104 protein-coding genes, 2 pseudogenes and 1 riboswitch (1 of these 107 running past the window's edge) are annotated in these 112058 nt (G+C 70.5%); of the genes and pseudogenes, 47 read left to right on the top strand and 59 right to left on the bottom strand.

From position 1 onward, the window contains the following. A protein-coding gene (locus ACIOHP_RS44205; RefSeq protein ID WP_361558028.1) for an ABC transporter substrate-binding protein crosses the window boundary here: on the top strand, positions 1-106 show its 3' end. It extends 872 nt beyond the left edge of the window; the window shows 106 of its 978 coding nt (coding positions 873-978); its start codon lies off the left edge, out of view; the stop codon is at positions 104-106. Here the strand turns inward: ACIOHP_RS44205 and ACIOHP_RS44200 are convergent. Then, positions 101-328, bottom strand: a complete 228-nt coding sequence (locus tag ACIOHP_RS44200) for a twin-arginine translocase TatA/TatE family subunit (protein WP_361558031.1) — start codon at positions 326-328, stop codon at positions 101-103. The two genes, ACIOHP_RS44205 and ACIOHP_RS44200, sit on opposite strands and share 6 nt — an antisense overlap. Before the next feature lie 148 nt (positions 329-476). On the opposite strand from ACIOHP_RS44200, the gene ACIOHP_RS44195 reads away from it, so the two are divergent. Then, positions 477-893, top strand: coding sequence for a BlaI/MecI/CopY family transcriptional regulator (locus ACIOHP_RS44195; protein ID WP_361489645.1), 417 nt, complete (start codon positions 477-479; stop codon positions 891-893). Positions 894-899: 6 nt separating this feature from the next. Then, a complete protein-coding gene (locus tag ACIOHP_RS44190; protein ID WP_401896582.1) occupies positions 900-1832 on the top strand; it encodes a M56 family metallopeptidase in 933 nt (310 codons plus the stop codon). Between the two features lie 27 nt (positions 1833-1859). Here ACIOHP_RS44190 and ACIOHP_RS44185 read toward each other — a convergent pair whose 3' ends face one another. Then, positions 1860-2315 carry a tellurite resistance TerB family protein gene (locus ACIOHP_RS44185; protein WP_401896580.1) on the bottom strand — a complete coding sequence of 152 codons (456 nt, stop codon included), beginning with the start codon at positions 2313-2315 and terminating at the stop codon, positions 1860-1862. 267 nt (positions 2316-2582) lie between these two features. Here ACIOHP_RS44185 and ACIOHP_RS44180 point away from each other — a divergent pair, with 267 nt between their 5' ends. Continuing rightward, entirely contained in the window at positions 2583-3911 is a 1329-nt protein-coding gene (locus ACIOHP_RS44180) for a hemolysin family protein (protein ID WP_401896578.1), read from the top strand. Continuing rightward, positions 3908-4921 (top strand): hemolysin family protein, encoded by a 1014-nt coding sequence (locus tag ACIOHP_RS44175; protein WP_361558045.1) that lies wholly within the window; start codon positions 3908-3910, stop codon positions 4919-4921. Before ACIOHP_RS44180 ends, ACIOHP_RS44175 begins: the two co-directional genes overlap by 4 nt. Before the next feature lie 14 nt (positions 4922-4935). On the opposite strand, the gene ACIOHP_RS44170 is transcribed toward ACIOHP_RS44175, so the two are convergent. The 4 genes from ACIOHP_RS44170 to ACIOHP_RS44155 form a co-directional block, all read right to left on the bottom strand. Continuing rightward, positions 4936-6261 carry a lipase family protein gene (locus tag ACIOHP_RS44170; protein WP_401896576.1) on the bottom strand — a complete coding sequence of 442 codons (1326 nt, stop codon included), beginning with the start codon at positions 6259-6261 and terminating at the stop codon, positions 4936-4938. 241 nt (positions 6262-6502) lie between these two features. After that, a complete protein-coding gene (locus ACIOHP_RS44165; protein ID WP_401896573.1) occupies positions 6503-7039 on the bottom strand; it encodes an AAA family ATPase in 537 nt (178 codons plus the stop codon). A gap of 141 nt (positions 7040-7180) precedes the next feature. After that, on the bottom strand, positions 7181-8056 hold the full coding sequence (locus ACIOHP_RS44160; protein WP_401896570.1) for a fructosamine kinase family protein: 876 nt from the start codon (positions 8054-8056) through the stop codon (positions 7181-7183). Positions 8057-8254: 198 nt separating this feature from the next. Next, complete coding sequence (locus tag ACIOHP_RS44155) at positions 8255-8713, bottom strand: GNAT family N-acetyltransferase (RefSeq protein ID WP_401896626.1); 459 nt, start codon at positions 8711-8713, stop codon at positions 8255-8257. Between the two features lie 91 nt (positions 8714-8804). Here ACIOHP_RS44155 and ACIOHP_RS44150 point away from each other — a divergent pair, with 91 nt between their 5' ends. Continuing rightward, positions 8805-9377, top strand: coding sequence for a GNAT family N-acetyltransferase (locus tag ACIOHP_RS44150; protein WP_361558057.1), 573 nt, complete (start codon positions 8805-8807; stop codon positions 9375-9377). Between the two features lie 126 nt (positions 9378-9503). Then, positions 9504-10454, top strand: coding sequence for an expansin EXLX1 family cellulose-binding protein (locus tag ACIOHP_RS44145; RefSeq protein WP_401896567.1), 951 nt, complete (start codon positions 9504-9506; stop codon positions 10452-10454). 16 nt (positions 10455-10470) lie between these two features. On the opposite strand, the gene ACIOHP_RS44140 is transcribed toward ACIOHP_RS44145, so the two are convergent. Further along, entirely contained in the window at positions 10471-11118 is a 648-nt protein-coding gene (locus ACIOHP_RS44140) for a TetR/AcrR family transcriptional regulator (RefSeq protein ID WP_401896565.1), read from the bottom strand. A 92-nt stretch (positions 11119-11210) separates the two neighbouring features. On the opposite strand from ACIOHP_RS44140, the gene ACIOHP_RS44135 reads away from it, so the two are divergent. The 3 genes from ACIOHP_RS44135 to ACIOHP_RS44125 all read left to right on the top strand — a co-directional run bounded on the left by ACIOHP_RS44135 (position 11211) and on the right by ACIOHP_RS44125 (position 14224). Then, entirely contained in the window at positions 11211-12272 is a 1062-nt protein-coding gene (locus ACIOHP_RS44135) for an oxygenase MpaB family protein (protein ID WP_401896563.1), read from the top strand. Positions 12273-12628: 356 nt separating this feature from the next. Continuing rightward, positions 12629-13864 (top strand): cation:proton antiporter, encoded by a 1236-nt coding sequence (locus tag ACIOHP_RS44130; RefSeq protein ID WP_361558069.1) that lies wholly within the window; start codon positions 12629-12631, stop codon positions 13862-13864. A gap of 105 nt (positions 13865-13969) precedes the next feature. After that, a complete protein-coding gene (locus ACIOHP_RS44125) occupies positions 13970-14224 on the top strand; it encodes a DUF3040 domain-containing protein (RefSeq protein ID WP_361558072.1) in 255 nt (84 codons plus the stop codon). Between the two features lie 7 nt (positions 14225-14231). Here the strand turns inward: ACIOHP_RS44125 and ACIOHP_RS44120 are convergent. Then, positions 14232-14513: pseudogene (locus ACIOHP_RS44120) on the bottom strand (VOC family protein); the annotation flags it as partial. 156 nt (positions 14514-14669) lie between these two features. Between ACIOHP_RS44120 and ACIOHP_RS44115 the strand changes: the two are divergent. Beyond that, positions 14670-15554, top strand: a complete 885-nt coding sequence (locus tag ACIOHP_RS44115) for a PfkB family carbohydrate kinase (protein ID WP_401896559.1) — start codon at positions 14670-14672, stop codon at positions 15552-15554. A 184-nt stretch (positions 15555-15738) separates the two neighbouring features. Then, on the top strand, positions 15739-16902 hold the full coding sequence (locus ACIOHP_RS44110) for an MFS transporter (protein ID WP_401896556.1): 1164 nt from the start codon (positions 15739-15741) through the stop codon (positions 16900-16902). A gap of 16 nt (positions 16903-16918) precedes the next feature. Here ACIOHP_RS44110 and ACIOHP_RS44105 read toward each other — a convergent pair whose 3' ends face one another. From ACIOHP_RS44105 to ACIOHP_RS44090, 4 genes are all read right to left on the bottom strand, one after another. After that, complete coding sequence (locus tag ACIOHP_RS44105) at positions 16919-17371, bottom strand: hypothetical protein (protein WP_401896555.1); 453 nt, start codon at positions 17369-17371, stop codon at positions 16919-16921. Between the two features lie 159 nt (positions 17372-17530). After that, positions 17531-18535 (bottom strand): sugar ABC transporter substrate-binding protein, encoded by a 1005-nt coding sequence (locus ACIOHP_RS44100; RefSeq protein WP_401896552.1) that lies wholly within the window; start codon positions 18533-18535, stop codon positions 17531-17533. 357 nt (positions 18536-18892) lie between these two features. Continuing rightward, a complete protein-coding gene (locus ACIOHP_RS44095; protein WP_401896549.1) occupies positions 18893-19441 on the bottom strand; it encodes a DUF1062 domain-containing protein in 549 nt (182 codons plus the stop codon). 214 nt (positions 19442-19655) lie between these two features. Then, positions 19656-20903, bottom strand: coding sequence for a MalY/PatB family protein (locus tag ACIOHP_RS44090; protein ID WP_401896547.1), 1248 nt, complete (start codon positions 20901-20903; stop codon positions 19656-19658). A gap of 93 nt (positions 20904-20996) precedes the next feature. Here ACIOHP_RS44090 and ACIOHP_RS44085 point away from each other — a divergent pair, with 93 nt between their 5' ends. Next, a complete protein-coding gene (locus ACIOHP_RS44085) occupies positions 20997-22055 on the top strand; it encodes a P1 family peptidase (protein WP_401896624.1) in 1059 nt (352 codons plus the stop codon). Positions 22056-22074: 19 nt separating this feature from the next. On the opposite strand, the gene ACIOHP_RS44080 is transcribed toward ACIOHP_RS44085, so the two are convergent. Beyond that, the gene (locus ACIOHP_RS44080) at positions 22075-22653 is read right to left on the bottom strand and encodes a hypothetical protein (protein WP_401896545.1); all 579 of its coding nucleotides are present in this window, start codon (positions 22651-22653) and stop codon (positions 22075-22077) included. 239 nt (positions 22654-22892) lie between these two features. Between ACIOHP_RS44080 and ACIOHP_RS44075 the strand changes: the two genes are divergently transcribed. Further along, on the top strand, positions 22893-23429 hold the full coding sequence (locus ACIOHP_RS44075) for a hypothetical protein (protein ID WP_361489703.1): 537 nt from the start codon (positions 22893-22895) through the stop codon (positions 23427-23429). A 27-nt stretch (positions 23430-23456) separates the two neighbouring features. Here ACIOHP_RS44075 and ACIOHP_RS44070 read toward each other — a convergent pair whose 3' ends face one another. Beyond that, positions 23457-23852 carry a GNAT family N-acetyltransferase gene (locus tag ACIOHP_RS44070; protein WP_401896543.1) on the bottom strand — a complete coding sequence of 132 codons (396 nt, stop codon included), beginning with the start codon at positions 23850-23852 and terminating at the stop codon, positions 23457-23459. Positions 23853-24161: 309 nt separating this feature from the next. Between ACIOHP_RS44070 and ACIOHP_RS44065 the strand changes: the two genes are divergently transcribed. From ACIOHP_RS44065 to gap, 3 genes are all read left to right on the top strand, one after another. Next, the gene (locus tag ACIOHP_RS44065) at positions 24162-25415 is read left to right on the top strand and encodes a sulfite oxidase (RefSeq protein ID WP_401896541.1); all 1254 of its coding nucleotides are present in this window, start codon (positions 24162-24164) and stop codon (positions 25413-25415) included. 104 nt (positions 25416-25519) lie between these two features. Further along, positions 25520-26476: a GlxA family transcriptional regulator gene (locus ACIOHP_RS44060; RefSeq protein ID WP_401896539.1), complete on the top strand. Its 957-nt coding sequence runs from the start codon at positions 25520-25522 to the stop codon at positions 26474-26476. A 106-nt stretch (positions 26477-26582) separates the two neighbouring features. Then, complete coding sequence (gene gap / locus ACIOHP_RS44055) at positions 26583-27581, top strand: type I glyceraldehyde-3-phosphate dehydrogenase (protein WP_307035013.1); 999 nt, start codon at positions 26583-26585, stop codon at positions 27579-27581. Positions 27582-27682: 101 nt separating this feature from the next. Here gap and ACIOHP_RS44050 read toward each other — a convergent pair whose 3' ends face one another. After that, positions 27683-28372 carry a hypothetical protein gene (locus ACIOHP_RS44050; protein WP_401896536.1) on the bottom strand — a complete coding sequence of 230 codons (690 nt, stop codon included), beginning with the start codon at positions 28370-28372 and terminating at the stop codon, positions 27683-27685. Between the two features lie 389 nt (positions 28373-28761). Between ACIOHP_RS44050 and ACIOHP_RS44045 the strand changes: the two genes are divergently transcribed. After that, the gene (locus ACIOHP_RS44045; RefSeq protein WP_361558109.1) at positions 28762-29967 is read left to right on the top strand and encodes an MFS transporter; all 1206 of its coding nucleotides are present in this window, start codon (positions 28762-28764) and stop codon (positions 29965-29967) included. Positions 29968-29981: 14 nt separating this feature from the next. On the opposite strand, the gene ACIOHP_RS44040 is transcribed toward ACIOHP_RS44045, so the two are convergent. The 8 genes from ACIOHP_RS44040 to ACIOHP_RS44005 all read right to left on the bottom strand — a co-directional run bounded on the left by ACIOHP_RS44040 (position 29982) and on the right by ACIOHP_RS44005 (position 38526). Continuing rightward, positions 29982-30449 carry a hypothetical protein gene (locus ACIOHP_RS44040; protein ID WP_401896533.1) on the bottom strand — a complete coding sequence of 156 codons (468 nt, stop codon included), beginning with the start codon at positions 30447-30449 and terminating at the stop codon, positions 29982-29984. A 310-nt stretch (positions 30450-30759) separates the two neighbouring features. Next, positions 30760-32436, bottom strand: coding sequence for a dipeptide ABC transporter ATP-binding protein (locus ACIOHP_RS44035; RefSeq protein WP_401896530.1), 1677 nt, complete (start codon positions 32434-32436; stop codon positions 30760-30762). Continuing rightward, positions 32433-33356, bottom strand: a complete 924-nt coding sequence (locus ACIOHP_RS44030) for an ABC transporter permease (protein ID WP_401896527.1) — start codon at positions 33354-33356, stop codon at positions 32433-32435. The genes ACIOHP_RS44035 and ACIOHP_RS44030 overlap by 4 nt, the downstream gene beginning before the upstream one ends. Further along, the gene (locus ACIOHP_RS44025; RefSeq protein WP_401896525.1) at positions 33353-34312 is read right to left on the bottom strand and encodes an ABC transporter permease; all 960 of its coding nucleotides are present in this window, start codon (positions 34310-34312) and stop codon (positions 33353-33355) included. Before ACIOHP_RS44025 ends, ACIOHP_RS44030 begins: the two co-directional genes overlap by 4 nt. A 3-nt stretch (positions 34313-34315) precedes the next feature. Then, positions 34316-35935, bottom strand: a complete 1620-nt coding sequence (locus ACIOHP_RS44020) for an ABC transporter substrate-binding protein (RefSeq protein ID WP_401896522.1) — start codon at positions 35933-35935, stop codon at positions 34316-34318. Positions 35936-36296: 361 nt separating this feature from the next. Continuing rightward, positions 36297-36410: riboswitch (SAM riboswitch) on the bottom strand. Positions 36411-36507: 97 nt separating this feature from the next. Further along, positions 36508-37221, bottom strand: a complete 714-nt coding sequence (locus tag ACIOHP_RS44015) for a hypothetical protein (protein ID WP_401896520.1) — start codon at positions 37219-37221, stop codon at positions 36508-36510. Between the two features lie 48 nt (positions 37222-37269). Beyond that, positions 37270-37626 carry a hypothetical protein gene (locus ACIOHP_RS44010; RefSeq protein WP_361558130.1) on the bottom strand — a complete coding sequence of 119 codons (357 nt, stop codon included), beginning with the start codon at positions 37624-37626 and terminating at the stop codon, positions 37270-37272. 57 nt (positions 37627-37683) lie between these two features. Next, complete coding sequence (locus ACIOHP_RS44005) at positions 37684-38526, bottom strand: helix-turn-helix domain-containing protein (protein WP_401896517.1); 843 nt, start codon at positions 38524-38526, stop codon at positions 37684-37686. Positions 38527-38638: 112 nt separating this feature from the next. On the opposite strand from ACIOHP_RS44005, the gene ACIOHP_RS44000 reads away from it, so the two are divergent. The 3 genes from ACIOHP_RS44000 (at position 38639) to ACIOHP_RS43990 (ending at position 40401) form a co-directional block, all read left to right on the top strand. Then, positions 38639-39235: an NADPH-dependent FMN reductase gene (locus ACIOHP_RS44000; protein WP_401896514.1), complete on the top strand. Its 597-nt coding sequence runs from the start codon at positions 38639-38641 to the stop codon at positions 39233-39235. Between the two features lie 56 nt (positions 39236-39291). After that, the gene (locus ACIOHP_RS43995) at positions 39292-39726 is read left to right on the top strand and encodes a VOC family protein (protein ID WP_401896512.1); all 435 of its coding nucleotides are present in this window, start codon (positions 39292-39294) and stop codon (positions 39724-39726) included. A 153-nt stretch (positions 39727-39879) separates the two neighbouring features. Further along, a complete protein-coding gene (locus ACIOHP_RS43990; protein ID WP_401896511.1) occupies positions 39880-40401 on the top strand; it encodes a bifunctional DNA primase/polymerase in 522 nt (173 codons plus the stop codon). A gap of 61 nt (positions 40402-40462) precedes the next feature. On the opposite strand, the gene ACIOHP_RS43985 is transcribed toward ACIOHP_RS43990, so the two are convergent. From ACIOHP_RS43985 to ACIOHP_RS43940, 10 genes are all read right to left on the bottom strand, one after another. Continuing rightward, positions 40463-40759 carry a hypothetical protein gene (locus ACIOHP_RS43985; RefSeq protein WP_401896509.1) on the bottom strand — a complete coding sequence of 99 codons (297 nt, stop codon included), beginning with the start codon at positions 40757-40759 and terminating at the stop codon, positions 40463-40465. 207 nt (positions 40760-40966) lie between these two features. After that, positions 40967-41785 carry an enoyl-CoA hydratase/isomerase family protein gene (locus ACIOHP_RS43980; protein WP_401896508.1) on the bottom strand — a complete coding sequence of 273 codons (819 nt, stop codon included), beginning with the start codon at positions 41783-41785 and terminating at the stop codon, positions 40967-40969. Continuing rightward, positions 41782-43029, bottom strand: coding sequence for a cytochrome P450 (locus ACIOHP_RS43975; RefSeq protein ID WP_361558146.1), 1248 nt, complete (start codon positions 43027-43029; stop codon positions 41782-41784). Before ACIOHP_RS43975 ends, ACIOHP_RS43980 begins: the two co-directional genes overlap by 4 nt. Before the next feature lie 89 nt (positions 43030-43118). Next, positions 43119-44495, bottom strand: a complete 1377-nt coding sequence (locus tag ACIOHP_RS43970; RefSeq protein ID WP_361558149.1) for a cytochrome P450 — start codon at positions 44493-44495, stop codon at positions 43119-43121. Between the two features lie 9 nt (positions 44496-44504). Beyond that, complete coding sequence (locus ACIOHP_RS43965; protein ID WP_171145029.1) at positions 44505-45065, bottom strand: ATP/GTP-binding protein; 561 nt, start codon at positions 45063-45065, stop codon at positions 44505-44507. Positions 45066-45070: 5 nt separating this feature from the next. Further along, positions 45071-45457 carry a DUF742 domain-containing protein gene (locus tag ACIOHP_RS43960; protein ID WP_327714982.1) on the bottom strand — a complete coding sequence of 129 codons (387 nt, stop codon included), beginning with the start codon at positions 45455-45457 and terminating at the stop codon, positions 45071-45073. Continuing rightward, positions 45450-46277: a roadblock/LC7 domain-containing protein gene (locus tag ACIOHP_RS43955; protein WP_401896621.1), complete on the bottom strand. Its 828-nt coding sequence runs from the start codon at positions 46275-46277 to the stop codon at positions 45450-45452. The genes ACIOHP_RS43960 and ACIOHP_RS43955 overlap by 8 nt, the downstream gene beginning before the upstream one ends. Positions 46278-46297: 20 nt before the next feature. Then, positions 46298-47401 carry an ATP-binding protein gene (locus tag ACIOHP_RS43950; RefSeq protein ID WP_361558153.1) on the bottom strand — a complete coding sequence of 368 codons (1104 nt, stop codon included), beginning with the start codon at positions 47399-47401 and terminating at the stop codon, positions 46298-46300. 379 nt (positions 47402-47780) lie between these two features. Beyond that, positions 47781-48365 carry a dihydrofolate reductase family protein gene (locus tag ACIOHP_RS43945; RefSeq protein ID WP_401896502.1) on the bottom strand — a complete coding sequence of 195 codons (585 nt, stop codon included), beginning with the start codon at positions 48363-48365 and terminating at the stop codon, positions 47781-47783. A 124-nt stretch (positions 48366-48489) separates the two neighbouring features. Continuing rightward, a complete protein-coding gene (locus ACIOHP_RS43940; RefSeq protein ID WP_401896500.1) occupies positions 48490-50190 on the bottom strand; it encodes an ABC-F family ATP-binding cassette domain-containing protein in 1701 nt (566 codons plus the stop codon). Positions 50191-50631: 441 nt separating this feature from the next. Between ACIOHP_RS43940 and ACIOHP_RS43935 the strand changes: the two genes are divergently transcribed. Beyond that, positions 50632-50835 (top strand): cold-shock protein, encoded by a 204-nt coding sequence (locus tag ACIOHP_RS43935; RefSeq protein WP_037751662.1) that lies wholly within the window; start codon positions 50632-50634, stop codon positions 50833-50835. Positions 50836-50926: 91 nt separating this feature from the next. Here ACIOHP_RS43935 and ACIOHP_RS43930 read toward each other — a convergent pair whose 3' ends face one another. Beyond that, positions 50927-51844 carry an NADP-dependent oxidoreductase gene (locus ACIOHP_RS43930; RefSeq protein ID WP_401896499.1) on the bottom strand — a complete coding sequence of 306 codons (918 nt, stop codon included), beginning with the start codon at positions 51842-51844 and terminating at the stop codon, positions 50927-50929. A gap of 156 nt (positions 51845-52000) precedes the next feature. After that, the gene (locus tag ACIOHP_RS43925; protein ID WP_401896497.1) at positions 52001-53101 is read right to left on the bottom strand and encodes an LUD domain-containing protein; all 1101 of its coding nucleotides are present in this window, start codon (positions 53099-53101) and stop codon (positions 52001-52003) included. 149 nt (positions 53102-53250) lie between these two features. On the opposite strand from ACIOHP_RS43925, the gene sigJ reads away from it, so the two are divergent. The 3 genes from sigJ (at position 53251) to ACIOHP_RS43910 (ending at position 56255) form a co-directional block, all read left to right on the top strand. Then, on the top strand, positions 53251-54189 hold the full coding sequence (gene sigJ / locus ACIOHP_RS43920) for an RNA polymerase sigma factor SigJ (protein ID WP_401896495.1): 939 nt from the start codon (positions 53251-53253) through the stop codon (positions 54187-54189). 84 nt (positions 54190-54273) lie between these two features. Further along, on the top strand, positions 54274-54768 hold the full coding sequence (locus tag ACIOHP_RS43915; RefSeq protein WP_361555876.1) for a hypothetical protein: 495 nt from the start codon (positions 54274-54276) through the stop codon (positions 54766-54768). Further along, the gene (locus ACIOHP_RS43910; protein WP_401896618.1) at positions 54765-56255 is read left to right on the top strand and encodes an FG-GAP and VCBS repeat-containing protein; all 1491 of its coding nucleotides are present in this window, start codon (positions 54765-54767) and stop codon (positions 56253-56255) included. The genes ACIOHP_RS43915 and ACIOHP_RS43910 overlap by 4 nt, the downstream gene beginning before the upstream one ends. A 115-nt stretch (positions 56256-56370) precedes the next feature. Here the strand turns inward: ACIOHP_RS43910 and ACIOHP_RS43905 are convergent, their stop codons facing one another. The 3 genes from ACIOHP_RS43905 to ACIOHP_RS43895 are packed head-to-tail and all read right to left on the bottom strand — an operon-like array spanning position 56371 to position 58818. Next, positions 56371-57144, bottom strand: coding sequence for a class I SAM-dependent methyltransferase (locus ACIOHP_RS43905; RefSeq protein WP_401896493.1), 774 nt, complete (start codon positions 57142-57144; stop codon positions 56371-56373). A gap of 10 nt (positions 57145-57154) precedes the next feature. Next, positions 57155-57967, bottom strand: coding sequence for an LLM class flavin-dependent oxidoreductase (locus tag ACIOHP_RS43900; RefSeq protein ID WP_401896491.1), 813 nt, complete (start codon positions 57965-57967; stop codon positions 57155-57157). Then, positions 57964-58818 carry an alpha/beta fold hydrolase gene (locus tag ACIOHP_RS43895; protein ID WP_401896488.1) on the bottom strand — a complete coding sequence of 285 codons (855 nt, stop codon included), beginning with the start codon at positions 58816-58818 and terminating at the stop codon, positions 57964-57966. The genes ACIOHP_RS43900 and ACIOHP_RS43895 overlap by 4 nt, the downstream gene beginning before the upstream one ends. A 95-nt stretch (positions 58819-58913) precedes the next feature. Here ACIOHP_RS43895 and ACIOHP_RS43890 point away from each other — a divergent pair, with 95 nt between their 5' ends. Further along, positions 58914-59819: a LysR family transcriptional regulator gene (locus ACIOHP_RS43890; RefSeq protein WP_401896486.1), complete on the top strand. Its 906-nt coding sequence runs from the start codon at positions 58914-58916 to the stop codon at positions 59817-59819. Between the two features lie 24 nt (positions 59820-59843). On the opposite strand, the gene ACIOHP_RS43885 is transcribed toward ACIOHP_RS43890, so the two are convergent. The 3 genes from ACIOHP_RS43885 to ACIOHP_RS43875 form a co-directional block, all read right to left on the bottom strand. After that, positions 59844-60554 carry a hypothetical protein gene (locus ACIOHP_RS43885; RefSeq protein WP_401896485.1) on the bottom strand — a complete coding sequence of 237 codons (711 nt, stop codon included), beginning with the start codon at positions 60552-60554 and terminating at the stop codon, positions 59844-59846. A gap of 64 nt (positions 60555-60618) precedes the next feature. Then, on the bottom strand, positions 60619-61119 hold the full coding sequence (locus ACIOHP_RS43880) for a GNAT family N-acetyltransferase (protein WP_401896484.1): 501 nt from the start codon (positions 61117-61119) through the stop codon (positions 60619-60621). Between the two features lie 31 nt (positions 61120-61150). Further along, a complete protein-coding gene (locus ACIOHP_RS43875; protein ID WP_401896482.1) occupies positions 61151-61291 on the bottom strand; it encodes a hypothetical protein in 141 nt (46 codons plus the stop codon). Between the two features lie 24 nt (positions 61292-61315). On the opposite strand from ACIOHP_RS43875, the gene ACIOHP_RS43870 reads away from it, so the two are divergent. Next, positions 61316-61969, top strand: a complete 654-nt coding sequence (locus ACIOHP_RS43870) for a TOPRIM nucleotidyl transferase/hydrolase domain-containing protein (protein ID WP_401896481.1) — start codon at positions 61316-61318, stop codon at positions 61967-61969. 37 nt (positions 61970-62006) lie between these two features. Here ACIOHP_RS43870 and ACIOHP_RS43865 read toward each other — a convergent pair whose 3' ends face one another. Next, positions 62007-62366, bottom strand: a complete 360-nt coding sequence (locus ACIOHP_RS43865; RefSeq protein WP_401896480.1) for an excisionase — start codon at positions 62364-62366, stop codon at positions 62007-62009. Between the two features lie 68 nt (positions 62367-62434). Between ACIOHP_RS43865 and ACIOHP_RS43860 the strand changes: the two genes are divergently transcribed. Both ACIOHP_RS43860 and ACIOHP_RS43855 read left to right on the top strand, forming a co-directional pair. After that, entirely contained in the window at positions 62435-63409 is a 975-nt protein-coding gene (locus tag ACIOHP_RS43860; protein ID WP_401896479.1) for a Clp protease N-terminal domain-containing protein, read from the top strand. Positions 63410-63543: 134 nt separating this feature from the next. After that, positions 63544-65322, top strand: a complete 1779-nt coding sequence (locus ACIOHP_RS43855) for a hypothetical protein (RefSeq protein ID WP_401896476.1) — start codon at positions 63544-63546, stop codon at positions 65320-65322. A 79-nt stretch (positions 65323-65401) separates the two neighbouring features. Here ACIOHP_RS43855 and ACIOHP_RS43850 read toward each other — a convergent pair whose 3' ends face one another. Then, complete coding sequence (locus tag ACIOHP_RS43850; RefSeq protein WP_401896474.1) at positions 65402-66043, bottom strand: cutinase family protein; 642 nt, start codon at positions 66041-66043, stop codon at positions 65402-65404. A gap of 250 nt (positions 66044-66293) precedes the next feature. Between ACIOHP_RS43850 and ACIOHP_RS43845 the strand changes: the two genes are divergently transcribed. Further along, positions 66294-66857: a dihydrofolate reductase family protein gene (locus ACIOHP_RS43845; protein ID WP_361555914.1), complete on the top strand. Its 564-nt coding sequence runs from the start codon at positions 66294-66296 to the stop codon at positions 66855-66857. Between the two features lie 35 nt (positions 66858-66892). Here ACIOHP_RS43845 and ACIOHP_RS43840 read toward each other — a convergent pair whose 3' ends face one another. From ACIOHP_RS43840 to ACIOHP_RS43805, 8 genes are all read right to left on the bottom strand, one after another. Then, the gene (locus ACIOHP_RS43840; RefSeq protein WP_401896471.1) at positions 66893-68119 is read right to left on the bottom strand and encodes a PucR family transcriptional regulator; all 1227 of its coding nucleotides are present in this window, start codon (positions 68117-68119) and stop codon (positions 66893-66895) included. 122 nt (positions 68120-68241) lie between these two features. Continuing rightward, positions 68242-69234, bottom strand: coding sequence for an alpha/beta hydrolase (locus tag ACIOHP_RS43835; RefSeq protein ID WP_401896469.1), 993 nt, complete (start codon positions 69232-69234; stop codon positions 68242-68244). Between the two features lie 22 nt (positions 69235-69256). After that, complete coding sequence (locus tag ACIOHP_RS43830; protein WP_401896466.1) at positions 69257-73447, bottom strand: beta-ketoacyl synthase N-terminal-like domain-containing protein; 4191 nt, start codon at positions 73445-73447, stop codon at positions 69257-69259. Further along, on the bottom strand, positions 73444-75192 hold the full coding sequence (locus ACIOHP_RS43825) for a fatty acyl-AMP ligase (RefSeq protein ID WP_401896464.1): 1749 nt from the start codon (positions 75190-75192) through the stop codon (positions 73444-73446). Before ACIOHP_RS43825 ends, ACIOHP_RS43830 begins: the two co-directional genes overlap by 4 nt. 38 nt (positions 75193-75230) lie before the next feature. Further along, positions 75231-76841, bottom strand: a complete 1611-nt coding sequence (locus ACIOHP_RS43820) for an acyl-CoA carboxylase subunit beta (RefSeq protein WP_401896463.1) — start codon at positions 76839-76841, stop codon at positions 75231-75233. Positions 76842-77041: 200 nt separating this feature from the next. Beyond that, positions 77042-78031, bottom strand: a complete 990-nt coding sequence (locus ACIOHP_RS43815; protein ID WP_401896460.1) for a tetratricopeptide repeat protein — start codon at positions 78029-78031, stop codon at positions 77042-77044. Positions 78032-78118: 87 nt separating this feature from the next. Then, on the bottom strand, positions 78119-80158 hold the full coding sequence (locus ACIOHP_RS43810; RefSeq protein WP_401896458.1) for a non-reducing end alpha-L-arabinofuranosidase family hydrolase: 2040 nt from the start codon (positions 80156-80158) through the stop codon (positions 78119-78121). Positions 80159-80212: 54 nt separating this feature from the next. Further along, positions 80213-81820: a glycoside hydrolase 43 family protein gene (locus ACIOHP_RS43805; protein ID WP_401896457.1), complete on the bottom strand. Its 1608-nt coding sequence runs from the start codon at positions 81818-81820 to the stop codon at positions 80213-80215. Positions 81821-82244: 424 nt separating this feature from the next. On the opposite strand from ACIOHP_RS43805, the gene ACIOHP_RS43800 reads away from it, so the two are divergent. Next, complete coding sequence (locus ACIOHP_RS43800) at positions 82245-83891, top strand: glycoside hydrolase family 27 protein (RefSeq protein ID WP_401896454.1); 1647 nt, start codon at positions 82245-82247, stop codon at positions 83889-83891. Between the two features lie 76 nt (positions 83892-83967). After that, positions 83968-85209: a cellulose binding domain-containing protein gene (locus ACIOHP_RS43795; RefSeq protein ID WP_401896452.1), complete on the top strand. Its 1242-nt coding sequence runs from the start codon at positions 83968-83970 to the stop codon at positions 85207-85209. A gap of 135 nt (positions 85210-85344) precedes the next feature. On the opposite strand, the pseudogene ACIOHP_RS43790 reads toward ACIOHP_RS43795, so the two are convergent. Then, positions 85345-85797, bottom strand: a pseudogene (locus tag ACIOHP_RS43790) (TetR/AcrR family transcriptional regulator); the annotation flags it as partial. Between the two features lie 129 nt (positions 85798-85926). Between ACIOHP_RS43790 and ACIOHP_RS43785 the strand changes: the two are divergent. From ACIOHP_RS43785 to ACIOHP_RS43775, 3 genes are read left to right on the top strand one after another with little or no spacing between them, the layout of a single operon-like run. Continuing rightward, complete coding sequence (locus tag ACIOHP_RS43785) at positions 85927-87273, top strand: flavin-containing monooxygenase (protein ID WP_401896450.1); 1347 nt, start codon at positions 85927-85929, stop codon at positions 87271-87273. Then, positions 87270-88148, top strand: coding sequence for an SDR family NAD(P)-dependent oxidoreductase (locus ACIOHP_RS43780; protein WP_401896448.1), 879 nt, complete (start codon positions 87270-87272; stop codon positions 88146-88148). The genes ACIOHP_RS43785 and ACIOHP_RS43780 overlap by 4 nt, the downstream gene beginning before the upstream one ends. Continuing rightward, positions 88145-89557: an aldehyde dehydrogenase family protein gene (locus tag ACIOHP_RS43775; RefSeq protein WP_401896446.1), complete on the top strand. Its 1413-nt coding sequence runs from the start codon at positions 88145-88147 to the stop codon at positions 89555-89557. The genes ACIOHP_RS43780 and ACIOHP_RS43775 overlap by 4 nt, the downstream gene beginning before the upstream one ends. A gap of 8 nt (positions 89558-89565) precedes the next feature. Here ACIOHP_RS43775 and ACIOHP_RS43770 read toward each other — a convergent pair whose 3' ends face one another. Continuing rightward, positions 89566-90639: an AraC family transcriptional regulator gene (locus ACIOHP_RS43770; protein WP_401896443.1), complete on the bottom strand. Its 1074-nt coding sequence runs from the start codon at positions 90637-90639 to the stop codon at positions 89566-89568. Positions 90640-90855: 216 nt separating this feature from the next. On the opposite strand from ACIOHP_RS43770, the gene ACIOHP_RS43765 reads away from it, so the two are divergent. The 3 genes from ACIOHP_RS43765 to ACIOHP_RS43755 all read left to right on the top strand — a co-directional run bounded on the left by ACIOHP_RS43765 (position 90856) and on the right by ACIOHP_RS43755 (position 95153). Then, positions 90856-92067 (top strand): MFS transporter, encoded by a 1212-nt coding sequence (locus tag ACIOHP_RS43765; RefSeq protein ID WP_401896441.1) that lies wholly within the window; start codon positions 90856-90858, stop codon positions 92065-92067. Between the two features lie 246 nt (positions 92068-92313). Then, positions 92314-94362: an alpha-L-fucosidase gene (locus ACIOHP_RS43760; RefSeq protein WP_401896439.1), complete on the top strand. Its 2049-nt coding sequence runs from the start codon at positions 92314-92316 to the stop codon at positions 94360-94362. A gap of 539 nt (positions 94363-94901) precedes the next feature. After that, positions 94902-95153: a hypothetical protein gene (locus ACIOHP_RS43755; RefSeq protein WP_401896631.1), complete on the top strand. Its 252-nt coding sequence runs from the start codon at positions 94902-94904 to the stop codon at positions 95151-95153. Between the two features lie 114 nt (positions 95154-95267). On the opposite strand, the gene ACIOHP_RS43750 is transcribed toward ACIOHP_RS43755, so the two are convergent. From ACIOHP_RS43750 to ACIOHP_RS43735, 4 genes are all read right to left on the bottom strand, one after another. Then, positions 95268-95969 carry a FadR/GntR family transcriptional regulator gene (locus tag ACIOHP_RS43750; RefSeq protein ID WP_401896437.1) on the bottom strand — a complete coding sequence of 234 codons (702 nt, stop codon included), beginning with the start codon at positions 95967-95969 and terminating at the stop codon, positions 95268-95270. 90 nt (positions 95970-96059) lie between these two features. Then, positions 96060-97103, bottom strand: a complete 1044-nt coding sequence (locus ACIOHP_RS43745; protein WP_401896436.1) for an ABC transporter permease — start codon at positions 97101-97103, stop codon at positions 96060-96062. A gap of 2 nt (positions 97104-97105) precedes the next feature. Next, complete coding sequence (locus tag ACIOHP_RS43740; RefSeq protein WP_401896433.1) at positions 97106-98710, bottom strand: sugar ABC transporter ATP-binding protein; 1605 nt, start codon at positions 98708-98710, stop codon at positions 97106-97108. Positions 98711-98838: 128 nt separating this feature from the next. Continuing rightward, positions 98839-99888, bottom strand: coding sequence for a sugar ABC transporter substrate-binding protein (locus ACIOHP_RS43735; protein WP_401896431.1), 1050 nt, complete (start codon positions 99886-99888; stop codon positions 98839-98841). Positions 99889-100741: 853 nt separating this feature from the next. Here ACIOHP_RS43735 and ACIOHP_RS43730 point away from each other — a divergent pair. The 9 genes from ACIOHP_RS43730 (at position 100742) to ACIOHP_RS43690 (ending at position 109144) form a co-directional block, all read left to right on the top strand. After that, positions 100742-101593: a fumarylacetoacetate hydrolase family protein gene (locus ACIOHP_RS43730; RefSeq protein WP_401896430.1), complete on the top strand. Its 852-nt coding sequence runs from the start codon at positions 100742-100744 to the stop codon at positions 101591-101593. Between the two features lie 14 nt (positions 101594-101607). Beyond that, positions 101608-102945: an L-fuconate dehydratase gene (locus tag ACIOHP_RS43725; RefSeq protein ID WP_401896428.1), complete on the top strand. Its 1338-nt coding sequence runs from the start codon at positions 101608-101610 to the stop codon at positions 102943-102945. Further along, entirely contained in the window at positions 102942-103715 is a 774-nt protein-coding gene (locus tag ACIOHP_RS43720; RefSeq protein WP_401896427.1) for an SDR family NAD(P)-dependent oxidoreductase, read from the top strand. Before ACIOHP_RS43725 ends, ACIOHP_RS43720 begins: the two co-directional genes overlap by 4 nt. Further along, on the top strand, positions 103712-104740 hold the full coding sequence (locus tag ACIOHP_RS43715) for an aldo/keto reductase (protein WP_401896424.1): 1029 nt from the start codon (positions 103712-103714) through the stop codon (positions 104738-104740). Before ACIOHP_RS43720 ends, ACIOHP_RS43715 begins: the two co-directional genes overlap by 4 nt. Continuing rightward, a complete protein-coding gene (locus tag ACIOHP_RS43710) occupies positions 104737-105048 on the top strand; it encodes an L-rhamnose mutarotase (RefSeq protein ID WP_401896422.1) in 312 nt (103 codons plus the stop codon). Before ACIOHP_RS43715 ends, ACIOHP_RS43710 begins: the two co-directional genes overlap by 4 nt. A gap of 168 nt (positions 105049-105216) precedes the next feature. Further along, entirely contained in the window at positions 105217-105957 is a 741-nt protein-coding gene (locus ACIOHP_RS43705) for a (Fe-S)-binding protein (RefSeq protein WP_361489875.1), read from the top strand. Beyond that, positions 105954-107450: a LutB/LldF family L-lactate oxidation iron-sulfur protein gene (locus ACIOHP_RS43700; protein WP_361489878.1), complete on the top strand. Its 1497-nt coding sequence runs from the start codon at positions 105954-105956 to the stop codon at positions 107448-107450. Before ACIOHP_RS43705 ends, ACIOHP_RS43700 begins: the two co-directional genes overlap by 4 nt. Further along, positions 107447-108085 carry a lactate utilization protein C gene (locus ACIOHP_RS43695; protein ID WP_401896419.1) on the top strand — a complete coding sequence of 213 codons (639 nt, stop codon included), beginning with the start codon at positions 107447-107449 and terminating at the stop codon, positions 108083-108085. Before ACIOHP_RS43700 ends, ACIOHP_RS43695 begins: the two co-directional genes overlap by 4 nt. A gap of 96 nt (positions 108086-108181) precedes the next feature. Then, complete coding sequence (locus tag ACIOHP_RS43690; RefSeq protein WP_401896417.1) at positions 108182-109144, top strand: expansin EXLX1 family cellulose-binding protein; 963 nt, start codon at positions 108182-108184, stop codon at positions 109142-109144. A 275-nt stretch (positions 109145-109419) separates the two neighbouring features. On the opposite strand, the gene ACIOHP_RS43685 is transcribed toward ACIOHP_RS43690, so the two are convergent. Together ACIOHP_RS43685 and ACIOHP_RS43680 are read right to left on the bottom strand one after the other, a co-directional pair. Next, positions 109420-110553 carry a cellulose binding domain-containing protein gene (locus tag ACIOHP_RS43685; RefSeq protein ID WP_401896415.1) on the bottom strand — a complete coding sequence of 378 codons (1134 nt, stop codon included), beginning with the start codon at positions 110551-110553 and terminating at the stop codon, positions 109420-109422. A 224-nt stretch (positions 110554-110777) separates the two neighbouring features. Further along, the gene (locus tag ACIOHP_RS43680) at positions 110778-111800 is read right to left on the bottom strand and encodes a LacI family DNA-binding transcriptional regulator (protein WP_401896413.1); all 1023 of its coding nucleotides are present in this window, start codon (positions 111798-111800) and stop codon (positions 110778-110780) included. Between the last annotated feature and the right edge of the window lie 258 nt (positions 111801-112058).

The following is a 112058-nucleotide window of genomic DNA, read 5'->3' as shown; positions in this document are numbered from 1 at the left end:
GCCGGCCGACGTCGACATGGCCTCCCTGGAGAAACTGGCCGCACTCAGCGAGAAGGACGGCCTGTTCGGCGACAAGAAGCCGGACCTGAACACCCTGTTCTCATGACCGGGCCGTGCCGTCGTCCTGAGGACGAGGCGTGACGATCTCGCCCTGAATCACCTCGGGGTTCGTTCGCTCCTCGGCCGATCCGTCGTCCACGGCATCTTTCTCGGCCTTGAGAATGCGCGCCGACTTGCCCGCCGAGCGGGTCAGTTCGGGGAGCTTCTTCGCCGCCAGGACGGCGATGACGACGATGAGGAGGATGGCGAGCTCGCTCAGTCCGAACATGGGGATCCCTCCGGATCAGATGGGGACGCCGAAGTCGGAGGCGATCTCGGCCAGGCGGGCAGCGTACCCCTGCCCGACCGCGCGGAGCTGCCGGTGTCCTTACCATGGACCGCCTGTGACGTGCGTGGCAGCGGAAGGGAGACAGGACGTGACGGATCACCGAAGGCCCCGGCGACGGGGGCAGGGCGAGCTGGAGGCGCAGGTTCTGTCGGCCCTGCGCGAGGCCGACGGTCCGGCGACGGCGGGCTGGGTGCAGGAGAGGCTCGGCGCGGGCCTCGCCTATACGACGGTGATCACGATCCTGACCCGGCTGCTGGCCAAGGCCGCGGTGACCCGCGAGCGCTCGGGCCGGTCCTTCGTCTGGACTCCGGTGTCGGACCAGGCCGGGCTGGCGGCCCACAAGATGCGCAAGCTCCTGGACGGCGAGAGCGACCGCGAGGCGGTCCTCGCCAGCTTCGTCACCTCACTCGATCCGGATGACGAGAAGCTTCTGCGCGACCTGCTGGGGCAGGCGGAGGGCGGAAGCGACGTGGGCGAAGAGACCGAGGGCGAAAGGGACCACTGACTTCTCATGGGGGTGTTCGTCTTCCTTCCGCTGGTGCTGCCCTTGACGGCCTGGCCGATCGCGCGGCTCGCCGAACAGCGTCTGCATCCACGCATCGCCACCCGCCTGCTGACGGGCGTGGCCGGAGTGATGGCGCTGTGCAGCACGGTCTGTCTGGGGCTGCTGATGGTGGTCGGCACGGCACAGCTGCCGGGCAACCCCCTGCCCGACGGCTGGTCCGACCCCGAGGTGCGCGAGGCCGTCCCCTACGACGAGGTGGCCGGCAAGGCCGCCATCCCGGCCCTGCTGGCCGTCGCCGTGCTGTGCGGACGGGCGCTGTGGCGGCACGCGCAGGTACGACGGCGCGCCCATCGGGCGCTGGCCGGCCTGCCCGGCACGGAGGTCGCGATCCTGCCCGACGGTGAGCCGTACGCGTACGCCCTGCCCGGCGGGACCCGTGGCCGCATCGTGGTGACCACGGCCCTGCTGTCCGCTCTCCGGCCCGCCGAGCGGCGCGCCCTGTTCGCCCATGAGCGGGTGCATCTGGCCGCCCGGCACCACCGGTTCCTGCTCGTCGCCCAGCTGGCGGCGCGCGCCAACCCCTTTCTGCGTCCGCTGCGTACGGCGGTCGTCTACACGACGGAGCGCTGGGCGGACGAGGAGGCGGCCCGGGTCGTAGGCGACCGCCACAGCGTGGCACGCGCGATCGGCAGGGCGGCGCTGCTCTCCCGCGGCACTCCCGTGCCGGCACTCGCGGGCTTCGCCCTGCCCGGACCGGTGCCCCGGCGGGTGGCGGCCCTGCTGGCGCCCGCTCCCGGTGGTCGCGGCTGGCCCTCGGTGTTCACCGCGGTCGGGATGGCGGCCTGGGCGGCCGCCGCGGGTACGGCGCTCTCCGCGCTGTCGTCCGCCAACTCCGCCGTGACGATGATTGTCATCCTGCGCGCGGCGACGCCGTTGTGAAGGGGCCGCCGCGCGTGCCGTCCTCGTTCAGAGGTCGAACTCGTGCGGCGGCAGGTCGAGCGCGAAACACGCCTCGCGTACGACGGCCTGCTCGCTCTTGTCGAAGTCGCCGTCGGCCCCGCCGATGACGATGCCGATCTGCACCACGGCACGCGCCTCGGCCGGCTTCTTCTTCGCCTTGCCGATCTCCTGGAGCACGCTCACCTTGCCGAAGGCGAAGTCCGTGGTCAGCTTGTTGATGTTGTCGTCGAAGCGGCGCTGGAGGTCCATGGCGTCGAAGTTCTGCAGCACCTCGTTGGTGGCGATCAGCTGGGCCACCCGCTGCCGCTCGGAGGGATCGACAGTGCCGTCCGCGGCGGCGACCAGCGCGCACATCGCCATGCTCGCGTCGCGGAAGGCGCCGCTCTTGAGGTCGTTCTTCTTCGCCACGAGCTGGGTCTGCATCGTCGTCGCGGATTCCTTGAACCGGTCCCACAGGGCCATGACTACTCCAAAAGGTCGGTCGGGGCCCGGCCCGCTCCGGCGGCGATCCGGCTCCCCGTAATATCTACAGCAACGTAGAAACTAGCGGCCGGACCGATAAGTTCCGCCGATCCGCAAGGAACTCGACTCCCGCCCCGTTCGTTCACGCACCGCACACCGACTGAAGGAGCAAGGCTTGTCCGCCACCATGACGGACTCCCCGGGGCACAGTCCCCGACCACCCCGCCAGGATTCTCCTGAGCACGGCACGCGGCGAGGTGGTGTTCGATGAGTGCCGTGAACGCTCTGCTCGGCCTGCTGGCCGTCTTCGTCCTCACCGCCGGCACCGGCTACTTCGTGGCCCAGGAGTTCGCCTACGTCTCCGTGGACCGGCTCGCCCTCGCCCGTGAGGCCGAGGCGGGTGACCGGAAGGCCGCCCGCGCCCTGACGGTGCTGGAGCGGCTGTCGTTCATGCTGTCCGGCGCCCAACTCGGCATCACTGTCACCGGACTGGTCGTCGGCTTCATCGCCGAGCCGTCCGTCTCCGCACTGCTCGAGCCCGCGCTGACCGGAATCGGCATCCCCGAGGGCGCCGTCGGCGGCATCTCCGTCGTCCTCGCCTTCGTCCTGGCCACCGTCGTCCAGATGGTGCTGGGCGAGCTCGCCCCCAAGAACCTCGCCATCGCCGTTCCGGAGCGCCTGGCCAAGTCCCTGGCCCCCTCCACCCTGGCGTACCTCAAGGTCGTCGGCCCTCTCGTGCGGATCTTCGACGGCGCCGCCAACCGGCTGCTGCGCAAGGCCGGCATCGAGCCCGTCGAGGAACTCCACCACGGCGCCACCCTGGAGGAGCTCGGCCACCTCATCGGCGAGTCCCACCAACAGGGGGAACTGCCCAGGGAGACCGCCGAACTCATCGACCACGCCCTGGAGTTCTCCGAGCGCACCCTCGACGAGGTGATGGTCCCGCGCGTGGACGCCGTCTTCGTCCGCAAGGACGCCACCGCGGCCGAGGCCGTCGACCTGATCGCCAAGCACGGCCACTCCACCTACCCCGTCCTCGGCGACCACCCCGACGACGTCCCCGGCGTCGTCGGCGTACGCGAGCTGATGCGCCTGCCCGCCGCGACCCTGGCCGCCACCACCGCGGGCGCGCTGGCCCGCCGCCCGCTGCTGCTGCCCGACACCCTCCCGCTGCCGGACGCCGTCGAGCAGATGCGCCGGCGGGACGACGAGTTCGCGGTCGTCCTGGACGAGCACGGCGGTGTCGCCGGCATCGTCACCTACGAGGACATCGCGGAGGAACTGGTCGGAGACATCGCCGACGAGACCGACACCGTCATCGAGGTCGCCGTCCCCGACGGCGAGGGCTGGCTGGTGGACGCCGGCCGCCGCCTCGACGAGATCGCCGACGCCACCGGCGTCGAACTGCCCGAGGAGGACGACTACGACACCGTGGCCGGCCTGATCGTGGACCGCCTGGGCCGCTTCCCGGCCATCGGTGACCGGCTCACCGTCGAACTCCGCGACGGAGGCCGCGCGTTGATCGACGTACGCACACTCGACCGGCATGTGCCGGACCGAGCCCGGATCCAGAAGGTCGAGGCGGAGCAGTCATGAGCTTCCCGATGGCGCTCTTCGTCACCGTGCTGCTGCTGATCGGCAGCGGATTCTTCGTCGCCGCCGAGTTCGCCCTGGTCGCCGCCAAACGGCACCGTGTGGAGAAGGCCGTCGCGCAGGGACAGCGCGGCGCCAAGGCGGCCCTGGCCGGCATGCGGGAACTGTCGCTGATGCTGGCCGGCGCCCAACTCGGCATCACCGTCTGCACCCTGGGCCTCGGCTCGGTCTCCAAGCCGGCCATCTCCCACGAACTCGACCCGCTCCTGCACGATGTGGGCCTGCCCAGTGCCCTCAGCTACGGCATCGCGTTCGTCTTCGCCATGGTCGTCGTGGTGTTCCTGCACATGGTGCTCGGCGAGATGGCCCCCAAGTCCTGGGCCATCGCCCACCCGGAACGCTCCGCGATGCTCCTCGCCCCGCCCTTCCGTGCCGTGGTGAAGGCGGTCCGCCCGCTGATCGCCGTCCTCAACCGGATGAGCAACGCGCTCGTACGGCTGTGCCGGGTCACCCCGCGCGACGAACTCGCCTCGGTCCACAACCGCGAACAGCTCACCCACCTGGTCGAGGAGTCCGAACGCCTCGGCCTGATCAGCGAGAGCGACTCGGAGCTGCTCACCCGCTCGCTCGTCGAGCCCGAGACGCCTGTCGGAGAACTCCAGATCCCGGCCGGGGAGATCACCTCGGTCGGTGGTGACGCGGGCATCGACGACATCCTGCGCCTGGCCACCGCCCATGACCGCACGCGCCTGCTGGTGCGGGACGAGGGCAGCGTCCTCGGCTCCGTCCATGCCCGCGACGCGCTGGTGGCCCGGGCCCGATCCAGGACCGCCACCGCCCGCGCTCTGGCCCGCCCGGTACCGGAGGTGACGCAGGAGACCACGGTCGCCGACGCGATCGAGCTCCTGCGCCGCAACCGTGCCTCCCTCGCGGTCGTCCGGGACGAGACGGGCAGTCTCACGGGCATGGTGACGTTGGACGACCTGCTGGCCCGCTATCTGCAGCCGGCCTGAGTTCTGTCGGCCGGTCAGAGCTGTGCGGGCATGGTCCAGCAGTTGGAGGCGGCCTTCTTGCCCGACAGCCGGTCGGTCAGCCAGGCGATGGCGTCGCCCTGGTCGGTGAGCAGTGGGGCGAAGTGGTTGAGCAGCGCGCTGCCGACATCGGGCAGGACGACGCCCTTGTACGTGACGTCGGCGCCCTTCTTGCACCAGTCGACGGCGAGTTGGCGCGCCTGTTGGTGCGGGACGAGGTTGTCGCTGACGCCTGTCGCCAGTCGCACGGGGCCGGACGGTTTGAGCGCCCCGATGCGCTGGCTGTCCAGGAACGCCTGCAGCACGGGCGTCGCGGCGATGATGTCGCTGATGGACCGGCCGTCGGTCGTCCACTTGGTGCTCTTCGCGTAGCCATAGCCGAAGAGGGCGTCCCCGACGCACATGGTCGACAGGTCGGTGAGGGCCGTCTTGCCCGCCGCGTTGAGGTGAGCCTCGGCGATGGGCTTCAGGGACGGGTCGGACTGGAGGAATCCGTTGAGCGACCAGCCCAGCGCGCCGGCGAGTTCGCTGCCGTCGATGGCCTTGGTGACCGAGGTCAGATTGGCGGGCGGCGCGCCCGCGTAGGTCCCGGCGAGCGTGACGTCCGGGGCGTAGGAGGACTGGAGTTCGGCCGCCGAGGCGGTGGCTCCGCCACCCTGGCTGTATCCGAACAGCCCCACTCGGGAGGCGGAGGTGATGGAGGCCCCGCCGACCGAGCGGGCGGCGCGGACGGCGTCCAGCACCGCGTGGCCCTCGTCGACCCGGTTGACGTAGGTGTGCAGCCGGTCGGTCGCGCCGAGGCCGGCGTAGTCGGTGACGACCACGGCGATGCCCTTCGCGAGGAGGCGGTAGATCGCCAGATCCTCGTAACCGACGGACACCGTCTGGCCGTTGAGACTCAGCGGGTGCTCCAGGCCCATGGACGCTGCGCACTGGTCGCCCTGTCCCATGGTGCCGGGTGCGACCGCGACCAGGGGGCGTGGTCCGTCGCCCTTCCACGCCGCGGCGGGTTCGATGTAGGCGCCGGTGACGGCCACCGGTCGGCCGTTCGAGTCGGTGGACTTGTACATCAGGCGGGTCGCGGTGCCGGGGAGCGGTCCGTCCAGGCCGGGCAGGCTGAGGGCCAGTGGCAGTGGCTCGGTGCGGATGAGGGTGCCGTTGGCGGCGGGCAGGGTGGTGGGCGGGTTGTAGAACGCCGGGATGGTGACGCCTCGGGAGACGACCTCGTCCGCTGCCATGGCGGCGGTGACCGAGAGGGACTGGGCGCCGAGGCAGGCGGCAGCGGTGACGGCTGCGGCCATGAGCCGGCTGCGTGCGGGCATGGCGAACCTCCTGTGGAAGCGGCTGGCAGAGAGGTGCACAGGTGAAACCGGCACGGGAACGCGGCCGTCCCACGGGCCGGTCCATGCCGCACTGAAGTGGTTCGCCAGGACCTTACCTACGAGTAAGTTACTCGTGGTAGCACTGCGCAGGTTACGGTTCGGTAATTTGACAGGATGTCTAATTGCGCGCCGCGGCGGCTACAGAGTGTCACCGAGTTCACTTCGCGGCCTCACCGCGGCCTCACCGCGTCGTCGGAGGCGCACCCCTGACGCCGAGGGCATTCATCACCTGCCCGACCGTCGCGTCCAGCGTGCTGCTCGCCGGGATCACCGTCTCGACACCGCCGGGCAGCAGGTCCAACGGCCGGTACCACGAACGGAGTTCGTCCTTGCCGACGGTGTCGGCGATGGGCTTGGTGGCGTGCCGGGACAGGGTCTCCTCGAAGGGGACGTCCAGGTAGTAGCAGTGGGCGCGGCCACCGTAGTCGGCGAGGAGCCCGGCGAGCATGTCGCCGTAGTGGGCGACGTACAGGATGCCTTCCAGCACCGTGTGAAAGCCGTGTTCCAGGGCGTGCCGCACGGTCAGGTCGATCAGGCCGATGTTCGCGGCGCCGGGGACGTCACGCTCGCGCAGCACATCGCGGCGCAGGGTGTCCTGACTGACCAGGGCGATGCCTCTGCCGTAGCGCTCGCGCAGCCCGGCGGCCACCGAACTCTTGCCGCTCGCACTGTTCCCGCGCAGCACGATCAGCCTGGTGGGGGAGGGGACCGTTGTCACCCGGGGAACCTACCCTCGTCGGTGAACAGGATGCCGTCGTCGGTGCCGTCGCAAGTTTGTGCACCCTGCGCGTATGCGCGGATCCGCCGTTTCCGATGATCAGCACTCTCACGGCGCCCCACCGTAAGGCACGCCAACTGCTCAGTGGCCGGCTTCGGACAGGAGCTTGCGTGCCGTGCCGAGGGCCTGTTCGGCGTAGGAGCGGCCGAAGAGTACGGCGTGGACCAGGAGCGGGAAGAGCTGGTGCAGGCCGACGCGCTGCTGCCAGCCGGGGGCGAGGGGCGTGGTGTCCTGGTAGCTCTCCAGCAGCTCCGTGAGATGGGGGCAGCCGAAGAGCCGGAGCATGGCGAGGTCGGTTTCGCGATGCCCGCCGTGGGCCGCCGGATCGATCAGCCACACATGGCCGTCGGTATCCCACAGCACATTGCCGCTCCACAGATCCCCGTGCAGCCGCGCAGGTTCCTCGCGCGGCCCGGCGAGGTCGGCCAGGCGCTCGCAGACCCGCTCCACCACGACCGTCTCGTCGCGCAGCACGGTGCCACGGTCGACAGCCCGACGAAGATAGGGCAGCACCCGGTGTTCGGCGTACCAACGGGACCAGTCGCTTCCCGGCACATTCCGCATCGGGGCGAGCCCGATGTACGCCTCCGCATCACCGTCGGGCGGTGGTGCCCCGAACGCCGGCGCACCTGCGGCATGCAGCCCGGCGAGTTCACGGCCGAACCGCACCGCGGCCGCGGCACTCGGCGACCCCTCCGGGACACAACCGGTCACCAGCCACCGCCGGTCAAGGCCGTGCACGAACGGCACCCGCACCGCCCTCGCAGCGGCCAGCCATCCCAGCCCGGCGGCCTCGGCTCGCGCAGCCCTCGCGCTCCCGGCCTCCTTGACGATCACCGGCCCACCGTCCAGCGCGACTTCGGTGACCACACCGGTCAACCGCCGCTGCGCCACCACCGCACGCCCGGTCAGCCGCGCGGCCACGGCCCCGGGCCCGTCACTTTCCTCGCGCACCACGCCTCCGTCGGTCCTGTTCCGCGCCTACCTCGACGGCCCTCTCGCCCCCTGCGTCCCACCACCACGGCACCCGGCGACCGTGCGGATGAACCGCGCCGACGCACCGATCGACCCCGTTGCCGACGTGCGGTGCCTCGCGGGAGAAGTCGGCCCGTCCGGTCGTCCTCGCGCCCGTCCGCCATGCCGACCCTGGCGTGCTCAACCGCCGCTCAGGCCGTATGCCGGCTTGCGCACCATGAACACGTCGACCGGGTCCTCCGACTCGGTGGTGAACCCGTGCCGCTCGTACAGCCGTCGGGCCGCGCTGCCCTGGAGCACGTTCAACCGGACCAGCAGGCCGTCACGGTCGGACCGCTCCAGCAACTCCCGCAGCACGCCCGAGCCGACGCCGCTCCCCTGAAGGTGCGGCGCCACGAAGAAGTGTTCCAGCCAATGGGCGTCCTCGGCCGGCCGCAGCGCCACGCAACCGGCGAACGCACCGCCCACCTCGATGACCCAGGCGTACTCGGGGACGAAGCTGTCCCGCAGCCGCTGCCGTACCCGCTGCTCGTCGTAGCGCCCGAGCCGCTCCAGGTCAGGCCGCATCACCACGGCACGCAGCTCGGCGATCGCCTCGACGTCGGCCGTCGACGCCGGCCGCAGTTCCCAGTGCGCCATGATCACCACGCCAGGATAAATCGCCTGCGCGTGCGGCCGGCGCGCACGTCGGTGCCGGCGATGTCCCGGGCCCCGTGACATCGTGGCGGCCATGCCCATCGAGGTACGCCCGGCTTCGGTCTTCGAGGACGTCCGTGCGGTGCTCGGCCCGAAGTCGCCCACCGCGAACGTCTGCTGGTGCCTGAGCTACCGGATCCCCTCCAAGCTCAACAACGAGCTGCGTGGGCCGGCCCGCGGAGAGTACGTCGCCGGGCTGTGCCGCGCACGGCTCCCTCCGGGAGTGCTCGCCTACGACGGTGACGAACCCGTCGGCTGGGCCGCTGTGGCGCCGCGCTCGGAGACCTCCTTCGCCCGCAACCGGAAGATCCCCCACCTCGACGACCTGCCGGTGTGGTCGCTGTGGTGCGTCCGTGTGCGCCCCGGCCATCGCAAGCAGGGGATCTCGCACGCCCTCATCACCGGAGCCGTCGACTTCGCCCGCTCGCACGGCGCACCGGTGATCGAGGCATACCCCCTGGACAACGGCGACGCCCGGGTCGATCTGACGATGGCGTACGCCGGTATCCGAAGGAACTTCGAGCGTGCCGGATTCGCGCACGTCGCCGACACGACGTCCGTGCTCGCCGGCCATCCACGGATCATGATGCGACTCGATCTGCGCTGACGGCGCATTTCTTCGAAACGGGCGGCAACCTTTTCGGTTCCGGCGGCCACTGAGAGGTCGGAGGCTCTCTTCACCGGGCCCCGCACACAGCACGCGTGCTTCCGAACCAGGTAAAGGACCTCATCCGTGGCGTCGTCCTCCTCACACCGCCGCCGTCCCCCTCGGCGGGGCACCTGGGTGCTCTCCGCGATCGTCGTGGCGACCGTCGCGCTCGTCGCCGCCCTGATCGTGGCCTTCGTCCCCGACGACGGGCACGAGGCCACCGCATCCGCGTCCGCCGTGGACGCCAAGGCGACCGCGGCGCCCACGACACCGGGGCCGACACCGTCCTCGGCCTCCCCGAAGGCCTCGGCGACGCCCACGAAGGCCAAGCCCTCCGGCACGCCGTCGCCGACCGCGAAGACCCCGAAGGCCCGCCCCTCGACCGCCACTCCGCGGCAGACGTCCGCCACGGTGGGATCACAGGCCGGACGGATCCGCCCCGGGACCACCTACGAAGGGGTGGCCACCTTCTACGACACCGGCAACGGTGACGGCGCCTGCTCCTACGGTCCCACCGGCGACACCATGACCGCGGCGATGAACCACACCGACTACGAGACCTCCCAGGCCTGCGGAGCGTATGTGCTCGTGCGCGCCGGTGGCGCCTCCGTGACGGTCCGGATCACCAACGAGTGCCCGCTGCCCTGCGCACCCGGTCAACTCGACCTCAGCCCCCAGGCCTTCGCCAAGCTCGCCGCCCCCTCGCGCGGCCAGATCCCGATCACCTGGACCCTGCTCAGCCCCGCCACGTCCGAGAAGATCTCGATCCGCTACAAGACCGGCTCCACCCGCTACTGGTGCGGCATCCAGGCCATCGGCCACCGCAATCCGCTGGCCCGCCTGGAGGTCCGCACGGGCAGTGGCTGGACCCGCCTGGCCCGTACCGAGTACAACTACTTCCTCTCCGAGCAGGGCAGCGGGTGCGGCGGATCGATCAGGATCACCGACATCTACGGCGAGCAGCTGACGATCGACGGGATCGCACTGCGTGCGGAGGCCGTGCAGCCGACCGGCGTCCAGTTCGCCGCGCACTGAGGACGAGCCACGGCTGTCAGGGCGTCGGCCACAACGCGCCGAGGATCACCCGCACTTGGCCCGTCAGCCGTGGCAGGTCGAACTTCGCGGGTTCGGTGAGGGCGACGCGGCCGAAGTGTTCCGCACAGGCGACGAGGGCGTGGGCGAGGACCTGCGCGTCGAGTCCCGGATCGCTCCGGTCGGCCAGAGCGAGGGAGAGCCACCTCTCGACCAGCAGCCGGAACCGCTCCCGGTCCGCCTCGATACGGTCGCGGACGACGACCGGCATGTTGCCTGGCGGCAGCAGGATCAACCGCCAGGTGTCCGGGTCCTGGTGGAGCATGTCGGCCATCCGGCGCACCGCTTCGGAGGCGAACGCCGCCGGGTCGCTCAGCTCGCCCGCGTCGGGAACGGTCCTGAGCAGCCGTTCGAAGGCGCGGGCCTGCTGCCGGTCCAGCAGCGCGGTCAGCAGGGCGTCGAGGTTCTCGAAGGCGCCGTAGACCACCGACCGGGCGACCCCGGCGCGCTTGGCGATGGCGTCGATGGAGACCCGGTCGTAGCCGTCACTGACGATGACGGCCAGGGCCGCGTCGAGCAGTTGCTCCCGGCGTTCCTCGATCGGCACGCGCGGGGCGTAGGGCCGTCGTCTGCGCGGCCGGTCCGGTGAATTCGTGGACGCTGACACCTTGGCAGTTTACGACACTCGTGTCTTAATTTACGACAGCAGTGTCGTAAATGAGTCGCGGTCCACGCCGCGGACGCACAGGGAGCGGCTCCATGGCGAGGTTCAAGCGCAGCGAGGTCCAACCGCACGAGGACTACGGCTTCTTCGGCCCCGGCTCGGTGGTGTGGAAGGTCTGGAGCTATCCGACCGCGCCGACCGTGGGATTCCAGCGGGCCGTGGTGGTGGAGGAGCTCGACCCGCCGCTGGTGGCCGCCGTGCACGGTACCCAGGGCATCTATCAGCGCGCCCGGACGCGCTACGACCGGACCCTGCGGTACTTCGCGATGGTGGCCTTCGCCGGTTCGCGGGAGGTGTCCAAGGCCGCGGACATCCTGGTCAAGGTCCACTCCAAGGCGATCGGCGAACTGCCCTACGGAGGCGGGACCTACGACGCCAACGACCCGGCCTCCCAGCTGTGGATCCAGCTCACCGGCTGGCACTCGATCCTCTACGCGTACGAGAGGTACGGCCCCGGCAAGCTCACCGCGCAGGAGGAGAAGGAGTACTGGGAGGCATGTGCGCTCGCCGCGGAGCTCCAGACCTGCTCCCCGGACGACGTCCCCCGCACCCGTGACGGGATCCGGGCGTACTTCGCGCAGATGCGCCCCCGGCTGTCCGCCAGCCCGATCGCGCGCCAGGCCATGAACCACCTCCTGCGGACCGAGCTGGTACTGCCGCCGGTGCCGCTGTGGGCGAAGCCGGTGAGCCTGGCCGTCGCCAAGGCGCAGCGGGTCGCCACGATCGCCACCATGCCGCGCTGGATGCGCGAGATGGCGGGGATCAGGCAGTCCCGCCTGCTCGACCTCGTCATCGTGCCCGTCATGAAGGTGTCCTTCGCCCTCGCCCACCTCGACCCCAGAGTCGAACTGCGCCTGTTGGGCCTGCTGTCGCCCTCCACGGTCGCGGTGGTCGCCCCGGTCAAGCTGGGCATCCCTCCCCGCAAGGCGGAAGTGCTGACCCCGGCGGAGGCCCGCGCCCGCTACGGCTACGCCAAGCCGGCCGAAGCCCACCTCGAGTTCCGGGCCCGCCAGGCCGCTCGCGTCTTCGGTGACGGCAAGGCCCCCAGCGACCAGGGGCTCATCGAGTCCCAGGAAGTCCTGGGCCCGCTGGCCTGATCAGCCGTCAGGCGCTCCCGGGCCGACATCGACGCCGACACCGACGACTGTCGCCGGGGCCGCGCCTCGGCCACCGCGCGAAACCGCGCAGAGCCCCTGCCCGCCACCGATGAGAACCGGGTTGGCGGGCCGCTGACGTGACGGGCGTCGGCACCTGCCGAAATGAGTGCTGACACCGATGGTCGCGGGTGTGGGGACCGTGGCAGCGTGGAGACGACGCCGATCGAGCCGGTGGTGACACCCGGCCGCGGCGCCGCCCTGAAGACGTCGCCGGCTTCGCACCACAAGGAGTACTTGTATCCATCCCCGTCAGATGAAGCGACCCTGCCCTCTCGCGCAGCCGAAGGAGGTGACCCGTGGGACACGCTGACACCCTCCTGGCCATGGGCGGCGCCTTCCTCGCGGCCGCCCTCCTCGCCCGCCTCGGCGGCAGGATCGGACTTCCGACCATCCCCCTGTTCATGCTGGCCGGCATCCTGCTCGGCCCGCACACACCCGGCATCGTCCTGGTACAGGACGCCCACGACTTCGAGATGCTCTCCGCGCTGGGCCTGGTCCTTCTGCTGTTCTACCTGGGCCTGGAGTTCCACCTCGACGACCTCAGGAGCGGCGGCAAGCGGCTCCTGGCGGCAGGCGGCATCTACTTGGTGCTGAACGTCGGCGCGGGGCTGGGCTTCGGGTTCGCCCTGGGATGGGGAGCCCGGGAGGCGCTGGTGCTGGCCGGTGTGCTGGGCATCTCCTCGTCCGCGATCGTCACCAAGATCCTTATCGACCTGGGGCGTCTCGGCCGTCCCGAGACGCGCCTCATCCTGGGCGTCATCGTGGTGGAGGACATCTTCCTCGCCCTGTATCTCGCGGCACTTCAACCGGTCATCGGCGGCGCCCAGGGCCTCGGGGACGTGCTGTGGCAGGCGGGCAAGGCATTCGGCTTCCTGCTGGCCCTGGCCGCCGCGGCCCGCTACGGAACCCGGCTGGTCGGACGTCTGATCGCGGTACGCGACAACGAACTGCTCGTGATCAGCTTCCTCGGTGCGGCGGTTCTGGTGGCGGGGATCTCCGAGGTCCTGGGCGTCGCCGACGCCATCGGTGCCTTCATGGTCGGACTCATCCTCGCCGGCACTCCTTCCGCCGCCCGGATCCGCCGACTCGTACACCCCTTGCGGGACGCCTTCGCGGCCATCTTCTTCTTCGCCTTCGGGCTGGCCATCGACCCGGCCGTCGTCGCGAGCGTCGCCGGACCGGTGGCCGCGGCGGCGGCACTGACCGTGGTCATGAACGTCGTCGCGGGGCTTCTTGTGGCACGCCTGTACGGCTACGGTCCCGAGCGCGCCGCGGAGATCGCCACCACCCTGGTCGCCCGCGGGGAGTTCGCCCTGATCCTGGCCGCGATGGCGACCAGCGCGGGGCTCGACGACCGCCTCGCTCCGTTCATCGCCGGATACGTCCTGGTGCTCGCGGTCCTGGGTCCGGTGGTCGCGGGGCGTGCCGAACTACTGGCCCGCGCCCTGGCGTTCACGGGCTCTCGTGGGCCGCGCCGCGAACCACTGGCCGACACTTGTTTGCAGGGACCAACTGTTAGGGAGAATGCATAGAGAGCCGGGCAGCGCGAGCCGGGACGTATCTCCGACCACGTTCATCGTGTGTCCGGCCAACCGCTCTCCCCAGCCCCGCACAGCGCATGGCGCGAAGGAGAAGGCATGCCCCGATCCGAGGACGAGCGTCTGGTCGCGCTCGAAGCACGCTGCGCGTGTGACGACCCCCTGTTCGCCAGGGCGATGAGCATCGGACGCCCGCGTCGCCCCCGTGAGTTCCGGCGCACGGGGGCCTGGTGGGCCCTGGCCGTCACGACGGCCGTTCTGATCGGCGGGGTGATCGTGGCGAACGGGCTGCTCATCGCCACGGGCCTGGTGGGGGTCGGCCTCGCCGCGCAGCTGCTTGATCCGCCGGACTGACACTCCCTCAACTCATGGCCGCCCGGTCGGACTCGCTGCGCAGAACACAGAATTCGTTGCCCTCGGGATCGGCGACCAACGTGGCGCCGAGGCCCAGGAGTCGGTCCACCTCCTCATCGCGGGAGGTCTCAGGGCGCAGACACAGATGGACCCGGTTCTTGATCGTCTTGGGCTCGGGCACCTGGTTGAAGTACACCACCGGGCCCTCCGCCGGCATCACCTGAGTCTCCCGCGCTCCCGGCTGAGCCTCCGGATGCAGCGTTCTGCACCACCGAGACCATGCGCGTGAGCCTTCCCGTTCTTCCTACCGAATGCCACCGAGTCGTACTCACTCTTCCACGCACACCACGGGCCGAGGACAGCGACGCAACGCTCGACGGATCCTCTCGCTTCGTACACTGACCCCACGCACCGTCGACAGGAGTCGCGCGTGAGGGAACCGGCAATGCCCCGACGCCCTGAGGGCCTGTTCGTCGGCCTGTGCACCCTCGACGTCATCCAACTCGTGGACCACGCGCCCGCTTCCAACGAGAAGCTGACGTCCCGCCGCCAGACCATCGCCGCGGGCGGCCCCGCGGCGAACGCGGCCGTGGCCTTCAGCCACCTGGGCGGCGCGGCCCGCCTACTCACCGCGATCGGCTCCCATCCACTGGGCCTCGGCGCCACAGCCGACCTGCACCGACTCGGCGTCACCGTGTCGGACCTGACGCCCGACTCGACCGCGCCCCCGGCTGTCTCCTCCATCATGGTCACGGCGTCCACCGGAGAACGGGCCGTCGCCTCGACCAACGCCACGGGCCACCGCGTCACCCCACCCGACGACCTCGACACACTCGTCGCAGCCTGCGACATCGTCGAATTCGACGGCCACCACACGGAACTCGCCGTGTCCGCCGCCCGCACCGCACGAGCCGTCGGCCGCCCGACCGTCCTCGACGCAGGCAGCTGGAAGGACGGCACGGAGAACCTGCTGCCGTCGATCGACGTGGCTGTCTGCTCGGCGGACTTCCACCCACCGGGCACGAGCACACCCACCGAAACACTGCGCTTCCTCCAGGAGCACGGGGTCCGCTGGTCGGCGGTCACCCAAGGGGCGGAGCCCATCGTCTGGAGGGGCCCCGACGACGGCGGCACGGTGGACGTCCCGACGGTCCCCGTGACGGACACGCTCGGCGCGGGCGACTTCCTGCACGGAGCCCTCACCCACCACCTCGCGCTGCGGGGCCACTTGACCTCACCGCACTTCACCGAGGCCCTGCGCGCCGCGGCCGCGGTGGCGTCGCGAGCCTGCACCTCGTTCGGAACCCGCGCCTGGATGCGAGGAGAGTAAGCCGCCCCGCCCGCGCCGCACTTTCATCCAAGTGCCGTAGATCTTTGTCCATGGACGGATCAGCCGCCAAGCGCGAGGTTCGACGCATGCGCGAATCCGACAAGGCGACCAAGGCGACCACGGACAGATGAGAGCCACCGACCCCCACCCTGTCCTGCACAGTCGCCCCCTCGAACGCCGACGCATGCCAAGTGGGCTCATCGCGCTGGCGCTCGGCGGCTTCGGCATCGGACTGACCGAGTTCCTGATCGCCGGACTGTTGCCCCAGATCGCGTCGGGTCTCGCCGTATCGGCAGCGGCGGCGGGCTGGTTGATCTCCGGCTACGCGTTGAGCGTCGCGATCGGCGCCATCGCGCTGACCGCGGCCACGACACGGCTGCCCCGCAAACAGGTCCTGGTCGGCCTGGTGGCGTTGTTCGTCATCGGCAACCTGCTGTCCGCGCTCGCACCGAACTATCAGGTGATGCTGCTCGGCAGGGTCGTGGCGGCGATGTGTCACGGGTCGTTCTTCGGAATCGGCTCCCTGGTCGCTTGCGCTCTGGCGGCACCGGAGCGCAAGTCCCGCGCGGTGGCGGTGATGTTCGCCGGGCTCACCCTGGCGAACGTGCTGGGCGTGCCGTTCGGCGCGCTCGTCGGTGAACGCTGGGGCTGGCGGGCAGCCTTCTGGGCGGTCACCGCGATCGGCGTACTGGCACTGACGGGCATCGCGGCTCTCGTCCCCGCCCGGCCGACGGAGGCGGGCCACTCCGCGGCGACACCGGCAGCGGGCCTGCGCGCCCAGTTCCGCGCGTTCCGCTCCTGGCAGGTCTGGCTGACCCTGACGGCCACCGGCCTCGGCTACGGCGGCATGTTCGGCGCGTTGAGCTACATCGCCTACACCTTCACCGAGGTCGGCGGCTTCTCCTCGGCCGATGTCGCCTGGCTGCTGATGGTGTACGGCGTCGGCCTGGTCGCCGGGAACCTGATCGGCGGACGCGCGGCCGACCAGGACCGGGACCGCGCCCTGGTTCTCGCCCTGCTCGGACTCACCGTCACCCTGGCCGTGTTCGGCCTCCTCGCCGCCGACCCCACCGCGTCGGTGGTCCTGGTGTTCCTGATGGGACTGTTCGGGTTCGCCGCCGTCCCGGGCATGATCACCCGCGTCACCGACGTCGCCCACGGCGCGGCACTGGCCGCCGGCGCCAACGTCTCCGCGTCCAACGTCGGCAACGCCCTCGGCGCCTGGCTCGGCGGCCTGGCCATCAGCGTGGGCCTCGGCTACACCGCACCGCTCTACGTCGGCGCCGGGATCACCCTGATCGCCGTACTGGTCATGGCCGTCGCCGCACACCAGGCGCGTCGACACTGAGCGCCTCCCGGCCGGTTCAGTCGAACCACACCACGAGGCGCACATGCTCGGGCCCATGCAACTCGGCCAGCGTCCGCATCACGTCCCACACCGGCGCCCAGTGGGTCCCCGCCCCGGCGACCGCGCTACGGCTGAGCCTGCCGGACGCATCGGTCTCCTTCCAGTCGGTGGCCGCCAACTCCGCCCAGCTGACCCACGTCGTTCCGTACACGCCGTCCGGCCCGTCCTCCGCACGGAACGAGTCCCGGAGCCCGTCCGAGGCGTCCTCCGGCAGCCCACGATCGGCGGCCAGCGGCCGGAAGCCGAACGCATTGCGGACACCGAAGAGGCAGGCGAGAGCGTCATAGGCGTTGCCGGTGTTGAGGAGAAAGAGGTCGATGGCGGCGTGCCATACGGCGTCCTCGTCATCCTCACCCCAGATCCGCGCCAAGGGCCTGCACTCGATCATTCCGCTCAACTCGGTGGACATGCCGGGAGTCTGCCGGGCACAGCCCGGTCCGTCGCCCCGATTTCCGCAGCGCCTCAGGGGGACACCGACGTCCGGGCGGGCCAACACGCGCAGCGCCAGGGATTGTTGAGCGATCCGGCGGTGTGATCACCGTCGGCTCGGCATGCTGGGTGGCGCTCATCACCGGGTGCCCTTCGAGGCGAACTCGGCGACGGAGTCGGCGTTGTCCTTCGTGATGAACGCCGGTCCGGTGAGGACGGGTGCGGTGCCGCCCCCGCTGAAGTTGCCGTTGTTCTTGTAGAGCCACAGTGAGTCGACGGCGAGGTAGCCCTGGAGGTACGGCTGCTGGTCGACCGCGAACTCGACGGTGCCTTCCTGGACGGCCTTGACGAGGTCCTTGTTGAGGTCGAAGGTGGCGATCCTGGCCTTGCTGCCGGCGTCGGACAGGGACTGCACCGCGGTCAGCGCGATGGGTGCGCCGAGGGTGACGACCTGGTCGATGGAGGAGTCGGCCCTGAGCTTGGCGGTGATGGTGGACTTCACGGACGGCATGTCGGTGCCGTTGACGTAGAGCGTGTCGGTCTTGCCGCCGAAGCCCTTCTTCAGGCCGGCGCAGCGGGCTTCCAGGGCGACCTGGCCCTGTTCCTGGATGACGCACAGGGCGTGCTTGGCGCCGAGTTGGTCGAGGCGTTCGCCGAAGGCCTGACCGGCGATGTTCTCGTCCTGCCCGAAGTACTCGAGCATGCCGAGGTCTTTCCAGTCGTCGACGCCGGAGTTGAAGCCGACGACGGGGATGCCGGCCGTCTTGGCCTTGGCGATGACGTCCTTGAGGGCGTCGGGCTTGGCCGCGGTGAGGGCGATGCCGTCGACCTTCTGGTCGATGGCGTTCTGGACGAGGTTGGCCTGGGTTCCGGCGCTGGGGTCGCTGGAGTAGACGAGCTTGATGTTGTCCTTGGCGGCCGCGGCCTGGGCGCCCTTGCGGACGAGGTCCCAGAAGGTGTCGCCGGGGGAGGCGTGGGTGACCATGGCCACGGTCATGCGCGGCGTGTCGGCCCTGCCCGCGGAGGCCGCCGTGTCGCCTTCCTCGGACTTCTTGCCACCGGAACTGCTGGAGCAGCCGGTCGCGAACAGGGCGCCGACGAGAACCGTGACGGTCAGAGTGGCGGCTCGGTGGTGTCTGTGCATGTCCCTTGCACCTCGCTGTGCTGATCAGGGGGAAGTGGGATGTGGATCTTGATGTGAGGGCTTTCGCCGGACTGGAGAGGCGCTGGAAAGGCTGGGGAGGGGCTCGGCAGCGCCGTGTGCGGCGGAGCGGTGTCGCCTGCGGCAGCGGAGGGTGGGTGCCGCTTGCGGGGTGCTAGAGCGCGTTACTAGCGCGCTCTAGTTGCGTCGTACTATGAAACGCCCCCCTGGTGATGTCAATAGGTTTGTCAGGACGTATCGACAAGGAGCCCGGACGGGAACCGGCGCGTGCCGCAGGCTCATGGGCGCGGGCCCAGGGCCCGGCCGGCGGATCTCACCGGACAGGCCCCAGGCCCCGGGTCAGCGCTTCAGCGTGAAGGTGAAGTCGCCGGAGAGCTTGCCGCCCAGCCGGACCGCCGACACGACTCTCCCCTCCGCGATCAGTCGCTCGACCTCGGCCCGCGAAAGACCGCATCCCTCGGCGATCAGTCGCACCGGCCGGACAGGGACCCGCGCCGCGAAGCGCACCGAGACGTCGAGCACCTCGGCGTCCAGGTGATCCGATCCGCCGGTGTCGAGACGCCAGGCACCGTCCCAGTCGAGGGCGATGCGATTGCGGCGCTGGACGACCGGATCCTGGAGCAGTTCGGCCGTCAGGCCGAGGTCGTTGTCATGAAGCCGGTCCAGCAGTTCAGGTCGTACGGAGCGCACATTGACCCGCTCCAGGACCGTGAGCTTCGCGGTGTCCCCGCAGGAGGCGCAGAGCACCAGGAGCCAGGCGTCGATGAGCTTGTGATGGGCGTTGACGCGAAACTTGCCGCTCGCCCGGAAGGTCTCGGACGCGCACGTGTGGCAGCGGCGGAGAACGAGCGGCAGGCAGGTGGGCATGACCACCCAGTTATCGAGCACAGAAGTACACCGGTTTCAGTGAGAAGTCCGCAGCAAGAAGAAGCGCGGCGCACATGCGCGACGCGCGACAGATCAGCTCTCGGGAGGTCTCACACGGTGTACAACGGCACGTCCTTGCCCAGAAGACTCGGTTCGCCAGCACCGTAATGACGCAACTCGGTGCTGTGCCACTGGTTTTCGAGCGCCCCGCCGCAGGGTCCGGGCGGACGTGTGGCTAGAGGTCGCGTACCGCCTGCCCCATGCGGGCCAGTGCTTCGCGCAGGATGGCGGGCGGCGTCGCGAAGTTGAGCCGTACGTGACCCTCGCCGCCGGAGCCGAAGACGTGACCCGAGCTGAGGGCGACCCGGGCCTTGTCGAGGAACATCCTCGCGGGTCCGGCGACGTCGCTCACCACACCGGGCCCATCGGTGCCGTGATCACCGTGCAGCCCCAGCCGGCGGCAGTCCAGCCAGGCCAGACAGGTGCCCTCGGGGCGGCGACAGTCCACCTCGGGGAGGTGCTCTGCGATCAGTTCGCCCAGCAGGCGCCGGTTGGCGTCGAGCCCGAGCAGCAGTTCGTCGAGCCAGTCCCCGCCGTCGCGGAAGGCCGCGGTGTGGGCGATGACGCCAAGATGGCTGGGGCCGTGGCCGACCTCTTCCGGCAGGAGCCGGAGTTCGTCGGCGGCCTCGGGACCGGCGACGGCCACGGCGGCCTTGAGACCCGCGAGGTTCCACGCCTTGGAGGCCGAGGCCAGCATGAACGCGTTCTCGGCACCGGGCACGCTGAGGAACGGGGTGAAGGTGGCGCCCGGCAGCACCAGGGGAGCGTGGATCTCGTCGGACACCACCCGCACGCCGTGCCTGCGCGCCAGAGCCGCGACAGCCTCCAGCTCCTCGCGGGTGTGGACCACCCCGGTCGGATTGTGCGGGTTGCTCATCAGGAACGCGGCCCGACGGCCCCCGCGCCGAGCCCGTACGAAGGCATCCTCCAGCGCCCGCGGATCGACCCGCAGATCCGGACCGAGGCGAGCCTCGACGACCTCACGGGCGTCATGGCCGACGAACGCGTAGAAGGGCGGATAGACCGGTGAGCACACCACGACCGCGTCGCCGGGATCGGTGATCAGCCGCAGCACTTCGACGATGCCCAGCATCACGTCGGGCACGATCGCGGTGTGCTCGACGCGCAGTCCGTCCCATCGCCACCGTTCCCGGGCGAAAGCGGCAAGGGCCTCGGCGTAGGCGGTCCCGAAGGGATATCCGGTGTCGCCGAGGTCGAGCGCCGAGTGCAGCGCCTCGACGACCGGCGCGGCGAGCGGCACATCCATCTCCGCCACCCACAACGGAAGTACGTCCTCGGGATGGGTGCGCCACTTCATGCTGGTGCGCCGCCGCAGCTGCTCCAGGGTGAGCCGGGCCAGGGGGTCCGTCCGATGGGGCTCGCCAGCGGAGGGGTCGTGCTGCGTGGGCTCGGGCTCGGTCATGACGCGCTCCGATGCCCGGGCACACCGCGGCCGCAGACGGCTGAACGGCTACCCACGTCATACGATGCTTTGGCTAGTGTGCCGATCATGCGCATGCCCGATCCACCTCTGTCCTCGCCCGCACCCGAAGCCCCTCGCCGGGCCCGCGAACTCGGTCTGGGCGTCGGTGAGGTGCCAACGGGACCGCACAACACTTTCACGGACGTGCCCGGCATTCGCGTAGGGCACACCACACTGGTGGATGCGCCGCGTGTGCACAGCGGTGTCACCGCGATCGTGCCTGACGGCGTGGGCCCAGCAAGCCCGCTGCCGGCCGGCGTGTTCGCGGGCAACGGCTACGGCAAGCTGCTGGGCAGCACCCAACTCGCCGAACTCGGCGCGCTGGAGACCCCCGTCCTGCTCACCTCGACGCTGTCAGCGTTCCGGGTCGCGGACGCCCTGGTCGGCTGGATGCTGGAACAGCCCGGGACAGCCGGTGCACGGAGTGTGAACCCGGTGGTGGGGGAGTGCAACGACGGCCTCCTGTCCGACATCCGCTCACGCCCGGTCCACGAGGAACACGTCCGCTCCGCACTCGATACCGCCCACAGCGGCCCGGTGCCCGAGGGGTGCGTCGGCGGCGGCACCGGGCTCACCGCGCTCGGTTTCAAGTCCGGCATCGGCACCTCCTCGCGCCGTCTCCCGCTGGCGGGCCGAGAGGTCACCCTCGGCGTCCTCGTCCAGGCCAACTTCGGCGGCACGCTGCGTATCCGCGGCCGCACGATCACCCCCGCCGACGTCGGCCTGCCCACCGCGGCCGCCGTCCCCGACACCGGTTCCTGCATGATCGTGACCGCGACCGACGCACCCCTGGACTCCCGCCAGCTGACCCGGCTCGCCCGACGCGCCGTGTATGCCCTGGCCAGGGTCGGTGCGGCCTACAGCCACGGCAGCGGCGACTACGGCCTGGCCTTCGGTACCCGCCCTCTGGGCGCACCCGCCGGCCCCGCCGTGGTCCCCGACGACACGCTCGACCCCCTCTTCGGCGCCCTTCTGGACGCGGTGGAGGAAGCCGTCCTGAACACCCTCCTCACCGCCACCACGACCACGGGCCCCTACGGCGACACACGCCACCCTCTGCCCGCGGCACCGCTGCTCGCTGTGCTCGGGTGACGAGCCCGGAGCGTACGGGTCAGCGCATCCGCGGATTGAGGGCGGCCAGGCCTTCCCGGAAGCCGGGGTCGGGCCGGTTGGGCTCCACCTCGCCGGTGCCCGGGTCGAGGTACCCCCACGTGCCCTGCCGTCCCGCCCCGCACACCATCAACGTCAGTGTCCGGCCCGGCACCTGAATGTGCGTCACCTCGTGAAAAGAGCTGAGGGGCATGTGATTCGTCCCGCCCGCCTCATGCACCCGGGTCTCGGTGACGACCTGGCCGTCGACCAGCTCGTAGCGCTGCTCGGTGTACCCGCCGGCGAGGATGTGCGCGGTGAACTCCCACGGATGGTTGTGGGGCTGCGGCTTCGCGCCGTCGCGCAGATCGGGCGCCATCCACAGGTTCACCTTGACCGTGCGGTCCTCCTCCCGGAGCAGCACCAACTCGGCCTTGTAGCCGAAGCCGTCGGGGTCGGGCACGAGCAGCCACCGATCCTCGGAGGTGAAGTCCTCCCAGGTGAGCGACTCGGACGGCGCGTACTGTTCGAGCCCATGGACAGTGGCCTCGAAGAGCTCTTCGTCCACGACCAGGCCGGGCACGACCTGAACTGTCGGCATGTTTCCTCCCCGTCAGACGCGCTACTGGTGAGCGTGTGCTGTTGCGCGGCAGGATATCCGGCTGACTGGCACGACTGTTCGAGCAGCGCCCGCTATCAGCCGCTCGAGTATCCAGGCCGTCCGCGCACACCGACCCGGCGGGGACCCGGGCAGGGCGCACCGCATCGACCGCCCCTTCTTCACTGGGTTACCGTACTGGCACGCTGCGTTGCCCCCCGGTGGGGCCGAGGAGGAATCCTGTGTCATCGCCCTGCGACCCCCAGTACGCTCCCGCCGGCGATGTGGGCGCAGCGCTCATGATGATCGACTCCCGGCTGAAGGCCATGTACGGAGACGGGGCCGAGACCGACCCCCTGCAGCGGCAGCTGACCGAGCAGTTCACCGCGTCGCTGGCCCCCAAGGACGCCGATGACCTGGTGGACGGCGCCTGCACGCTCATCTACATGTTCATGCGCTGGCTGCGGATGGCCTACGAGGACCATGACAAGGACGTCATCGAGTACGTGGTCCCCGGCCTCGTGGCCTCGCTGCGCATGATGCCCAAGAGCATCCGCCCCGAGGTCATCCCCACCATGGCCGGTCTGGTCGTCGCCGCGGGCACCGGACTCAGCCCCAGCCTGTGGCGCAAGCAGTACGGGGACTGGACGAAGGACGAGATGAACTCCCTGGAAGCGACAGCCCTGTTGCTCGCGGAGCACATCAACCGGCTCACGGACAACCGCGACTTCGCCGCCCGCATGATCGCCGAAGCCATGTCCCGCGCGACCGAAGACTGACGCACGGTCGGGGCGGGGGACGCAGAGTCAGAGGGCGATCAGCCCTGCCGCAGTCTCCTTGAAGCCACACGCCTCGAAGTAGAACGACCGCAGATGCTCCTCGAAGTCGACGTGCAGCCACTCGCACCCCGCGGCACGGCTGCCCTCGGCAGCTGCCCTGACCAGCGCGGCTCCGACCCCGTGCGAACGATCGCGCTGAGCCACGACCGTATCCAGAACGAACGCGTGGACTCCGCCGTCCCAGGCGACGTTGACGAAGCCGACCATCCGATCGCCTTCCCTGGCGCAGACCCAGCCAAGGCTGTGACGGTGCAGTCTGGCGCGCCAGTCCGTCTGCCCGACCGGACCGCCGAACCCTTCGGCATGCAGCTCGTTGAGGGCCGCGTTGTCGATGTCGCCTCGCCACTCATAGGTGATCGTCATGGTCCGAACCTAGAGGGCGTCAGGACCGGGCCCGCCTTTTCCGGGCCTCCGCATCTGTCGGACGGCTCGCCTTTCCTCGTACGATGGCCCGCATGATCCTCAGCCGACGCCGCCCCGCCGTCCAGCGGTCCCGCGTGCTCGCCTCGTGCGGCTGTTGTTGACCTTCTTTGCTTGACTCCCCGGCCGGACAGGCCGGTTGACATCTCTTGTACCCCTGGGCGCCTTGCTTCCTCCGCCGCTGTGCGGTGCTTCGCCGCACCCGGCCGCCGCCCCTCGCTCTTGGCCGCTCCCATGAAAGGTCAGACACTCATGCGTACCGACGAATCCGCCTACGACCGTCGCAGACTCCGGCAGTGGCTGGCCGGCGAGGCCCGAGCGGACGGGGTCTCACGGCGCGACATGCTCCGCCTGCTCGCCGCGGCGGGCGGCGCACTCGCCGTGCCCGCAGGCCTCAACACCCACGCGGCGGCGGCTACTTCGCAGGGGATCGTGAAGCCGCTTCCCGACGACTGGTTCACGGTGCGCGGCACGAACGCCGAGACCCGGTTCGACGCACTCGCGGCCACCGGCTACCACACCCCCGTGGACCGCTTCTTCGTCCGCAACCACACCTCCACCCCGGTCATCGACGCCGCCGAATGGACTCTCACCGTGCACGGGGACGGGCTGGTTCACGGCGGGAGCGTGGAGTTCACCCTCGACGACCTCAAGAAGCTGCCCGCGGTCAGCCGTTCGGCGTTCGTGGAATGCGCGGGCAACGGGCGCAGCTTCTTCAGCACCCAGCAGGGACAGACCGCCACCGGCACCGCCTGGACACTCGGAGCGATCGGCACGGCCCGGTGGCGCGGCGTCAGGCTTGCCGACGTCCTCAAGCGCGCCGGACTCGGTCGCGCCGCCGTGGACGTGCTCCCGCGCGGCCTGGACCCCGACTATGTGACCGCCGACGGAACCAACCTCGGCCGGGTCCGCCGCCCCCTGCCGCTCTCCAAGGCCCTGGACGACGTGCTGCTGGCGTACGAGATGAACGGCGAGCTACTGCCGTACGACCACGGCCATCCCGTGCGCGTTCTCGTGCCCTCCTGGGTCGGCATCGCCTCGATCAAGTGGGTCGGCGACATCGAGGTGTCGGCCCAGCCCCTGTACTCGCCCTGGAACACCGACTTCTACCGGCTCTTCGGGGACTCCTACCCGCCGGGCGGCAGCGCCCCGCTGACCCGTCAGACGGTCAAGAGCGCCTGGGAGCTCCCCTGGGGCGCGAGCCTTGACGCCGGTCGCGCGCACCGGCTGACAGGGCGTTCCTGGTCCGGCGCCGGCGGCATCGTCCGCGTGGACGTCAGCACGGACGGCGGGCAGCGCTGGCACCGGGCCCGGCTGCACGATGCCGCGCGCCGCGACGGCTGGGTCCGCTGGTCCACCGACTGGCGTCCACCGGCCCCCGGCACGTACAGCCTGCTCGCCCGCGCCACGGACAGCGCCGGCCGTACCCAACCGGACACGACCGTGCCGAACACCCAGGGCTACCTCTTCGACGCCGTGGTCCGGCATCCGGTGCGAGCCGTGTGAGGCATCGGCCAAGTACCAGCAGGTGACGCTGCCCGTGCCCGGATTCGTCCGCCCGGTCCGCTCGGTGCGCGGGTCGGTGTCACACCCCACGTAACCTCTTCACCGTGCCGACCTCCCGCCTCCATCGCGTCGCTGTCCTTGTGCTCGAAGGTGCCAAGCCGCTCGACGTCGGCATTCCCGCGCAGGTCTTCACGACGCGCGCGAGCATGCCGTACGAGGTGCGGGTGTGCGGGGCGACGCCCGGCCTCGTGACCGGCGGCGACGGACTGTCGTACTACGTCGATCACGGCCTCGACGCACTCGAGTGGGCCGACATCGTCTTCGTCCCCGGCTACCGGTTCCCGGACCGTGAGGACCCGCCGCAGGGGGTCGTCGACGCTCTGATCGCCGCGCACGCCCGGGGCGCGCGGCTCGCCGCCATCTCGACGGGTGCCTTCGCGCTCGCCGCGACGGGCCTGCTCGACGGCAGGCGGGCCACGACGCACTGGCACTACACGCGGGCACTCATGGCCCGGCATCCGCTCGTCCAGGTCGACGAGAACGTCCTGTTCGTCGACGAGGGCAGCGTGCTCACCTCTGCCGGCGCCGCCTCCGGCATCGACCTGTGTCTGCACATCCTGCGCGGCGACCTCGGGGTGGCCGCGTCGAACCACGCGGCCCGCCGGCTGGTCGCGGCCCCCTACCGCAGCGGCGGCCAGGCCCAGTACGTGCCCCGCAGCGTCCCCGAACCGCTCGGCGAGCGCTTCGGCGCCACCCGCGAGTGGGCGCTGCACCGGCTCGGTGAACCGCTCACCCTCGAGATACTGGCGCGCGAGGCCGGGGTCTCGGCCCGCACGTTCTCCCGGCGTTTCGTCGAGGAGACCGGCTACACGCCGATGCAGTGGGTGATGCGCGCCCGCATCGACCTGGCCCGCGAACTGCTCGAACGGTCGCAGCGCAGCGTCGAACAGATCGCCACCGACGTCGGCCTCGGCACCGGCGCGAACCTGCGCCTGCACTTCCAGCGCATCCTCGGCACCACACCGAGCGAATACCGGCGCACCTTCACCCGGGGTGAATAGTCTCGCGGCACCGATTGGCGGGATCCTTTTGAACCATGGCGATCTCGCCACTGTCCGCGAGTGGCCCCGCGAGCGAGCCTGGTGGTGAAGGGAAGGGACACCACTCATGACTCGCATCGCCATCAACGGATTCGGCCGCATCGGACGCAATGTGCTGCGCGCACTGCTCGAACGCGACAGCTCCCTCGAGATCGTCGCCGTCAACGACCTCACGGAGCCCGCCACGCTGGCCCGGCTGCTCGCCTACGACAGCACCGCAGGCCGGCTCGGTCGACCGGTGACCGTCGACGGGGACGCCCTCGTCGTCGACGGCCGGCGCATCACGGTGACGGCCGAGCGCGAACCGGCACAGCTGCCGTGGGCCGAACTCGGCGTCGACATCGTCCTGGAAGCCACGGGCCGCTTCACCTCGGCCAAGGCCGCCCGTGCGCACCTCGACGCGGGTGCGAAGAAGGTGCTCGTCAGCGCGCCGTCGGACGGCGCCGACGTGACGCTCGCGTTCGGGGTCAACACCGACTCGTACGACCCGGCCGTGCACACGATCGTCTCGAACGCCTCCTGCACCACCAACGCCCTCGCGCCGCTGGCCAAGGTGCTCGACGACCTCGCCGGTATCGAGCACGGGTTCATGACGACGGTGCACGCCTACACGCAGGAGCAGAACCTCCAGGACGGTCCGCACCGCGACGCCCGTCGCGCCCGGGCCGCAGGCGTCAACATCGTGCCCACCACGACCGGCGCCGCCAAGGCGATCGGCCTGGTGCTGCCGAACCTCGAAGGCAAGCTGTCGGGCGACTCGATCCGCGTACCGGTGCCGGTGGGCTCGATCGTCGAACTCAACACGACCGTCGCCCGCGACGTGACGCGCGACGACGTGCTGGCGGCCTACCGCGCCGCGGCGGAGGGGCCGCTCGCCGGTGTCCTCGAGTACTCGGAGGACCCGCTGGTGTCGACCGACATTGTGGGCAATCCCGCCTCGTCGATCTTCGACTCGGCGCTCACCCGAGTCGACGGCCGCCACGTCAAGGTGGTCGCCTGGTACGACAACGAGTGGGGCTTCTCCAACCGCGTGATCGACACACTGGAGCTCCTCGCCGCCGGCTGACCGGTTCGTGGAGACACCCAGCGAGGCCCGGGTCGGCCGCGGTTCCTTCCGCGGCTTCCGGGCCTCATCCGCAGGCCGGCCTGGATTCTGCGCAGCCGGTGTCAAGGGCTTCGAAACCGGTGTTCCCAGGGGAGCAGCTCGTCGAGTCGTGCGCCCTGTGCCCAGCGTTCCAACGCGGGGTTGTCCAGCAGGAACGTGTTGCCTTCGCGTTGTGCCCACCGGATGTCCCGGGCCTGGAAAGTGCCTCGGTGCACGACCAGGTGGAGAAGGGAGTCCGGATGCTCCCGGTGGGCGTGGGAGTGGGGGAGGGCCTCGTCGGGTAACGGTTCCGCGACCGGACGGAAGGCCACGTCGAGTCGGCGGCCGTCCGGATGCCGGGCGCACAGGCGTGGCCGGTCCGGCGCGGGTAACAGCCGGACCTTCCAGTGGTCGCGGCGCAGCATCCGTGCCACCGCCAGCGCCAGACCCTGGATGTCCAGGTCGAACAGTTCCTGCGGGGTGTAGTGGCCGCGGCGGCGTCGAGCGCCCGGGCGGCGGCGCCTGATCCCGATGACGAGGACGACCGCCAGGAGGAGTACGCCGGTGACCGGGACGACGACCCCGGCGGCGCGGGAACCCACGACAAGGCCGGCGACGACCGCGCACACCGCCACCGCCAGGACGGCGAACGCGGGCAGGACATCGCGGAACGTGGGTCCGTAGCGGCCCTGGGCGCGCAGTCGGCGTACCGTGTCCCGTTTTCGGTGGCGCTGTTCCTCGGCCGGCTCGGACGTCCATGACGGGCGTGCCACAGTGTCAGCCCCCCTGCATCTGCTTACGCCGATGCCGGAGGACTACCCCGCGAGCCGAACGAATGCTCGATCAGTGGGCGGGAACCGGCCAAGCGGCCGGGCGCACGGATGCACTGGGTGGCGCAAGGCCCGCGTGGTGGTGGCCCAGTGCGCCGCGTGGTGCCTCGTACGACCGACGGCGCAGGACCGCCGTACCGATGTGACATGGGTCATGAAGAGTGGGCCGGGATCTTGGAATTCCTCGCTCCGCGCCGCTGCTGCACTCGTTGTGGGCTCACCATGCCCTGGGGGCGCCGGGCAATGATGCCGGGCCCGGGAGCCGCACCGGTCGTGGTCCCGCTCCGCTCCCACTTCTCCCCTGCACCGCCTCTGAAAGGTTCACCTGCGCCATGCCACTGGCTCTCCTGGCCCTGGCTGTTGTCGCTTTCGGCATCGGCACGACCGAGTTCGCCACGATGGGACTGCTGCCCCAGATCGCTGACGGGATCGGCGTGTCCGTACCGCAAGCGGGCAATATCGTCTCCGCCTACGCGCTCGGTGTCGTCGTCGGCGCCCCCGTGCTGACGGGCATCGGCGCGCGCATACCCCACAAGCGGCTGCTGCTGCTCCTGTCCGGGCTGTTCGTCATCGGCAACGTCGCGTCCGCGCTCGCCCCCGACTTCGGCCTGCTCTTCGCCGCACGTTTCCTGGCCGGTCTGCCCCACGGAGCGCTGTTCGGTGTCGGCGCGGTCGTGGCGTCCCGGCTGGTAGCGCCCGACCGGGCCGCACGCGCGGTGTCGAAGATGTTCCTCGGACTGACCGTCGCCAACATCGTCGGCGTCCCGGCCGGTACGGCGCTCGGTCAGCAGCTCGGCTGGCGGTCCGCCTACGTCGCGGTGGCCGTCATCGGACTCGTCGCTCTCGCCGCGCTGGCCGTCTTCGTCCCCCACCAGCCCCGCGGAGAGCAGTCCGGCGTCCGGCACGAACTGCGCGCGATGGGCAACAAGCAGGTGGTCATCGGCCTGGCCACCGCGGTCGTGGGATTCGGCGGGTTCTTCGCCGTCTACAGCTACCTGGTGCCGATGCTGACCAACGTGACGGGCCTGTCCGACTCCTCGACGACGTTGGTCCTCGCGCTCTACGGCGTCGGCATGACGCTGGGCACCCTGGTCGCGGGCCCCCTCACGGACCGCGCCCTGCGGCCGACCCTGTACGCGGGGCTCGCCCTGCTGACCTCGGCACTCGTGGTGTTCTACTTCGCCGTTCACAGCACCGTGCCCGCCCTGGTGACGATCACCTTCATCGGCGCGATGGGCGCCCTCATCACCACGCCCGTCCAGATGCTGCTGATGGCCAAGGCGAAGGACGCTCCGACCATGGCCGCGGCCTCCAACCACTCCGCCTTCAACCTGGCCAACGCGGGCGGCGCCTGGCTCGGCGGTCTCGCCATTTCCGCGGGCTGGGGCTGGACCTCGCCCGCCCTGGTCGGCGCGGCCCTCGGCGTGGCCGGGCTGGGGCTGGCGTTCATGGGCGGCGCCATGGACCGGGGCGGCCGGCGCTCCGAGGTGATCACGTCGTCCGGCGCACAGACCGAGCAGGTCACGGCCGCTCCGTAGCAGGAGCGGGCGGCTCAGTCCCAGAGCGGATAGGACACGGTCTGCGCGTACAGCTCGGGCCGCCTGTCCGTGTACTCCAGCGTGATCCGGGAGTAGTGCGAGAGCTGGGGCCGCTTCTTCCAGGGCTGCGGGTGGTCGAGCCGCACGGTCACCGGGTAGGCGTGGAAGCGGCCTGCCGCGCAGTACGGCTTGCAGTCGTTGACCCAGTTCACGCCCTTGGCCCGCGCTGAATCCGTGCCCCACCGCGACCAGTGCAGCGAGGTCAGGCGACTGTTGCCGTCACCGCAGGCGAGCATGAAGTCGGTCGGACGTATGTGCGGGTGCCAGAAACAGTCGACGAGGACCGGAAGAGCGGTGGGCTGCTGCACGGTCTGTGCGGCCGGTACCGGGACGGACCGGGCCGTGGGCGGCGTGCCTGCCGCGGTGGCCAAGGAGGCGACCGCGCAGAGCGTGACCGCCGTCGTGAGTGCGCGCATACGCATAGCCGCTCCCCGCTGCCGCCCGCCGACAGATGTCCCTGTTCCGACGCTACGACCGGGGGCCTGAACGCACCACTCGAACGGAGGAGTGCGCGGGGGTGGCGGGGTGCCGGCCCAGCTCGGGTGCGACGAGATGTCGTACGTCGTGCAGGATCTGGTACCGGGCCCGGGGCCACGCGTGCCGGCAGGTTCAGCCGGGCCGTGGTGAAGTCGTCGGTGTTCTCGCCGGTGACGATGTTGTGGCGCTGCCGGATCCAGGCGCCCTCGAAGCCCGACCGCTCGCCGCACTCGAACAGGCGGAGCGTCTCCGTCCTTAGCTCGTGACGGTCTCCGCGGAGGCGGGGACCCGGCCGCCGGGGATCGCCGCGAGCAGTTCGCGGGTGTACGCGTGGCGGGGACGGGTGAACAGCTCCTCCGGCGGGCCCGTCTCGACGACGCGGCCGGCCCGCATGACGGCGACCTGGTGCGCGATCTGGCGTACGACGGCCAGGTCGTGCGAAATGAAGAGGTACGCCACGCCGGTGTCGGCCTGCAACTCGGCGAGCAGGTCGAGGACTTGGGACTGCACGGACACGTCGAGCGCGGAGACCGGCTCGTCGCACACGACCAGGTCGGGGGAGAGGGCGAGAGCGCGGGCGATGGCCACGCGTTGGCGCTGCCCGCCGGACAGCTCCGCCGGCCGGCGTTCGAGGGTGGCGGCGGGCAGTGCCACCCGGTCGAGCAGTTCGCGGGCCCGGGCGAGCCGGGAGGCGCGGTCGCCGACCTTGAAGGCGCGCAGCGGCTCGGTGATCACCTCACCGATGGAGAAGCGCGGGTCGAGGGACGCGTACGGGTTCTGGTAGATGAGCTGGGCGCGCCGGCGCAGCTCTCTGGCCCGGGCGCCTCGGGCGGTGGTGACGTCGCCGCCGTCGAACAGGACGCGTCCGGCGGTGGCGTCGGAGAGGCGGAGCACCAGGCGCGCGGTGGTGGACTTGCCCGACCCCGACTCGCCGACCAGGGCCAGGGTCCGGCCGCGGTGGAGGGTGAAGCTGACGTCGTCGACCGCGCGCAGGGTGCGAGGGCCGTCCCCGGCGCGGGGCAGTCGGAACTCCTTGACCAGGTTGCGTACTTCGACCAGCGGCGCCGTGTCGGCCTTCGGTACGGACGCGGGGGTGCGGGGCCGGACGGTGGTCAGGCTCGGCGCGCTGGCCAGCAGGTGCCGGGTGTACTCGTGCTGCGGGTCGGCCAGGATGTCGCGCGTCGGGCCCGCCTCCACCACCCGGCCCTGTGACATGACCACCAGCCGCTGGGCCCGGTCGGCGGCGACCCCGAGGTCGTGGGTCACGAGCAGCACCGCGGTGCCCGACTCCTCGGTGAGAAGCTGGAGATGGTCGAGGATGACGCGCTGCACGGTGACGTCGAGCGCGCTGGTCGGCTCGTCGGCGATGATCAGCCGGGGCTTCGCCGCGATGGCGACGGCGATCAGGGCGCGTTGCCGCATGCCGCCGGACAGCTCGTGCGGGTACTGCCGTGCACGGATGGCCGCGTCGGGCAGCCCGGCTCGGTCCAGCACGGAGATGGCCTCGGCTGCGGCCGTACGACGGGTCGCCAGGGAGTGGATGCGCAGCACCTCGGCCACCTGGTCGCCGATGCGCTTGACCGGGTTGAGCGAGACCGTCGGATCCTGCGGGACCAGCCCGATCTGCGCGCCCCGTACGATGCGCAGCTCCGCCTCCGACAGGGTGGCGAGGTCGTGCCGGCCGAAGCGGATCGTGCCCGCGTCGATGGTTCCGTTGGCCGCCAGCAGGCGGGTGACGGCGTGTGCGGTGGTGCTCTTGCCGGAGCCGGACTCGCCGACCACGGCGGTGACTTGCCCCGGCCATACGTCGAGGTCCACGCCGCGGAGGGCCGGGACCGTGCCGCCGCGCGTGCGGTACGACACGGACAGGCCGCGTATTTCCAGCAGGGGTGTGGTCACGTCCTCACCGTTCTCACGTCCAAGTATGTTCATCGTCGGGACCATTCGCCGTCCAGCGCCCTGGCGATGCGGTTGGCGGCCAGCACGGTCGCGGCGATCGCCAGACCGGGCAGCGCGGTCAACCACCAGGCATTGGCCAGGTAGTTGCGGCCGTCGGAGATCAACGTCCCCCATTCCGGGGCCGGCGGCGGTGCGCCGTAGCCGAGGAAGCTGAGCGCCGAGACGGCCAGGATCGAGGCACCGAAGTCCAGCGTGGCCAGCACGACGACCGGCCCGGCCGCGTTGGGCAGGACGTGCCGTCCCAGCACCGAGTACCAGCGTGCCCCGCTCGCACGGGACGCCTCCACGAACACCGCCTGCCGTACCCGCAGGACCTCGGCGCGCGCCACCCGGGCGAAGGAGGCGACGCCGGCGACGCCGACCGCGACCGCCACCTTCACCGTGCCGTACCCGAGCGCGGTGACGAGGGCCAGCGACAGGAACAGCGCGGGGATGGCGAGGAGGACGTCGACGAAGCGCATCAGCACGTCGTCGACCCAACGGCCCACGAACCCGGCGACCACACCGAGCAGACCTCCGACCACGAACGCGACCAGGACCGCGATGATCGTCGCCTTGAGGGAGAGTTGGGCGCCGTGGACCACACGCGAGAACACATCGCGGCCCAGTTCGTCCGTGCCGAACCAGTGACTGCCGCTCGGGGCACGGAAGTTCTCGGACGGCACCCCCTTGAGGGGATCCTGCGAGGTGAACAGGTCCGGCCAGAACGAGGCCAGCACCACCAGCACGACGACGACGGCCGACACCAGCAGACCGGGGCGCCGCGACAGGAACCGCAGCACCTGCCGTACCCCGGCACGGCCCCGTCCCGGCTTCCCCCGGGTTCCCGGCTCGACCGGGCGGACCAGGCCGAGGGCGGCCTCGGCCTGGTCGTCGACAAGGCTCTGACTCATACGAAGCTCGCCCTCCTGTCCGAGGCCACCACGATCCGCGGGTCGAGGAGCGGATAGACGAGGTCGACGAGAAGATTCGTCGCCACGAAGATCAGCGCCCCGAACACCACCACTCCCTGGACCAGCGGGATGTCCTGGGAGGTGACCGCCGCCGCGGTCACCCGGCCCAGGCCGTCGCGCGAGAACACCGTCTCGACGACCACCGAACCGGCGATCAGCTGCCCGACCAGCAGGCCGACGACGGTCAGCGCGGGCAGCGAGGCGTTGCGCAGCGCGTGCCGCAGATGCACCCGCCAGCGGCCGGCGCCCTTGGCGCGCGCGGCCTCCACATAGGCCTGGTCCAGCGCGGTGAGCAGGCTCTTGGCCAGTACCTGCGCGACCTGCGCGCCGGTCGGGATCGCCAGGGTCAGGGCGGGCAGCACCAGTCCTCGCAGCCCGTCGTTGCCGAACGCCGGGAACCAGCGCAGCCGGAAGGAGAACGCCTCGACGAGCAGCAGGCCCACCCAGAACGTCGGGACCGACACCCCGAGCGGGGGCAGGGACAGCAGCAGCTGCCGCAGCCATCGCTGCGAGGTGTACGTCGCCACCACCGCGAGACCGCCACCGAGCAGCACCGCCAACAGCAGTGCGGCACCGGTCAGTTGCAGTGTCTGCGGCAGCGCGTCGGCCAGCGTGGCGGTCACCGGGCGGCCCGTGGAGACCGCGTCGCCGAAGTCCCCGCGCACCGCCCGGCCCAGATAGTCGGCGTACTGCACCAGCACCGGCTTGTCGAAGCCGTACTCGTGCCGCAGCGCGGCCAGCCGGGCCGGATCGACGTCCCCCGAGTCCATCCCGGCTCCGGCCATCGCGGTGACCGGGTCACCGGGCAGGAAGTCCAGCACCAGGAACGACACCGTGTACGCCGCCCACAGCACCCCGGCCGCCTGCGCCACCCGCTTGATCACATAGCGGCGCACGCGCTAGCCGATCCAGGTGTCGTGCAGCTGGATGCGGCTGCCCGAGTCGAAGGCGAGGTCGTGCACCTTCTTCGACACGCCCAGCTGGGTCTGGAGCTCCACCACCGGCACGTTGTACGCGTTCCGCACGATCAGCTTCTGCGCGTCGTCCACCAGCTGCCTGCGCTGGGCGGTGTCCGTCGTCGCGGCCTGTCCGGACAGCGCCGTGTCCAGCGAACTGGCGGGCAGACGGTAGAAGTTGGCCAGCCGCGTGGAGAAGGAGCTGCGCAGGATGTCCGGGTCCGAGCGGGTCACATTGCCCCACACCAGGTCGAAGTCGCCGCCCTGGAGCGTGGTCGCGAACTGGCTGACCTGGCCCTGCTTGAGCGTGACGTCGATCCCGACGTCCTTCAGCTGCTGCTGGACCAGCTCCAGTGCGGGCTGGTTGGTGCCCGCGTTCGGGAACCAGCTGATGGCCAGGCTCAGCCTCTTGCCGTCCTTGACGCGGACGCCGTCACCGTCGGCCTTCCAACCGGCCTCGTCCAGCAGGGACTTGGCCTTGGCCGCATCGAAGGCGAGGTCCGAGGAGAGGTTGGAGTAGTCGGGCGTGGTGTGCGCCAGGACGCTGGTCGCCGGCTTGGTGCCGGTCGGGAACACCGTGTCGGCGATCTGCTCGCGGTCGACGGCGGCGAGGATCGCCCGGCGCACCTTGGCGTCCTTGAGGACGGGCCGCGAGTTGTTGATGCCCAGCCCGAACACCACGCCGGGATTTGCCCGGCGCAGGAGGGTGACCTGGCCGCCCTTGAGCGCCGCCTCGTTGGCCTTGCCGACGCTGCTGATCGCGTCCACCTGACCGGACTGGAGGCTTCCGGCCCGCACCCCCGCCTCGGGCACGACCTTGAACACCAGCTTGTCCAGGTAGGCCTCGCCCTTCTTGGACCACAGCGAGGAACCCCAGTCGTACCCGGTGCGCTTGGCCAGGGTGATCGACTGGTTCTGCACGTACTGCTTCAGCACGAACGGTCCCGACCCGACCACACCGTCACTGCACTTCTGCTGCGGAGTCTTCTTCACGCTCGCCGACGACTCGATGCCCAGCGAGTGGGTCGAAGTCGCCTGGAGGAACTGTGCGTTGGGCTCCTTGAAGGTCACCTTGACGGTCAGCGGGTCCACCGCGGCGGTGCTCTTGACGCTGCTCAGATAGCCCTGGGCGAGGACGCCCAACGCGCCGAGCTTCGGGACCGCGTCGAAGTTGTCCTTGACCACCTGCGCGGTCAGCTCGGAGCCGTCGCTGAAGGTGACACCCGAGCGCAGATGGAACGTGAACTCCGTCGCGTCGGCGTTGATGTCCCAGCTCTTGGCGAGCCACGGCACGATCTTGCCGGTCCCGGGGTCCTGGTCGGTGAGGGAGTCCACGGTCTGACGTACCGAGTAGATGCTTTCGTTGCTGCCGACCTGCTGCGGGTCCACGCAGCCGGCGTCGGAACCCACCGCGAAGGTCAAGGTGCCGCCGGACTGGGGCCGGCTGCTTCCGCTGTCCGAGCCGGTGCTGCCCGAGCCGCAGGCGGTCAGCAGAACACTGGTGGTCAGGAGGGCGGCGAGGGGCGCCCATCGGAAGGTTCTGAAATCCGGAAGTGCTGTCACGGAGGGGTATCTCCTACTGGTGTCACCAGGCAAGGGGGTGCCGTACCAGGCACGGCCGTGCATGGGTGTGCGGCCCCGGCCGGCATGACGCCGGTGGCGGGGGAGCGCTGTGCAGACAGGGACAGGCGGGCGACACCGGGAGCCGGTGGCCGGGAAGAGCGCGGGGAAGGCGGGCCGGTGGCGGAGGTCAGCCGGCCGCGGACGGGCTCGTCAGGCCTGACAGAGGCAGCTGGTCGAGCGCTTCAGATCGATATGGCGTCGACGCGCGAGGCGGGAGAACACCGTGGCGACGGCGAAGGAGGCGCTGAGTTCACCACCGTGCCGCATACCGGTCCTCCCCGTCTCCGGCCCCGGAGACGGGGCCACGCGCTTGCGGGAATCCTCGGTGATCCCGCCGGGCTTTCACCTGGAGCACCCCACCGCGCGGGAGGGTTGCCGGTCAGCAAGCCAGGGCTGGACGCTGACACTCAATGCCGATCGTGATCGTACGGAGCGGTCTTGTCGTACGTCAATGCCACCACCGGGCGCCCTGTTCGAGAAGGCGTCACCCTGAGCGTGGTCATCAGCCCCAATCAGTCCACGAGCGCCCGCACTTGGCGGTGGCCGGCCTCTCCGCGAGACCAGATGTGCGTCAGGCGACGCGGGTTCTCGCGGTCCCAGGTGTCGTGGTCCATGACGGCAACAGCGTCCGACAGCCGCCACCGCGAGGAACTCCATGAGGCCTGGGGGACTTCCACCAGGCCGTCGAGGAGTGCGATGGCCGCTGCCGCGAGCGTGCCCACGGGCCATGGCTTCCATGTCGCGACCGCGTCGGTGAGGGCATGCGATTCGATCAGATGCAGCAGGGACGGTGCTACGGGGAGGAAGGGACTGCTGCCGTCGACGTCGGTGCCCACGCTGCCGTCGGTGTGGATCAGGTCCCGGCACGGCTTCGACACCCGCTCGCCGGTCCATTCGAAGTACCAGCCGTCTCTTCCGGGGTCCTGCCATGCTCGCGTCTTCATGCCGAGGTGGTCGTACTCCCACCTGCGGACGGACTCGTACCGCTCCCCGGCCACCACCCGGCTACGGCGTACCTCGTACCGCAGGCCCGCGAACTTCTGCTCGAATCCCTCGCAGCGGATGAGGAGATCCAGCGGGGCGGGCACGAGCTTCCCCGCCTGATCGTGCACGTGCCAGAACTCCATCGGCAGCCCGAACCGGACGGGGTGCTCACGCCGGCCCGTGCGGCGAAGGAAATCCTGTGCGCGCGGCGAGAGCTCGGACGGGTCTTCCAGGATGTGCATGCTGAACTTCATTTCCCAGGCGGGTACGGCTGCCGGGCGAGGGAGCCGTCAGTTGAAAGCGTCGGTCATGCAGTCCCTCCGGCAGTCCGCGGCCTCGAAGCGTCGGCGGAGGGCCGCAGCTGCCTCTTCGCGTTCCACGGAGTCGTATCCGTAGTGCCGGCACGCCATCCCGCGCACGTCCCCGACGGTGACGATGGCCGGCTCGCCCCGTGTGGCCTGGCGGCGCGCCTCGGCGATCGCCATGTCCGCGGCACGCAGCAGGTTCCGGGAACGGTCCCGGGTCACGGCCGCCCGGGCCCGCTCCGCGGAGAGGGGGCGCAAAACTCGCCCGCGCCAGAGGGCGCCGGCGACGACGAGAACGAGGCCGAGTGCTATGAACAGGACTCCGCCGGGGTCGTAGGACATGTCGTCAGTCTTCACCACCTCACGCCCGGTCCGGCAACGGGTCTCGCTCGGTACGGGTCAGGAGATGGCCCGGAGGGCGCTGTGGTGCCGGCGTCGGTGGCGGAGTTGTTCGACGGCTGCGGCGGTCTCGTCGTCCGCGGGGAGGAGGATGGTCAACTGTTGCTCGTCCGCGGGGAGTTCGAGGGTTTCCCGCAGCAGCCGAAGCTCGTGTCCGGCCGGGTGGTTGACCCGGAGGACTCCGCGTTCCGGAACGACGTGCCGGTTCAGGCGGTGGGTCAGATCGGGTCCGGCGAGGGGCGCGAGCTGTGTGGTGAACCACTCGGAGCTCTCCGCGGTGGGGGCGTGCCACAGGTCGAAGGCCTGCTCGTCGGCGATGTCGTCCCAGTCGGCGAAGAACGTGCGGGCGCGGGAGTCGGTGAAGACGTAGCGGGTGAGGTTCGGGGCTTCGGTGTCGAACAGTCCGCTGCCGTCGGTCACCGACTCGTACGCCGGGGTGTGGGCGAGGATGTCACCCAGCCGGTTGGTCACCACGGCGATGCCAGGTTCGAGGAGGCGCAGTGTCCGCCGAACGGCGTCTCGGACGTGCCGGGGCGGGGGAGCGGGTCGCGTGTGCGCGGTGCATTCTCCGCCTGTGATCTTCGTGAGATAGCGCAGGTGGGCGCGCTCGGAGGGGGAGAGGCTGAGGGCGTCGGCGAGAGCGTTCACCACCGCCACCGAGGGGTTGCGATCGCGGCCCTGCTCGATGCGGGTCAGGTATTCGACGCTGATGCCGGCACGGGCCGCGAGATCCGTGCGGCGCAGCCCCGGTGAGCGGCGGCGGCCTCGATCCGGCAGCCCGAGTGTCTCGGGCTGGACACTGTCGCGCTTGCTCCGGATGAAGTCCCCCAACGGCGTACCCATGCCTTGAGGATAGGGCGGGCCGGACGCGACGCGGAGAGCTGAGGGTGGCCCTGCGGAGGCCAGCCTGAGCTCGGCCTGGTTGTCGCTCTGGGCCGACCCGATGGTGGTAGCCATGGACAACAACACGCACAAGCTGGTCGTCATCGTCGCGAGCGTCCGCGAGGGGAGGTTCGGCCCGGTGGTGGCCTCCTGGTTCGCCGAACAGGCCGACCTGCACGGTGGTTTCGACGTCGACGTCGTCGATCTGGCCGACGTCGAGATCCCGCTGTCCCTGCCCGCGGCATCGCCGAAGTACGCCGGTGACGACTACCCCCGCCCGGCCGGCATGCAGCCGCTGACCTCGGCGCTGGAGGGCGCGGACGCGTTTGTCGTCGTCACCCCCGAGTACAACCACAGCTACCCCGCCTCCCTGAAGGCGGCCATCGACTGGCACTTCACCCAGTGGACGGCCAAGCCGGTCGCCTTCGTCAGCTACGGCGGCGCAGCGGGCGGCCGCCACGCGGTCCTGCACCTGGAGAACGTGCTGACCGAACTGCACGCGGTGACGATCCGCGACGGACTCTCCTTCCCCAACTACTTCACGGCATGGCACGACGACCGCCCGCTCGACCCCGAGGCCCCCGGCTACGCCAAGACACTGCTCGACCAGCTGGCCTGGTGGGCGGGCGCCCTCAAGTCGGCCCGCGAGGTGACGCCCTACCCGGCGTGAGCGGGCGGATCCATTCCGGGAAACGAGAGGCCCGGACCCCCTGCTATCGTGCGCCGATGTCAGCGATCAAGAAGTTCCAAGTCACCTTCGACTGTGCGGATCCGGAGCGTGTCGCTCGCTTCTGGTGTGAGGTGTTGGGGTACGTCGTACCGCCGCCACCGGAGGGATTTGTCACGTGGGGTGACTTCGATCGGTCTCTGCCGCCGGAGCGGCAGGGCGCATCGTTCGCCTGCGGTGATCCCTCGGGTGTGGGCCCGCGGCTGTACTTCCAGCGTGTCCCCGAAGGCAAGGTCGTCAAGAACCGGGTGCATCTCGATGTGCGGGTCGGCACGGGGCTCGTGGGCGAAGAGCGCCTCGCCACCCTCGAAGCCGAGTGCGCTCGACTCATCGCGCTCGGCGCGACGCGGGTGCAACTGCTGCGTGCCGATGGCGTCAACGAGTCGTGCATTGTGATGCAGGACGTCGAGGGCAACGAGTTCTGTCTCGACTGAGCGTTTCCGCAGTCGGGCGAAGGTAATCGCCACGGTTCGCCACCCCTTCCGCTCAGTAGAAATATCTACCAGCATGAAGGTGCCGGGTCCGGCCACCCCGGATGTGAGGGAGCACGTCCCGCTTGCGCGGGCAAAGGGATCCCGGAGGACAGCATGCGAACCGTCTCACGGCAGGCCATCGAATGGCTGTCGGCAGCAGCGACCGACCCGCGGGAGTGCAAGCGGCAGTGGCACAGTGAAGGCGGGACCGCGGTGTTGGGCTGTGGCCGGTTCTGGGATGTGCTGAGCGTGCCGGAGGAGCTGGCCGTGCCGGCCCTGGAGGCTCTGCTGGGCATCCCGCAACCGCCCGGGCCGGCACTGGTGGACACCTCCGCCCGCCGGGTCGCCTTCTTCCTGCCGCCGGACCCGGAGGGCCGCTGGATCGGCTCGGGCATCCGCTATGCGGGCAAGGGTGCATGGGTCGCGGTGCCCGCCCCGCACCGGGCGGCCGGACGGCTGCGCTGGCTGGTGCCGCCCGACGGCAGCGGGGCGCTGTTCGTGCCCGCCGCGGTGGAACTGGCTCTGCAACTGGCACTCGGAGGGCTGGCCGCCCGGGAACGGACCAAGCGGCGCTGTCCCGCCTGTGGGGCATCGGTCCCTGGGCCACCCGGCCGGGGTGGAGGTCGGACCGTGTGACACCGGCTCGTTGCCGCCGGGGGATCCGGCGCGGCGATCCGCTCGTCATCGTGCGCCGCCGTCAGCGTGCGGGCGCGAGGTCGGCACCGGACGCGCCGGCCAGGACACCTGCACGCTCCCAGCGGCCCGGGTTGGGCGGAGTGGTCGGCTGTCCCGTGACGGCGGGGCTCAGGGCCGTCAGCAGCATCCACTGCGGATCTCGCGTACCCGGAAGCGTCCGGCCGTCGGCCCGCCACTCTCTGACGAGCGCGGCATAGATGGGCGGGTCCGCGTGAGGCGGTGGGGCGGGATCGGCGTGCGGGGCGCGCCGGGCTTGGTCGTCGAGGCCGAGGCCTCCGGTGGTGGCGGTGCGATTCATGTCCGTGCAACGTGCCCGCGTACGCGGGTGGTACGGGCTGGTCCCGGTGTGGCCCGATCGGGTGAGGCCGGATCCGTCGTTCGGGGCCATGTGCTAGTCGCACCAGATCACTGGCGGGGAAGTGAGGGCTGGACTGTGCCCCGTTCACAGTGAGTTCGTCGCGCCGGGCGCCGAATTCACACTGTGAACGGGGGTCTTGAGGGTCGGTCAGCGGGGCTGGGCCAGTTGGGCGGCGAGGAGATGGGAGTCCAGGAGAGTGGTGTCGGCGGTACGGGCGGCTCTGGCATAGCCGGTGAGCATCCGTTTGGTCAGCACGAGGGCCTGGGGGGAGCGCCGGGCGAGGGGCTTGGTCCAGGCGGTGATGGTGTCGTCCAGCTCGTCGAGCGGGGCGACCTTGTGCAGGAGGCCGAGGCGATGGGCGGTGGGGGCGTCGAAGTCGTCGCAGGTGAGCATGAGTTCACGGATCCGGGCGGCGCCGGCCTCGGTGATCAGCCGGCCCATGGCGCCGCCCCAGGCGGGTGCGAGTCCGAGGCCGACCTCCGGCATGCGGAAATGGCTGGTGTCCGCGCCCGCACGGAGGTCGCAGTAGGCGGCGAGCGCGAGGCCGGCGCCGATGACCTTGCCGTGGAGCCGGGCGATGGTGATGACGTGGGTGTCCTCCAGCGCCTGGCACACGCGGTGGGCCTTGTCCGCGATACGACGCAGGGCGGCCCCGGTGGGGTCGGCGGCCAGGGCGTCCTGGTACTCCCGGCGGTCGGCTCCCAGGCAGAAGTCGTCGCCCAGGGAGGAGAGCACCAGGATGCGGATGTCGGGCTGGTCGTGGAGGTTGTCGAGGACGGCGATGAGTGCGTCCAGGACCGCGGAGCTCAGGATGTCGTCCTGTGCGGAGGGATTGAGCCGGACATGGAGGACGGGTCCGGTTCGACTGAGAGTCAGGGGAGCGGGTAGGGGAGAGGGGCCGGGGGTGTGCGCGGGTTCCCGGTCGGAGGCGGCGGACACGGGAGCGGGGGCGATTGGCGAGTTCATGCCAGTGTTACATCCAGGTTCAGCAGGCGCCTGAACGCCACCCGGGGGGCCGACGCGGGGCGGCGGGCCAGGGCGAGTCTCGGCAGACGGGTGATCATTCGGTGGAGCAGGGTCTGTGCTTCCAGCCGGGCCAGCGGTGCTCCGAGGCAGTAGTGGATGCCCCAACTGAACGCCAGGTGGCTCGGGTTGCGCCGCGGGTCGAACGAGTCGGGGTCGGCGAACCGGGCGGGGTCGCGGTGGGCGGCGCCCACGAGGAGGTGGACCATCTCGCCCGCACCGACCTCGATGTCGTCCAGGACCGTGTCCTGGGCGGCGACGCGGCTGATCACGTGGGTGGGAGGGTCGTAGCGCAGGGACTCCTCCACGAACGAGGGGACGAGGTCCGGCTGTTGGGCGAGCAGACTCCAGCGGTCGGGGTCCTCGACGAGCAGGAGGGTCATCGTCGACAGCAGGGTCGCGGTGGTTTCCAGGGCCGCCAGCAGGACGAACAGAGCGAGGAAGTAGACCGCCTCGTCGGCCTTGTCTTGGTCCGGTTCGAGTTCGTCCCAGGTGCGTATCCACTGGGAGACGGGGTCGTCGCCCGGACGTTTTCGCCGTTCGCGCACCAGGCCGAGGAAGTAGGTGCGCAGTTCGGCCATGGCGGCGTCGGAACGGGCCAGTTGGCTGGCGTTGGGGAGGAGCTCCTGGGTGAAGACCTGGTCGTGGGTCAGTTCACGCAGGCGGGGCCAGTCGGCGCTCGGCAGCCCGAGCCAGTCGCCGATGGTGGCGACGGGAAGTTCCTCGCTCACCAGCGCCGCGAAGTCGGCCTCACCCGCCCGCAGGCGTTCGTCGAGAGTGTCGAGGAGCCGGTCGACCACGTGACTCACCCGGCGACCGATCTGGTCGATGGTGCCGCGGTCGAAGGTGCCCGCCGACCGGCGTACTCGGGTGTGCTCCGGCGGGTTGAGGGCGGGCAGGGTGCGGCTGATCTCCCGGGAGGACGGGGCGCTCCAGCGGGTGCGTGCGCCCTGCCGCTCTCGCCATGTGGTGTCCGGTTCGAGCCAGGTACCGCTGCGCAGCACCTGCTCACAGGTCGCGTAGCTGCTGACGAGTAAACCGCCCCAGGGCGCGGGGCTGACCTCGCCGCGCGCCCTGAGCTCCGCGTAGATGGGGAACGGGTCGGCCTGTCCTTCGGCCGTCCGAAGACGGGAGAACAGGGAAATGGTCGCCCGACGGTCCGAGGACGGAGTCGCGAGACTTCCCACGATGACGGCTCCTTTCTGCCAGCCGCCATCCGTACCCGTGGGATGCTTGAAGCATCCAATAACACAGTGTTCTCGTAGGGTTACTTACGTCACTCGCCATTCACCCAGGCCCGGAAACGGCTGAACAGACCGCCCTTGGGGCGCGGTGCGGCGTGGGACGCCCGGCCTGCCGGGGCGGGCTGCGGGACGGTCGCGGTCGAGTGCGCCGCCTGAACCGAGGACGGTGCCGCGGGCCGGGTCCGGGCCGTGGGTGCCACGGTGCGGGGGGTGTACCGGATGGGCACGGTGACCAGCGAGCGGCTCCACGGCGTCGCCACCCAGGCGAGTTCCTTGAAGGGAACGCGCATCTCGACATCGGGCAGCCGGTTGAGGAGGGACTCCACGGCGGTGGCCGCGATCATGAAGGCCGGGTCCTTGGCCGGGCACGCGTGGGGGCCGGCGCCGAAGGCGAGATGGGCCTTGGAGCTGAGCTGTTCACGGTGCTCGGTCAGCTTGGGGTCGGTGTTGGCCGCCGCGAAGGAGATCAGGACCGGGTCGCCCGCCCGCAGGGTCCGGCCGCCCAACTCGACGTCCTGGGTGGGGTAGTGGGCCGCGTAGTTGGCGATCGGGGCGTAGTTCCACAAGGTCTTCACGACCGCGTCCTCGGCGGGCAGGCCGCTCGGCCAGTCGTCGCTGAGGTACAGCGCGGCGCTGGTGCCGATCGAGGCCGACAGGGGTGCGGTGCCGCCGGAGAGCAGGGTCACGAGCTGGTGCAGCACCTCCTCGTCGGACAGCCGGGCGGAATGCACCATCAGCCGGGTGGTGAGGTCCTCACCGGGCTCCCGGCGCTTGAGGGCGATCAGTTCGGCGAGGGCGCCGCCCAGGATCTCGTCGGCACCCGGGGTGCCCTGGAAGATGCCGGTGATCCCGGCGATGACGCGGTCGCCGAGTTCCGGGGGGCAGCCGAACAGGTCGCCGAAGACCAGCAGGGGCAGCGGCTGGGCGTAGGCGGCCATCAGCTCGGCCTGGCCGAGGGCCTCGGAGCTGAAACGGCTGATCAGATAGTCGGCCGACTGCTGGGTCAGCCTGACGAGCCGGCCCTGGTCGACGGTGGCGAGGCTGTCCGTGACCGCCTGCCGCAGCCTGGCGTGCGCGGCGCCGTCGCTGAACAGGGCGTTGGGACGGTAGCCCATCATGGGAAGGGCAGGGCTGTCCTGCGGTACCCGCCCTTCGTTGAGGGCGTTCCAGCGGCGCGAGTCCCGCACGAACAGGGTCGGGTTCTGCAGGATGTACAGGCTCGCGTCGTAACTGGTCACCAGCTCGACCTCGACGTCCGGCGCGATGTCGACGGGCGTGCTGGGGCCCGTCGAGCGCAGCTGGTCGTAGGTGCGCTCGGGGTCGGAGCCGAAGTCGGGCCCGTACATCGCGACGTTGCCGTGTGCGGGGCAACCGGCCGGTATTCCGGTCGGCTCGAAGGGCTGTTGCATGGTGGGCTCCTAGCCGAGTGAGGACAAGAGGTGCTTCACGAGCGTGATGAGGGCCTGCATCGAGGAGTCCTGGTCACGGACGTCGCAGTCGATGACCGGTGTCTCCTCGGAGATGTTGAGTGCCTCGCACACTTCGGACAGGGGGAAGTGGTTCTTGCCGTCGAAGGTGTTGACGCCGATGACGTAGGGCAGCCCGAAGGCTTCGACCAGGTCCAGGATCGGGAAGGTCTCTTCCAGCCGCTCGGGGTCCACCAGGACCAGCGCGCCCAGCGCTCCGCGCGACAGGCCCTCCCACATCTGCTTGAACCGTTCCTGCCCGGGGGTTCCGAAGATGTAGAGGACCAGGTCCTCGCTGAGGGTCAGCCGCCCGAAGTCCATCGCCACGGTCGTGGTCGTCTTGTCCGGGGTCTCGGAGAGGTCGTCGAGGCCCTCACTGGCCTCGGTTATCTCCTCTTCGGTCTGCAGCGGCTCGATCTCGGAGACGCTTCCGATGTATGTGGTCTTCCCGACCGCGAAGTGGCCCACGACCAGGACTTTCACGGAGCGGGAGACGTCGGGATCCAGATACAAGGTGGTTACGCTCCGGTTCGAATTCGCATCAGGCCGTCGAGCACGGCGGTGAGCAGGACGGGGTCATGGCGCTCGGCGTGCGGCACCGGGTTACGCACATGAATCAGGCCGTCCTCGGCCATCTGAGCCAGCAGGATGCGCACGATGCCCAGGGGCAGTCGTGTGTGGGCGGCGACCTCGGCGACCGAGAGGTAGCCGTCCGCGATCAGGTCCATGACCGTTCGGGATTCCGGAGCCAGGGTGCGGGCCGTGGCCGAGGCGCCTTCCTGGGCCGTGATCATCGTGGTGTGCTCGTACTCGCTGTCCCGGGGCAGCGCACGTCCCCCCGCGACGATGAAGAGGGGGACTAAGGGGGCCGTCAGCTCGAGCTCACCGGACGGGTCGTCATGCATCGCTGGCCCTCTCTCCCTGCGCGACCGTCCGCGAGATGAGCGCGGGCATCGCGTCACTCAGATGTGCGGTGAAGTCCTCGATGTCGCAGTCGTGCTCGGCCGCGGCCGCCAGGAAGTCGCCGTCGCCGGCCGCGATCAGGAAGATCCAGCCGTGCTGGAACTCGATGACCGTCTGGCTCCACTCGTCGTCCTGCGTCCCGCCGGCGAACGGCGCGGTGGCCCGGCTGTAGGCGTGGATGCCTGTCATGGCCGCCGAGATGGTGTCCGCGAGGTCCCTGCCGATCCCCGTGCTGGCCCCGCGCGGCAGACCGTTCGCACCGAGCAGCAGAGCGTGCAGGGCGCCCGGTACCGCAGCCACGGCCTTGTCCAGTTCGCCGAGCACGGTGACCGACCTGTCCGCCTCGTCGCGCAGGGCCTCGGCGTTCTCCCCGTACTGCTCCGCGTCCCGGGCGTTCACCCGCGGCGGAGCGGTGAGGTTGTTGCCCAGCCGGGCGACCAGCCGGTTCATACGGAAGCTGAGCTGCTCCATGTCCACGTCGGGCTCCGCGGCGGCAGCCAGATACGCTCCCTGGCCGGCCCCGATCAGGAAGACCCAGCCGTGCTGGAACTCGATCACGGTCTGGATCCACGCCCGGTCCTGCGAGGTCCCGGCGAAGTGGGCGGTGGCCCGGCTGAGCGACTGCATCCCGGCCATGGCCGCGGAGATGGTGCGCACGTCCTGGCCGGTCAGGCCGTCCGTGGCCCCGCGCGGGATGCCGTCCGCGGACAGCACCACGGCGTGCCGTGCCCTGGGCACGTTGTCCACGATGTCCTGGACCATCCACGACAGGTCTGTCGTACTCATGCGTTGTCAGACCCTCCGGGCGTCGGGGTGTCCAGAGCGGCCACATCGCGCGCGGTCTGCGTGCCGCGCTGCAGAGCGGCCAGGCTGCCGGCGCCGCGTCGGACGGCTCGCCTGACGGGCTGCTCCGCCGCACCGGAGTTGCCGCTGGGCGACGTGCGGGCACCGCGCTTCGGCAGGCCGCCCGCCGTACGAGCGGTCTCCACCGACACCGGCCGGATGCTGCTCACGGGCGCCTCGGTGGCCGGCGGCAGGGCCTCCTCCATGGTCCACAGCTCCTCGGGCAGCAGGACGACGGCACGCACGCCGCCGTATCGGGAGACGCCGGTGACGTCCACCTTGAAGCCGTGCTGGCGGGCGATCAGACCGACGACGGGGAAGCCGAACTTCGGCTGGGTGCCCAGCTGGGACAGCCGGGGGATGTCGTCGCCGGACAGCAGCGCGCTCGCCCGCTGACGCTCCTCGTCGCCCATGCCGACGCCGGCGTCGTCGATGACGATGCACAGGTTCTTCTGGGCCTGCCGGAACGTGACCTCGATGGGGGCGTCCGCCTGGGAGAAGCTGGCGGCGTTGTCGAGCAGTTCCGCGACCGCCAGGGCGACCGGCGCGACGGCGGAGGCCTTCAGCGCGATGCCGCTCGGCTGCATGATCTCGACCCGCTGGAAGTTGCGGATCTGGCTCTGGGCGCTGCGGACGACGTCGTAGACGCTGGCAGGCTGGTTGCGACGCCCCAGAGGGGCACCGCACATGACCGCGATACCCTGCGCCTTGCGGGCCATCTGGGCGTTGGCGTGGGTGATGTCCATCAGATCGGCCAGGACCGCGTGGCCGCCGTACTCGCGCTGGACCCCGTCCAGCAGCGTCGTCTGCTCGGCCGCCAGGCTCTGCAGGAAGCGCGCGGCGCCCTTGAGGACCGCCTTGGTGTTCTCCTCGGCGGCCTGCTCCGCCTCCCGGATGACACCGTCCTGCTCGTTCCGCATCCTGGCCAACTCGCTCTGCGTGCGGCCCAGTTCATCCTGGCTGAACTGCAGCCGCGCCTCCAGTGCGGCCTCGGACTCCCTCTTCCTCCTCGTCAGGCCTCTGCTTCGGAGCACGAGTGCCACGACGGCGGCTATGGCTATCACCGCTATCGCAACCAGGCACCAAAGAAGCACGTCTTGAGTCATGGAAACCTTTCCCGGTGCGTGGCATGCAGGTGTCGACAAATACAGCTCGCAAGGGTCCACGACCTGTCCAGGGGGACTGCACGGCTGATTTGGGCGAACTCGCCGCGTTCAGGTTCAAGGCCTGACCAAAAGTGGATCAAGGTCGCAGACGGCGGAATGCTATCACCGTCAATCGCACTGCCGGAGGCCACCCCTCCGGGTTGAATTGCGGTCAACGAGCCTGCCAGATATGGGCCGTTGACGAGGCGCCAGATATCGGAGGCCGGCCCACCCGGTCCAGGCCGGGTTCGGGTGGGGGAGGGCCGGCCGGGTGGACTCAGGCGTGCAGGGTGGGCCGGTAGACGAGCTCCTGGATGTGCCCGTCGAGGATCCGGCTCTCGATCAGCTCGAGGTCGAAGTCGGCCGCGCCCTGGAAGATCGGACTTGCCCCGGTCTGACCGCTGATCACGGGAAAGAGCGTCACCTGGACCCGGTCGACGAGACCGGCGGCCATCAGTGCCCGGTTCATCGACGGACTGCCGTGCGAGCGCAAGGGCACCTCGGACTCCTTCTTGAGCCGGGCGACGACGTCGACGGCGTCACCGCTGACGAGGGTCGCGTCCGGCCAGTGAAGGGGTCCTTCGAGCGTCGTCGACACCACGGTGGTGGGCAGGTTCCGCATCCGGGTGTTCACGGGGTCACTCACCTCGGACTCCTCGCCGCTCGGGCCCAGAATCTGCGCGAACAGCCGGAAGGTGTTCGCCCCGAGGACCAGCCGCTGCTCCTCGCTGTACAGGGCGAGACGGCGGTCGAGGAACTCGGCACCCTGCTTGCCCCAGTAGCCGCCCCAGTCGCCGTCGCTGTTGTAGGAGCCGTAGCCGTCGAGGGTGGAGAAGACGTCGACGGTGTAGGTGGCGGTCATGATGCTCTCCCTGAGTGCGGTGGGTCGGGTGTCGGGGATGGAGACTGCCGACCGGGGCGGGACTCATCGCTCCTCGGACTCGCCGTGGTTGCGGGGAATGCGCGCGGGCGCCGATCCGGTTGGATCAGAACCTGCGGCCGCCGCGCAGCTCCAGCCGGTCGCCCGGGAAGCGCTCGCGGAAGCCGCGGTCGTGCGAGACCGCGACCACCGCTCCCGGGTACGACGCGAGAGCCGCCTCCAGGTCCTCCACCAGGTCGAGCGCGACATGGTTGGTCGGCTCGTCGAGGACGAGGAGATCCGCGGGCCGGGTCACCAGCCGGGCGATCTGCAACCGGCGTTGTTGTCCCGCGGACAGCGCCGCGACCGGCGCGTCCAGATCCTCCTCGCGGAACAGCCCCAGCGTGAGCAGCTGTTCGGCGTGCTCCTGCGGCAGCCCGGGCCTCCCGTCCGCGAACGCGGCGAGCAGCGGGAGCGGGGTGGTGCGCGCGGGCAACTCCTGCGCCAGGTACCCGATCCGTGCCGGACGGCGTGCCACGCCCGCGTCCGGCTCCAGGTCGCCCGCCAGGACGCGCAGCAGCGTCGTCTTGCCCGCTCCGTTCTCGCCCGTGACCAACAGCCGCTGCCCGGACTCGATCGCGACCCGTCCGTCCAGGCTCAGCCGCGCACCCACGCGTACGCCGTCGAGTTCGGCAAGGGGGCGGCTCACGGGCGAGGGCACCGGAGCGCTCGGCGACGATCCCTCCACCCGGCGCGCACCGCCTGCCGCCGACAGTGGCGCGGTGAATCGCAGCGGCTCCGGCGGCGCCGCCACCGGGTTGCGTCGCAGGTGGCCGAGCCGCTCCCGGACGGCTCGCACCTGCCCGCCGAGCTTCGCCTCGTGCGAGCGGCGGTGCTTCCCGAAACCCTGCCGCGGGTCCCCGCCGGTGCTGGCCAGCCGCTTCCCGGCGGCCTCGAGCAGTTCCTCGCCACGGGTCACTTCCTCGACCCAGTCCGCGTGTTCCTGCTCCGCGCGGCGCCGGGCGGCGGCCTTCGCGGCGCGGTGGCCGGCCCAACCGTCGCCGTACCGGCGCACGATGTGCGTGTCCCGGTCGACCTCGAGGATCGTGGTGGCGACGCGTTCCAGGAAGCCGCGGTCGTGGGTGACCGCGACGACGGTGCCGCGGTGCGCGCGCAGGTGCTCCTCGAGCCAGCGCATGGCCGCCGCGTCAAGGTGGTTGGTCGGCTCGTCGAGGAGGAGCAGTTCGGGGGCCGCGGCCAGTACACAGGCCAGCGCGAGCCGCGACTGCTCGCCGCCGGAGAGCGTGCCGAGCACGCGGTCGCGGGTGATCCGGGCGAGCCCGAGCCCGTGCAGTGCGGCGTCCACGCGGGTGTCGGCCTCGTATCCGCCGCGTTGCTCGTAGGCGAACAACAGCTCGCCGTATGCGGCGAGTTCGTCCTTCGAGGCTTCACCCAGGCGCTCCTCCGCCGAGCGCAACCGGCGCTCCATGTCGCGCAGTTCGGCCAGAGCGTGGTCGACAGCGTCCTGGACCGTGCGGTCCGGGTCGAGGTCGAGGGTCTGGGCGAGGTGTCCGATGCCGCCGGGGAAGCTGACGGTGATCTCGCCGCCGTCCGGCACCTCGGCCGCGGCCAGCAGCCGCAGCAGGGTGGACTTCCCGGATCCGTTCTCGCCGATGACGGCGGCCTTCTCGCCCGGTCGGACGGTGAAGGAGACCTGGTCGAGAACGGAGCGAGTGCCGTAGGACTTGCGGACGTCCTTGACGGACAGCTGTGCCGCGACGGCGGGGGTGGCGGAGGGTGCGGCGGTATGGGGGGCGCGCTCGCGCATATGGCTTTCCCTGGTGGGGCGAAGGGGCTACGGGCAGCAGAAACGGCGGCATCGGCCGTGCCCGGACTCAGACGAAGAAGAGGAAAGCCATGGCCCCACCATAACAAGACGAACCGTCTCGCCTCAACCCGTGTGTGCCCGTGCCCGATGATCGGCGATTCCGGCGCCGGCCGTCGATGACGATCGACACTTTTCGGGCTGTTCAGGCGGTTGGGGCGGGTCGGTCGGGATTTGGGTAGGCCTTCTCGCCGGTCTCGTGCGGTTCACCGTTGTTGCTCTCTGGTGATCGTCCTTTCCGCGGTGTAGCGTCACTGCCAGCTGTCGTGGTTCGCAGTACCTGCCCGCGCTTAGGCGCGGGCGCTTTGCTGTGCAGTACCGGACCAGGGCGAGCACCTCCAGGACCGCGCGGTGCGGTTCTGACGTCTACTGAGAGGTACCAGCATGGCCAGCGGAACCGTCAAGTGGTTCAACGCGGAGAAGGGCTTCGGCTTCATCGCCCAGGACGGCGGCGGACCGGACGTCTTCGCTCACTACTCCAACATCAACGCCTCCGGCTTCCGTGAGCTCCAGGAAGGCCAGGCGGTGACCTTCGACATCACCCAGGGCCAGAAGGGCCCGCAGGCGGAGAACATCACCCCCGCCTAGTTCTGAAGGCCGGTCCCCGGGTCCGGGGACCGGCCTGCTTCCGCGTCGCCGCGGCGTTCTGTACGCCGCGGCGGCGACGGCGCCCGTCCCGCTACGGGCGGAGCACGATCTTGCCGTGGGTGTGCCCTCGTTCCAGCTCGCGGAACGCGTCCCGCACCCCCTCCAGCGGGTAGCCGCGGGCGATCGTCACCTCCAGTTCCCCGCGCGCGGCAAGCCGGGCCAGCTCGCCCAGCACGACGGCGCACGCCGCCGCCCCTTCGCCGTAGGTCCGCGCCCCGATCCTGGCCGCGGCCTGCCAGTCGCGGATGGTGTTGATCCGCTCGGGTCGCACACCCAGCTCCACCGCCAGCTCCACGTACCCGTCGCCGAAGGTGTCGATGAACGCGTCGACGCTTCCGCCGCAGGCCTCCCGGATCCGTTCGGCCACGCCCTCCCCGTACGCGACCGGGACGACACCGCGCTCCTTCAGCCAGGCATGGTTCCTCTCGCTCGCCAGCCCGATCACGGTGGCGCCGCGGTGCCGCGCGAGCTGCACGGCAAGGGACCCGACACCGCCCGCCGCACCGGACACCACGACCGTGTCCGCCGGCCCGGGATCCACCGCGAACACGCAGGCGTACGCGGTCGTGCCGGCCACGTACAACGACCCGGCCACGTCCCAGGACAGGCCCTGTGGCCGCGAGACCACGTCCACGTCGTCGACCACGACGAACTCCGCATGGCTCGCCCTGCCATGGGTGAAGCCCAACACCTCGTCGCCCACCGCGAAGCCGCGGACCTGCGCCCCGACCTCCACCACGACACCGGCCAGATCGCTGCCCTGCCCGGAGGGGAACGCGGCCGGCCAGCGCCCGTGCCGCGCGCCCTCGCGGATCATCACCTCGCCGGGCTGGATCCCGGCCGCGCGGACCTCGACCAGCACCTGCCCGGGGCCGGGTGCCGGCCGCTCCACCTCCTCCACCCGCAGCACATCGATCCCGCCGTACTCGTGGAACCGCACCGCTCTCATCGCGTGATCACCGCTTTCCCTCGCTCGGACAAGCCCGGGACGGCCACCCGCCGAACGCCACACGGCGACCGCGCCGTCGCACTCAACGGTTCAGCAACGGCGTTGTCTTCCCGGCATGTTCAACCTCAGCCCGAGTCCCACGGCTCCCGAGCCGGTTCAGTAGCCGATGGCCTCTCGCAGAAGCAGCACCGTGCCGCGCCCCGGGTGGGGTTCCGCGTTGAGGATGAGCAGGCGGTTGACGGCGCTCGGCACTCCGTACACCTTCTGGGCGCGGGCGTTCTCGAGCGGGAGGGCGTGCTCCTCGACGCGGCGCAGGGCCGTGCTCAGGTCGGGCACCACCTTCTGCGCGCCGACGATCCAGACCGCGTGGGCCGCGCCGCCCGCGTTGGCGGGGAGTTGGCTGCCGCTGCCCGAGGCGAGAACGAGGGAGCCGGTCTCGGTGACGGCAGCGACGCTGTTGACGACGAACTCGGGGCAGGCGACCAGCGTGCGGATCTCGTCGGCGCCGGTGGCACGGTCGATCCTCAGGACCCGCGGCCTGACGGCGTCGTACCGGTCGCCGGTGTTGATGTCCTCGTCGATACCGGAGAGCCGCAGGGTCTCGCTGGCGCCGGTCAACACACTGGCGCCCTCGCGGACCAGGTCCTTGACGCGGGCGCGCGCGGCCGCGGCGTCGTCGAGGATCTCGGCGGCGAAGCCGTTGGCACGCAGCGCGGCGGCTGCCCGCTCCAGTCGTTCGGCCGACGCCGGGTCGGCGAAGGACGCGGCCGGAGCCGGGGTGGCCGCGGCTTCTGCCGGACCCGGCTCGGAGCACTGCGCCGAGTGGGGCGCCGTGCCCGCCAGCGGGGTGGTGTCGAGGTACCTGACCTCGTACACCCGCTCCGCGAACTTCCAGCCCTCCAGGGTGCGCTGGTAGCGGTCGTGGTAGACGGCGTAGTTCAGACCCTGGCGTCCGTCGAGGGCGCGCGCGAGTTCCTGGATGTAGGCGCGGCCGGTCGCGGTGTCCCCGTCGAGCAGGATCGTGCCGGGGTGTGTGTTCTGTACGAAGAAGTCCCACTGGCTCTGCAGTCGCTCGCCCCCGGCAAGGATCTCCTCACGGCCGACCTGCTCGACGGGGATGTTGGGCATGCGCAGGGCACCGTCCGGTGTGAACAGCGACGCCAGGCGGGGGCGGTCGCGCATCATCGCCGCGTCGGTGAACTCGCCGCGCAGTGCCTCGATCTCGACTCGGTCCGCGATGGCCTGGAAGTCGTTCATGGGGTGACCTCTCCGTGGTGTTGTCGTCCTCACCGCTACGACAAAGCAGCCCCTCGGAATGTGAGGCGGCACGTCGGCCTCACATTCCGAGGGGCTGTCCTGTCGTAACGGGTAGAGGCACCGAAGCGAGTGAGGGAGATGGCCAGACCATGACCACGAGAGCCGAGTCCGGCGAAGACCAGAGCGATCCGGGCCTCAGCGCGATCATGAGCGAGCGGCGTCGGCTGATCAACCTCGGCTATCGGCTCCTGGGGTCCCTGGCCGACGCCGAGGACGTCGTGCAGGAGACCTACGCCCGCTGGTACGCCATGTCCGCCCGGGAGCAGCAGGCCGTGGAGTCACCCGGCGCGTGGCTGGTGACGGTCGCGAGCCGCATCTGCCTGAACGTGCTCGGCTCGGCGCGGGCCAGGCGGGAGACGTACGTGGGCGACTGGATCCCGGAACCCCTGCCCGAGCCCACGGAGTGGATCACCGGGCGCCCCGGTGGCGGCGGGACCGACCCCGCCGACCGGGTCACCCTCGACGAGTCGGTGACGATGGCCTTCCTGGTCGTCCTCGATGCCATGACCCCCGCCGAGCGCGTCGCGTTCGTCCTGCACGACGTCTTTCGCTACCCCTTCGGCGAGGTCGCCGAGATCGTCGGCCGCACTCCGGCGGCGTGCCGCCAACTGGCCTCCTCCGCCCGTCGTCGCGTCCGCGCCGCGCAGACCCCGGCGGGCCCGGGTGCCGGACAGGCCGACATCGTCAAGCAGTTCAAGACGGCGTGGGAGGCCAAGGACATCGACGCCCTGATCGGCCTGCTCGACCCCGACGCCGTCGCGACCGCCGACGGCGGCGGGCTGGCCGTCACCCACCTGCACCCGATCGTGGGCGGTGAGCGGATCGCACGTGCCTACGCCGAGATCGCCCGCCTCACGGGCGACCGCACGACGTTCCTGGAGCACACGGTCAACGGCCTGCCCGGCTTGGTCGCGCGGCAGGACGGCAAGCTCGCGACCGTGTTCGCGTTCGAGATCGTGGGCGACCGGATCCGGCACATCTGGGCGGTGCGGAACCCCGAGAAACTCCGCCCCTGGCGGATCGCCTGAGGGCAACGACAAGGGGCGGGCAGACGTGGGAAGTTGGGGGCCGGTGCGCTCGACTCGGAGCCTGGTGGAAGGGGGCAGTCCGCATTGGACTCGGAGATAGTCGTCGCGGCGTGTGCCGTGGTGATCGCCGTGGCGTCGCTCGCCGTCTCGGTGTACGAGGTGCGCGCGACGCGGCAGCACAACCGCTACTCGGTGCGCCCCATACTCCAGTTGCAACGGGGGATGTCCGAGGGACACAAGGCGGGGATCAGGCTCATCAACTCCGGGCTGGGCCCAGCCGTCATCGTCAGCAGCACCCTGACGGTCGACGGCGAGGTGGTGGGCGCGTGGAACAAGGCCGGCGCGGACAGAGCCCGCGACGGCCTCGCCGTATGGCCCTACGCGGTGACGTTCCTCGAGACGCAGACCATCGCCACCGGCTATGAGGAGTTCCTGCTGAGCGTGGACCCCTACGATCCACAGGCTCACGCCGAGTTCCTGGACCTGATAACCCGGCGCCTGCACCTGGAGATCCGCTATGAGTCCCTCTACGGCGGGGAGAGCTATCGCGCGACTCTGCGCCCTCGTACACAGGGCTGACCTCCACGCTCGGCGACCGGACGGCTCCCGCCGGACCGGCCTGTGTCCTCCTGCTGGCCGGAGTTCGCATCCTGGCCGCGCCGACCGCGTTCGCCGGCGTACCCGGCGGCACGTCCGCCGCCGACCGCAACAGTGACTTCAACGGCGACGGCTACACCGACCTTGTCACCGGCGTCCCGGACGGCACCGTCGACGGCAAGGCAGGCGCCGGGTACGTCAACGTGCAGTACGGCGCGCCCAACGGTATCGGCACCAACACCACCGTGCCCAAGGGCCGGGTCGAGCTCATCAGCCAGTCGTCCCAGGGCGTGCCCGGAACCTCCGAGACCGGCGACCGCTTCGGGCAGGCGGTCGCGACCGGCGACCTCGACGGCGACGGCTATGACGACCTCGTCATCGGCACGCCCGGCGAGGACGAGGGCACCGTCGAGGACGCGGGCCGGGTGACCGTGCTGTACGGCTCCGCGCAGGGCTTCGGCGCCGAGCCCGCCGCGAGCATCACCGCCGCCGAGCCGACCGCCGACGCGCGGTTCGGCCTGGCGGTGGCCGCCGCACGGTTCTCGGGGGACATCGACGGTGACCAGCTCACCGTGCTCGACCAGAACGGCCTGCACGTCTTCACCTACCACGCGGGCGTCCTGCGGCAGGTCGGCACCCCGCACTCCACCGGTCACACCCTTCAGGGCGCCTACCTGACCACCGGCGACTACGACCGCGACGGCTTCGCCGACCTCGTCGTCTCCGGATACAGCCCCGACGACGACTACACCAAGGGCTGGTCCGCCCTCTACACGGGCGGCGCCGAGAGCCTGACCTACCGGCGCGACCTGCACGGCGGCCTGGGCACCGCCTCCGGCGACATCAACGGCGACGGCTACGACGACCTCGCCGTCGGTCAGCTCAGCGGAGTGGACGAGACCGCGGGCAGCGCGCCCGGCGGCTTGGTGGGCGTCTACTACGGCGGCGAGGACGGGCCTTCCGGAACCGAAGGCCCCGGTACCGCACCGCAGTGGTGGTCGCAGAAATCGCCCGGCGTACCCGGCGCGGGGGAGCTCGACGACTCCTGGGGCAACGAGCTGTCGGTGGCCGATGTCGACGGCGACGGCTTTTCCGACGTGGCCGTCGGCGCGCCCGGCGAGGACGCGGACGGCGAAGCCGGCGCAGGCGCGGTGTCGTTGTTGCGTGGTTCGCGGGCGGGGCTGACGGGCAGCGGCGCCCAGTACTTCGACCAGAACACCGTCGGGATCCCCGGCACCGCCGAGGCGGGCGACGGATGGGGCGCCCAGGTGCGGCTGGTGGACACGGACGGCGACGGCAGGGCCGAGCTCGTGGCTGCCGCGCCCGAGGAGAACGCCGGCGACGGCGCGGTGTGGGTCCTGCCCGCAAGCGGGAAGGGGCTGCTCGCCGACGGTTCCAGGTCCTACGGAGCCGCCGCTCTCGGCGGCAACGCTCACGGCGCCCACTTCGGTTCGGTGATCGACGAGTAAGGGTTCGCCGACGTACACAGGCCGGCGGCAGGCCGTGGAAGCGGCCGGCGCACCGCTCTCTTGCGTGGGGGTGAATTGGTGCGGGCGGGCGGGTCGGTGTGCGGTAGGACAGGCGTCAGGGTCGGCGTGCGGTGACCAGCCAGGCCCGGGAGTCGAACCAGACGCCGTCGCCGGTGTCGTGCGCGTCCAGAGTCGCGCGAAGCCGGTCGAGTGCGCGCTCGGCGGAAGGAGCATCCAGATCGGTGAGCCATTCCTTCGCCATCCGGAGCCGGAGTACGCCGGCGAGCGCGCGCTCGGTGTCCGGGCCGTAGTACACGGGCTCGCGTACGTCGACGACGTCGACCGCTGTGAAGCCGGCCGCGGTCAGGGTGTCGGCCACGACGTGCGGATCGGCCAGTGCGAACGCGTCGTCGGCGCTTGGGACCGGCAGCGAGGCCGGAGGCCCGGGAGCGAGTGCCGCCCGGATCGCGGTATGCCAGTCCTGAAGGTCGGCGGCCTGCCAGACCAACTGCACCAAGCGCGCACCCGGACGCAGCGCCTGCCCGATGTTGGCGAACGCGAGAGCCGGGTCGGAGAAGAACATCGTGCCGAACCGGCTCATGGCCAGACCGAACTCCTGCGGCGGGAACGCGTGGGTCTGGGCGTCGGCCTGCACGAAACCGGTGTTGCGGAGCCCTTCCCGCTCGGCCAGGTGACGGGCCCGCGCCAGCATCGGGCCCGAGACGTCGATGCCGAGCACAGCGCCCGGCGAGGCGGCTCTGGCCGCTTCCCTGGTGGTCTGGCCGGTGCCACAGCCGATGTCGAGGACACGATCACCGGGTCGGATGTCGAGGGCCTGCCGCAGCCGCTCGTGATAGCGGGCCAGCTCCGAGTCGTAGTCGAACAACACGACTGCCTCCTCATGCCGCGGGGCCGTCGCGGAGCACACCCCGCACGGCGTCGAGCCGTACACCCGGGTCGAACTCCGGCAGCCACCACGTCGCGCCGGCCTTCGCGTACGGCTCGGGGTCGACACCGAGCGGGAGACTGACGGCGATGTCGTACGAGGCCATCTCACCATGGCGCAGTGCGGTGAGGGTGGCGACGACCTCGGCGAGCTGGTCCGGGTGCTCGAGGTTGGCCGGGAAGAAGCCGTCGAGCCGGGCGGCCCGGCGGACCGGTTTGAGGTTGCCCGGGAACCCGGCGGCCCACACCGGTACGCCGGGCCGCTGGACCGGCCGCGGAAGGAACGCGATGTCCTCGACCGTGTAGTGCTCGCCGCGGTGGTGCACCGGCTCGCCGGACCAGGCGGCGGCCAGGATCGCCAGGGACTCGTCGAGCATCCCGCCGCGTCGTCGGTCGTCGAGTTGCTCCCCGGTCCTGGACAGTTCACCGGCGAACCGGTCGCTGCCCAGGCCGACGCCGAGGGTGAGGCGGCCGTCGCTGAGCCGGTCCAGCGTCGCGGTCTCCCGCGCGACCTTGGCCGGCCGCCGGCGGGCGAGCGGTGCCACCATCGGGCCGAGCCGCAGCTGCTCGGTGGCGGTCGCGATCGCCGCCAGCGCGATCCAGGGGTCGGCGACCTGTCGGACCGGCGCCCGCCAGCACAGCTGATCCCACACGAAACAGCCGTCCCACCCGGCTTCCTCCGCGTCGGCGGCGAGGCATGCGACCACCCGGGGGTCGGCGAGCTCCTCGAAGAGCGGCAGCCAGAGCGCCGAGCGCGGCCGCTTCATGGACGGACTCCCCGGGTGTGCCGCACCAGGGCCGATACGAAGTCGTCCCACAGAGCCCTCGGCAGGTCGTGTCCGGCCCCCTCCAGGACCAGCAGCTCCGCGCCGGGAATCGCGTCACGCAGTGCCCTGCCGTGCGGTAGCGGCAGCAGGGGGTCGTGGTCGCCGTGCACCACGAGCGTCGGCGCCGCGATGTCGCCGAATCCTCCGCGCACCGGCTCGTCGACCTCGATGACGAAGTGGTTGACCAGAGTCGACGCGTAGTTCCTGGCGCGCGCCACGTCCCGTTCGACCAGGGCCCGGATCGCGGACTCGTCGAAGTACGGTGACCCACCGGCGTATGCCCTCGCACCGGCGACCACGTAGGCGACGACCGCGGCCGCGTCGGAGGTGTCCGGCTCGGCGGGCATGGCCAGGTCGCTCGACGGCGGCGGCAGGTCGTCGGCGCCGGTGGAGCTCGAGACGAACGTCAGTGACGCGACCCGGTCGGGATGGTCCACCCCGAGGATGAGTCCGGTCCCGCCGAACATCGACTGGCAGACCACATGGGCGCGCTCGATGCCCAGAGCGTCCTGGATGCCGAGCACGTCCCGGGTCAGGTCGGTGAACGAGTACGGCGGCCGTCCCGGCGGGTAGCAGGTCGAGCGGCCGGTGTCCCGATGGTCGTACCGGACCACGAACCGGCCTCGAAGGGCGATCCGTTCGCACAGTTCGGCGTCCCACCACAGCATCGAGGCGGCCGATCCGGCGACCAGCACGATCGCGGGGTCCGCGCGGTCGCCGAAGGTCTCGACACACAACTCGGCGCCGTCGATGTCGAGGAGCCGTTCGCCGTGAGATTGATGTGAGGTCATGTCCGGAACGCTAGGCCTCGGAAAGCATCGTGAAAAGCGATGATTTTCGATCGGCTCAATCGTGTGCAGCGATTGTTCCCGTTACGCTGGAACGCGTGACGAACGTCGAGCTGCGCCATCTGGCGGCCTTGGCCGCCATCGTCGAGGAGGGCTCGTTCGGGCGGGCGGCCGCCCGTCTCGGGTACACCCAGTCGACGGTGAGCCAGCAGGTGGCCGCGTTGGAGAAGGCCGTGGGCGGTCCGGTGTTCGACCGGCCGGGCGGTCCCAAGCCGGTGCGGTTGACTCCGCTGGGTTCCGTGGTCCTGGACCAGGGCCGCGAACTGCTGGCGAAGGCGGACGCGTTGGCCGATGCCGTGGACCGGTTCAAGGCGGGAGGCGGCCGGATCGACATCGGCACGTTCCAGAGCGTGTCCAATGTGATCCTGCCGTCGGTCGTACGACGGCTGCGCGACGACTACCCCGGCTGCGACATCAGGTTGTCCGAGGAGGAGCCGGAGCAGCCGCAGATCGGCGACCTCGATCTGCTGTTCTACGACGGTCGCATCGACGGCGACGTCGAGCGACTCAAGCTGCTCGACGACCCGTACCTGCTGGTGGCAGGCGCCGGCACGTTCCCCGAGGGTCCGGTCCCGCTGGAGCGGCTCGACGGGGAACCCATGGTGGCCTGGCCGCTGACCTGCGACCAGCCCATGATGGAGCAGGCGGTCGCCCGAAGCGGCGCCCGTCCGCGCGTCGTGTTCCGTACCGCGGTCAACGACACCCTGTTGTCGATGGTGCGAGCCGGCCTGGGATCGGCGGTGCTGCCCTGGCTCGCCATCCGCGGTGCCGACCTGTCATCCGACGACAGACTCCGCATCCATGAGCTGCGGCCGTCCCTGCCGCCGCGGGAGATCTACCTGCACTGGCGGGCCGGACGTACCCACTCACCGCTCGCCGGCCGAGCCGTCGAGATCGCCGTCGAGGTCGCGGCGGAACTCGCGCCGCCGTCCGCCGGTGCCTGAATCCCTCCGGCTCGGCCCTCGCTGTCAGGGGAAGTCCGGGCACTCCTCGGCGAAGCCCTGCGAGACGGGCTGCCACGCGCCGTGCTCCTCCCGCACGCTCAGGCGGTCCGCCTCCTTCGCGGTCTCGATCAGCTGGGCGGTGGTCAGCGGGACAGCCGCCACGAACACCCGCCCGAGGTGGTGGCAGTGCAGCATCGGGCGAATCTCCTCCGAGTACGGCTCCCCGGCGACCGCGAAGAGATCGGGCAGGGTCCACCCCAGCGGACCGGCTACGGCGGACAGTTGGAGTCGGCGGTGCGGACTCGGGTCGCAGCGCCACACCATTCCGTACAGGGTGCTCAGGGACAGCCCCATGAACGGCAGTTCGCGGATGCCGAAGCCGCGATTGCGGATCAGCGCACCGAGCACGGTGGCGAACCTGGTCTCGGCGGGACGACGGCCCGGCCACGTCGGCTGCACGAACGGTCCCGGGGCGGTGACGTGAGGCAGTGAGCGGACGAAAACCTCCAGTGCGGCGAGCCGCGAGTGGTCGCAGTGGCTGACGCGGTGGGCGAACTCCCTCAGGACCCTGGCGTCGCGCTCCGGCGGAAGGAGTTCCGACGGCACCGGGTGGCCCGCGACAACGAGAAGGTCGGCGGCCGGTATGCCGAGTTCGGCGGCGAGTTCGGTAAGTCGCCGCGGAGTGGTGTCAGTTCCACGCGCGGCGAGGCTGCTCAGGATGGTGGCCCGTTCCATGGGGGGAAGGTAGCGGGCGGGCTGAAGGCGTACGAGACGGGCGACAGGTGAGTGCACCGGCGGTTCACACAGTGCGCTGCATGCACACCAGCTGATCCCGCTCGTCCCATGACTCGGTGACGGTGAAGCCGAACCGCTCGTACAGGGCGATGGCCCCGGTCCGCCATTTCCACACCGACAGTCGCAGGGTGTCCACGCCGTTCTCCGCGGCATGCGCGAGCGCGGTGTCGAGCAGGCCGGACGCGATGCCCCGGCCCCGGAACGCCGGGTCCGTCCACAGCCTCTTGACCTCCGACCGCCCGTCGGCGGGGGCGGTCACCACCAAACAGCCCACAGGGGTGTCCCCGCTCAGGGCGATCAGCACGTCATCGTCGCCGAACGCGGTCCGCGGGTCCGAGATCTCCGCCCGGTAGCGTTCCGGCAGCCCGTCCACGTCGGCAACGGCCTCGCCCTTCTCGGCCTCCGTCCGCAGGTGGTAGGAGGCCAGCAACGCGGCCAGGCCGTCCTCGACGGAAGCGGCCCGGTCCGGGTAGCGGACGATGGCAATCTCGCCTTGATCGGTCATGGCGCCAGCATCACACGTGGGTCGGAGTCATCTACTCCGCCGCCACGATGCGCTCCACCGCGGCCATCATCAGTTCCTCACGTTCTGCTTCCGTGAGGACGTCCGCCAGGGTGAGCTGCTCGACGATCGGCCCGCGGAAAGCCGTGTGCGTACGGGATCTCGTCCGTGTCACGATGGCGGCGGGAAGCGAGGTCTCGTGGACGAGTTGGGGCGATTCCGTCGGGCCGCGGTCGCGTGGGCGGCCGGCGGGGCGGGGGCGGCTGAGGCCGCCGCGGCGGCCAGGGAGCTGGCCGGCGGCGTGCGGACGATCGTCCTCGTCGAGGGGACCAGCGATCAGGTCGCGCTGGAAGCACTGGCCGCGCGCCACGGCCGCGATCTGGACGCGGAGGGCGTCGCGGTCGTACCGCTGGGAGGTGCGACCAACATCGGCCGCTTCCTTGACGTGTGCGGTCCCACCGGGCTCGGCCTGCCGCTGGCCGGTCTCTGCGACATCGGCGAGGAACGGCACTTCCGGCGTCATCTGGGACGCGTCGGGCTCGGCTCCGGTCTCTCGCGGGCCGGACTGGAGGCACTCGGGTTCCATGTGTGCGTCGCCGACCTGGAGGACGAGTTGATCCGTGCGCTCGGGGCCGAGGGCGTGCGTCAAGTCATCGAGGCCCAGGGCGAGATGCGCCCCTTCCACACCTTCCAGGGGCAGCCGGCGCAGCGGGAGCGGCCAGTGGAGCACCAGCTACGGCGCTTCATGGGGACACACAGCGGCCGCAAGGCCCTCTACGCGCAGGCACTTGTCGCGCACCTGGACCTCGAACGGGTCCCCCGGCCGCTCGACCGCCTCCTCGCGCACGTCTGATCCGGCCGGACCCGTCCGGTGGTGCCGCCCGCGCCGGTCACCTGCGCTCCAGCGCGGCCAGCCGCAGCTCAAGCTGGTCGACCCGGTGCCGAAGCAGGGTGACCTGGGCTTCCAGGCTGACTTCCCGTTCCGCCCTGCGCTGGATGCGCGGTGACGCGGCGGCACGCTCGATCACCGCGTCCAACCGGACCAGGCGCTGCGGCCCGTTCGGGCCGTCCACCAGCCGCGACTGGATCTCGCCGTTGCGGTACCAGGACCGCAGGGCCGAGCGGGAGACCCCGGTCTCGCTCTCCGCCTTGGCCAGCGTGACCCAGGGCGTCTCGTCCAGCCGCTCGAAGAGCTCCAGCTCGTTCTGCCAGCTCGCGAGCCGGTCCTCCCAGTTCGACGGCGTCTCCATGACACCCTCCCTTCGGCACGGTGACCCTATCAATAGCAGTGTATTGACAGGGTTGAGACCCTGTGAGCATGACTTTCGAACGGTTCTCGGTGAAAGCCCGCAAGGTCGTCGTCACGGCTCAGGAGGAGGCGAGGCTGCTCAAACACGGCTACATCGGCACGGAGCACATCCTGTTGGGGCTGCTCGACGTGTCAGACGGCACGGCCGCGAAAGTCCTGGAACGGCTCGGGTACGACAAGGAGACCGCGCGGGCCGACATCGCCGCGGTGGCCGAGCCCGGCACGGAGGAACTGAGCGGCCACATCCCGTTCGCGCCGAGCGCGAAGAAGACCCTGGACCTCGCGCTCCGCGAGGCGCATCAGCTGCGCCACACCTCCATCGGCACCGAACACATCCTGCTCGCCCTGGTCGCCGCGGAAGGTGAGGGGGGCGGCGCGAAGATGCTCGCCCAGCGGATCAATCCGATCAGCAAGGTCCGTGCCGCGGTGCTGGCGTCACTGGAGGGATCGCGGGACGTCGCGCCCAGCTCGTGGCCGACCGGCACGCCGGCCACCGAGGACACCGTGGCCGTCGCCGGCGCACTGGCCGGTGGCGCACCGGTCGGCAGCCATCATCTGCTCGAGGCGATGCTGCGGGCGGAGAACAGCATGGCGGCCAGGGTGCTGCGCGAACTCGGCGTCGATCCGGACATGGTCGCCGCGAAGATCGACGAACTGGATCCGGAGACGACCACGGACGCCAACCCCGAGGAGGCCGCCGCGCGCCGGATGGAGGTCCGGCTGGCCGACGGTGAGGTGCACCTGATCCTGCGGGACCCGGCAACCGTCACACTCGCCAAGAAGGTCACCGAGCTGTCCGGCGGCCCGGTCCAGGGCGTGGGACCCGTCGCAGGCATGTTCGTCCCGCTCTGGCGGTCGACCAACCAACTGCTGCTGGAGATCCAGCGCGTGCTGGAGCCGGAATCCGACGGCGCGGACGGATCCACCGCGAGCGACGTGGACAAGGCCGTGCGCACGGTGCTCGCGCCCCGGCTCCGCCGGTGAACCGACTGACGGCGCCCATGCCGGGGCGGGCTGCGGCACAGGGAGTTGGTGCCTTGTGACAAAGGCTCCGGCTGGTGCTGCGATGTTGTGAGCAAGGGACGGTCGGGCCGGTTTCGCGGTCCTACCGTCCCAGCATGAACACGAGTCGCAGCAGAGGAATGACCCTAGGGGCGCCGCGGAGTGTCGCGCTGGCGGTGCTGCTGACCGTCGGGGCGTTCACCGGGGCCGCCCCGGAAGCCCGGGGCGAGGACGCGCGGACCGAGACGGCCGTGGTGTCGAGGAGTCCGGTCGGCGGCGTGACCGAGACGTTGGTGCGGGTGAGGGCGCCGCTGCCGGCGTCGTTCGGGGCACGGCCGGCGGCGTGCGACTGGCTGTCGTATCTGCGCTACCGGGCCGCCGACGGACCGGCGGACTCGGTCGACGCCGACAGGGTCCTCGTCGCCCAGCCGGGAATCCTGGAAGGCGCCGGAGCCTTCGACAGCGTCGCCCGCAACACCGTGTCCCGCGCCGCCGCACAAGGGGAGCACATCGAGTTCTGGGCCCTGGACCGGCGCTCCAACTGCCTGGAGGACCGCACCGGAGTGGCCTCCGGCGACCAGCACACGGCCGTCGACTACTACTACCGGGACAAGCAGGTCGACGGCCGCACCTTCGACGGCTACGTCGGCAACGGCGACCTGGGGTGGATGGCGAAACTCGGCATCGAGCGGACCGTCCGCGACCAGTACGACCTGCTCACCGCCGAGCTGCCCGACCAACAGCTGCGCAAGCAGAAGGTGTTGTGCGGCGGGCACTCGCTGGGCGGTGTGATCACCGGCTACTTCGCGACGGCCGACTTCGACGGCGACCGGGCCACCACGGCGGACGCCGGACACAACCAGTGCGCCGGCTACTTCGCGCTCGACACCACCGTCTCCACCTCGCTCGCCGACCTGAGCGGCAGCATCCCGGACGACACCAACCTGCCGGACGTGGGCCTCGGTTACGGCGTGGTCCAGGCCGGGCTCGACAGCGGAGTGCTGTCCCGCACCCTTTCCGCGCCGGTGCTCCTCAACCCGGAGACGATGACCCTGCTGGCCATCGCCGGGCTGGGCGCGTTGCAGGAGCCGGACGCCGAGACCGATCTGCCGCGCTATCTGCCCGCCAACACCAACATGGAGGTCACCAACCGCTTCCTGTTCTCCGAGGACACCGCCACCTTCCTCAGCGGATCCCCCGCGGTGAAGGACTTCCGGCTCACCAACGAGGCGATCCTCGGCGCGCTGATGGACGATCACTCCGTGCCGCTGGCGTTCCTGCAGAGCAGCGTGGGCTTCTTCGACGGCGGGCCGGTCGTCGACAAGAACTTCCCCGTCGCCAACGGCAGCGAGGAGCAACCGGCGCTGTTCGGCAGCGAGTACAAGGCCATCCCCGACCAGCCGGGCGGGCCGCTCTACACCTGGCGCAACTACGACCGCGTCGGCGACCCCGACGACCCCGGGTACCGGTCGGCCGACGGGACACCCTTCACCGACGCGGGCAAGGAGGTCACCGACATCCAGGAACTGGCCCGCAGCATGGCCGAGCAGCCCCTGGACTTCACCGAGCAGTACTTCCCCACCAAGCTCGTCACCGACCTGCAACTGGCCACCTCACCCCAGGTGAAGCGCCTCGTCGTCCACCCGGACGGGCTCACCGCCAACCCGACGCTCACCGTGCTCGCGGGCGACGGACTGCTGGCGGGCCGCGTCCCGGCGGACCTGGACCCCGTGGCCGCCGACGGCTACCAGCACCTCGACGTGCTGACCGCCGCGCCCACCCAGAACAACGGCCGCCCCGAACCCGTCTCCACGAACCTGACGCAGTTCGCGCGGGACCCCGGCCAGGGAACCTGGTCGGTCGCGGTCAAGGGGCGGATCGTGCGAGGCCGTTGATCCAGCTGACGGTGACGCTGATCACCGGTGGGCGCCACGGCGTGTCCGGGATTTGTCTCCCGGGCACGCCGTGCGGAGTTCAGACCTTGGTCGCGGCGAAGGTGGCCGCCGCGTCGGCGTTCGCGGTGTAGCCGAGGTGGGCGCCCACGTCGCCCCCGCCGTTCTCGCAGACCGGGTCACCGGCCGCGCAGAAGTCGATGGTGCGGCTCTGGTAGGTGCCGGTGACGCTCTTGCCGATGGCGCGGATCGGGTTGCCGAACAGCAGCACCGCGGCGACCTTGGGCTCGAGCGCGGTGGGAATCGTCGCCACGATGGGGCTGCCGACGACCGCGCCGGCGCTGCTGATGCCGATGGAGTTGTCGACGACGTTCGCGCCCTGCGAATAGCCGACGAGAATGAAACGCTGGTTCGGACAGGAAGCGGCCTGGCTCCTGACATGGTTCACCAGGTCCGTGTTGCCCTGTGCGGCCGAGGTGAGGGAAAGGTCCGCGGGATAGTTCACCTTGTAGCTGGACAGTGATTTGCCGCTGATTTTCTTCTGCAGGGCGGAATACACCGGGTCGCCCACGATGAAGCCCAGTGTGCCGGGCTCGAACGTGCCGCGAGCCGCGACGACGTCGATGTCCGTGCAGGCAGCGGCTGTTGCCGTGGAGGTCGAGACGGTGGCGAGTCCCGCTCCGCCGATCAGCGAGAGCGCGGCGAAACACAAGCGGATGCGCATGGGGATCCTTTGAGGGTGGGGCGCGTGGAGCGCCTGTGGAAAGGACGTCCCGAACGTATTCGCGTTGCCGGACCGGGTGTGATGGACGGGAATCAAGGAATTCCTCGTCCTTTTGTGCCGAGGTGAGTAAGGGTTTCCCGGTGGCGTGATCTGATGAGGTGGCTCGCCCCAGGCAATCCCGCGAGTGGCGATGAGTTTGGCGGCCTCCGGCAGTCGTACGGTGAAACCCTGCTTTCCAGGAGGACATGTGATGCGCAGCGTGACCTATTCGATGAACATCTCACTCGACGGTTACATCGTCGGGCCGGACGGCAGCTTCGACTGGAGTGCGCCCGACCCGGAGGTCTTCCGCTTCTGGATCGACGAGATCCGGGAGATCGGCGTTCATCTGATGGGGCGGCGGCTGTACGAGACGATGCTGTACTGGGAGACCGCCGACCAGGACGGGTCGCTCGACGAGGCCGAGCTCGAGTGGGTCGCGCTGTGGAATCCGCTGCCCAAGGTGGTGTTCTCCACCACGCTGTCGGCGGTGCAGGGCAATGCCCGCCTGGCCTCCGGGGGCGTCGCGGAGGAGATCGAGCGGTTGCGCGCCGAGCCGGGGGAGGGCGACATCGCCATCGGCGGCGCGACTCTCGCCGCCGAGGCGGCCGCGGCGGGTCTCATCGACGAGTACCGGGCCGTGGTCTACCCGGTGATGGTCGGCGGAGGCATCCCGTTCTTTCCCCGGGACGAGCGCCGGGTGGATCTCGAACTCGTCGAGACCCGCACCTTCAACTCGAAATTCGTCTACCTGCGCCATCGTGTGACGCGTTAGCCGACTCGACGCCGAGCAGGCGCCGGCCGGCGTTGCTACGCGGTGAAGGTGCCGTCGTCCCGCAACGCCTCCGCGCGCAGGGCGAGGATCAGGTCCAGGCGGGCGCCCGGGTCGTGCAGTGCGTCACCGAAGAGCTTCTCCAACTGGCGCAGGCGGTAACGCACCGTCTGCGGATGGACGTGGAGGCGGGCGGCGACGTCGGGCACGTTGCTGCCGCTCAGCAGCCACGCCAGGAGTGTCTCGGCGAGCCGTCCGCGCGGTCCCTCCGCGACCGCGTCCAGCGGGGCCAGCACGTGTAACTGGAGCTGGGCGAGCATCGGTTCGTCGGCGTGCAGCAGCAGCGTCGACAGGTGGTCGGCGCAGCGCACCACGCCTTGCCGGGGCAGGATGCCGCGCCCCATCAGGCCGAGCGCCCGGGTGGCCCAGTGCAGCGAGCGGGCGGCCTCGTCGAGCGGGACCGTCGGTCCGATCGCGGCGGGCCGGCCGCGCAGCGCGAGCGTGAACGCCCGGCCGCCGAAACGGCCGGAACCGTCCGGGTCGGGCACCAGCATCCGGGGCGGCCGGGAGTCCATGTCCACCAGCGCCCCCGCGGCCGCCAACGGCCGGTCCGCCTCCCGCTGGTCCGGGGCCGACGCGAGCGCGACCACCGCGACCTGTCCCGGCACCGACCACCGGGCGCCGTGCGCCAGATCCTGTACCGCCTCCGGGGCCACCGGCCCCTCGCCCAGGAGCAGACCGAGCAGCCGCCGGCGGCGCCGCTCCAGCTCGTCCGTGCTGCGCAGCCGCGCCTCCGCGTATCCGGCGGCGGCCGCCTCGGCGACCTCGTGCACCGTCTGGAAGGCGAGTTCACCCAGCGTGGCGACCACCGAGGAGTCCAGTCCGAGTTCCTCCGCGGTACGGCCCATCAGCCGCCAGGCGTGCAGACCGCCGATCCGTAACGCGGACTGCAACGCGTCCAGGGCGCGGCCCTCCAAGGCCTCGCCACGCCCGAGTTCGTAGTACGTGGCGGTGATCGCGGCGCCCTGGCCGTGCGGATCCGCGATGTGGTCGACGAACAGGGTCAGCGCCTGTACGACCCCGGATCTCAGGTGCGTGCCGTACGTCCCAGGCCGGGCGTACTCCGGGACCTGTCTGCGCACCTCCTCCTCCACCTCGTCGGCGACGGACTCCAACTGGTCGCGCAGCAGCTTGGCCAACTCGGGGGGCACCGGGGCGGCGCGCGGGCCGTCCGGTACGCCGGGCGGTGGTGTGGGAGCAGCCACGGCGGACCCTCCTTTCACCCGGAAGCGGCTCACCCGCGGACTGGTGCCCGTGGGGCGAGGGACAAGTCCTGGGTTGGACGCACGTCCCCTGCGCTCCGTTCCGTGCCCCGACGGCACCGGCCTCACGCCGCCACCCCCAGGGCACCGGCGAGCATCGGCCACGACGCGGCGAACTCCCGCTTCCAGTAGGTCCAGCTGTGCCCCCCTCCCGCGTAGTAGTGAGTCGTCACCGGGACGCGCAGCCGGGTGAGCGTGTCGGTGAAGGCGTGCGCCGACGGCCACAGCGCGCTCTCAAGCGCCTCCGGCAGCCAGTCGCCGCTCCCGCCCACCACCCCGCTGCCGCTGGACACGTACAGCGCGGTGCCGCGCAGCCCTGCCGCGCGGGCGCGCGGGTTGAAGTCCCGCCAGGTGAGCAGGTTCAGGATCGGGTTGCCCCACAGGGACAGCGGCGCCAGGTTCTCGCGGGCCACGATGGCGTCCATCAGGCTGGGCACGCCGGGGGCCGTGGTGTCGAGGATGCCGCTGTACGAGGCCGCCGCCGCGAACGTTCCCGGATGCCGCGCGGCGTGGGCCATCGCCCCGTAACCGCCGGTGGAGACCCCGGCGACGACCCGGACCGCGGACGCCCGGTAGGCCCGGGCGAGCAGCGCGGGGACCTCGGTGAGCTGGAAGGTCTCGTAGTCGGGGCCGCTGCGCCAGGCGGTGGGAATGCCGGTGGGCCCCGCGTCCGGCATCGCCACGATCAGCTCCCGACCCTCCGTGAACGCCACGATGTCCGTCTCCCGGGTCCAGGAGGTGTAGTCGTCGTGGGCACCGTGGAGGAGGTACAGCACGGGGTACGTGCGGCCCGGCTGTGTGGTGAAGGAGGAGGGGAGCACCAGCCGCACCGGGGCGCTGCGGCCCAGGGCGGCGGAGGGCAGGGAGACATCGAGGGTGCGGGGGCCGAGCCGGGTGACGCTGGGAGCGCTGGCCGCCCGGCGGGTGGTCGCCCCGGCGGTGCCGGTGGCGGTGGCGCCGAAGAGGGCGGCCAGGCCGGTGGCGGCGGCCGCTCTGGTGACGGCGCGGCGGGACACTCCGGCGGTACCCCGGGATGATGCGGTGGTGCGGTCGGGCATGGCGGCTCTCCTCGGATCGGATTCAGCGGCGGTCCTTCGCGAGCTCCCACCGCAGATGGGCGGCGATCTCATCGACGTGCGGCGGGTCGAGGAGCGACAGATGGTGGCCCGTGACCCGGACGACGGACAGATCCGGGCACACCTCGTCCCAGCCGAGCGATGCGTCGTCGCGTTCGTACGCCGGGTCGCGCACGGTGTGCGGGGCCGGGTCGGTGGCCCGGTAGAGGACCACGGGCCCGTCGTAACGGCCCGGCCGGTGGGCCTCGCCGATCCGCAGGTCCAGATAGGAGGACCGCTGGTGCTCCAGGGCGGCGCGCGGCAGGTCGGCCGCCTCGCGCAGGGCCCGCAGTACCGTGTCGATGCGCTCGCCGTCGTCCTTCGTCGCAACCAACTCGTCGTACGGCAACCGCAGTTGGACACCGTACGTCTCGGCGACATGGCGGGCGAAGCCGGTGAAGTGGGCGCGGATGCGGTCGGCCTCCGTGCCTTCCGACCGAGGCAGCGGTCGTACGGAGTCGATGAGCACCACCAGCTGCACGTCCCGCCCGGCCGTCGTGAGCTGCCGCGCCGCCTCCTGCGCGACGAACCCGCCGAACGACCAACCGCCCAGCAGACAGGGCCCGTCGGGATGCGCGGCGGCCACCGCCTCGGCGTAGCGACGCGCCTTCTCGCCGACCGTACGGACTTCCGCGAGCCGCTCGAGGCCGTACACCGGCCGCTGCCCGTCGAGGCGTTCGACGAGGTGCCGGTAGACGTCGGTCGTGCCACCGGCGGCGTGGACGAGGAAGAGCGGGGGGTGGGAGCCCGCGAGGTGGAGGGGGTGGAGTGGGGGATGTGGATCCGAGGTGAGCAGTGGTGGGAGCGGGGGCTGCTCGCCGGTCGGCTTCGTCGGCGGCGCCTGGATGTCCTCGGTCCCCGACGCGATCCCGGCCAGTGCTTGCTGGATGCGGGTCGCCGTGTCCTGGACGGTGGTGGCGCCCAGCAGGTCACGCAGGGGCAGTTCGATCGCGAACTCGCGTTCCAGGGCGCTGCGGATGCGGACGGCCATCAGGGAGTCCAGGCCCAGTTCGGCGAATGCCGTGGTGGGGGTGATACGAGTCGGCGGGTGCCCGGTGACGGCGGCGATGTGATGGCAGAGACGGTCCGAGACCGAGGCGTCCCTTGCCACGCGTCCGCTCTCCGGCCGGTGCCCGCCCGCCTCAGGCACCACGCGCCCCGCCATGGAGAGCGGGCCCCGTGCCGACCACGCCCTCGGCAGACCTACGGCCGGGCTCTCCGCCCGCCCGTCCGTCCACCAGTGCCGCACGTGCCGCCAGCGAGGCAGGGGAAGGTCGGTGATCCGGCCGGGCGGCAGGGGCAGGCGTGACCCGGCGGTGTGGAGGGTGCCGAGTTGGGTGAGGAAGCCGGCGGAGGTGTCGGCACCGCGGTGGAGGGTGCCGAGGGCGAGGGCACCCGGCGCGGTGTCGGTGATGGCCCGGGTGAGGACGGGGTGCGGGGACAACTCGACGAAGGCGGTGTGGCCGTCGGCGGCGGCCGCGGCGACGGCCCGGTCGAGGCGTACGGGCCGCCGCAGGTTCGCGACCCAATGCGCCGCGTCGAAGACACAGTCGTCCCGCGGGCCGTCCAGCACGGTGGAGTAGACGGGGATGTGGGGGCGGCCACCTCGGATGTCCGCGAGCGCGTCGGTCAACTCCGCCAGGAGCGGCTCCACTTGAGGGGAATGCCCTGCCCCGACCACCCGCATCGCCCGCGCGGCCCGCCCTTCTTGCTCAAGTCGGCGCACGAGCCCGGCCACCGCGGCCTCCTCCCCGGTGACCACCTTCTGGCGCGGGGAGGAATGCACGGCGACATGAACACCAGGGAAGTCCCGTTCCAGAGCGTCGAGTTCGCTGTCGTCGAGGTCGACCACCGCCATCGACCCACCGCGTAATCCGCTGAGCAGCCGAGCCCGTACGGCGACGACGCGCGCCGCGTCCGACACCTCCAGCGCGCCTGCGCACACCGCGGCGGCCACCTCGCCCAGGGAGTGGCCGATCACGGCGACCGGCTCGACGCCGTGTGCCCGCCACAGCTCGGCGAGAGCCAACTGGACGCCGAAGAGCACGGGTTGAGCAACCTCCAGCCGGTCGAGGTCGCCTCCGGAAGCCAGGTGGTCGCGGAGGGAGAACCCGCACTCGGGGGCCAGTTGCGCGTCCACCTTCTCCACGGCCGCGGCGAAGTCGGGTTCCTCGTCCAGCAGCCGCTGCCCCATGCCGGCCCACTGGCTCCCGTACCCGGAGAAGACCCACACCGGGCCGCGCCCGACTAGGTCCAGGTCGCCCGTCATGACCCGTGCGTGCGGTCGTCCTGCCGCCAGCGCGCCCAGACCGTCGGCCAGTTCGGCTCGGTCACCGGCGACGATCGCGGCTCGCGCAGGCCCCCGTCCCGTCCGCCCGGCGAGCGTACGGGCCACGTCGGCGAGGTGCGCGGCGTCTGCCTCGGGCGTGCCGAGCCAGTCCGCAAGCCGGCCGGCGGTGTCACGGACGCGCGCGGCATCGGCGTCGGACAGGAGGTGGAGGCGGGCGGGAGGTGCGTCGGCCGGGGGCGGGAGGAGGGCGCCGGGGCGCCATTCCTCCAGTACGGCGTGGGCGTTGGTGCCGCCGAACCCGAATCCGGAGACCCCGGCGGTGGCGGTACCGCCGTACCGGGGCCAGGGCTCGGCCTCCGTCACGACCCGCAGTCGTACGTCGTCGTCCAGGGCGCTGCCTTCGGCACAGTGCAGCGAGGGAGGAATCAGGTCGTGATGGAGGGCGAGCACCGTCTTCACCAGGCCGGCGATGCCCGCGGCGGACTCCAGGTGGCCGAGGTTGCCCTTGACCGAGCCCAGGAGCAGCGGCTGGTCGGGGTCGCGGCCCGTGCCGAGCACGGCGCCGAGCGCGCCCGCCTCGATGGGGTCGCCGAGCGGGGTGCCGGTGCCGTGCGCCTCGACGTGGTCGATGCGTGCGGGGGCGAGCCCGGCTCGCACGTAGGCGGTCGCCAAGAGGGCCTGCTGGGCGGCCGGGTTGGGGGCCAGGAGGCCGTTGGAGCGGCCGTCGGAGTTGACGGCGGTGGAGCGGATGACGGCGAGGACGCGGTCGCCGTCCCGCTCGGCGTCGGACAGCCGCTTCAGCAGCACCGCCGCGCAGCCCTCGCCACGGCCGATGCCGTCGGCCGCCGCCGAGAACGGCTTGCACCGCCCGTCCGGCGCGAGCGCGCCCGCCCGTCGGAACGCGACGGTGACCGTGGGGGAGAGCAGCAGATTGACCCCCGCGGCGATCGCCAGGTCGCTCTCGCCCGTGCGCAGGCTGACGCACGCGTGGTGCACGGCGACCAGCGAGGACGAGCACGCGGTGTCGACGGCCATGCTCGGCCCGCGCGTGTCCAGGACGTACGACAGTCGGCCCGCCGCCACGCTCAGTGCCCCGCCCGCCGGGGCCCACGGATCGACGGCCTCCGGGTCGGCACCGGTGAGCTGGCCGTACTCGGGAGCCGAGACCCCGACGAAGACACCGGTAGCGGTGCCGGCGAGGGACGCGGCCGGGACGGCGGCGTGGTCGAGGGTCTCCTGGACGACCTCCAGCAGGATCCGCTGCTGCGGGTCCATCACCGCGGCCTCGCGCGGCGTGATGCGGAAGAAGTCCGCGTCGAACCCGGCGATGTCGTCCAGGTAGCCGCCGTGAGCGAGCGCGTCGGCGGGCGGGTACGGCGTGAAGTCCCGCCACCGGTCCTCCGGCACCCGCCGGATGGCGTCGACGCCCTCGCGCAGCAACCGCCAGTACGCGTCCGGGCCGTGCGTGCCCCCGGGCAGCCGACAGCCGACCCCGACGACCGCGATCGGCTCGCCGGGCTCGGGTGCGGGAGCCGTGGGCGGAGGAACCGCGCTCTGTGCCGGAGCGATGTCCGCCGCGGCACCGCACACCCACTCCACCAGCGCGTCCCCCGTGGCCGCCTCCCACAGAAGCGTCGCCGGCAGGTCGAGGCCCGTGGCCCGGGACAACTCCCCGGCCAGCGCGACCGCGTCCCGCGAGGACATCCCGAGATCCGCGAGCGGCTGGTCCATCGGCACGTCCCCGACCGCGATACCGCTCCAGGCGGCCACCTTCTCGGCGATCAGCCGACGCAACGCGCTCTCTTCGCCCTCCCCTTCGGCGACCAGGCGGCGGAGGTGGCCTTCTCGCCCGCTCGCGTGCCTCATCCCGCGACCTCCGTCGCGTAGGCACCCGCCAGATAGCGATCGCGGGTTAGCGCCCGGGACACCTTTCCGCTGGAGGTACGGGGCACCGTGCCCGGCGGGACGAGAACCACGTCGGAGAGCCGCAGCCCGTGCCGTGCGGAGACGGCCGCGCGTACGGTCCGCACGAGGGCCGGTACGTCGATGTCGGCGAGCGGCACGGCCCGTGCGTGTTCCGCGACGACGATGACGCGCTCCCCGGAGCCGCCCGGTACGCCGAACGCGGCGAGCCGGTCGCGTCGCACGGCCGGATGGGCGTCCTGGGCCGTGGCCTCGACATCCTGCGGGTAGTGGTTGCGTCCGTCGACGACGATGAGGTCCTTCAGCCGCCCGGTGACGATCAACTGCCCGTCCAGGACCGTTCCCAGATCGCCGGTGCGCAGCCATTTGCCCGGCCCGGCCGCGACATCGGCGAGTACGGCCCCGAAGACGCGCTGGGTCTGGGGCTCCTGGTTCCGGTATCCCCGCCCCACGTTGGGGCCCTGCACCCAGATCTCGCCGACCTCGCCCTCGGCCAGTGCCTCCCGCGACACCGGGTCGGCGATCCGTACACGCTGGCCCGCCGGAGCCCCGCAGCCGGTCAGCAGCACGGCCCTCGGATCGTCGGGCCGCGCGGGCAGGGCCTTCCCGGTGGCCAGGGCGTCACGGTCGAGCGCGAACCTGCGCAACGGCTGCCAAGGGCGGGCGGCGCTGACGAACACGGTCGCCTCGGCCAGCCCGTACGACGGACAGTGCGTCTCCGGGAGGAGACCCTGGGCGGCGAACGCGGCGTGGAAACGATCGGCCGTGCCGGCGCGGACCGGCTCGCTCCCGTTGATCAGGGCGAAGACGCCGTCCAGCCGCAGGTCGGCCTTCTGCGCCTCGGCGACCGTCGCCGCGCAGTAGTCGTAGGCGAAGTTGGGGGCCGCGCTCAGCGCGCGCGGGTGCGCGGCCAGCAGCCGCAGCCAGCGCACCGGCTCGTGCAGGAACGCCACCGGATCCATGAGGACCGACAACAGACCCCGCACCACCGGCGCCGCGACACTGAGCACGAGTCCCATGTCGTGGTACAGCGGCAGCCAGCCCACACAGGTCACCGGATGCACGTCGGCACCGTAGGCGGCCAGCGCCTGGCGGGCGTTGGCGACCACATTGGCATGGGTGATCTCCACACCCGCCGGGGTGCGGGTCGAGCCGGAGGTGTACTGGAGGTACGCGACCGCCTCGGCGTCGAGGGTGCCGGGCTGCCAGTCACCGGCGGCGGCGTCGGGTACTTGGTCCCCGGCGACGACCTTCACGTCCCTGTTCTCGCACAACTCGCGTACCTCCGCGAGCGCGTGACCCGCCGTCACGACGACTGCCGGGCGCGCGTCCGCCAGCACCGCCGACAGCCGGTCGCCCTGCCCGGGCAGCCCTGGTGGATACAGCGGTACGGCGACCAGGCCGGCGGCCAGCGCCCCGAGAAAGGCGGTGATGTAGTCCGTCCCTTGGGGACACAGCACCGCGACACGTTCCCCGGGCTCCGCCTCGGCGGCGAGCCGGGCGGCCATGGCCCGCATCCGCAGGTCCAGCCGGCGCCAGGTCAGCGTGCGGTGGACGCCGCGCGAGTGCGGCGCGGGATGGTCGACGAAGGTGAACGCCCGGCGGTCGGGGGTGGTCTCGGCCCAGTGCCGCACGTACTCCGGCAGACTCCGGAACACGGGCGCGAGCGGGGGGCGGCGGCTGTCCATCGGGCATGGGCTCCTCACGTCGCGGGGACGGCTAGCGGTCAGAGCGGGATGTTGCCGTGGCGGCGCTCCGGCATCGGTGCCCGCTTGCCGCGCAGGGTGCGCAGGGCACGGCAGATGTGGGCGCGGGTGTCGCGCGGGGCGATGACGGCGTCGATGTAGCCGCGCTCGGCGGCGAGGTACGGGGTGCCGTACGTGCTCTCGTACGCGGCGACGAGACGGGCACGCAACGCCTCGGGGTCGGCCGCGGCGGCGAGTTCACGGCGATGCAGGACGCCCACCGCGCCCTCGGCACCCATGACGGCGATGCGGGCGGTGGGCCAGGCGAGGTTGATGTCGGCGCCCAGGTGCTTGGAGCCCATCACCGCGTATCCGCCGCCGTACGCCTTGCGCACCACCACGGTGACCTTGGGGACGGTCGCCTCGGCGTACGCGTACAGGAGTTTGGCGCCGCGCCGGATGATGCCGGCCTGCTCCTGGCGGACTCCGGAGAGATAGCCCGGGACATCGGCGAAGGTCAGCAGGGGGATGCCGAACGCGTCGCAGAACCGTACGAACCGCGCGGCCTTCTCGGAGGCGTCGATGTCGAGGACCCCGGCGGCGTGCAGCGGCTGGTTGGCGACGACTCCGACGGCACCGCCCTCGACGAAGGCCAGTGCGCAGATGATGTTCGGAGCGAACAGCTCCTGCACCTCCAGGAGTTCGCCGTCGTCGACGACCGAGCGCAGGATGTCGCGCATGTCGTAGGCCTGCCCGAGCCGGTCCGGAACCACCGTGTCGAGACACCGCCCGGCGGGCGCGGCCCCCGGCGCGTACTGCGGGGGCCGCTCCAGGTTGTTGGCGGGCAGGTACGACAGCAGGTCGCGGACGGTGTCGAGGGCGTTTACCTCGTCGGCGGCGAGGAAGTGGGCGTTGCCGTTAACGGTGTTGCTGGTACGGGCGCCGCCCAGTTCCTCGGCGCTGGTGCGCTCGCCGGTGACCGTCTCGATGACGTCGGGACCGGTGACGAACATGTGCGAGGCACCGTCCACCATCACGGTGAAGTCGGTGATGGCCGGCGAGTACGCGGCGCCGCCGGCGCACGGGCCCAGGACGACCGAGATCTGCGGGATCACCCCGGACGCCTGCACGTTGCGGCGCACCAGCTCGGCGTAGAGGGCGAGCGAGGTGACGCCCTCCTGGATACGGGCGCCACCGCCGTCGTTGAGGCCGATGACCGGACAGCCGGTCTTCAGGGCGAGGTCCATCAGCGCGAGCGTCTTCTGCCCGAAGGCCTCGCCCATGCTGCCGCCGAAGACCGTGGAGTCCTGGGCGAAGACACAGACGGCTCGGTTGTCGATCGTGCCGTACCCGGTGACCACCCCGTCGCCGTACGGGCGCCCGGCGCCGTCGCCGGTGGGCCTGGCGCGTACGAACAGACCCGTCTCGGTGAACGAGCCCGCGTCCAGCAGCAGGTCGATCCGCTCCCGGGCGCCGTACTCCCCACGTCTCCTGGGCCCTTGCGCGGTGACCGCCCGCGTCCGGCGGCTCTCCAGTGCGGTGATGCGATCGACGGTTCGGTCCACGGATCGTTCGGCGATCGGGTCGGGCACCCGGCCGGCCTCCCTCTCCGCCACCGGCCCCGCCCTGGATGTCTCCACCTCAAGTGTCATGGCCACCTCCGAAGTGGCTACCGAATATGGCAGCGCCGCAGGGGCGGACCGGGTCGATCGGGCTTCTGTTTGGGGGAGATGAGTCCCGGGGGGCCGTGGATAGTCCGTGGGTGACAAGGGCCGGGGCGGGACGGGGGCGCCCCGCAGGGCATCGGGGTGACGGCGTGCGGGTACCGGCGGCGCGATCAGTGGAGGGTCGGTCAGCCCGCGTGCCGGCGGGTGCGGCGGGCCTCGGCCACGAGGGCGCCGGGCAGTCCCGGTCCCGCGCACGCGTAGTCGATCAGGAGGTCGCGGTAGGAGGTGTTCGTGAGTTGCGGCGCGACGGCGATCAGGTTCCGCAGGTTGTCGGACGAGCCGGTCAGGCGGGCGCGGTAGGCGGCGTGTGCCGCGCGTGGGGAGACTTCGTCCGGAGCGTGTGCCAGGCCCTGTTCGGCGTGACTCACGGCCGCGGCGAAGTCGCCCTGTTCGGCACGCAGGTCGGCAAGGTCCAGGTGCAGCGACCAGTTGTCGGGCTCCAGGGCCAGGGCACGCGCGAAGGCGGTCGCGGCCTGGTCCAGGTCGCCCATCGCCCGCCAGGTGCCCGCTCGGGTGACCTCGGTCCACATGACCCGGTCGACGGCGTCGGCACGGTCGCACAGCGCGAACGACAGCTCGTGGCGACCGCAGGCCCGAGGCAGCCGGGCCATGGAGGCCAGCGACTCCGGCACGGGACTGCGCTCGGACACGACGTCGATGGCATGGAACCAGGGCGCGAACCGTTCACGCGTCTCGTCGGAGTCCAGGACACGGCCGTAGTCCAAGGTCCGCAGACACGCCTCGGCCAGCGCCTGGGCACTCACCGCGCCCAGAAGTCCGGCATCGCCGAACCACGGGGCAGCGCCCCAGGCCACGTCCGGCCGCACCCCCGTGACCGAGCCGAGGGTCATCACCGCGTCGTCCATGTCCCCGTCGAGGAACAGGAAGTAGGCCTGCGCCGGCACCGTGCTCAAGGAGCCGTCCCCTTCGAGACCCTCCTTCAGCTCGGAGCGCCGCTCACGCCACAACTCGGCGAGGGCCGCATAGGGCTCCGGGGCCGCCGGCGCGGAGGCTATCGCCCCCACCAGATACTCCACGGCGCGGACCGGGCTTCCGCCGCAGTGCGCCATCACACCGGCGAGCGCGACTCCCGCCGTCACTGAACGATTCGACATCGCCAGAGAATATCCGTGGCCCGGTGACCGGGCAGGACGTGGACCCCGCACGAGCGGCGGGGCCCACATCGCCAACCGGTCACCTGGTCAGCAGGTCGAGTTGGTCTGGGTGAGCAGGCCCAGTCGCCACGGCAGGTTGTTGTAGTCGCCGCCCGCGTTGGGGTTCATCCCTTGGTACAGGTACTGGAGCCTGCACGAGGGGATGGTCAGTGTCTGGTCGTAGCCGGCGCGGATCATCTCGCCGTGGCTGATGTCCCTGGTCCAGGATCCGGAGGGGAAGGTCACGTTGCTCGCCTTGGCGAACGGGTTGCTCTCGGAGGCGGCCAGCGGTGTCCACGAACCGGCGAGGCTGCTCGTCGTCCAGGAGCGGAAGTAGCGCCGGCCGTCCGAGCCGATGGCCTCGACCAGGAGCAGGTACTGGTCGGAGCCCTGCACCTTGTAGACGTTGCTCGCTTCCCACAGGGCGTACTTGTTGGAGTCCTGGGCCACGATGACGGTGTTGGTGAACCCGTTCGGGAACTGGCCGACGGTCGTCCGGGAGCGGTAGAGGTGCCCGTTGTCGTCGGAGGAGAACAGATAGCAGTTGGCGCTGTCGCAGATCACCCACATGTCGACCCAGTGGCCGTTGCCGATGTTCTGCCTGATGATGTCCGGCATCGACGCGTAGAAGTTGCGCGGTGCGCTCCACCCGTTGGGGTTGCTGATGTCGGGGTTGGTCGAGTACGACGCGTTGCCGGTCTGGTAGACGAGGTACCACAGGCGCTGCGCGGTGTTGTAGAAGACCTGGGGCGCGGCCCGGTACCCGGTGCCGATGGCCGTGCGGTCGAGGTAGTGGTGCGTGGCGGAGCCCGCCTGCGACCAGTCGGAGAAGCTCAGGTACACGAGGTTGTACCCGGCGGAGCTCGCGGTGCTCGCGAACACGTGGTACTTGCCGTTGTAGTAGACGACCGACGGGTCCTTGACCGCCGCGATGTTGTGGCTCGAGTCCGGTTTCGGCCCGATCAGGGCCCCGCTGGAACTCCACGAGAAGCGGGAGGGGAGGGCGGCGGCGGACTTGGCCGACAGGGCGGTCGTGCTCTGTGCACCGGTCGTGCTCTGTGCGGCGGCCGTGCCGCCCATCGCGGTCAACGCCGCCTGGTACGCCGCCTTCTTGTTGCCGTTCCGGTCGAACAGCAGCGGGTTCTCGCCACTGCGCCAGGAGTCGCTGTCCCGGATGCCCCAGACGGTGATGCCGGTGCAGCGCGACACGTTCATGCAGGCCCGCACCGAGTTCGCGTACGCCGTGGCCGGTGCCTGGGCGATGTCCAGTTCGGTGATCTGTACGTCCACGCCGAGGGCGGCGAAGTTCGACAGAGTGCTCTGGAAGCTGGAGGGCGGGCCGCCGGTGCCGAAGTGCGCCTGGAAGCCGACGCAGTCGATGGGCACCCCGCGCGACTTGAAGTCGCGCACCATGCGGTAGACGCCCTGGGTCTTCGCGGCGCTCCAGTTCTCGATGTTGTAGTCATTGTAGCAGAGCTTGGCCGCCGGGTCGGCCGACCGTGCGGTGCGGAAGGCCTGTTCGATGAAGCCGTCGCCGAGCAGGTTCTGGAACACCGAGGGCCGGTGCTGGCCGCTGCCGCCGTCGGCGAAGGCCTCGTTGACGACGTCCCAGGAGTGGATCCGGCCCTTGTAGTGGTTCGCGACGGTGGTGATGTGGTTGTTCATCACGCTGCGCAGGGTGTTCGCGTCGGTGATGGAGCTGACCCAGCCGGGCAGTTGGGAGTGCCACACCAGGGTGTGGCCGCGCACGCGCTGGCCGCGGGCCGTCGCGCGGTTGACGATCTGGTCGGCGGGGCCGAAGGTGAACGAGCCCCGGGATCGCTCGGTGGTGTCCCACTTCATCTCGTTCTCGGGTGTGACCTGGTTGAACTCGCGGTCCAGGATCCCGGTGTACGTGCCGTCGCCGAGCTTTCCGGCGGCCACCGCGGTGCCGAAGTACCGTCCGGACTGGGCGGCTTGGGCGCCGAGTGTGGAGGCCCGGACGGCATCGGGTGCGGCGGTCGCGGCCTCCGGCGCCATCAGGGCGGCGACCGCCAGCAGGGACAGCACCGAGGCTCGGCGACGGCCGAGCCGTTTCAGCGGGTTCATGGTTCTCCTCGTACGGTGGGGGGTGGGGGGTGGGTTGTGCGATCCTCCGATCGTTCAGGGCGTGGCCAGCTCGAACCGCGGGATGCGGACCGAGCCGCCGAGTGCCTGGGTGGCGTGGTGGAAGAGGGCGAATCGGTAGCCCATGAAGAACCGCCAGTCGTTGCCCATGGAGAAGGCGGGGCCGAGGCGGATGAAGGTGGTGCCGTCGGTGCTGTAGGAGAAGGTGCCGGGACGTGCCGCGCCGGGGCGGATGTCCGCGGCCGCGCGCAGCCAGACACGGGAGCCGGACACGGGAGCGCTCGCGGCCTCCGTGCCGGTGCCGGTGGTGTTCCAGCTGCCGTCCATGGTCAGCCCGTTGACCATCACCACCCGCGTCGCGCCGCCGTCGCGCTTGACACCGATCCAGGCGGAGGAGTCACGCAGCAGCGCGAGTCCGGCCCGGTCGCCGTCGTGCATCGCCGAGAAGTCGAGCTGGACCGTGGCGGTCGAGGTGGGGCCCTGGATGCGGTGGGTGAGCGTGTTGCGGGCCCAGTACAGGTCGTTGGTGACGGTGGCGGTCCGCAGCGTCAGTCCGTTGTTCACCGACCACTTCGTGTTGTCCGGGTTGTGGTTCCACTCCCATCGCGGTTTGAGGCTCGTGCCGTCGAACGTGTCGACGCCGGTCATCGGGGTGACCTGGCGCGGTGGAGTGGGCACGGCCGGGCTGGGATACGACGTGCCCCACGCGCCGTTCACGAGTTGCACGACGGGCCAGCCGTCCGCGGTCCAGGTGACCGACGCCAGGGCGGGCACCCGGCCGCCGGGGTAGGCGTCCACGAACGCCATGTAGTACCAGGCACCGCTCTGCGTCTGCACCAACCCGCCCTGGTGCGGGACTCCACCTCCGGCGATCGGCCCGCGCAGGTCGAGGAGGACCTGCCGCATGGTGTAGGGACCGAAGGGGCCGCCCGACGACTTGAGGATGTACTGCCCGTTCGCGGGGCGGGTCAGGAAGATGTAGTACTGCCCGTTGATCTTGTAGAAGCGGGCACCCTCGAGGGTGCCGACACTCGACGGCGTGGTGAACACCTGTTGTGTGCGTACCTGGTTGCGGCCGTCGGGCGACAGCTGGGCCACGCTGATGGTGGTGTTCCCGTACGCCACGTACAGGGTGTCGTCGGTGTCGACGAGCAGTCCCGCGTCGTAGTAGGGCGTGCTGATCGTCGTCAGCCTGTTCCACGGTCCCTCGGCGGCGGTGGCCGTGTAGATGTACGTCCTGGCGAAGTCGATCTGGCCGAGCCAGTAGAAGGTCCGGTTGCTCGGCCGGTAGGCCAGCGACGACGCCCAGATGCCCCGGACATAGCCGCGGGCGCCGTTCAGGTCGTACTTGGTGCCGAAGTCGAGCACGGGCACCGAGTGGCCGGCGATCTCCCAGTTCACCAGGTCGTACGACCGCAGGACGGGCGCCCCGGGCGAGTAGTGCATCGTCGAGGCCGAGGCGTAGTAGGTGGCGCCGACGCGGATGATGTCGATGTCCGCGAAGTCCTGCCAGATCACCGGGTTGGTGAACGTGGCGGCGGCGGCAGCGTGGGCGGGGATGGCCGGAAGCAGGGCACCGGTGACCAGGCCGGTGGCGGTGGCCAGCACTCGGCGACGCCCCAGAGGTTGATCAGAGCATGACATGTCTATGTGTCGATCTCTCTGTGAGGGAGCGCTGTGGGGGTGGATCGGTCCCGCGAGGTTCGGTATGACGAACAGCAATCGACTCATCGAGCAACGGGATGATTGCGAGGCCCACAGCTCCCGTCAATACGCCTCGCATGATTCGATCGAAATGCCGAAACCTTTCGCATCCGGTCGTGCTCGATCGTCGACGAATCGGACCGCGGATCTCGATGCCTGCCGCCGAAGCGCGTGGAGGAGTCGGTTGACCGGCCGATTGCTGTTGACATGCCCAGAAGTCCCTCTAGTCTCCCTGGAGTCGGCGATCCGAAAGTAGATCGAAATTTCGGACGCCGATGTGAGTGTCATAGACATGTCACAAGCCTCTCCCGTACGTCGGTCATCCCTTGTCCGGCGCCCTTGCCTGCGTTGAAAGGAGCCCAGGGTGCTCAGACCATCGGGCAGACGACTTCTCCACCTGTTCGCGGCGGCCGCACTGACGGTCACCGCGTCCCTCACGGCCTCGGTCCACTCCACCGCCTCCGCCGCGCCCGGCAGTCCGGCGCTCACTCCGCCGCTGGGCTGGAACAGCTGGAACAGCTTCGGATGCGGGGTGACGGAGGCGCGGGTCCGCGAGGCCGCCGACGCGATGGTGTCCTCGGGCATGCGGGACGCGGGTTACCGGTACGTGGTGGTCGACGACTGCTGGTTCGACCCGCAGCGCGACACGGCGGGCAACCTGCGGGCCGACCCGGCCAAGTTCCCGAGCGGGATGAAGGCCCTCGGGGACTACATCCACGGCAAGGGGCTGAAGTTCGGCATCTACCAGGTGCCGGGCGAACGCACCTGCGCGCAGGCCACAGGCGGCTACCCGGGGTCCACGGGCAGCAGGGGACACGAGGTCCAGGACGCCACCACGTTCGCCTCCTGGGGCGTCGACTACCTCAAGTACGACTGGTGCTCCTCCAGCGGCACCCGTGACGAGCAGGTCGCGCGGTTCACGCTCATGCGCGACGCCCTGCGTGCCACCGGACGGCCCATCGTCTACAGCATCAACCCGAACAGCCTGCACGCCATCACCGGCGCCACGTACAACTGGGGCGAGGTCGCCGACCTGTGGCGGACGACCGAGGACCTGCTCGACATCTGGCAGAACGGCAACACCAACAGCTACCCGATGGGCGTCGGCAACGTCCTGGACGTCACCGCGCCGCTCGCGGCTCAGTCGGGCCCGGGGCACTGGAACGACCCCGACATGCTCGTCGTCGGCCGTCCCGGCCTGTCCCTGACCGAGTCCCGATCCCACTTCGCCCTGTGGGCCCTCCTCTCCGCCCCGCTCATGGCCGGCAACGACATCCGCACCATGTCCGCCGACGTGAGCGCGGTCCTGCGCAACCCGCGGCTGCTGGCGGTGAACCAGGACGCGCTCGGCGCGGGCGGGCGCCGGGTCCGAGACGACGGCAACACCGAGGTGTTCGCCAAGCCTCTGTCCGACGGATCGGTGGCGGTGGGCCTGTTCAACCGGGGCGGCGGCACCGCGATGGTCAGCACGACAGCGGCTCAAGTCGGTCTGACGGGCGGGTCGTTCACCCTCACGGATCTGTGGTCGGGCGGCACGTCGAGCACGTCCGGACAGATCTCGGCGAGCGTCCCCGCGCACGGTGTGGCGGCGTTCCGGGTGACCGGCGGCAGTCCGCTGGCCGCCACCACCTCGCGGCTGCGCGGCAACGGCTCCGGCCGCTGCATGGACGTGGACAACGCCTCCACCGCCGCGGGGGCCACCGTTCTGCTCTGGGACTGTCACACGGCCGCCAACCAGCTGTGGACCACGTGGGCGGGCGGCGAGATCCGCGTCTTCGGCGACAAGTGCCTCGACGCCTACAACCAGGGCACCGCCAACGGCACCCGGGTCATCACCTGGACCTGCAACGGCCAGAACAACCAGAAATGGACCATCGGCTCCGACGGGTCGGTCCGCAACGTCCACTCCGGACTCTGCCTAGACACCGACCGGGCCGGTACCGCCAACGGCACCGCACTGGTCCTGTGGACCTGCGACGGCAGGGCCGGTCAGAAGTGGAGCCGGCTGTGAACGGGGCGACGATCCAACAGCGAAGGGGAGTTGCATGAGGACCAGGACAAGGCCGAGATTTCACTTATGGGGCGCCGTGGTGGCGGTACTGCTCGTTCTGGCCACGGGAGGCACCGCACTGGGCAGCGGACCCGGCGCGAACACCGCGCTCCCGGCCGCCGCACCGACCGCCGGATGCGGCAAGGCCCCCACCCTGACGAGCGGTACGTACACGATCCAGAGCAACGGCAAGAGCCGGTCCTTCATCCTGCGGATCCCGGACGGCTACGACCAGAAGCGCGCGTACCGGCTCGTCTTCGGGTTCCACTGGCTGAGCGGCACCGCCACCGACGTCGCGACGGGCCGCACCGTGGAGACGGGCACCTGGGCCTACTACGGGCTCCAGCGGCAGGCGAACAACAGCACCGTCTTCGTCGCACCCCAGGGCCTCAACAACGGGTGGGCCAACACCGGCGGGGAAGACATCACGCTCGTCGACGACATCATCAGGCGGATCGAGTCGGACCTGTGCGTCGACACGACGCAGCGCTTCGCCCTGGGCTTCAGCTACGGCGCGGCCATGTCGTACGCGCTGGCCTGTTCCCGGGCGACCGTCTTCCGTGCGGTCGCGATCCAGAGCGGCGGGCTGCTCAGCGGGTGCAGCGGCGGCACCCAGCCCATCGCCTACCTCGGGGTGCACGGTCTCAGGGACAACGTCCTCGGCATCTCCGGGGGACGGACCCTGCGGGACAGGTTCGTCAGGAACAACGGCTGCACCGCACAGAATCCGCCCGAACCGGCGCAGGGCAGCCTGACGCACCGGATCACCACCTACTCGGGGTGCTCGGCCGGCCATCCGGTCGCCTGGGCCGCGTTCGACGAGGGGCACATCGCCGCTCCGCAGGACGGGGCCGCCGGTGACAGCGGCTCCAGGACCTGGCTGCCGGCGGAGGTGTGGAAGTTCTTCACCCAGTTCCAGACCTCCACCCCGACGCCCGGCACCGCGAGCTGCCAGGTCGGCGACACCGTCAGCGCCTGGAACTCCGGTCTGACCGCGAGCATCACCCTCACCAACACCGGCACCACCGCGATCGACGGCTGGTCCCTGGGCTTCACCCTGCCCGCCGGCCAGACCGTCACCTCCGGCTGGAACGCCGCCTACTCGCCCGCCTCCGGCCGGGTGACGGCCGTGAACGCGTCCCACAACGCGACCATCGCCCCCGGCGCGTCCGTCGACATCGGCTTCCAGGCCGGCCACACCGGCAACACCGCCTCGCCGGACGCGTACACCCTCAACGGCACGGCCTGCGCTGTCACGGGAGCAGGTGGCACCACATAGCGGCCGGCGAGCCGTACAGACCGGGACCGACGGGTCCCACCTCGATCGCGCCCGCATGACCATCTGTTCCGGCGGCGCTCTTCGGCACGCTGCTGAAGTGCGCCGCCGACTGCGTGCGAGTGCGCCCGGCCCCGATCAGCTCGCGGGCAGGGACACCAGATCCAGGCGCCCGCCGGCCATGGCCACCACGGCCGACACGAAGGCCTGGAGACAGGTGCGCTCGGCCTCCTCGTCGGGGAGGGAGAGGTGCTGCATGGTGAGCCCGTCGAAGCCGGCCAGGAAGAACCGCGCGATCGTCTCCGCATGCTGGGCAAGAGGCCGGCCGGTGCGCTCGGCCGCCTCGGCCACCAGCCTCGCCGTCACTTCGGTCACGCTCCGGCAGTGGCTCTCGAGGGCCTCGCTCAGAGCGGGGGAGCGGAGCGCGAACATGGTCAGCTCTGTGAGGAGCTGATGGTTGGCGGGCTGCTCCCGCACCGTTCGCCACAGCGCGGCGGCCAGGGCGTCGGCTGGAGCGGCCTGTTCGACCTGTGCGATCAGATCCTGCGTGAGCTGCTCCATGACGGCGCGGTACAGCCCTTCCTTCGTGCCGAGCCGGATGCCGCGGTCGCGCGGCCGCTGAGGTCCGGTCCCTGGCCGCGCGGGTCAGTTCCCGCTGAACGGCGGGTGCATACGTTTCCTCCAACGCCCGTGAAGCGGGACGAACGAGGAGGCAGGCCCGTGAAGGAAAGCCAGTTTGATACGTGTGTGATCGGGGCGGGGCCTGCCGGGCTGGCGGTCGCCAGGGCCCTGGCGGAGCGGAATCTCCCGTACACGCATCTGGAGCGGCACACCGGGCCCGGCGGTATCTGGGACATCGACAATCCCGGCGGCCCGATGTACGAGTCGGCCCACTTCATTTCCAGCAGGACCCTGTCGGGCTTCGGCGGCTTCCCGATGCCCGACCACTTCGCGGACTACCCGCCCCACCGGCAGATCCTGTCGTACCTGACGTCCTTCGCCGAGGCCTACGGGCTGACGGACCGCATCGAGTTCGGCGCCGAGGTCGAAAGCGTCCGGAAGAACGCGGACGGCACCTGGACGGTCACCCGGGCCGACGGCCGGGAAAGCGTGCACGGGCAGGTCGTCGTCTGCACGGGATCGCAGTGGCACCCCAACATCCCCGAACTGCCGGGGGAGTTCAGCGGAGAGGTCCGGCACACCGTCGGCTATCGCGGCGCGGAGGAACTGCGGGACAAGCGGGTCCTGGTCGTGGGCGCGGGCAACTCCGGATGCGACATCGCGTGCGACGCGGCCCGGACCGCGGACCACGCGGTGATCAGCATGCGGCGCGGATACTGGTTCATCCCCAAGCACCTCTTCGGCCGGCCGGTGGACACCATCGCCAACAGCGGGCCGCATCTGCCGATGTGGCTGGCGCAGCGGGTCTTCGGCGCCCTCCTGCGGATCATCAACGGGGACCCGACGCGGCTGGGGCTGCCGAAGCCGGACCACAAACTGTTCGAGACCCACCCCGCCATCAACTCGATGCTGATCCACCACCTCCAGCACGGCGACATCACCGCCAAGCCCGGGATCGCCCGCACCGAGGGCCGGACCGTGCACTTCACCGACGGCACGAGCGACGACTTCGACCTCGTCCTGCTCGCCACGGGCTACGTCCACAAAGTGCCGGTCGCGCAGCAGTACTTCGGCGACGAACAGCACCCCGACCTGTACCTGTCGTCGTTCTCGCGCGAGCACGAGGGCTTGTTCGGCATCGGCTTCGTCGAGACCAACTCCGGTGCCTACCAGCTCTTCGACACGCAGGCGCAGCTGATCGCCGGGTACCTCCACGACGTGCGGCACCGGCGGTCAAACGCGGAGCGGTTCACCCAGAGGATCCGCGCCGACCACCCGGATCTGTCCGGCGGGCTGAAGTTCGTCGACTCGCCGCGCCACACCGGCTACGTCGACAGCGGGGCCTTCGTGAAGTACCTGGGCAAGGTCGCTCGCGAGATGGGCTGGCGCACCGAGGGCCAGCCGCCGCCCGTGCGCTCCCTTCGACCCGCGGCAGCGACGGCATGAGCGCGTTCGACTTCACCGACAAGGTCATCGTGGTGACCGGCGGCGCGGGCGGCATCGGCAGCGCGCTGTGCCGTCGCTTCGCCTCCGGCGGCGCCCGCTGCGTCGTCGTCGACATCGACGCGGTCCGCGCTATGAGGGTGGCCGCGGACCTGCCGGGCGCCGGGCACACGGGCATCGGCTGTGACCTGATGAACCGGGCCCAGGTGGAGCGGCTGTTCGAGGTGGTCGCCGAGGACCACGGTGGGCTCGACGTACTCGTCAACAACGTGGGCATGACGAGCGCCGAACGCTTCGACGTCCGCAGTGTCGAGAGCATCGAGCGGGAGATCACCCTCAACCTGACCTCACCGCTGATCACGACCCGGATCGCCCTTCCTCTGCTCATGGCTTCCCGGGACGCCCGGGTGGTCACCACGGTTTCCCTCGGAGGGGTCTTCCCGCTGGGCGAGACCCCGATCTACACCGCTTCCAAGTTCGGGCTGCGCGGCGCGATGCTCGCCATCGGGCTCGACCTGAGGAGCAAGGGAATCCTGGCGGGGTCGGTGCTGCCGTCGGCGACCGACACCCGGATGTTGCGCCAGGAGGCCGTGGACGGCGGGAACTCCATACAGTTCCAGGATCCCCCGCAGCAGCCCGCCGACGTCGTCGCGGCCGTGGTGAGCCTGCTGGACAAGCCGCGACTGGAGGCCTACCCACGGGCGGGCGAGTCCCGTCTGGTGCGGTTCGCGATGCTCATGCCGAACCTGCTGCCCCGCGTCTTCCCGCTGTTCCGCAAACGCGGTGACCGTGGCATGGCCCGCTATCTGGAGGACCTGCGCCGACGCGGACTCGCCCGCCGTACCGACGGACGCTGGGAACTGGTGGAGGAAGCATGACCACGAACGAGATACTGCACGTCGTCAACCCCGCCACCGGCGAACCCATCACCACCCTTCCCGCCGCGAGCGCCGACGACGTCGCCAAGGCCGCCGAGCAGGCCCGGCAGGTCCACGACGCCCGGGTGTGGTCGCGGCTGCCGGTCAGGGAGCGCGGTGCGGTGCTGCTGCGACTCGCCGACCTCATGGAACGCGACGCGGAGATCCTCGCCCGGCTGGACAGCGAGGACGCGGGCAAGCCCATCACGGAGTGCCGTACGGGCGACGTACCGGGCGCGATCGAGTCGATCCGCTGGTTCGCCGAGGCGGCCGACAAGGTCTTCGGCCGCATCACGCCGGGCGGGCCCGACGGTCTCGGCCTCATGAGCCGGGAACCGGTCGGGGTCGTCGCGGCGATCCTGCCGTGGAACTACCCGCTGGCCATGACCGCCTGGAAGGTCGGACCGGCCCTGGCCGCCGGCAACTGTCTGCTGGTCAAGCCTGCCGAGGCGACCCCGCGCTCGGCCCTGCACCTGGCCGCGCTCGCAGCCGAGGCCGGTCTGCCCGACGGAGTGCTCACGGTGCTGCCCGGGTACGGCCAGGAAGCCGGGGCGGCCCTCGCCCGTGACCCCCTCGTGGGGGCGCTCTCCTTCACCGGGTCCACCGCGACCGGCCGCCGCATCCTCAAGGACGCCGCCGAGAGCAACTTCAAACGCGTCTCGCTGGAGATGGGCGGCAAGAGCCCCCAGGTGCTGATGGCCGACGCTCTCTCCTACGGCGACGAGCTGATCGACAACATGATCGAGGCCGCGTTCCTGACCATGGGGCAGAACTGCACGGCCGGCTCCCGGGTCCTGGTGCACCACGCCATCGCCGAGGAGGTTCTGGAGCGGTTCACGGCCGCAGCGAGGGGGCTAGTCATCGGCGATCCTGCCGACCCGAGCACGCAGGTTGGGCCGCTGATCAACCGAGCCGCCCTCGACCGGGTCGCGGGAGCCGTGGAGGCCGCCCGGGCCGGCGGAGCCCGGATCCACACCGGGGGACTGCCCCACGGTCTGCCCGCGCGAGGCGCCTACCACCCACCTACCGTGATCACCCGGGCCCCCGACGGCAGCGACGTCCTCACCAAGGAGCTCTTCGGCCCCGTCGTCACCGTCGAGACCTTCACCTCCGAGGACGAGGCGGTCCGCAGGGCCAACGCCACCGAGTACGGCCTCGCCGCCTCGGTGTGGACCCGCGATCTGGACACCGCGCTGCGGCTGGCCCGCGGCATCGAGGCCGGCGTGGTCTCCGTCAACGCCTACAGCGAGGGTGACATCAGCACACCCTTCGGCGGCTGGAAGCAGTCGGGATTCGGCGGCGCGGAGAAGTCCACCGACGCCTTCGACCAGTGGACCCGGGAGAAGACGATCTGGATCCGCACCCGCTGACCTCGGCCTCAAAGGCGAGCGGTACGCATCCGCTCCCGCAGCTCAACAGGGGAGGCCCCGTGCCAGCGCCGTACCGCGCGGCGCAGCGCCCGTTCGTCGGAGAACCCCGCCCGGCGGGCGATGTCACGCAGGGTCAGTTCCGGGCGGAGCAATAGCTGTTCGACGCGTTCCCGGCGCACCCCCTCCACGAGTGCCTCGTACGTCGTGCCGCAGTCGGCCAGCCGGCGGCGCAGCGTCCGCTCGCTCGTCGCATGTCGCCGCGCCTGCTCACCGAACGAGGGCACCACCGGCAGGCTCTGCGCGACGGAGATCTCCAGTACCTCCAGCAGGTCCTGCTGGTCACGACGGGAAGCCATCTGCTCGTCGAGCATCTCCAGCGTCGACGCGTAGCCCACCGGATCCCGGCCGGGCATCCGGGCACGGGCCCACGCCGCGTCGATGATCATCCGGTTCGCGGGGGCGCCGAAGCGGACCGGACAGCGGAACAGGGCGCTGTACAGGTCGAGTTGGCGCGGCGAAGGAAAGGAGAACTCCACTGCCCGTGGCGCGAAGGCCGGGTCGACGGCCAGCCGCGACAGGGTGACCACGGAGGCGAACGCCTCCTCGCTCAGGAAGGACGCCACCGCCGGGTCCATGGCGGGATCGGGAAGATCGGCGCGCAGCACGAAGGCGTCGTCCTCCTGACCCACACCGGCCGACCACACCACCATCGCCCCGGACAGGTTCTGGTACTTCACCCCGGTCTCGATGGCGTGCTGGAGCGTGTCGTCGGCCATCAGGGCGAAGCCGAGCAGGCCCCACGCGGTCAGATGCTGTGCCGCGCCGACCCTCAGCCCCAGGCGCTCGTCCCCGGTGAGCTCCAGCGCACGGCGGATCACCGCGCTGCCCTGCCGGTACGACACCCGCAGCGCGGCGGAGCGCATGACGGGCTCGTCGAGCCCCATCTGCTTCAGCAGGGGCCGCAGATCGACACCGCGCTCGTCGGCGACCACGACGAGATAGCGCAGGATGTTCGGCTGGATCGTCGCCGACGTGCTGCGACTGGTGCCGGGCGGGTCTGCCGGGTTGGGGGCCATGGACATCGCACTCACCTTCTCCTCGGCGACCACCGTAAGCAGCGGGCGTCACCGGTCGAAGCGCATGGCCTCCGAAGTCCCCTGTACGGCCCCTGGCGTCCTGAGTCTGTCTTCCGTGCCTGGCTAGGGTTTCGGCCACCCCCACGACCCACACGGCATTCGACTACCTGGTTCTCGACTGTTCACCTCGGCGCACACAGGAATTGAAGGCGCGACAGCATCATGACCTCTCATGCTTCGGTACGGGTGACGGCCGGCCACCCGGTCTCCAGGACCGGTGCCCGTAGGGGCGCGACCCTCGCGTTCGCCGCGCAAGGGGTGTCCGTCGCCGCCGTGTACACGACCGTCCCCGCTGTCACCGAACACCTGAAACTGGCTCCGCTCCTGACCACCGCCCTGTTGGTCGCGGTGGCGTTGATGGCAGGGGGTGGCAGCTTCCTGGGTCTGGCCGCGATCCGTCGCGCCGGTCCCGTCGCCACGATGCGCGGGGCAGTGCTGACGGCCGCGGTCGCACTGGTGCTGATCGGATGGGCCCCTGACGAAGCGACCGCCATTTGCGCGTACATCCTCTTCGGACTCGCTGTCGGTGCCCTCGATGTCGGGGCCAACACCCGGGCGGCGGCGATCGAACGCGCCTACGGCCGCAGCATCTTCGGCTCCTTCTACACGGCATGGAGTGTGGGCGGCGTGGTCGCGGCACTGCTCACCGCCGGGACCGCCCGGCTGGAGTGGCCGGTAGGCGTCGGTCTGAGTGTGCAGGCCGGGATCGTGTTGCTCCTCGCCGGCTGTATCCGCACTCATGCTCTCCCCACCTCCGGCACGGGGCCGTCGGACACCGTCGCGCAGCCGCCGCTGGGACGCCGCCTGTGGATCCGGCTCATCCCCTTCGGCCTGGTCCTCCTCGTCGTCTACGTCGTCGACTCCACGGTCTCGGCCTGGTCGTCGGTCTACCTGCGCCAGACCCTCGCCGCGTCCCTCACGGTCGCGCCGCTGGCGTACGCGGCCTACCAGGCCGGCACGGTCGCCGGTCGCGCCGCCACCGACCGTCTCGTGCAACGGTTCGGAGCGGTTGCCGTCGTCCGCACCGCGGCCCTGCTCGTCGCGAGCGCCCTGATCGGCATGGCCGCCGCGCCGAGCTGGCCCTTCGCCGTGCTCGCGGCCGGGGCTGTGGGGCTGGGAGTGTCCGTCCTGGCTCCGCTGTGTCTGGCCTCCGCCGCGCGGCTGCGTCCCGCTGCCTCTGAGGCGGTCCTGGCACGTCTGAACCTCTTCAACTACGTCGGTGTCATCACCGGCGGCGCGGTGAGCGGACTCCTCGGCTCCACCGGCCAGTTCCGACTCGCCTACGCGGCACCGGCCGCCCTGGCCGCTCTTCTCCTGGTCGCCGCCCGCCATTTCACCTTCGTGCACGTGAGGAGCATACGGGAGACCACCTAGGGATAGATCCGATGTATGGGATGTCCTCGCTAGCATGGTTGCCCCTCTTCGGTCCTGCCTTCTCTGGGAATTCCCCTACCAACGCCTTCTGTCAGGGAATTTCGTCCTGCACCTAGACGCGACTACCGGCGCACCCATATAAATCCATCCGATGTATCTTCTTGGCTCAACGCGGAGCAGGGTCCCAGGACTGACGTTCCGCTCGTAGCGCCCTGCCTTCCTCCCCCTGACACATGGAGCCGCACCATGTCCTCAGCTCCCCTCAGCAGACGCTCTCTGATGAAGGCCGCCGCCCTCGCCGGAGGAGTGGCGGCCTTCGGGCTGCCGCAGGCCCTGTGGCCCGCCACCGCCGAGGCGTACACCGTCCCCTCGAAGATGGACTGGTGGTACCAGGCCCGGTTCGGGATGTTCATCCACTACGGGTCGTACTCGCAGCTAGGCCAGGGCGAGTGGGCGTTCACCAACTCGCAGTGGAGCAAGGCGAACTACCAGACCCAGGTCACCCAGAACTTCAACCCGAGCCAGTTCAACGCCGCCCAGATCGCCGAGCTGGCCAAGAACGCCGGCATGAAGTACCTCGTGATCACGGCCAAGCACCACGAGGGCTACGCGATGTGGAACTCCGACGTCGCGGGCTTCAAGGACGCCACCGGCACCAAGTTGTACAACCTGCGCGACTTCGGCGGCATCCAGAGCGACCCGCTCATGAGCCTCAAGACCGAGTGCGAGAGCCGCGGGATCAGGTTCGGCCTGTACTACTCGATCCTCGACTGGAACCACCCTTCCCAGACCGACCGCCACGACAACGGCCTCTCGACGATGTCGTCGCAGGCCGCCCGCACGGGCTACATCGCCGACATGAAGGCACAGCTTCAGGAACTCCTGGACCGCTACGACCCGGCAGTGCTGTGGTTCGACGGCGACTGGTTCGACGAGCCTTCCAACCCCACTCTGGAGGACTGGTGGCTGCAATCGGACGGCGTCGACCTCTACAACTGGCTGATCGCCCGCAAGCCCGGCCTCATCGTCAACGAGCGGGTCAAGCGGGGCCACCGTCTCGGCGACTACACGGTCGCGGAGTTCGGGATACCCGACGAGCCGTTGGGCCGGGTGTGGGAGCGGTGCGTCACCATGAACGACGCCTGGGGTTACAACGCTTCGAAGGAGAACTCCTACAGATCCGTCAAGGAGATCGTCCAAGAGCTCGTCACGGTGGTCTCCCGGGACGGCAACCTCCTGTTGAACATCGGTCCCAAGGGCGATGGCTCGGTCACCGCGGGATCCCAGACCGTCCTGAACGGTCTGGCCTCATGGATGTCGACGCACAGCGACAGCATTCACGGCACCGGCGGCAGCCCGTTCGCCGGCGAACCCGCATGGGGGAAGGTCACCAAGAAGAGCGGCAAGCTCTTCGCCCATGTCTTCACCTGGCCCACGAACGGCCAGCTGCGGATCCCGAGGATCGACAACACGATCAGCCGCGTCTATCTGTTGAACAACCCCTCGGTCTCGCTCTCGTACACCGTCACCGACCAGATCAACGTCTCCGTGCCGGCCACCGCGCCGAACGCCACCCTCCCCGTGGTGTGCGTCGAGGTCCAGGGCATGCCTACGACGGTCTCACCGACGGTGTTCCAGAACGTCGACTACCAAGGCACCCGCGGCGTTCTGCAGCTGGGCGGTTACACCTCTTCCCAGTTGTCCGCCGCCGGTCTAGGCCCCGCCGCGACCTCCTCCATCCTCGTGCCCGACGGCTTCCAGGTCACGGGCTACTCCGGCGACAACTTCACCGGCACCGCCTGGACGTTCACCTCGAACGCCGCCGACCTTCGGGTGACCGGCAACAACGACGCCATTGCCTCGCTGAAGGTGACGTTCAACCCGGCCACGTACTTCCGCCTGGGCAACGTCACGAGCGGCCTGGTACTGGACAGCGGCGGCAGTGCGTCCAGCGGCTCGAACCTGAAGCAGTGGGAGCCGATGGACCACGCCAACGTCCAGTGGCAGGCGATCGAACTCGGAAACGGCTACTACCGGCTCGTCAACCGCGGCAACGGCATGGCCGCCGACGGCTGGGGCGCCACCGGTAACGGCGACCCGGTCCGGCAGGCCCCCTGGAACGGCGGCACCAACCAGCAGTGGCAGATCACTGACCGCGGCAACGGCCGGTACTCGATAGCCAACCGCAGCACGGGACTGGTCCTCGACGGCGGCGGCATGGTCGCCGAAGGGGCCGCGGCCAAGCAGTGGACATGGCAGCAGAGCACCAACCTGATGTGGACGTTCGGGGCTTGATCCACGGCCGGATGGTCAGGGGTGTGAAGTAACGGGGCGCGGAGCTCCCGTCGACAGGCAGTCCGCCGGAATGACCTGTCGACGGGAGCTCCGTCGCGTGCGGGGAGGCTGAAGCAAGCGCCCGTACAGCCGAGTTGGCCAGGACGCTCGCCTCCGGCGGGGACGCGGACATGGGCAGCTTGAGGTGAGCGCGAGTCCGGGCTCAGCGAACGGAGCAACCTGTCGAGGTTGGTCATGGAGGTGCGCATCGCGGACCGCGTCCGCCGGTTCCTGGATGCGGTTGAGCAGGTCCCCCGGCGGTCCCAGCCCGATGGTGTAGTCGACCTGGTAGATCATCTCCGTCGTCTCCCGGCCGTCCCCGCTCTGCATCGGCGGGAACTCGAAGACGTTGGTCACGTTCTGGAGCGGGGCGAATCCCGTGCCCGTGTCGACGCGACGCTGAAGGGCTCGCTCTCTCTGACCGTCCAGACCGAGTCGGTCTTCAGGGGGCCGAGCGTGTGGTTGCGTTCGGCGTAGGTCCTGCCGATGGTGGCGACACCGTGGTGGTCGGTCACCTCGATCGCACCGGTCCCGTCGTCAGCTTCCTGCCGATCATCCTGATCGGAGTGCTCTTCGGAATCGCGATGGACTACGAGGTGTTCCCGGTCTCCGGGATGCGGGAGGAATGGGTCCGCACCGGCATGGCCCGCCGGTCCGTGATCGACGGCGTCCTGCCCGACCTCGACGTCGAGGGCACACGTCTTCAGAAAGTCCCCGAGGGAGAGCCCAAGGAGTCCGCGCGAGTCGGCTGACCACCGCGTACCTGGCGGCGCCTTCCCCATCGGGCCATGGGCATGGCCCGCCGCCACCCGGTCGGTGCGTGGGAGGGGGAGACCGGATGGCGGCGGGTGCGGAGGGGAGCGGGGTCAGTCGGCGATCGCTCGTATCGGGTTGTCGGCCAGACTGCCGGCGAGCCACTGCTCGACGGCCGTGATGTGGACGGTCGCCGCGGAGACGGCGAGGAGTGCGTCGCGTGACTCGAGCGCGCTGAGGATCTGCTCGTGGTCCGCGTGGGCGTTGTTCAGGGCGTGACCGGCCTGGCTGCCGCGGACGATGCGCACGCGCTGGGTGCGGGTGGAGAGCACTTGCAGCAGCATCGACAGCACGGGGTTGCCGACGGCTTCGACGATCCGGAGGTGGAAGGCGATGTCGTGGGCGACGAACTCCTCGACGGTGGTGACGGTCCGGGACCGGTCGAGGATGCTGCGCAGTTCCTGGAGGTCCTTCGGCTTGAGCAGTGTGGCGGCCAGCCCTGTCGCCTGCGGTTCGAGCAGGCGTCGTACCTGGAGCAGTTGCAGAGCCGTGTGGCCCTGGGACACGTCGGCGGCGAAGGAGAGGCTTTCCAGCAGCAGATGGGGTTCGAGGCTGGAGACGTACGTGCCGTCGCCCTGCCGGGTGATCAGGATCCGCATGGCGGTCAGCGCCCGGACGGCTTCGCGCAGGGAGTTCCGGGACAGGCCGAGCTGTCCTGCGAGGACCTCTTCCTTGGGCAGCCGGGAGCCGGGCGCGAGCTCACCGGCGACGATCATCGCTTTGATCTTGTCGATCGCCTCGTCCGTGAGTGCCACGGGGGTGCCTCTCTGAGTGGGGGATGTGCCGGTGGGCGGCTGCGCCGGGTGGGGCCCGGGGCGGGCGCGGAGCCGCCCATCGGTACGTGGCTATTCCTGCTTCTCGCCGGAAGCGAAGCGGGAGATGATCAGGGCGACGATGATGATGGCGCCGTTGAGGAACTGGTTCCACAGCGGGGGTACGCCGGCCAAGGTCATGACGTTCACGACCAGTTGGAGGGTCAGCACACCGGTGAGCGCGCCGAACACGGAACCCTTGCCGCCGTTGAGGCTGACGCCGCCGATGACGGTCGCGGCGAAGACCTGGAAGATCCAGCCGCTGCCCTGGGTGGCGGAGATGGAGCCGTAGTGGCCGCTGTAGAGGATGCCGGCGAACGCGGCGAGGACGCTGCCGAGGATGAGGACGATCCATACGATGCGGTCGACGCGGATGCCCGCGGTGCGGGCCGCCTCCGAGTTGCCGCCGATCGCGTAGAGCGCCCGGCCGTGCCGGAGCCAGGCCAGCGCACTGCCACCGATGGCGAAGAGCAGCGCGCACACCCAGACGGCGGCGGGCACGCCCAGCCAGGATGCCTTGCCCAGGTAGGTGAAGGAGGCGGGCAGTTCGACGATGGACTGGCCCTCGGAGAGGGCGACTTGCAGACCGCGGAGCATGGTCAGGGCGCCGAGGGTGACGATGAAGCCGTTGAGGCGCAGCTTGAGGATGAGGAAGCCGTTGACGGCGCCGATCAGCGCGCCGACCAGCAGACAGAGCGGGACCGCCGTCCACTCGGGCAGGAGGCCGAGTCCGTTGAACCGGCCGCCGCTGCTCGGCAGGACGAGCCACACGGCGATGACGGGGGCCACGCCGATGGTGGACTCCAGGGACAGGTCCATCCGCCCGGCGATCAGGATGAAGGTCGTGGCGAGGACGAGCAGGCTGAGCTCGGTGGACTGCTGGAGCACGCCGATGAGGTTGTCGGCGGTGAGGAAGGCCGGCGAGACGATGAACCCGATCAGGCCCAGGACGAGGATCGCCGGGACAAGGGACAGTTCACGGAAGCGTCCGAGTTCGATCCGGCGGTGCTTGGTGTGCGCGGGGGTCGGCTCAGCCGTGCTCACTGCGGGCTCGGTGAGATCTGTGGTGGCGGACATGACTACCTTCCGTGCTCGTCTGCGCCGGATGAGGCGGATACGGGGAACGTGGTGGCGGGGGTCGTGTCGCCGGAGACCCCCTCGATGGCGGCGACGAGGTCCTCGTCCTTCCAGCCGTGGTCGAACTCGGCGACCACACGTCCGTGGAACATGACGACGACCCGGTCGCAGACCTTGAGGTCGTCGAGTTCGTCGGAGACGATCAGCGCGGCCTTGCCGTCGTCCGCGACCTGCCGGATGCGGCCCAGGAGGAACTCCTTGGACTTGACGTCCACGCCGTTGGTGGGGCGGATGGCGACCAGTACGTGAGGGTCGGTGGCCAGGGCGCGGGCGACGACGACCTTCTGCTGGTTGCCGCCGGAGAGGGCGGAGACCGGGGTGGCGGCTCCGGGGGTCTTGATGTCGAGGTCCCGGATCATGCGCCCGGCGAACGCTTTGGTGCGGGCGGGCAGCACCGTGCCGAACGGGCCGAGCTGGGCGGTGACGGTCAGTGTCGCGTTCTCCGCCACGCTGCGGTTGTTCACCAGTCCCTGGAGGTGGCGGTCCTCGGGGACCAGGCCGACTCCGGCGGCGAGCGCGGACGGCACGCTGCCGGTGCGTACGGCCTTGTCGCCGACGGTGATCCGTCCGTCCTTGGCGCGGTGCAGACCGGCGACGGCCTCACCCACCTGCACATTGCCGCTGGCCGTGGCGCCGGCGAGCCCGATGACCTCGCCCGAGCGAACCGAGAGGGAGACGTCCTCACAGACGCCGGGCAGTGTCAGGCGCTCGATCGTCAACAGTTCGGCGGAGTCGAACCGCGAGACGGGACGCTCGCCGGCGGTGGCGGTGACCGCGGAGTGGGACTCTCCGGTCATGGCCTCCACCAGTGCCTGGTGGCCGAGTTCGGCGACGGGCGCGGTGAGGATGTGGCCCGCGTCGCGGTAGACCGTGACCGTGGTGCAGAGGTCGTAGACCTCTTGCAGGTGGTGGGAGATGAAGAGGAAGGCGACACCCTGACACTGGAGGTCGTGGAGTTTGCCGAACAGCCGGTCGATGCCGCGGGCGTCGAGTTTGGCGGTCGGCTCGTCGAGGATGATGAAGCGCGCGCCGAAGGACAGGGCGCGCGCGATCTCGACGAACTGCCGCTGTTCGACGGTGAGTTCCTTGGCCCGCGCGGTGGGGTCGACGGCCACGCCGTACTCGCCGAGCAACTCCTCGGCACGTCGACGCAGTTGCTTCCAGCGGATGGGCTGCACGGCCCCGGCGCTCTGCCGGTTCAGGAAGAGGTTCTCGGCGACGGTCAGGTCCCCGATGACGGTGGAACGCTGGTAGACGCAGGCGACCCGGGAGCGCCAGGCGTCGATGTCGCCGAAGGCGGGCGCCGGCTCGCCGGAGAAACGCAGGGTTCCGGTGTCGGGCTGCTGGAGGCCGGTGAGGATGGACACGAGTGTCGACTTGCCGGCGCCGTTGCGTCCGACCAGGGCGTGCGACTCGCCCGGGGCGACGGTGATGCGAGCGTCGCGCAAGGCGACGGTCGCGCCGAATCGTTTGCTGATGCCGGTCGCCTCGGCCACCGGGGCCGGGGTGCCGGGGCCGGTCGCCGGGGCGGTCGCGGTGTCCGCCATGGTGGATACCGTCCTTCGTGTACGGAGGCTGGGGCCGAGGGGCGCGGGTGTGCACTCGGGGTGGGGTGAGGGGGCGTCGGGGTCGGTGATGTCCGTTCCCCGACGCGGCGGGAGGGGGCTGTCGGTCGTCAGCCGACGTTGTTGCCCCACAGCGACTTGTCGTCGACGTTGTCCTTGGTGACCAGGGGCGCGGGCAGCTGGTCCTCCAGGCCGTTGGCCAGCTTGATGATGGTGGAGTCGTGGTCGGTCTTGCCCGGCTGGAAGGTCTTGCCCTCGGCTGCGGCCTTGGCGTAGTACAGCGCGTACTTGGCGTAGAGGTCGGCGGGCTGGGAGATGGTGGCGTCGATCTGGCCCTTGCGGATGGCGTCGAACTCCTGCGGGATGCCGTCGTTGGAGACGATGCTGATGTGGCCCTTCTCCCCGGCGGGCTTGAGCAGGCCCTTCTGCTCCAGCAGGGCCAGGGTCGGCTGCAGGAAGACGCCGCCGGCCTGCATGTAGATGCCGTTCAGGTCCGGGTGCTGGGCGAGCAGGCTCTGCAGCTTCGCGGAGGCCACGTCGCCCTTCCAGTCGGTGGGCAGCTCGAACACCTTGATCTTCGGGAACTTCGTCTTCATGCACTCCGCGAAGGCCTCGGAGCGGTCGCGTCCGTTGATCGAGTCCAGCGCGCCCTGGAACTCGGCGACCTTGCCCTTGCCGCCCAGTTGCTTGCCGAGGAACTCGCAGGCCTTGGTGCCGTAGGCCCGGTTGTCGGCGCGGACCACCATGTAGACATCGCCCTTGTCGGGTCTGGTGTCGACGCTGACCACGGGGATCTTCTTCGACGCGAGGGTGTCGAGGGTGGAGGCGATGGCGCCGGTGTCCTGTGGGGCCATGACGACGGCCTTGGCGCCGGTGTTCTGGAACACCTGCACGTTGGCGACCAGCTTGGTGACGTCGTTCTGGGAGTTGCTGATCGGCAGGGCCTTGATGCCGTCGGCCTTGATGTCCTTGTCGATGTACTGCGCGTAGGAGTTCCAGAAGTCGGAGTCGGAGCGCGGCAGGTCGATGCCGATGGCGGGCTTGCCGCCGTCCGAGGCGACCGAATCGGTGCCCTCGCGGTTGCACGCGGTGGCGAGGGCCAGTACCGCGAGGACGGCGGTGGCGGCTGCAGCGGTGGAGCGGGTGCGAGCGAGCTTCATGGCCGTGTTCTCTCCTTAGCCAGGGGCGCGGGGCCCGCAGGGCGAGGTTGGGAGGGGATGTACCTGCCTGCGGGGGACGGGCGAGGTCGCCGGACGGGCGGGTGTCGAACCGGAGCGGAAATGCGCGGATCATGCCCGATTGGGTCGGAAGTGAGGGTCGGTCAGGGGGCCGAGGAGGCGGAGGCGAAGCGGCGCACGGATGCGAGCCGAACAGGCGCACTGGGCGATGCGGACCATTCCTCCGATGTATCCCGGACGTCGAGGACGTTACGACGGCGTTGCCGACATTGACAAGAGTTCGCCGCCAGAGATTTGCGGGACTCCGCTCCGCGGGGTGGCGAGGTGTCGTCCCGCTCCTGGGGTGTCGCGCCGGAAGACCTCCTACCTGCATATTCGCGGTCGTCTTAGGGAGCGGGCGCCGCGCTGTGTCAGCTCACAATTCGGAAACGGGGGGCGGCTGGCCGGTGGGAGAGGCCGTCTCGAGGGGAGGAATCTGCCCGAGTCGGCTAGTGGCCAGGCTGGCCGGCGCCCTCTGATCAGGGGAAGTCACCCCTGTGGATCGACTGTGGATTCATCGGATGGTGAGGAGTGGGTCGGCTTCGTAGGCCAAGCGTGACCATGGAGAACCCGCCTTGATGGGTGCTTGGTAGGCGCCGCCGAGGAAATACATCCGAGGAATCCTTGTCAGGTGCGGATCTCCGCATCTAAGGTCACCGTGCCGCCATACATCCGATGACTGTCGACGCAGATGAGTGAGACCCCCGGAACGGTCCGGCTCACCGCACGGCAGGCGTCCCCGGCTCTACGGCCGACCACCCCCCAGACGAATCCCGCATGACAAGGGAGCTCCCCAGTGAAACTGCTACGAGTCGGCGCCCCCGGTCAGGAGCGACCCGCCGTCCGCACCGAAGACGGCCGGCTGCTGGACCTGTCCTCCGTGACCCCGGACATCGACGGCGTCTTCCTCGCCTCCGGCGGAGTCGACCGGGCCCGTGCGGCCGTCACGGCGGCAGAACTGCCCGAGCTCGATCGGGACGGCCTGCGGGTGGGCGCCCCCGTCACCCGCCCCGGCAAGGTGATCTGCGTCGGGCTGAACTACCGCGACCACGCCGCCGAGACCGGCGCGGCGATCCCGGCGCGCCCGGTGGTGTTCATGAAGGACCCGAGCACGGTCGTCGGTCCGTACGACGAGGTACTGATCCCCCGCGGCTCGGTCAAGACCGACTGGGAGGTCGAGCTGGCGGTCGTCATCGGACAGCGGGTCCGCTACCTCGAAGGACCTCAGGCCGCACGTGACGTCATCGCCGGGTACGCGATCAGCCACGACGTCTCGGAGCGCGAGTTCCAGCTGGAGTACTCGTCGCAGTGGGACCTGGGCAAGTCCTGCGAGACCTTCAACCCGCTCGGCCCCTGGCTGGTCACCGCCGACGAGGTCGGCGACCCGCAGAGTCTCGGGCTGCATCTGAGCGTCAACGGCGTGAAGCGGCAGGACGGCCACACCAGCGACATGATCTTCGCGGTCCACCACATCGTGTCGTACCTGAGCCAGTACATGGTCCTGGAACCCGGTGACGTGATCAACACCGGTACGCCCGCGGGCGTGGCCCTGGGTCTTCCCGGCACTCCCTACCTGCGCCCCGGCGACATCGTCGAGCTCTCCGTCGACGGCCTCGGCAGCCAGCGCCAGACCTTCGCCCAAGCGTGAAAGGCAGCACGATCTTGACTGCAACACCCGCACGGATCATCGCCGTCGACACCTACGACGTCCGTTTCCCCACATCCCGGGAACTGGACGGCTCCGACGCGATGAACCCGGATCCCGACTACTCCGCCGCCTATGTGGTGCTGAGCACCGACGCCGGCGACGGACACGAAGGCCACGGCTTCACTTTCACCATCGGACGCGGCAACGACGTCCAGGTCGCCGCGATCGACGCACTGCGGCCCCATCTCATGGGCCGTTCCGTCGAGGAGCTGTGTGCCGACCCCGGCTCACTCAGCCGCGACCTGATCGGTGACAGTCAGCTGCGCTGGCTCGGTCCCGAGAAGGGCGTGATGCACATGGCGATCGGCGCCGTGGTCAACGCCGTGTGGGACCTGGCCGCCAAGCGGGAGGGCAAGCCGCTGTGGCAGCTGCTCGCGCACGCCGCCCCGGAGTGGCTGGTCTCCCAGGTCGACTTCCGTTACATCGCCGACGCCCTCACGCCCCAGGACGCCCTCACCCTCCTGCGCGAGGGCCGGACGGGACTTGCCGACCGTGAGGCGGTGCTGCTGGAGCGCGGCTACCCGGGCTACACCACCTCACCGGGCTGGCTCGGCTACTCCGACGACAAGCTCACCCGGCTGGCCAAGCAGGCCGTCGCCGACGGCTTCACCCAGATCAAGCTCAAGGTCGGCGCCGACGTCGAAGACGACATCCGGCGCCTGCGCACCGCCCGCGCCGCCGTCGGCGACGACATCCGCATCGCCATCGACGCCAACCAGCGATGGAACGTGGACGAGGCGATCGAGTGGACCAAGGCGCTCGCCGAGTTCGACCCGTACTGGATCGAGGAGCCCACCAGCCCCGACGACATCCTCGGACACGCCTCCGTACGGCAGGCGGTCGCCCCCGTGAAGGTCGCCACCGGCGAGCACGTGCAGAACCGCATCGTCTTCAAGCAGCTCCTCCAGGCCGGCGCCGTCGATGTCCTCCAGATCGACGCGGCCCGCGTCGGCGGGGTCAACGAGAACCTCGCGATCCTGCTGCTAGCCGCCAAGTTCGGCGTGCCCGTCTGCCCGCACGCGGGTGGCGTCGGCCTGTGCGAGCTGGTGCAGCACCTGTCGATGTTCGACTACCTCACGCTGTCCGGCACCACCGAGAACCGTGTGATCGAGTACGTCGACCACCTCCACCAGCACTTCACCGCGCCCGTGGTCATCCGCGACGGCCACTACACCGCGCCGCTCACCCCGGGCTTCTCGGCCACCATGCGGCAGGAGTCCATCGCCGAGTACCGCTACCCGGACGGCACGTTCTGGGTCGCCGACCGTGCCGCTCAGGAGGAGGCGTCATGACCGGTCTGACCGGACTCAGGGCCGTCGTCACCGGGGGCGCGTCCGGCATCGGGCTCGCCACGGCCCGCGCACTGGCGGCGCAGGGTGCGGCGGTGGCCGTCCTCGACCTCGATCCGGACGGCGCCGGCGAACCGCTGCTCGGCTTCAAGGCCGACGTCGGCGACGACGTCTCCGTGCGCGCCGCCGTGGACGAGGCGGCGACACGGCTCGGCGGCATCGACATCCTCGTCAACAACGCGGGCATCGGGGCAGCCGGCACCGTCGAGGACAACGACGACGAGCAGTGGCATCGCGTCCTGGACGTCAATGTCCTCGGCATCGTCCGCACCACCCGCGCCGCCCTGCCCCACCTGCGTCGCGCTGCCACTGCCCGTCCGGGCACTGCGTCCGTCGTCAACACCTGCTCCATCGCGGCCACCGCGGGACTGCCGCAGCGCGCGCTCTACTCCGCCAGCAAGGGTGCCGTGCTCTCGCTCACGCTGGCGATGGCCGCCGACCACGTCCGTGAGGGCGTCCGCGTCAACTGCGTCAATCCCGGCACCGCCGACACCCCCTGGGTGTCCCGGCTGCTGGACGCCGCCGACGACCCGGAGACCGAGCGCGCAGCCCTCAACGCCCGCCAGCCGATGGGCCGTCTGGTGACCGCGGACGAAGTCGCCGCCGCCATCGTCTACTTGGCGAGTCCGGCAGCGGCGTCCGTCACCGGCACCGCGCTCGCGGTGGACGGCGGAATGCAGGGACTGCGGCTGCGCCCGGTGGACCGGTCGTGAGAACCACCAGGTTGGGCGGCAGCGCCGTACCGGTCTCGGAACTGGCGCTGGGCTGTGCCGCCCTCGGCAACCTCTTCCACCCGGTCACCGACGAGACCGCCCACGCCACGGTGGACGCGGCCTGGGACGCCGGCATCCGCACCTTCGACACCGCGCCCCACTACGGTCTCGGTCGGTCGGAACGACGGCTCGGCGCCGCCCTGCGCGACCGCCCTCGCGACACCTACACCCTCTCCACCAAGGTGGGCCGGCTCCTCGTGCCGCACCCGGACGGCGGCGCCGGCGACGACCTCGCCCACGGCTTCGCCGTCCCGGCCACCCACCACCGGGTCTGGGACTTCAGCGCCGATGGAGTGCTGTGCTCCCTGGAGGCCAGCCTGGAACGCCTCGGAGTCGACCACGTCGACGTGGCCCTGCTGCACGACCCGGACGACCACGCCGAGCAGGCGCTGCGCGAGGCGTATCCGGCGCTGGAGCGGCTGCGCGCCGAAGGAGTGATCGGAGCGATCGGCATCGGCATGAACCAGTCCGCGCTGCCCGCCCGGTTTGTCCGGGATACCGACATCGACGTGGTGCTGCTGGCCGGCCGCTACACCCTTCTGGAACAGGACGGGCTCACCGAACTGCTTCCGCAAGCGGCAGCCCGCGGCCGGAGCGTGGTCATCGGAGGGGTGTTCAACTCCGGTCTCCTGACGACCCCCCGGTCCGGCGCCACGTACGACTACGCACCCGCACCGCAGCCGGTGCTCGACCGCGCGCTGCGGCTGCTGGCGGTCTGCGAACGCCACGGCGTGCCGCTGCGCGCCGCCGCGCTGCGCTTTCCGTTCGGTCATCCCGCGGTCGCGAGCGTCCTGACCGGCGCGCGCTCCCCGCACGAGGTGCACGACACGGTGGAACAGCTGACCCGCCCGATCCCGGACGCGCTGTGGGACGAACTGCGCGCCGAGGGCCTGCTGGACCCGGGCATCCCCGTCCCCGCGGCCACCCCGACCGAGCAAGCCATGCCGTCGAAGGAGCCGTCATGAAGGTCGCCCTGCACACCAAGGTCCGCGCCGACCGCATCGAGGAGTACGAGGCCGCGCACCAGGAGGTGCCCGAAGAACTGACCGCCGCCATCCACGCCGCGGGGGCGAGCGAATGGACGATCTGGCGCAGCGGCACGGACCTGTTCCATGTGCTGGAGGTCGAGGACTACCAGGCGATGATCGCCGAACTCGACCGGCTGCCCGTCAACATCGCCTGGCAGGCCCGGATGGCCGACCTGCTCGACGTCGTCCACGACTACTCCGCGCGGGGCGGGGACGCCTCGCTGCCGGTGGTGTGGCACCTGTGACCGGCCCGTCTGCCGGCACACCGCCACCTACGCCGAAGTGATTGCCGCCGCACGCGAGTTGACGGCCGGGCTCGGGTCGGCCGAGCGCCACGACGTCTTCACCCGCACGGCCGTGCGGACCTACGACCTGTCCGTCCCCGCACCGCCGGCCCCGCACCAGGAAACCCCATGCGCATAGCCCTCTTCATCACCTGCTTCAACGACACGATGTTCCCTCGCACCGGTCGCGCGGTGACCGAGCTGCTGGAACGCCTCGGCCACACCGTGGAGTTCCCGCAGGGCCAGACATGCTGCGGCCAGATGCACTTCAACACCGGCTACCGCCCCGAGACGCTGCCCATGGTGCGCCGTTTCGCCGAGGTCTTCGCGGGCTACGACGCCGTCGTGGCCCCCTCCGGGTCCTGTGCGGGCATGGTGCGCGACCACCACCGTGTGGTGGCCGCCCAGTACGGCGACGACACTCTCGCCGAGGCGGTCGAACAGGTGGTGCCGACGGTGTACGAGCTGTCGGAACTCCTCGTCGACGTCCTCGGTGTCACCGATGTCGGCGCGTACTTCCCGCACCGCGTCACCTACCACCCGACCTGCCACTCCTTGCGCATGCTGCGGGTCGGCGACCGGCCGCTCCAACTGCTGCGCGCGGTGAAGGGCATCGACCTGGTGGAACTGCCCGCCGCCGAGTCCTGCTGCGGCTTCGGCGGCACTTTCGCGCTGAAGAACGCGGACGTGTCCAACGCGATGCTGGCCGACAAGATGCGCCATGTCCTGGACACCGGCGCCGAGTTCTTGTCCGCGGGCGACAACTCCTGCCTGACCCACATCGGCGGCGGCCTGTCCCGGCTCCGTACCGGCGTCGGCACGATACACCTGGCCGAGATCCTGGCCGCCACGGAAGGGGACGTACGGTGAGCGGTGCCGACAACGTCGTATGGCTGGACACCCCGGCCTTCCCCGAGGCGGCGCGCACCGCGCTCGCCGACACCCGGCTGCGGGCCAACCTGCGCCGCGCGACCGGCACCATCCGGGACAAGAGGCTGGCGGTCGCCGCCGAACTGGAGGACTGGGAGGAACTGCGGGAGACAGCCGCGACGATCAAGCGTCACACCCTCCGCCACCTCGACCACCACCTTCTGCGCCTGGAGAAGGCGGTGACCGCCGCGGGGGGAGTGGTTCACTGGGCGGCCGACGCGGCCGAGGCCAACCGCATCGTGACCGCCCTGGTGCAGGCGACCGGCGAGGACGAGGTCGTCAAGGTCAAGTCGATGGCGACCCAGGAGATCGGCCTCAACGAGGCGCTCGCGGACGCGGGCATCCGTGCCTACGAGACCGATCTCGCGGAACTCATCGTGCAGCTGGGCGACGACCGCCCCTCGCACATCCTCGTGCCGGCCATCCACCGTGGCCGCTCCGAGATCCGGGAGATCTTCCGCCGGGAGATGGGGGAGTGGGGCAGGCCCGCCCCGGAGAACCTCACCGACGACCCCCGCGACCTCGCCGAGGCGGCCCGGCTCCACCTGCGGGAGAAGTTCCTGCGGGCCAAGGTCGCCGTCTCCGGCGCCAACTTCGCGGCCGCCGACACCGGCACGGTGGTGGTCGTGGAGTCGGAGGGCAACGGGCGGATGTGCCTGACCCTGCCGGAGACCCTGATCACCGTCATGGGCATCGAGAAGGTCCTGCCGACCTTCGCCGACCTCGACGTGTTCCTCCAGCTCCTGCCCCGCTCGTCGACCGGCGAGCGGATGAACCCGTACACCTCGCTGTGGACCGGGGTCACCGAAGGCGACGGACCGCGGAACTTCCATCTGGTGCTGCTCGACAACGGCCGCACCGCCACCCTCGCCGACGAGGTGGGCCGCCAGGCCCTCGCCTGCATCCGCTGCTCGGCGTGCCTCAACGTCTGCCCGGTGTACGAGCGGACGGGGGGCCATGCCTACGGTTCGGTCTACCCAGGGCCCATCGGAGCCGTCCTGACCCCGCAGCTCGTCGGCATCGAGAACGCGGCCTCGCTGCCGTTCGCCTCGACCCTGTGCGGAGCTTGCTACGACGCCTGCCCCGTGAAGATCAACATTCCCGAGGTGCTGGTCCATCTGCGCGCCGAGGCCGTGGAGGCCAAGCGCCGGGACCGGCTGTTCCCCACGTCCGAGGCGCTCGCCATGAAGGCCGCTGGTGTGGTTCTGGGCTCACCGCGGCGGCTGGCCGTCGTGCAGCACCTGGCCGCACTGGGAGCCCGACTGGTGGCCCGCGACGGCAGGGTCGGTGCCCTGCCCGGGCCGTTCGCCCGTTGGTCCGGCACCCGGGACACCCCGGCGCCGGCCCGAGAGTCCCTGCGCGCCTGGTGGCGCCGTACCCGACCACCCAGCAGCGAGGACAGCCGTACGACGGCGGAAGGGAAGGGACGATGACGAACGGCCGCGAGAGCGTCCTGAGCGCGATACGAGGAGCGCTGTCCGGCGTTCCAGGTTCGGAGCGCCCTGACGACGTACCCCTTTCACCCGGTCACCGCACCGACCACGCGGGACCGGACGTCGTCGGGCTGTTCGCCGAGCGTTCCGCCGAGTACCGCGCCACGGTGGTCCGTGTTCTGCCGGCCGATGTCGCGGCGGCCGTCGGTCGCGCCCTGGCCCGCACCGGAGCACGCTCCCTGGTGGTGCCGCCCGGGCTCCCCGAGGACCTGGTTCCGGAGGGGCCCTGGTCCCTGCTGACGGACGTCCCGCCGCTGACGGTCGGACAACTCGATGCCGCGGACGCCGTGGTCACCACCGTCGCCACCGCCATCGCGGTCACCGGCACCGTGACCCTCGACCACGGTCCGGGTCAGGGGCGGCGGGTCCTGACCCTGCTTCCGGACCAGCACATCTGTGTGGTCCGGGCGGACCAGATCGCTCCCGACGTACCCGAGGCACTGCGGCTGCTCGACCCCTACCGCTCGCTGACGCTGATCTCCGGCCCCTCGGCCACCAGCGACATCGAACTGGACCGTGTCGAGGGCGTGCACGGCCCCAGGACTCTCGACATCGTCGTGGTGGAGGACGCGTAGCCGACGCGATCGAAAACCGATCGAAAAATCCGGCAACCTTTCCGGCGCCTGTGACCACTGAGCAGTGCAAGCGACACGCTCTTCGAACGGATGGACATGCAAGAAACACGCCAGGCCGCGCGGCAGCGCAGACACAGACGCCGGCTGATGGTGGGTACGACCACGGGGTTGGTCGTCGCAGGTCTCCTTGTCTGCCTGGCCATCGTGATGCAGCCGGACCGCAAGGGGGATGCCGCGCGGGCCGCGGCCACGGCCGTCGCCAACTCTGAGGAGAGCGGCCTGCCCTCGTCGCCGGCGACGAAGTCCGCCACGCCGTCCCCGTCCGCGGCGTCCGCCTCGCCCAAGGTCAAGAAGTCGAAGTCCAAGAAGCCGAAGGCCTCCGCGTCCCCGTCGGCGACGCCGTCACCGGCTTCCCCGCAGAAGGCCCCTGGCACGTCGTCCTTGGCCGGGCGGATCCGCGGCAAAGTCACCTACCCCGGCGTCGCCACCGTCTACAAGGCCGGGGTCGGGGACGGCGCCTGCTCGTACGGGCCGAGCAGCGACATGATGATCGCGGCGATGAACACCACCGACTACGAGACGTCCAAGGCCTGCGGGGCACACATACTCGTTCGCGCGGCGAACGGTGCCTCCGTCACGGTCCGGATCACCAACGAATGCCCGCTGCCCTGTGCGCCGGGGCAACTCGACCTCAGCGAACAGGCTTTCGCCAAGCTGGCCCCTGTCTCGACCGGCCGGATCGCCATCACCTGGAGCCTGGTGAGCCCCAGCTCGGCGGGGACGATCTCGATCCGCTACAAGAACGGATCCAGCCCCTACTGGTGCGGTGTCCAGGCCATCGGGCACCGCAACCCGATCGCCCGGCTGGAGGTCAGCACCGGCGGCGGCTGGCGCGAACTGACCCGCACCGACTACAACTACTTCCTCTCTCCCAACGGCAGCGGATGCGGCAAGGCGATCCGGCTCACCGACATCTACGGAGAACAACTGACCATCAACGGCATCGCCTTGCGGCCGGACGTCGTGCAGTCGACGGGAGTCCAGTTCGCCCGGCACTGACCCGGTGCCGGTGTGTCAGGCCGACCGACCGGACTGGATACCCCAACCAGAGTCGGTGAGACGGCCGCAGAGAACGCGAGGCGGCCGGGTCGAAGCTGCGGGGACCGCGCGAGGTGACGGAAGGCCGGGCCCGAATACTGCGGTTGACACGAAACCCCCGGCTGACGACGCATGGTCACCCGCGGGAGTGGTACCAAGGGGGGAGCTCTGTATGACCCCCGGGACCCGCCGTTCGGCATGGGGGAAGCCGGCGGGCCCCGGAGGGGGAACGTGGGTCACGCGGTGGTGCAGGCGGTGCCGTTCAGGCTGAAGCCGGAGGGCTTGGTGAAGGTGCCGCTGGAGGTGCCCTGGAACCCGAAGGTCGCCTGGCCGCCGGCCGTCAGCTGGCCGTTGTGCGACACGTTGGTCGCTGTGACCGCTCCTGAGGACCCGGAGAGGTTCGCGTTCCAGGCATTGGTGATCTGCTGCCCGGAGGGGAGGGTGAACGCGAGCCTCCAGCCGCTGACGGCGGAGGTGCCGGTGTTGGTGATGGTGACGTCGGCGGTGAAACCGCCCTGCCAGGCGCTCGCCGCGTACGCCACCTTGCAGGCCGTGGAGCCTCCGGGGGTGCCCGGGTCACCGGAGGAGCCGCCCTTGTTGACGGTGGAGGAGAACGAGTTCACGGCGAGGCCCGCGCCGTTCTGCCAGGGCTCGAAGCCCGCCTGGACACTCGTCAGGTACCAGTTGTTCTGGGCGAGTCCGCGGGAGACGGCCTGCCGGGCGAAGTCCATGACGTCGAAGCTCCAGCTGCTGATCGCCGACGGAGCGACGAACGACAGCACGTCGTTCCCGCCGTTGTTGCCGGACCACACCTGCCAGTCGCGCCCGCCCACGTTGGCGTTGCCGACCGGGGAGCCGATGGGCTGGATGGAGCCGACCTTGTTGAACCAGATCATGATCTCGGTCCGGTTCACGCCGTCGGTGCGGGGCGTGGGGTCGAGCCAGATGTCGTACGAGGCGTTGTACGTCGCGTCGTTGACGAAGCCGTAGGAGATGCTGCTGGGCGCGCTGGAGATGGTGCTGAGCTGAGCGGGAAGGTTGGTGCCGGGCGAACAGTTGGTGTAGTGGCAGCCGTTGTAGACGGACGGGTAGGACTTCGGAGCACCGTTCGTGGGGACGGATCCGTCGGCCTGGGTGATCCTGAACCCCGAGTCGGTTGCGGTGATGCACTGTGTGGCGCTGGTGCCCCAGCGGTTGTTCTGCACTACGTAGCGGCCCTGGATGGTCGTCGTGCCGAAGGGTTGGCAGATCGTGGTGTCGGCCTGCGCGACCGGGGCGGTGGTCAGAAGCGCGGCGAGCGAGACGAGCGAGGTGAGCAGCGCGCCGAGCAGGCCACGCGCGCGGCGGGCATGGTGCGGTGATGGACGCATGCGGATCCTCTTCAGGGGGCGGGGGGAACGGGGAAGCGCACGACCTTGTGAATGGGAGCGCTCCCAATCCTGGGTTCGGGCAGGACTGTAGGGAGGGTTCAGGTCCATGACAAGGCTGTCGACAGGAACGCGTTGAACCGATTTGGGAGATGCAGGTCAGGCAGGTCTCGCGAGACACGGCGCGCCGGTTCCGGGAGCGCGCCCATGGCGTGTGCGGGCGATGATCAGGTCGACTCGCGGACCACCAGCTCGGTACGGAGGATGACGTGACGCCAGGCCACGGCGCCCTCCTCCATCTCCTCCAGGAGCAGACGGATCATGGCCCGCCCGATCTCATCGATGGGCTGGCGAACCGTGGTCAGTCGTGGTTCCGTCCGCTGTGCCAGCGGAAAGTCGTCGAAGCCGATCACGGCGACGTCCTCGGGCACCCGGCGTCCGGCCGCGCGCAGGGCCTCCAGTGCTCCCGCCGCCGTGGTGTCCGACGCGGCGAGGACGCCGTCGATGTCCGGATGCCGTTCGATGAGCTCGGTCATGGCACGGCGTCCGCTCTCCGCGGTGAAGTCGCTTTCGGCGGCACGGGTCTTCTCGACCTTCAGGCCTGCCATCACCAGGGCCTCTTCGTAGCCGCGCAGTCGGCACTGGGCGGCGTGCAGATCGAGCGGCCCGGTGATGGTGGCGATGACCCTGCGCCCCCGCCGCAGCAGGTGGGAGACGGCGCTGCGGGCTCCGCCGACGTTGTCCACGTCGACGTAACTGACGTACTCGTCACCGGAGCGGCGTCCCAGCAGCACGGTGGGCAGCCGGGCGTCGGCGAGCATGTCCGGCAGCGGATCGCCGGCGTGCACGGACATCAGCAGGACGCCGTCGACCCGGCCGCCGCGCGCGTACTCGAGGAAGCGCCGGCGCTCGGCGTCCGAGCGGACCAGGGTCAGCAGCAGCTGTATTCCGGTGTCCGTCAGGGCGTCCCCGAGCGAGGTGACGATCTCGGAGAAGAAGGGCTCCGCGAACTGGCGCCAGTCCGGCTCCGTCATGACCAGGGCGACGGCGTCGGCTCGCCGCCCGGCCAGGGAACGGGCCGCGAGATTGGGCACGTATCCCAGTTCGTCGATGGCCCGCTGTACGGCCCGACGTGTCGACTCCTTCACGCCCGCGGCGTTGTTGATGACGCGGGAGACCGTGCCCCGCCCCACCCGCGCGTGGGCAGCCACCTCCTCCAGCGTCGGTGCCTCCGGACGCCGTCTGCCCATGCCACCTCCCCCAAGAGATCACCGATCTTACCGGCCGGAGGGGATCGAGCACACGACTTCACCAGGGGTGTGGTCACAGAGGGTTGTTCTGCCCCCAAGGATTGGGAGCGCTCCCGTTCCGCCGCGTCTTGCCGCACTCGCGGGAGAGGGCCGGGCGACCCCTGGGGGGTGCCCCTATGTCTTTGGTCAAGGTGGTCGGGTCGGTGTCTGGTGGGTCTGGCAGTGTGGCTGTCGTGAGTGATGACGTGTCTGTTCGGG

This window comes from Streptomyces sp. NPDC087859, assembly GCF_044742595.1.
GTDB lineage: Bacteria > Actinomycetota > Actinomycetes > Streptomycetales > Streptomycetaceae > Streptomyces > Streptomyces canus_F.
This window is presented reverse-complemented; position numbering and strand designations above follow the sequence as displayed.

What these genes read in the sequence shown, in the direction of transcription:
- ACIOHP_RS44200 (WP_361558031.1), bottom strand. Translation starts at nt 328, where the DNA reads ATGTTCGGACTGAGCGAGCTCGCCATCCTCCTCATCGTCGTCATCGCC.
- ACIOHP_RS44190 (WP_401896582.1), top strand. Translation starts at nt 900, where the DNA reads ATGGGGGTGTTCGTCTTCCTTCCGCTGGTGCTGCCCTTGACGGCCTGG.
- ACIOHP_RS44185 (WP_401896580.1), bottom strand. Translation starts at nt 2,315, where the DNA reads ATGGCCCTGTGGGACCGGTTCAAGGAATCCGCGACGACGATGCAGACC.
- ACIOHP_RS44180 (WP_401896578.1), top strand. Translation starts at nt 2,583, where the DNA reads ATGAGTGCCGTGAACGCTCTGCTCGGCCTGCTGGCCGTCTTCGTCCTC.
- ACIOHP_RS44175 (WP_361558045.1), top strand. Translation starts at nt 3,908, where the DNA reads ATGAGCTTCCCGATGGCGCTCTTCGTCACCGTGCTGCTGCTGATCGGC.
- ACIOHP_RS44170 (WP_401896576.1), bottom strand. Translation starts at nt 6,261, where the DNA reads ATGCCCGCACGCAGCCGGCTCATGGCCGCAGCCGTCACCGCTGCCGCC.
- ACIOHP_RS44155 (WP_401896626.1), bottom strand. Translation starts at nt 8,713, where the DNA reads ATGGCGCACTGGGAACTGCGGCCGGCGTCGACGGCCGACGTCGAGGCG.
- ACIOHP_RS44150 (WP_361558057.1), top strand. Translation starts at nt 8,805, where the DNA reads ATGCCCATCGAGGTACGCCCGGCTTCGGTCTTCGAGGACGTCCGTGCG.
- ACIOHP_RS44135 (WP_401896563.1), top strand. Translation starts at nt 11,211, where the DNA reads ATGGCGAGGTTCAAGCGCAGCGAGGTCCAACCGCACGAGGACTACGGC.
- ACIOHP_RS44125 (WP_361558072.1), top strand. Translation starts at nt 13,970, where the DNA reads ATGCCCCGATCCGAGGACGAGCGTCTGGTCGCGCTCGAAGCACGCTGC.
- ACIOHP_RS44115 (WP_401896559.1), top strand. Translation starts at nt 14,670, where the DNA reads ATGCCCCGACGCCCTGAGGGCCTGTTCGTCGGCCTGTGCACCCTCGAC.
- ACIOHP_RS44110 (WP_401896556.1), top strand. Translation starts at nt 15,739, where the DNA reads ATGCCAAGTGGGCTCATCGCGCTGGCGCTCGGCGGCTTCGGCATCGGA.
- ACIOHP_RS44105 (WP_401896555.1), bottom strand. Translation starts at nt 17,371, where the DNA reads ATGTCCACCGAGTTGAGCGGAATGATCGAGTGCAGGCCCTTGGCGCGG.
- ACIOHP_RS44100 (WP_401896552.1), bottom strand. Translation starts at nt 18,535, where the DNA reads ATGCACAGACACCACCGAGCCGCCACTCTGACCGTCACGGTTCTCGTC.
- ACIOHP_RS44090 (WP_401896547.1), bottom strand. Translation starts at nt 20,903, where the DNA reads ATGACCGAGCCCGAGCCCACGCAGCACGACCCCTCCGCTGGCGAGCCC.
- ACIOHP_RS44085 (WP_401896624.1), top strand. Translation starts at nt 20,997, where the DNA reads ATGCCCGATCCACCTCTGTCCTCGCCCGCACCCGAAGCCCCTCGCCGG.
- ACIOHP_RS44080 (WP_401896545.1), bottom strand. Translation starts at nt 22,653, where the DNA reads ATGCCGACAGTTCAGGTCGTGCCCGGCCTGGTCGTGGACGAAGAGCTC.
- ACIOHP_RS44070 (WP_401896543.1), bottom strand. Translation starts at nt 23,852, where the DNA reads ATGACGATCACCTATGAGTGGCGAGGCGACATCGACAACGCGGCCCTC.
- ACIOHP_RS44065 (WP_401896541.1), top strand. Translation starts at nt 24,162, where the DNA reads ATGCGTACCGACGAATCCGCCTACGACCGTCGCAGACTCCGGCAGTGG.
- gap (WP_307035013.1), top strand. Translation starts at nt 26,583, where the DNA reads ATGACTCGCATCGCCATCAACGGATTCGGCCGCATCGGACGCAATGTG.
- ACIOHP_RS44045 (WP_361558109.1), top strand. Translation starts at nt 28,762, where the DNA reads ATGCCACTGGCTCTCCTGGCCCTGGCTGTTGTCGCTTTCGGCATCGGC.
- ACIOHP_RS44040 (WP_401896533.1), bottom strand. Translation starts at nt 30,449, where the DNA reads ATGCGTATGCGCGCACTCACGACGGCGGTCACGCTCTGCGCGGTCGCC.
- ACIOHP_RS44035 (WP_401896530.1), bottom strand. Translation starts at nt 32,436, where the DNA reads ATGAACATACTTGGACGTGAGAACGGTGAGGACGTGACCACACCCCTG.
- ACIOHP_RS44030 (WP_401896527.1), bottom strand. Translation starts at nt 33,356, where the DNA reads ATGAGTCAGAGCCTTGTCGACGACCAGGCCGAGGCCGCCCTCGGCCTG.
- ACIOHP_RS44015 (WP_401896520.1), bottom strand. Translation starts at nt 37,221, where the DNA reads ATGCACATCCTGGAAGACCCGTCCGAGCTCTCGCCGCGCGCACAGGAT.
- ACIOHP_RS44010 (WP_361558130.1), bottom strand. Translation starts at nt 37,626, where the DNA reads ATGTCCTACGACCCCGGCGGAGTCCTGTTCATAGCACTCGGCCTCGTT.
- ACIOHP_RS44005 (WP_401896517.1), bottom strand. Translation starts at nt 38,526, where the DNA reads ATGGGTACGCCGTTGGGGGACTTCATCCGGAGCAAGCGCGACAGTGTC.
- ACIOHP_RS44000 (WP_401896514.1), top strand. Translation starts at nt 38,639, where the DNA reads ATGGACAACAACACGCACAAGCTGGTCGTCATCGTCGCGAGCGTCCGC.
- ACIOHP_RS43995 (WP_401896512.1), top strand. Translation starts at nt 39,292, where the DNA reads ATGTCAGCGATCAAGAAGTTCCAAGTCACCTTCGACTGTGCGGATCCG.
- ACIOHP_RS43990 (WP_401896511.1), top strand. Translation starts at nt 39,880, where the DNA reads ATGCGAACCGTCTCACGGCAGGCCATCGAATGGCTGTCGGCAGCAGCG.
- ACIOHP_RS43985 (WP_401896509.1), bottom strand. Translation starts at nt 40,759, where the DNA reads ATGAATCGCACCGCCACCACCGGAGGCCTCGGCCTCGACGACCAAGCC.
- ACIOHP_RS43980 (WP_401896508.1), bottom strand. Translation starts at nt 41,785, where the DNA reads ATGAACTCGCCAATCGCCCCCGCTCCCGTGTCCGCCGCCTCCGACCGG.
- ACIOHP_RS43970 (WP_361558149.1), bottom strand. Translation starts at nt 44,495, where the DNA reads ATGCAACAGCCCTTCGAGCCGACCGGAATACCGGCCGGTTGCCCCGCA.
- ACIOHP_RS43960 (WP_327714982.1), bottom strand. Translation starts at nt 45,457, where the DNA reads ATGCATGACGACCCGTCCGGTGAGCTCGAGCTGACGGCCCCCTTAGTC.
- ACIOHP_RS43955 (WP_401896621.1), bottom strand. Translation starts at nt 46,277, where the DNA reads ATGGTCCAGGACATCGTGGACAACGTGCCCAGGGCACGGCACGCCGTG.
- ACIOHP_RS43945 (WP_401896502.1), bottom strand. Translation starts at nt 48,365, where the DNA reads ATGACCGCCACCTACACCGTCGACGTCTTCTCCACCCTCGACGGCTAC.
- ACIOHP_RS43940 (WP_401896500.1), bottom strand. Translation starts at nt 50,190, where the DNA reads ATGCGCGAGCGCGCCCCCCATACCGCCGCACCCTCCGCCACCCCCGCC.
- ACIOHP_RS43935 (WP_037751662.1), top strand. Translation starts at nt 50,632, where the DNA reads ATGGCCAGCGGAACCGTCAAGTGGTTCAACGCGGAGAAGGGCTTCGGC.
- ACIOHP_RS43930 (WP_401896499.1), bottom strand. Translation starts at nt 51,844, where the DNA reads ATGAGAGCGGTGCGGTTCCACGAGTACGGCGGGATCGATGTGCTGCGG.
- ACIOHP_RS43925 (WP_401896497.1), bottom strand. Translation starts at nt 53,101, where the DNA reads ATGAACGACTTCCAGGCCATCGCGGACCGAGTCGAGATCGAGGCACTG.
- sigJ (WP_401896495.1), top strand. Translation starts at nt 53,251, where the DNA reads ATGACCACGAGAGCCGAGTCCGGCGAAGACCAGAGCGATCCGGGCCTC.
- ACIOHP_RS43900 (WP_401896491.1), bottom strand. Translation starts at nt 57,967, where the DNA reads ATGAAGCGGCCGCGCTCGGCGCTCTGGCTGCCGCTCTTCGAGGAGCTC.
- ACIOHP_RS43895 (WP_401896488.1), bottom strand. Translation starts at nt 58,818, where the DNA reads ATGACCTCACATCAATCTCACGGCGAACGGCTCCTCGACATCGACGGC.
- ACIOHP_RS43885 (WP_401896485.1), bottom strand. Translation starts at nt 60,554, where the DNA reads ATGGAACGGGCCACCATCCTGAGCAGCCTCGCCGCGCGTGGAACTGAC.
- ACIOHP_RS43880 (WP_401896484.1), bottom strand. Translation starts at nt 61,119, where the DNA reads ATGACCGATCAAGGCGAGATTGCCATCGTCCGCTACCCGGACCGGGCC.
- ACIOHP_RS43865 (WP_401896480.1), bottom strand. Translation starts at nt 62,366, where the DNA reads ATGGAGACGCCGTCGAACTGGGAGGACCGGCTCGCGAGCTGGCAGAAC.
- ACIOHP_RS43860 (WP_401896479.1), top strand. Translation starts at nt 62,435, where the DNA reads ATGACTTTCGAACGGTTCTCGGTGAAAGCCCGCAAGGTCGTCGTCACG.
- ACIOHP_RS43855 (WP_401896476.1), top strand. Translation starts at nt 63,544, where the DNA reads ATGAACACGAGTCGCAGCAGAGGAATGACCCTAGGGGCGCCGCGGAGT.
- ACIOHP_RS43850 (WP_401896474.1), bottom strand. Translation starts at nt 66,043, where the DNA reads ATGCGCATCCGCTTGTGTTTCGCCGCGCTCTCGCTGATCGGCGGAGCG.
- ACIOHP_RS43845 (WP_361555914.1), top strand. Translation starts at nt 66,294, where the DNA reads ATGCGCAGCGTGACCTATTCGATGAACATCTCACTCGACGGTTACATC.
- ACIOHP_RS43835 (WP_401896469.1), bottom strand. Translation starts at nt 69,234, where the DNA reads ATGCCCGACCGCACCACCGCATCATCCCGGGGTACCGCCGGAGTGTCC.
- ACIOHP_RS43830 (WP_401896466.1), bottom strand. Translation starts at nt 73,447, where the DNA reads ATGAGGCACGCGAGCGGGCGAGAAGGCCACCTCCGCCGCCTGGTCGCC.
- ACIOHP_RS43825 (WP_401896464.1), bottom strand. Translation starts at nt 75,192, where the DNA reads ATGGACAGCCGCCGCCCCCCGCTCGCGCCCGTGTTCCGGAGTCTGCCG.
- ACIOHP_RS43820 (WP_401896463.1), bottom strand. Translation starts at nt 76,841, where the DNA reads ATGACACTTGAGGTGGAGACATCCAGGGCGGGGCCGGTGGCGGAGAGG.
- ACIOHP_RS43815 (WP_401896460.1), bottom strand. Translation starts at nt 78,031, where the DNA reads ATGTCGAATCGTTCAGTGACGGCGGGAGTCGCGCTCGCCGGTGTGATG.
- ACIOHP_RS43810 (WP_401896458.1), bottom strand. Translation starts at nt 80,158, where the DNA reads ATGAACCCGCTGAAACGGCTCGGCCGTCGCCGAGCCTCGGTGCTGTCC.
- ACIOHP_RS43805 (WP_401896457.1), bottom strand. Translation starts at nt 81,820, where the DNA reads ATGTCATGCTCTGATCAACCTCTGGGGCGTCGCCGAGTGCTGGCCACC.
- ACIOHP_RS43780 (WP_401896448.1), top strand. Translation starts at nt 87,270, where the DNA reads ATGAGCGCGTTCGACTTCACCGACAAGGTCATCGTGGTGACCGGCGGC.
- ACIOHP_RS43775 (WP_401896446.1), top strand. Translation starts at nt 88,145, where the DNA reads ATGACCACGAACGAGATACTGCACGTCGTCAACCCCGCCACCGGCGAA.
- ACIOHP_RS43770 (WP_401896443.1), bottom strand. Translation starts at nt 90,639, where the DNA reads ATGTCCATGGCCCCCAACCCGGCAGACCCGCCCGGCACCAGTCGCAGC.
- ACIOHP_RS43765 (WP_401896441.1), top strand. Translation starts at nt 90,856, where the DNA reads ATGACCTCTCATGCTTCGGTACGGGTGACGGCCGGCCACCCGGTCTCC.
- ACIOHP_RS43760 (WP_401896439.1), top strand. Translation starts at nt 92,314, where the DNA reads ATGTCCTCAGCTCCCCTCAGCAGACGCTCTCTGATGAAGGCCGCCGCC.
- ACIOHP_RS43745 (WP_401896436.1), bottom strand. Translation starts at nt 97,103, where the DNA reads ATGTCCGCCACCACAGATCTCACCGAGCCCGCAGTGAGCACGGCTGAG.
- ACIOHP_RS43740 (WP_401896433.1), bottom strand. Translation starts at nt 98,710, where the DNA reads ATGGCGGACACCGCGACCGCCCCGGCGACCGGCCCCGGCACCCCGGCC.
- ACIOHP_RS43735 (WP_401896431.1), bottom strand. Translation starts at nt 99,888, where the DNA reads ATGAAGCTCGCTCGCACCCGCTCCACCGCTGCAGCCGCCACCGCCGTC.
- ACIOHP_RS43720 (WP_401896427.1), top strand. Translation starts at nt 102,942, where the DNA reads ATGACCGGTCTGACCGGACTCAGGGCCGTCGTCACCGGGGGCGCGTCC.
- ACIOHP_RS43710 (WP_401896422.1), top strand. Translation starts at nt 104,737, where the DNA reads ATGAAGGTCGCCCTGCACACCAAGGTCCGCGCCGACCGCATCGAGGAG.
- ACIOHP_RS43705 (WP_361489875.1), top strand. Translation starts at nt 105,217, where the DNA reads ATGCGCATAGCCCTCTTCATCACCTGCTTCAACGACACGATGTTCCCT.
- ACIOHP_RS43695 (WP_401896419.1), top strand. Translation starts at nt 107,447, where the DNA reads ATGACGAACGGCCGCGAGAGCGTCCTGAGCGCGATACGAGGAGCGCTG.
- ACIOHP_RS43690 (WP_401896417.1), top strand. Translation starts at nt 108,182, where the DNA reads ATGCAAGAAACACGCCAGGCCGCGCGGCAGCGCAGACACAGACGCCGG.
- ACIOHP_RS43685 (WP_401896415.1), bottom strand. Translation starts at nt 110,553, where the DNA reads ATGCGTCCATCACCGCACCATGCCCGCCGCGCGCGTGGCCTGCTCGGC.
- ACIOHP_RS43680 (WP_401896413.1), bottom strand. Translation starts at nt 111,800, where the DNA reads ATGGGCAGACGGCGTCCGGAGGCACCGACGCTGGAGGAGGTGGCTGCC.